General features: G+C 60.8%; 106 protein-coding genes and 1 pseudogene (2 of these 107 running past the window's edge). 58 read left to right on the forward strand and 49 right to left on the reverse strand.

Features of this window, described 5'->3' with window-relative positions; translation table 11 throughout:
* Nucleotides 1–267, forward strand: the 3' end of a protein-coding gene (locus IPK17_RS07040) for a fumarylacetoacetate hydrolase family protein (protein WP_343416970.1). The gene continues 561 nt to the left of window position 1, outside the view; the window shows 267 of its 828 coding nt (coding positions 562–828); its start codon lies beyond the left edge, outside the window; it ends in the stop codon at nt 265–267.
* 301 nt (nt 268–568) lie between these two features.
* On the opposite strand, the gene IPK17_RS07045 is transcribed toward IPK17_RS07040, so the two are convergent.
* From IPK17_RS07045 to IPK17_RS07060, 4 genes are all read right to left on the reverse strand, one after another.
* Complete coding sequence (locus IPK17_RS07045) at nt 569–1,315, reverse strand: SDR family NAD(P)-dependent oxidoreductase (protein ID WP_343416971.1); 747 nt, start codon at nt 1,313–1,315, stop codon at nt 569–571.
* Nucleotides 1,316–1,386: 71 nt separating this feature from the next.
* Nucleotides 1,387–2,160, reverse strand: coding sequence for a sugar phosphate isomerase/epimerase family protein (locus IPK17_RS07050; protein WP_343416972.1), 774 nt, complete (start codon nt 2,158–2,160; stop codon nt 1,387–1,389).
* Between the two features lie 12 nt (nt 2,161–2,172).
* The gene (locus tag IPK17_RS07055; protein ID WP_343416973.1) at nt 2,173–3,255 is read right to left on the reverse strand and encodes a Gfo/Idh/MocA family protein; all 1,083 of its coding nucleotides are present in this window, start codon (nt 3,253–3,255) and stop codon (nt 2,173–2,175) included.
* Nucleotides 3,248–3,718, reverse strand: a complete 471-nt coding sequence (locus IPK17_RS07060; protein WP_343416974.1) for a cupin domain-containing protein — start codon at nt 3,716–3,718, stop codon at nt 3,248–3,250. The genes IPK17_RS07055 and IPK17_RS07060 overlap by 8 nt, the downstream gene beginning before the upstream one ends.
* A 13-nt stretch (nt 3,719–3,731) precedes the next feature.
* Between IPK17_RS07060 and IPK17_RS07065 the strand changes: the two genes are divergently transcribed.
* Both IPK17_RS07065 and IPK17_RS07070 read left to right on the forward strand, forming a co-directional pair.
* The gene (locus tag IPK17_RS07065; RefSeq protein ID WP_343416975.1) at nt 3,732–4,865 is read left to right on the forward strand and encodes a mandelate racemase/muconate lactonizing enzyme family protein; all 1,134 of its coding nucleotides are present in this window, start codon (nt 3,732–3,734) and stop codon (nt 4,863–4,865) included.
* A gap of 5 nt (nt 4,866–4,870) precedes the next feature.
* The gene (locus IPK17_RS07070; protein WP_343416976.1) at nt 4,871–6,004 is read left to right on the forward strand and encodes a mandelate racemase/muconate lactonizing enzyme family protein; all 1,134 of its coding nucleotides are present in this window, start codon (nt 4,871–4,873) and stop codon (nt 6,002–6,004) included.
* Here the strand turns inward: IPK17_RS07070 and IPK17_RS07075 are convergent, their stop codons facing one another.
* Nucleotides 6,005–7,708, reverse strand: a complete 1,704-nt coding sequence (locus IPK17_RS07075) for a substrate-binding domain-containing protein (RefSeq protein ID WP_343416977.1) — start codon at nt 7,706–7,708, stop codon at nt 6,005–6,007. It abuts the gene before it with no gap.
* A gap of 248 nt (nt 7,709–7,956) precedes the next feature.
* Between IPK17_RS07075 and IPK17_RS07080 the strand changes: the two genes are divergently transcribed.
* The 9 genes and pseudogenes from IPK17_RS07080 to IPK17_RS07120 all read left to right on the forward strand — a co-directional run bounded on the left by IPK17_RS07080 (nt 7,957) and on the right by IPK17_RS07120 (nt 16,546).
* The gene (locus IPK17_RS07080; protein WP_343416978.1) at nt 7,957–8,988 is read left to right on the forward strand and encodes a sugar ABC transporter substrate-binding protein; all 1,032 of its coding nucleotides are present in this window, start codon (nt 7,957–7,959) and stop codon (nt 8,986–8,988) included.
* Between the two features lie 241 nt (nt 8,989–9,229).
* Nucleotides 9,230–10,243: an ABC transporter permease gene (locus IPK17_RS07085; RefSeq protein ID WP_343416979.1), complete on the forward strand. Its 1,014-nt coding sequence runs from the start codon at nt 9,230–9,232 to the stop codon at nt 10,241–10,243.
* A complete protein-coding gene (locus IPK17_RS07090; protein WP_343416980.1) occupies nt 10,240–11,757 on the forward strand; it encodes a sugar ABC transporter ATP-binding protein in 1,518 nt (505 codons plus the stop codon). Before IPK17_RS07085 ends, IPK17_RS07090 begins: the two co-directional genes overlap by 4 nt.
* Nucleotides 11,754–12,797, forward strand: coding sequence for an ABC transporter permease (locus tag IPK17_RS07095; RefSeq protein ID WP_343416981.1), 1,044 nt, complete (start codon nt 11,754–11,756; stop codon nt 12,795–12,797). Before IPK17_RS07090 ends, IPK17_RS07095 begins: the two co-directional genes overlap by 4 nt.
* Nucleotides 12,794–13,627 (forward strand): SGNH/GDSL hydrolase family protein, encoded by an 834-nt coding sequence (locus IPK17_RS07100; RefSeq protein WP_343416982.1) that lies wholly within the window; start codon nt 12,794–12,796, stop codon nt 13,625–13,627. Before IPK17_RS07095 ends, IPK17_RS07100 begins: the two co-directional genes overlap by 4 nt.
* Before the next feature lie 3 nt (nt 13,628–13,630).
* Entirely contained in the window at nt 13,631–15,082 is a 1,452-nt protein-coding gene (locus tag IPK17_RS07105) for an L-arabinose isomerase family protein (protein WP_343416983.1), read from the forward strand.
* A gap of 14 nt (nt 15,083–15,096) precedes the next feature.
* Nucleotides 15,097–15,417: an L-rhamnose mutarotase gene (locus tag IPK17_RS07110; protein WP_343416984.1), complete on the forward strand. Its 321-nt coding sequence runs from the start codon at nt 15,097–15,099 to the stop codon at nt 15,415–15,417.
* A 320-nt stretch (nt 15,418–15,737) separates the two neighbouring features.
* Nucleotides 15,738–15,866, forward strand: a pseudogene (locus IPK17_RS07115) (IS982 family transposase); the annotation flags it as partial.
* Nucleotides 15,867–16,096: 230 nt separating this feature from the next.
* Complete coding sequence (locus IPK17_RS07120; RefSeq protein ID WP_343416985.1) at nt 16,097–16,546, forward strand: hypothetical protein; 450 nt, start codon at nt 16,097–16,099, stop codon at nt 16,544–16,546.
* 52 nt (nt 16,547–16,598) lie between these two features.
* Here IPK17_RS07120 and IPK17_RS07125 read toward each other — a convergent pair whose 3' ends face one another.
* A complete protein-coding gene (locus tag IPK17_RS07125) occupies nt 16,599–17,387 on the reverse strand; it encodes a GNAT family N-acetyltransferase (protein WP_343416986.1) in 789 nt (262 codons plus the stop codon).
* Nucleotides 17,388–17,470: 83 nt separating this feature from the next.
* Here IPK17_RS07125 and IPK17_RS07130 point away from each other — a divergent pair, with 83 nt between their 5' ends.
* The 5 genes from IPK17_RS07130 (at nt 17,471) to hydA (ending at nt 22,343) form a co-directional block, all read left to right on the forward strand.
* Nucleotides 17,471–19,081 carry a hypothetical protein gene (locus tag IPK17_RS07130; protein ID WP_343416987.1) on the forward strand — a complete coding sequence of 537 codons (1,611 nt, stop codon included), beginning with the start codon at nt 17,471–17,473 and terminating at the stop codon, nt 19,079–19,081.
* A complete protein-coding gene (locus IPK17_RS07135) occupies nt 18,994–19,260 on the forward strand; it encodes a hypothetical protein (protein ID WP_343416988.1) in 267 nt (88 codons plus the stop codon). The genes IPK17_RS07130 and IPK17_RS07135 overlap by 88 nt, the downstream gene beginning before the upstream one ends.
* Before the next feature lie 126 nt (nt 19,261–19,386).
* Complete coding sequence (locus IPK17_RS07140) at nt 19,387–20,388, forward strand: TIGR03842 family LLM class F420-dependent oxidoreductase (protein ID WP_343416989.1); 1,002 nt, start codon at nt 19,387–19,389, stop codon at nt 20,386–20,388.
* Nucleotides 20,389–20,405: 17 nt separating this feature from the next.
* Nucleotides 20,406–20,789 carry a four helix bundle protein gene (locus IPK17_RS07145; RefSeq protein ID WP_343416990.1) on the forward strand — a complete coding sequence of 128 codons (384 nt, stop codon included), beginning with the start codon at nt 20,406–20,408 and terminating at the stop codon, nt 20,787–20,789.
* 78 nt (nt 20,790–20,867) lie between these two features.
* The gene (gene hydA, locus IPK17_RS07150; protein ID WP_343416991.1) at nt 20,868–22,343 is read left to right on the forward strand and encodes a dihydropyrimidinase; all 1,476 of its coding nucleotides are present in this window, start codon (nt 20,868–20,870) and stop codon (nt 22,341–22,343) included.
* Between the two features lie 101 nt (nt 22,344–22,444).
* Here hydA and asnB read toward each other — a convergent pair whose 3' ends face one another.
* From asnB to IPK17_RS07165, 3 genes are all read right to left on the reverse strand, one after another.
* Entirely contained in the window at nt 22,445–24,388 is a 1,944-nt protein-coding gene (gene asnB / locus IPK17_RS07155; RefSeq protein WP_343416992.1) for an asparagine synthase (glutamine-hydrolyzing), read from the reverse strand.
* 90 nt (nt 24,389–24,478) lie between these two features.
* Complete coding sequence (locus IPK17_RS07160; RefSeq protein ID WP_343416993.1) at nt 24,479–25,252, reverse strand: methionine biosynthesis protein MetW; 774 nt, start codon at nt 25,250–25,252, stop codon at nt 24,479–24,481.
* Nucleotides 25,239–26,642: a lipopolysaccharide biosynthesis protein gene (locus tag IPK17_RS07165; protein ID WP_343416994.1), complete on the reverse strand. Its 1,404-nt coding sequence runs from the start codon at nt 26,640–26,642 to the stop codon at nt 25,239–25,241. Before IPK17_RS07165 ends, IPK17_RS07160 begins: the two co-directional genes overlap by 14 nt.
* Nucleotides 26,643–26,753: 111 nt before the next feature.
* Between IPK17_RS07165 and IPK17_RS07170 the strand changes: the two genes are divergently transcribed.
* From IPK17_RS07170 to rpsD, 6 genes are all read left to right on the forward strand, one after another.
* On the forward strand, nt 26,754–27,218 hold the full coding sequence (locus IPK17_RS07170; RefSeq protein ID WP_343416995.1) for a hypothetical protein: 465 nt from the start codon (nt 26,754–26,756) through the stop codon (nt 27,216–27,218).
* Between the two features lie 159 nt (nt 27,219–27,377).
* A complete protein-coding gene (locus IPK17_RS07175; RefSeq protein WP_343416996.1) occupies nt 27,378–27,617 on the forward strand; it encodes a hypothetical protein in 240 nt (79 codons plus the stop codon).
* A 63-nt stretch (nt 27,618–27,680) separates the two neighbouring features.
* Nucleotides 27,681–28,412: a Crp/Fnr family transcriptional regulator gene (locus IPK17_RS07180; RefSeq protein ID WP_343416997.1), complete on the forward strand. Its 732-nt coding sequence runs from the start codon at nt 27,681–27,683 to the stop codon at nt 28,410–28,412.
* A 153-nt stretch (nt 28,413–28,565) separates the two neighbouring features.
* On the forward strand, nt 28,566–28,913 hold the full coding sequence (locus tag IPK17_RS07185) for a ferredoxin family protein (RefSeq protein ID WP_343416998.1): 348 nt from the start codon (nt 28,566–28,568) through the stop codon (nt 28,911–28,913).
* A 105-nt stretch (nt 28,914–29,018) separates the two neighbouring features.
* Entirely contained in the window at nt 29,019–29,837 is an 819-nt protein-coding gene (gene rsmI / locus IPK17_RS07190; protein ID WP_343416999.1) for a 16S rRNA (cytidine(1402)-2'-O)-methyltransferase, read from the forward strand.
* Nucleotides 29,838–29,924: 87 nt separating this feature from the next.
* Complete coding sequence (rpsD, locus tag IPK17_RS07195) at nt 29,925–30,551, forward strand: 30S ribosomal protein S4 (protein WP_343417000.1); 627 nt, start codon at nt 29,925–29,927, stop codon at nt 30,549–30,551.
* Between the two features lie 296 nt (nt 30,552–30,847).
* On the opposite strand, the gene IPK17_RS07200 is transcribed toward rpsD, so the two are convergent.
* From IPK17_RS07200 to IPK17_RS07210, 3 genes are all read right to left on the reverse strand, one after another.
* Complete coding sequence (locus IPK17_RS07200; RefSeq protein WP_343417001.1) at nt 30,848–32,089, reverse strand: carbohydrate ABC transporter permease; 1,242 nt, start codon at nt 32,087–32,089, stop codon at nt 30,848–30,850.
* Between the two features lie 105 nt (nt 32,090–32,194).
* Nucleotides 32,195–33,877 (reverse strand): carbohydrate ABC transporter permease, encoded by a 1,683-nt coding sequence (locus IPK17_RS07205; RefSeq protein ID WP_343417002.1) that lies wholly within the window; start codon nt 33,875–33,877, stop codon nt 32,195–32,197.
* A 464-nt stretch (nt 33,878–34,341) separates the two neighbouring features.
* Nucleotides 34,342–35,640 (reverse strand): ABC transporter substrate-binding protein, encoded by a 1,299-nt coding sequence (locus IPK17_RS07210; protein WP_343417003.1) that lies wholly within the window; start codon nt 35,638–35,640, stop codon nt 34,342–34,344.
* Nucleotides 35,641–35,945: 305 nt separating this feature from the next.
* On the opposite strand from IPK17_RS07210, the gene IPK17_RS07215 reads away from it, so the two are divergent.
* Nucleotides 35,946–36,659 (forward strand): methyltransferase family protein, encoded by a 714-nt coding sequence (locus IPK17_RS07215; RefSeq protein ID WP_343417004.1) that lies wholly within the window; start codon nt 35,946–35,948, stop codon nt 36,657–36,659.
* Between the two features lie 65 nt (nt 36,660–36,724).
* Here the strand turns inward: IPK17_RS07215 and IPK17_RS07220 are convergent, their stop codons facing one another.
* The gene (locus tag IPK17_RS07220) at nt 36,725–38,074 is read right to left on the reverse strand and encodes a cytochrome P450 (protein WP_343417005.1); all 1,350 of its coding nucleotides are present in this window, start codon (nt 38,072–38,074) and stop codon (nt 36,725–36,727) included.
* A 1,017-nt stretch (nt 38,075–39,091) separates the two neighbouring features.
* Between IPK17_RS07220 and IPK17_RS07225 the strand changes: the two genes are divergently transcribed.
* On the forward strand, nt 39,092–40,069 hold the full coding sequence (locus IPK17_RS07225; protein ID WP_343417006.1) for an LLM class flavin-dependent oxidoreductase: 978 nt from the start codon (nt 39,092–39,094) through the stop codon (nt 40,067–40,069).
* Nucleotides 40,070–40,131: 62 nt separating this feature from the next.
* Here IPK17_RS07225 and IPK17_RS07230 read toward each other — a convergent pair whose 3' ends face one another.
* The 7 genes from IPK17_RS07230 to IPK17_RS07260 form a co-directional block, all read right to left on the reverse strand.
* Nucleotides 40,132–41,049, reverse strand: coding sequence for a hypothetical protein (locus tag IPK17_RS07230; RefSeq protein WP_343417007.1), 918 nt, complete (start codon nt 41,047–41,049; stop codon nt 40,132–40,134).
* 131 nt (nt 41,050–41,180) lie between these two features.
* On the reverse strand, nt 41,181–42,341 hold the full coding sequence (locus IPK17_RS07235) for a MalY/PatB family protein (protein ID WP_343417008.1): 1,161 nt from the start codon (nt 42,339–42,341) through the stop codon (nt 41,181–41,183).
* 265 nt (nt 42,342–42,606) lie between these two features.
* Nucleotides 42,607–43,041 (reverse strand): type II toxin-antitoxin system VapC family toxin, encoded by a 435-nt coding sequence (locus tag IPK17_RS07240; protein ID WP_343417009.1) that lies wholly within the window; start codon nt 43,039–43,041, stop codon nt 42,607–42,609.
* Nucleotides 43,038–43,277, reverse strand: a complete 240-nt coding sequence (locus tag IPK17_RS07245) for a hypothetical protein (protein ID WP_343417010.1) — start codon at nt 43,275–43,277, stop codon at nt 43,038–43,040. Before IPK17_RS07245 ends, IPK17_RS07240 begins: the two co-directional genes overlap by 4 nt.
* Before the next feature lie 15 nt (nt 43,278–43,292).
* Nucleotides 43,293–45,062: a DNA repair protein RecN gene (gene recN, locus IPK17_RS07250; protein WP_343417011.1), complete on the reverse strand. Its 1,770-nt coding sequence runs from the start codon at nt 45,060–45,062 to the stop codon at nt 43,293–43,295.
* 3 nt (nt 45,063–45,065) lie between these two features.
* Nucleotides 45,066–45,668, reverse strand: coding sequence for a B-box zinc finger protein (locus IPK17_RS07255; RefSeq protein WP_343417012.1), 603 nt, complete (start codon nt 45,666–45,668; stop codon nt 45,066–45,068).
* A 112-nt stretch (nt 45,669–45,780) separates the two neighbouring features.
* On the reverse strand, nt 45,781–46,659 hold the full coding sequence (locus IPK17_RS07260; RefSeq protein ID WP_343417013.1) for an NAD(+)/NADH kinase: 879 nt from the start codon (nt 46,657–46,659) through the stop codon (nt 45,781–45,783).
* Nucleotides 46,660–47,081: 422 nt separating this feature from the next.
* Between IPK17_RS07260 and IPK17_RS07265 the strand changes: the two genes are divergently transcribed.
* The 4 genes from IPK17_RS07265 (at nt 47,082) to pstB (ending at nt 51,368) form a co-directional block, all read left to right on the forward strand.
* Entirely contained in the window at nt 47,082–48,092 is a 1,011-nt protein-coding gene (locus IPK17_RS07265; RefSeq protein WP_343417014.1) for a PstS family phosphate ABC transporter substrate-binding protein, read from the forward strand.
* Between the two features lie 122 nt (nt 48,093–48,214).
* Entirely contained in the window at nt 48,215–49,183 is a 969-nt protein-coding gene (gene pstC / locus IPK17_RS07270) for a phosphate ABC transporter permease subunit PstC (RefSeq protein ID WP_343417015.1), read from the forward strand.
* Nucleotides 49,183–50,562 carry a phosphate ABC transporter permease PstA gene (gene pstA, locus IPK17_RS07275; protein ID WP_343417016.1) on the forward strand — a complete coding sequence of 460 codons (1,380 nt, stop codon included), beginning with the start codon at nt 49,183–49,185 and terminating at the stop codon, nt 50,560–50,562. Before pstC ends, pstA begins: the two co-directional genes overlap by 1 nt.
* Nucleotides 50,559–51,368: a phosphate ABC transporter ATP-binding protein PstB gene (gene pstB / locus IPK17_RS07280; RefSeq protein ID WP_343417017.1), complete on the forward strand. Its 810-nt coding sequence runs from the start codon at nt 50,559–50,561 to the stop codon at nt 51,366–51,368. The genes pstA and pstB overlap by 4 nt, the downstream gene beginning before the upstream one ends.
* Before the next feature lie 199 nt (nt 51,369–51,567).
* Here the strand turns inward: pstB and IPK17_RS07285 are convergent, their stop codons facing one another.
* The 7 genes from IPK17_RS07285 to IPK17_RS07315 all read right to left on the reverse strand — a co-directional run bounded on the left by IPK17_RS07285 (nt 51,568) and on the right by IPK17_RS07315 (nt 61,683).
* Nucleotides 51,568–51,906 (reverse strand): GlsB/YeaQ/YmgE family stress response membrane protein, encoded by a 339-nt coding sequence (locus IPK17_RS07285; protein ID WP_343417018.1) that lies wholly within the window; start codon nt 51,904–51,906, stop codon nt 51,568–51,570.
* A 350-nt stretch (nt 51,907–52,256) separates the two neighbouring features.
* Nucleotides 52,257–52,994, reverse strand: a complete 738-nt coding sequence (locus tag IPK17_RS07290; RefSeq protein WP_343417019.1) for a class I SAM-dependent methyltransferase — start codon at nt 52,992–52,994, stop codon at nt 52,257–52,259.
* Entirely contained in the window at nt 52,995–54,191 is a 1,197-nt protein-coding gene (locus IPK17_RS07295; protein ID WP_343417020.1) for a mannosyltransferase family protein, read from the reverse strand.
* Nucleotides 54,192–54,301: 110 nt separating this feature from the next.
* Nucleotides 54,302–55,264 carry a TIGR01777 family oxidoreductase gene (locus IPK17_RS07300; RefSeq protein ID WP_343417021.1) on the reverse strand — a complete coding sequence of 321 codons (963 nt, stop codon included), beginning with the start codon at nt 55,262–55,264 and terminating at the stop codon, nt 54,302–54,304.
* A 158-nt stretch (nt 55,265–55,422) separates the two neighbouring features.
* Nucleotides 55,423–57,402: a glycosyltransferase family 39 protein gene (locus IPK17_RS07305; RefSeq protein ID WP_343417022.1), complete on the reverse strand. Its 1,980-nt coding sequence runs from the start codon at nt 57,400–57,402 to the stop codon at nt 55,423–55,425.
* A gap of 516 nt (nt 57,403–57,918) precedes the next feature.
* A complete protein-coding gene (locus IPK17_RS07310) occupies nt 57,919–59,808 on the reverse strand; it encodes an alpha/beta hydrolase family protein (protein ID WP_343417023.1) in 1,890 nt (629 codons plus the stop codon).
* A 123-nt stretch (nt 59,809–59,931) separates the two neighbouring features.
* A complete protein-coding gene (locus IPK17_RS07315) occupies nt 59,932–61,683 on the reverse strand; it encodes a cellulase family glycosylhydrolase (protein WP_343417024.1) in 1,752 nt (583 codons plus the stop codon).
* Between the two features lie 124 nt (nt 61,684–61,807).
* Between IPK17_RS07315 and IPK17_RS07320 the strand changes: the two genes are divergently transcribed.
* Both IPK17_RS07320 and IPK17_RS07325 read left to right on the forward strand, forming a co-directional pair.
* Nucleotides 61,808–62,017 carry a type II toxin-antitoxin system HicB family antitoxin gene (locus IPK17_RS07320; RefSeq protein WP_343417025.1) on the forward strand — a complete coding sequence of 70 codons (210 nt, stop codon included), beginning with the start codon at nt 61,808–61,810 and terminating at the stop codon, nt 62,015–62,017.
* Nucleotides 62,014–62,229 carry a type II toxin-antitoxin system HicA family toxin gene (locus IPK17_RS07325; RefSeq protein ID WP_343417026.1) on the forward strand — a complete coding sequence of 72 codons (216 nt, stop codon included), beginning with the start codon at nt 62,014–62,016 and terminating at the stop codon, nt 62,227–62,229. Before IPK17_RS07320 ends, IPK17_RS07325 begins: the two co-directional genes overlap by 4 nt.
* A gap of 94 nt (nt 62,230–62,323) precedes the next feature.
* On the opposite strand, the gene IPK17_RS07330 is transcribed toward IPK17_RS07325, so the two are convergent.
* The gene (locus IPK17_RS07330; RefSeq protein WP_343417027.1) at nt 62,324–62,872 is read right to left on the reverse strand and encodes an AAA family ATPase; all 549 of its coding nucleotides are present in this window, start codon (nt 62,870–62,872) and stop codon (nt 62,324–62,326) included.
* 159 nt (nt 62,873–63,031) lie between these two features.
* Between IPK17_RS07330 and IPK17_RS07335 the strand changes: the two genes are divergently transcribed.
* The 5 genes from IPK17_RS07335 to IPK17_RS07355 all read left to right on the forward strand — a co-directional run bounded on the left by IPK17_RS07335 (nt 63,032) and on the right by IPK17_RS07355 (nt 67,028).
* Complete coding sequence (locus IPK17_RS07335; protein ID WP_343417028.1) at nt 63,032–63,460, forward strand: hypothetical protein; 429 nt, start codon at nt 63,032–63,034, stop codon at nt 63,458–63,460.
* A 452-nt stretch (nt 63,461–63,912) separates the two neighbouring features.
* Nucleotides 63,913–64,239, forward strand: coding sequence for an EthD family reductase (locus tag IPK17_RS07340; protein ID WP_343417029.1), 327 nt, complete (start codon nt 63,913–63,915; stop codon nt 64,237–64,239).
* Between the two features lie 6 nt (nt 64,240–64,245).
* Complete coding sequence (gene xpt, locus IPK17_RS07345) at nt 64,246–64,845, forward strand: xanthine phosphoribosyltransferase (RefSeq protein WP_343417030.1); 600 nt, start codon at nt 64,246–64,248, stop codon at nt 64,843–64,845.
* Nucleotides 64,842–66,407 (forward strand): glutamine-hydrolyzing GMP synthase, encoded by a 1,566-nt coding sequence (gene guaA / locus IPK17_RS07350; RefSeq protein WP_343417031.1) that lies wholly within the window; start codon nt 64,842–64,844, stop codon nt 66,405–66,407. Before xpt ends, guaA begins: the two co-directional genes overlap by 4 nt.
* A gap of 213 nt (nt 66,408–66,620) precedes the next feature.
* Nucleotides 66,621–67,028, forward strand: a complete 408-nt coding sequence (locus IPK17_RS07355) for a DUF6157 family protein (RefSeq protein ID WP_343417032.1) — start codon at nt 66,621–66,623, stop codon at nt 67,026–67,028.
* A 147-nt stretch (nt 67,029–67,175) separates the two neighbouring features.
* Here IPK17_RS07355 and IPK17_RS07360 read toward each other — a convergent pair whose 3' ends face one another.
* The 3 genes from IPK17_RS07360 to IPK17_RS07370 all read right to left on the reverse strand — a co-directional run bounded on the left by IPK17_RS07360 (nt 67,176) and on the right by IPK17_RS07370 (nt 69,801).
* Nucleotides 67,176–68,048, reverse strand: coding sequence for an HpcH/HpaI aldolase/citrate lyase family protein (locus IPK17_RS07360; RefSeq protein WP_343417033.1), 873 nt, complete (start codon nt 68,046–68,048; stop codon nt 67,176–67,178).
* 16 nt (nt 68,049–68,064) lie between these two features.
* Nucleotides 68,065–68,898, reverse strand: coding sequence for a tetratricopeptide repeat protein (locus IPK17_RS07365; protein WP_343417034.1), 834 nt, complete (start codon nt 68,896–68,898; stop codon nt 68,065–68,067).
* 147 nt (nt 68,899–69,045) lie between these two features.
* Entirely contained in the window at nt 69,046–69,801 is a 756-nt protein-coding gene (locus IPK17_RS07370) for a beta/alpha barrel domain-containing protein (RefSeq protein WP_343417035.1), read from the reverse strand.
* Between the two features lie 205 nt (nt 69,802–70,006).
* Between IPK17_RS07370 and gatC the strand changes: the two genes are divergently transcribed.
* The 4 genes from gatC (at nt 70,007) to IPK17_RS07390 (ending at nt 71,639) form a co-directional block, all read left to right on the forward strand.
* A complete protein-coding gene (gene gatC / locus IPK17_RS07375) occupies nt 70,007–70,300 on the forward strand; it encodes an Asp-tRNA(Asn)/Glu-tRNA(Gln) amidotransferase subunit GatC (RefSeq protein WP_343417036.1) in 294 nt (97 codons plus the stop codon).
* Nucleotides 70,301–70,303: 3 nt separating this feature from the next.
* Nucleotides 70,304–70,846 (forward strand): response regulator, encoded by a 543-nt coding sequence (locus IPK17_RS07380; protein ID WP_343417037.1) that lies wholly within the window; start codon nt 70,304–70,306, stop codon nt 70,844–70,846.
* Nucleotides 70,794–71,105, forward strand: a complete 312-nt coding sequence (locus IPK17_RS07385; protein ID WP_343417038.1) for a diguanylate cyclase domain-containing protein — start codon at nt 70,794–70,796, stop codon at nt 71,103–71,105. Before IPK17_RS07380 ends, IPK17_RS07385 begins: the two co-directional genes overlap by 53 nt.
* A gap of 174 nt (nt 71,106–71,279) precedes the next feature.
* Nucleotides 71,280–71,639, forward strand: a complete 360-nt coding sequence (locus IPK17_RS07390) for a response regulator transcription factor (protein WP_343417039.1) — start codon at nt 71,280–71,282, stop codon at nt 71,637–71,639.
* Here the strand turns inward: IPK17_RS07390 and IPK17_RS07395 are convergent.
* Nucleotides 71,636–73,960 (reverse strand): sensor histidine kinase, encoded by a 2,325-nt coding sequence (locus tag IPK17_RS07395; protein WP_343417040.1) that lies wholly within the window; start codon nt 73,958–73,960, stop codon nt 71,636–71,638. The two genes, IPK17_RS07390 and IPK17_RS07395, sit on opposite strands and share 4 nt — an antisense overlap.
* A 959-nt stretch (nt 73,961–74,919) precedes the next feature.
* On the opposite strand from IPK17_RS07395, the gene IPK17_RS07400 reads away from it, so the two are divergent.
* From IPK17_RS07400 to IPK17_RS07410, 3 genes are all read left to right on the forward strand, one after another.
* Nucleotides 74,920–77,547, forward strand: a complete 2,628-nt coding sequence (locus tag IPK17_RS07400) for a PAS domain S-box protein (RefSeq protein WP_343417041.1) — start codon at nt 74,920–74,922, stop codon at nt 77,545–77,547.
* Between the two features lie 73 nt (nt 77,548–77,620).
* The gene (locus IPK17_RS07405) at nt 77,621–77,902 is read left to right on the forward strand and encodes an MBL fold metallo-hydrolase (RefSeq protein ID WP_343417042.1); all 282 of its coding nucleotides are present in this window, start codon (nt 77,621–77,623) and stop codon (nt 77,900–77,902) included.
* Complete coding sequence (locus tag IPK17_RS07410) at nt 77,899–78,369, forward strand: MBL fold metallo-hydrolase (protein ID WP_343417043.1); 471 nt, start codon at nt 77,899–77,901, stop codon at nt 78,367–78,369. Before IPK17_RS07405 ends, IPK17_RS07410 begins: the two co-directional genes overlap by 4 nt.
* 473 nt (nt 78,370–78,842) lie before the next feature.
* On the opposite strand, the gene IPK17_RS07415 is transcribed toward IPK17_RS07410, so the two are convergent.
* The 4 genes from IPK17_RS07415 to IPK17_RS07430 all read right to left on the reverse strand — a co-directional run bounded on the left by IPK17_RS07415 (nt 78,843) and on the right by IPK17_RS07430 (nt 83,628).
* Entirely contained in the window at nt 78,843–79,784 is a 942-nt protein-coding gene (locus IPK17_RS07415; RefSeq protein WP_343417044.1) for an ABC transporter permease, read from the reverse strand.
* Entirely contained in the window at nt 79,781–81,274 is a 1,494-nt protein-coding gene (locus IPK17_RS07420) for a sugar ABC transporter ATP-binding protein (protein ID WP_343417045.1), read from the reverse strand. Before IPK17_RS07420 ends, IPK17_RS07415 begins: the two co-directional genes overlap by 4 nt.
* A 221-nt stretch (nt 81,275–81,495) precedes the next feature.
* Nucleotides 81,496–82,629: a substrate-binding domain-containing protein gene (locus IPK17_RS07425; RefSeq protein ID WP_343417046.1), complete on the reverse strand. Its 1,134-nt coding sequence runs from the start codon at nt 82,627–82,629 to the stop codon at nt 81,496–81,498.
* Nucleotides 82,630–82,668: 39 nt separating this feature from the next.
* The gene (locus IPK17_RS07430; RefSeq protein WP_343417047.1) at nt 82,669–83,628 is read right to left on the reverse strand and encodes an ABC transporter permease; all 960 of its coding nucleotides are present in this window, start codon (nt 83,626–83,628) and stop codon (nt 82,669–82,671) included.
* 123 nt (nt 83,629–83,751) lie between these two features.
* Here IPK17_RS07430 and IPK17_RS07435 point away from each other — a divergent pair, with 123 nt between their 5' ends.
* On the forward strand, nt 83,752–84,870 hold the full coding sequence (locus IPK17_RS07435; RefSeq protein ID WP_343417048.1) for a pyridoxal-phosphate-dependent aminotransferase family protein: 1,119 nt from the start codon (nt 83,752–83,754) through the stop codon (nt 84,868–84,870).
* 224 nt (nt 84,871–85,094) lie between these two features.
* Here the strand turns inward: IPK17_RS07435 and IPK17_RS07440 are convergent, their stop codons facing one another.
* Nucleotides 85,095–85,598, reverse strand: a complete 504-nt coding sequence (locus IPK17_RS07440) for a pyridoxamine 5'-phosphate oxidase family protein (RefSeq protein WP_343417049.1) — start codon at nt 85,596–85,598, stop codon at nt 85,095–85,097.
* A gap of 80 nt (nt 85,599–85,678) precedes the next feature.
* Here IPK17_RS07440 and IPK17_RS07445 point away from each other — a divergent pair, with 80 nt between their 5' ends.
* Nucleotides 85,679–86,815, forward strand: coding sequence for a M20 family metallopeptidase (locus IPK17_RS07445; RefSeq protein WP_343417050.1), 1,137 nt, complete (start codon nt 85,679–85,681; stop codon nt 86,813–86,815).
* Nucleotides 86,816–87,223: 408 nt separating this feature from the next.
* On the opposite strand, the gene IPK17_RS07450 is transcribed toward IPK17_RS07445, so the two are convergent.
* The gene (locus IPK17_RS07450; RefSeq protein ID WP_343417051.1) at nt 87,224–87,838 is read right to left on the reverse strand and encodes a hypothetical protein; all 615 of its coding nucleotides are present in this window, start codon (nt 87,836–87,838) and stop codon (nt 87,224–87,226) included.
* A gap of 132 nt (nt 87,839–87,970) precedes the next feature.
* On the opposite strand from IPK17_RS07450, the gene IPK17_RS07455 reads away from it, so the two are divergent.
* On the forward strand, nt 87,971–88,783 hold the full coding sequence (locus IPK17_RS07455) for an FHA domain-containing protein (protein WP_343417052.1): 813 nt from the start codon (nt 87,971–87,973) through the stop codon (nt 88,781–88,783).
* A gap of 55 nt (nt 88,784–88,838) precedes the next feature.
* On the opposite strand, the gene IPK17_RS07460 is transcribed toward IPK17_RS07455, so the two are convergent.
* Entirely contained in the window at nt 88,839–89,048 is a 210-nt protein-coding gene (locus IPK17_RS07460; RefSeq protein WP_343417053.1) for a hypothetical protein, read from the reverse strand.
* A 105-nt stretch (nt 89,049–89,153) separates the two neighbouring features.
* On the opposite strand from IPK17_RS07460, the gene IPK17_RS07465 reads away from it, so the two are divergent.
* Nucleotides 89,154–91,406, forward strand: coding sequence for a VIT domain-containing protein (locus IPK17_RS07465; protein ID WP_343417054.1), 2,253 nt, complete (start codon nt 89,154–89,156; stop codon nt 91,404–91,406).
* A gap of 239 nt (nt 91,407–91,645) precedes the next feature.
* Here the strand turns inward: IPK17_RS07465 and IPK17_RS07470 are convergent, their stop codons facing one another.
* From IPK17_RS07470 to IPK17_RS07480, 3 genes are all read right to left on the reverse strand, one after another.
* Nucleotides 91,646–92,014, reverse strand: coding sequence for an SH3 domain-containing protein (locus IPK17_RS07470; protein ID WP_343417055.1), 369 nt, complete (start codon nt 92,012–92,014; stop codon nt 91,646–91,648).
* Entirely contained in the window at nt 91,971–92,618 is a 648-nt protein-coding gene (locus IPK17_RS07475; protein ID WP_343417056.1) for a twin-arginine translocation signal domain-containing protein, read from the reverse strand. The genes IPK17_RS07470 and IPK17_RS07475 overlap by 44 nt, the downstream gene beginning before the upstream one ends.
* A gap of 125 nt (nt 92,619–92,743) precedes the next feature.
* Nucleotides 92,744–94,057, reverse strand: coding sequence for an MFS transporter (locus IPK17_RS07480; protein WP_343417057.1), 1,314 nt, complete (start codon nt 94,055–94,057; stop codon nt 92,744–92,746).
* 240 nt (nt 94,058–94,297) lie between these two features.
* Between IPK17_RS07480 and IPK17_RS07485 the strand changes: the two genes are divergently transcribed.
* From IPK17_RS07485 to IPK17_RS07510, 6 genes are all read left to right on the forward strand, one after another.
* Complete coding sequence (locus IPK17_RS07485; protein ID WP_343417058.1) at nt 94,298–95,170, forward strand: acyl-[acyl-carrier-protein] thioesterase; 873 nt, start codon at nt 94,298–94,300, stop codon at nt 95,168–95,170.
* Nucleotides 95,171–95,683: 513 nt separating this feature from the next.
* Nucleotides 95,684–96,382, forward strand: a complete 699-nt coding sequence (locus tag IPK17_RS07490; protein ID WP_343417059.1) for a hypothetical protein — start codon at nt 95,684–95,686, stop codon at nt 96,380–96,382.
* A 199-nt stretch (nt 96,383–96,581) separates the two neighbouring features.
* A complete protein-coding gene (locus IPK17_RS07495) occupies nt 96,582–98,477 on the forward strand; it encodes an SH3 domain-containing protein (RefSeq protein WP_343417060.1) in 1,896 nt (631 codons plus the stop codon).
* 390 nt (nt 98,478–98,867) lie between these two features.
* Nucleotides 98,868–99,782 carry a phosphotransferase family protein gene (locus tag IPK17_RS07500; protein WP_343417061.1) on the forward strand — a complete coding sequence of 305 codons (915 nt, stop codon included), beginning with the start codon at nt 98,868–98,870 and terminating at the stop codon, nt 99,780–99,782.
* A 120-nt stretch (nt 99,783–99,902) separates the two neighbouring features.
* A complete protein-coding gene (locus IPK17_RS07505) occupies nt 99,903–101,291 on the forward strand; it encodes a sensor histidine kinase (RefSeq protein ID WP_343417062.1) in 1,389 nt (462 codons plus the stop codon).
* Nucleotides 101,292–101,589: 298 nt separating this feature from the next.
* Nucleotides 101,590–103,104 (forward strand): sensor histidine kinase, encoded by a 1,515-nt coding sequence (locus IPK17_RS07510; protein WP_343417063.1) that lies wholly within the window; start codon nt 101,590–101,592, stop codon nt 103,102–103,104.
* On the opposite strand, the gene IPK17_RS07515 is transcribed toward IPK17_RS07510, so the two are convergent.
* The 3 genes from IPK17_RS07515 to IPK17_RS07525 all read right to left on the reverse strand — a co-directional run bounded on the left by IPK17_RS07515 (nt 102,992) and on the right by IPK17_RS07525 (nt 105,691).
* Complete coding sequence (locus tag IPK17_RS07515; RefSeq protein ID WP_343417064.1) at nt 102,992–103,789, reverse strand: hypothetical protein; 798 nt, start codon at nt 103,787–103,789, stop codon at nt 102,992–102,994. The two genes, IPK17_RS07510 and IPK17_RS07515, sit on opposite strands and share 113 nt — an antisense overlap.
* A gap of 169 nt (nt 103,790–103,958) precedes the next feature.
* A complete protein-coding gene (locus tag IPK17_RS07520; protein ID WP_343417065.1) occupies nt 103,959–104,801 on the reverse strand; it encodes a hypothetical protein in 843 nt (280 codons plus the stop codon).
* Nucleotides 104,802–104,812: 11 nt separating this feature from the next.
* Nucleotides 104,813–105,691 carry a peptidylprolyl isomerase gene (locus IPK17_RS07525; protein WP_343417066.1) on the reverse strand — a complete coding sequence of 293 codons (879 nt, stop codon included), beginning with the start codon at nt 105,689–105,691 and terminating at the stop codon, nt 104,813–104,815.
* A gap of 104 nt (nt 105,692–105,795) precedes the next feature.
* Between IPK17_RS07525 and IPK17_RS07530 the strand changes: the two genes are divergently transcribed.
* The 3 genes from IPK17_RS07530 (at nt 105,796) to IPK17_RS07540 (ending at nt 108,528) form a co-directional block, all read left to right on the forward strand.
* A complete protein-coding gene (locus IPK17_RS07530) occupies nt 105,796–106,242 on the forward strand; it encodes a DUF5946 family protein (protein ID WP_343417067.1) in 447 nt (148 codons plus the stop codon).
* 323 nt (nt 106,243–106,565) lie between these two features.
* Entirely contained in the window at nt 106,566–107,954 is a 1,389-nt protein-coding gene (gene radA, locus IPK17_RS07535) for a DNA repair protein RadA (protein WP_343417068.1), read from the forward strand.
* Nucleotides 107,955–108,054: 100 nt separating this feature from the next.
* Complete coding sequence (locus IPK17_RS07540; protein ID WP_343417069.1) at nt 108,055–108,528, forward strand: hypothetical protein; 474 nt, start codon at nt 108,055–108,057, stop codon at nt 108,526–108,528.
* Nucleotides 108,529–108,715: 187 nt separating this feature from the next.
* On the opposite strand, the gene IPK17_RS07545 is transcribed toward IPK17_RS07540, so the two are convergent.
* Nucleotides 108,716–110,761 carry a thioredoxin-like domain-containing protein gene (locus tag IPK17_RS07545; protein WP_343417070.1) on the reverse strand — a complete coding sequence of 682 codons (2,046 nt, stop codon included), beginning with the start codon at nt 110,759–110,761 and terminating at the stop codon, nt 108,716–108,718.
* Between the two features lie 471 nt (nt 110,762–111,232).
* On the opposite strand from IPK17_RS07545, the gene IPK17_RS07550 reads away from it, so the two are divergent.
* Both IPK17_RS07550 and IPK17_RS07555 read left to right on the forward strand, forming a co-directional pair.
* Nucleotides 111,233–111,877 carry an MOSC domain-containing protein gene (locus IPK17_RS07550; RefSeq protein ID WP_343417071.1) on the forward strand — a complete coding sequence of 215 codons (645 nt, stop codon included), beginning with the start codon at nt 111,233–111,235 and terminating at the stop codon, nt 111,875–111,877.
* 113 nt (nt 111,878–111,990) lie between these two features.
* Nucleotides 111,991–112,341 (forward strand): VOC family protein, encoded by a 351-nt coding sequence (locus IPK17_RS07555; protein ID WP_343417072.1) that lies wholly within the window; start codon nt 111,991–111,993, stop codon nt 112,339–112,341.
* An 11-nt stretch (nt 112,342–112,352) separates the two neighbouring features.
* On the opposite strand, the gene IPK17_RS07560 is transcribed toward IPK17_RS07555, so the two are convergent.
* The 3 genes from IPK17_RS07560 to IPK17_RS07570 form a co-directional block, all read right to left on the reverse strand.
* A complete protein-coding gene (locus tag IPK17_RS07560) occupies nt 112,353–113,441 on the reverse strand; it encodes a threonine aldolase family protein (protein WP_343417073.1) in 1,089 nt (362 codons plus the stop codon).
* An 86-nt stretch (nt 113,442–113,527) separates the two neighbouring features.
* Complete coding sequence (locus IPK17_RS07565) at nt 113,528–114,067, reverse strand: hypothetical protein (protein ID WP_343417074.1); 540 nt, start codon at nt 114,065–114,067, stop codon at nt 113,528–113,530.
* Between the two features lie 73 nt (nt 114,068–114,140).
* Nucleotides 114,141–114,601 carry the 3' portion of a metallophosphoesterase gene (locus tag IPK17_RS07570; protein WP_343417075.1) on the reverse strand. The gene runs 379 nt beyond the window's last position, so 461 of the gene's 840 nt are visible here — the last part of the coding sequence; its start codon lies off the right edge, out of view; its stop codon occupies nt 114,141–114,143.

Here is a 114,601-nt window from a genome sequence, read left to right on the forward strand (position 1 = left end):
CAGGCGCTGACGATCACGACGACCGTCAACGGCGAAGTCATGCAGCAGGATACGACCGCCAACATGATGTTCAACATCCGCGCGCTGATCAGCTATTGCTCGAAGAATTTTACGCTCGAACCGGGCGATTTGATCCTGACGGGCACGCCGTCCGGCGTCGGCTTAGGACGCAATCCGCAGGTGTTCCTGAAGGATGGGGATGTGGTCAAGGTGACCATCGACAGCATCGGCGAAATCAGCAATCCGTGCAAGGTGATCAGCGAGTAGCACGTTAGCCAACACCGCACCTGTCAACTCCTATAGTATAAAAATGTAATGCCCTCTCATTAAGAGGGCATTGTTGATTTTCATCTTTTGGGATTCCAGACCGAATATTCGAAATACCCATGATCTGCCCCCTATGAAAGCTGGCGCGATCTCACCCGCGCACGTTTTATGCTTCGGCGTGCAGTACGGGAACAGATTTAGCAACCCGCTTTCCAGAACTTCTCCCCCGTTCAGGGCAAATGCACCTCGATGAGGGCTAGTTTGAGGCGCTTGCTTATCCCTGAAATCTACCCGTTAGCGTCTACATCATCACGACGCCGCCGTTGACGTCCAGCGTGGCGCCCGTGACCCACGTCATGGTGGGCAGACACAGTGGCAAAATGCTGTGTGCGATTTCGACCGGCTGCGCCAACCGCTTGAGCGGCACAGTCGCCACATAATTGGCGACGCCTTCGGCGGGAATCGACTCAAACATGCGCGTATCGACCGCTCCGGGGGCAACCGCGTTGATCAGAATGTTGAAAGGGGCGTAATGGCGCGCCAGCGACTTCGTCATCGACAAGACCCCGGCCTTGGTCGCGCTGTACACGGTGGCGTTATGCACTCCACCGACCCGCCCCCCGGTGGAACTCACGTTGACGACCCGCCCGAAACCATTCGTCTTCATCGCTTCGGCGGCGGCACGGGTGAGGAAAAACACCGACTTCATGTTGACGTTAGTGATCCGGTCAAACCACTCTTCGGTCATCTCCTCAACCGGGATGCGCGGGCAAATTCCCGCGTTATTGACCAGAATGTCGAGCTTGCCCCACTGGGCGACGACCTGTGCCACCAGCGCTTCAACCTGCGCCGGTTTCGAAACATCACAGGCAAAATTGGCGGCACTGCCGCCCGCCGCGGTGATCTGCTGGACAACCGCCTCGGCCACCTCGGCATCGATATCCGAGACGGCGACGTGCGCGCCGTTTTCGGCCAGTAAAGCTGCGGTCGCCGCGCCGATGCCGCGCGCCGCGCCCGTGACGATGGCTACTCGGTTCAGAAGCTGCATAAGTTCACCTCAGAAGTAGGGCGCAAGCTGTTCGAGCGCGACAGCGCTTTCGTAGAGCGTGTCGTTGCGGTTCACTTCAAACCAGTCCGCGCAGACATATTCAACTGTGAACGCCCCCGATAGTTCACAGCCTTCAGGCGGGCAATGAGATCGGGAAAGTCGATGACGCCGTCAGCATGGGCGACCTGTAACTTGCCCGGTTTCGCCTGCCGCACATGCACATGCCCGGTATGCGGAATCAGCGCGTAGATCCGCTCCATGGGGATGTACTGCAGCATGAAATGGGCGATATCGAGCGTGACCTTCAACCCCGGCACGTGGTTGACCAGATGCAGCGCTAGCTCTGGCGTATCCGCCACGGAGCCCATATGCGGCTCAAAGCGCACTTCGACGCCATACTCGGCGGCGATGGCGACTGCCTGCCGTAAATACTCCACGGACACGGCGAGATTCTCAGCGAGCGTCCGCGACACGTGATCGACGCCGGGGAGAATCGTCATGCCGGGCGCGCCGATCAACTGGCAGAACTGCGCCGCACCGCGCACGAAGCGCAGATTCTCCGCGCGCACGGCCTCGTCGGGGTCGTTGAGCGAATGCAGGGAGGGTGCCGCCCCAAACTGCGGGAAGAAATCGGTCACCGCCAGCTGGTATTTCTCCAGCAGCGGCTTGAGGCTGTCCGCCTGCCTGTGCGGATCAGCGGCCACATCCTGCGGTTCAAAACTGCATTTGCCGCGCTGATAAAAGCCCGCGATATCGACCGCGCTGAAGCCGAGCGAACGGCAGACCATCAGCGTCGCTTCGAGCGGCAGGACTTCGAATGAGTAGTTGGCAACGCTCAGGCGCATATCATCAGCCCCTTAGGCATAGAGATCACGAACGAAGATCGGGTGACCATCCCGTGCCGCCGAGCGCGCCGCTGCTTCCAACAGTTCGACGGTATACAGCCCGTCAATGCGACCGGGGAAGAGCGGATCGGCGCCATCGAGCAGGATTTCGACGAACTTGGCGAGGGGAACGTCACCGGGATAGCCGGGATTATGGCGCGGGATGTGCTCCTGCCGACCATCATGCAGGTGCATGAAGAACTCACCCGTAAATCCGTCGACGAGAATGCGCCCTTTGCTCCCGTGCAGGTGGACTTCGACGGAACCGGGATCGCCGGGGCGCAGGTTGCCGCTGCTGCCAACTGTCGCCAACGCGCCGGTGTTCATGCGCACGGCCATCGCGTCGATCACATCGACTTTGGCTTGCAGGTTGTTCATGAAGGCGGTGACGACTTCGGCGCGCATTCCCGGGGACAAGTGGAACATCATCGCCGCGAGATGGGTGATCTGCAAAACGCCTTGCCCCCCACCCGCCACGGTCGGTTCACTGTAGGTTTGGGGTGTCGGTCCAGTAACGGCAAAGCCGCCCGCTGGTTCGAAGCGTTCCGGATGACCGAGCAGCAGATCGTAGGTGACCGACGACATACTGCACGCGACATACTCGATATCCCCGATGAGACCGTCGTCGATATAGCGCTTGGCCTGCGCGACCGGGGGCAGGTAAGGGAAAGTGTAGCCCATCAGAATCTTGAGGTTGGCCGCCGCCGCTTGCTCGACCAGCGCTTTCGCATCGCGCGCGTAGACGGTCATCGGCTTTTCAAGCAGCAGGTGCAAGTTTTGATCGAGACAATCTTTGGCGGCGGCGTAGTGCGCGTGATGCGTGGTCGCCACAATCGCCCCTTGCAGATCGGGATGCGCCGCTTTCGCCTCGGCCACCGATGTGTAGCAGTTGTCCAGCGGGATACCGTAGGTGCGGGCGGCGGCTTCGGCAGCTTCCCGTTTGCGATCCACGAGAACAATTTTCCCAATGCGCGGATGGGCTTTCATCGCGGGTAGATGCGCAGTTGTGGCCCACCATCCCGTCCCGACGACGGCAATTGAGGCTTTTTCAGGCATGGTTCGCTTCAACCTTTCGGGTATGGACTGCAAAAATATGCATCATCTGGGAACTGGTATTTTCGATTCGATGGGGAACACCCGCCGGGATGAACAGGGCACAGCCTTCGGTGAGCGGGCACACCGTTTCCGCGCCCTCCTCACCTTCGACCAGTAGGCCGAACGCGCTGAGAACGTAGGCGATTTCGCACGTCTCCGGGTGGGTGTGCCGGGGGATGACGCCGCCGGGCTCAAGGCGCGCGATCAGCGTATCGACGGCGGGATGTCCAACTAAGGTGATGGGGCTAAAACGGGTGGCAATCGCGGGGAGCGTCGGGTGCGGCAGCCATTCCATAGCGCTAAAATGCTGTAATAAAATCTGTTCCATTTTGTTGATTTCTGTCGAAAATTGTTTATACTTGTCGAAATCGTAGCGCCATTCCACAATTTTGTCAAAATGGCTGTTTATTTCCTCATCAGGCAAAAGGCAAAGCTCTATGTCATGGCACGCGCCGGGTTCGCTGACCATTCAGGCGATTGAAACTGAAGCGCTTCGGGTTCCGCTCAACCGGGTGTACCGGGGCAGCAAGTATTCCATGCAGAATCGCTGCACCATCATCACACGCATCCTCACGCAGCAAGGGGTGATCGGGGAAGTCTACACCGGGGACACCGACGACGAGCAGCCCGTCATCCTCAAAATCATCCACGACGAACTCGCTCCGGCGTTGATCGGCCTGGACGTTTTCAATACCGAGGGCTGCTGGGAAGCCATGAAGCCCGCAACGTATGACATTCTGCGGGATCGCGGCGTGGTCATGCAGGCGATCTCGGCGGTGGACAGCGCGATCTGGGATACGGTCGGCAAGGCGCTGGATATTCCCCTGTACCGTCTGTGGGGTGGCTACACCAACCGCCTGCCCATGACGGCCATCGGCGGTTACTACGGGCAAACCCACGACGAACTGGCGCGCGAAGTGCAGGCTTACGTCGATTACGGGGTGATCGGCATGAAGTTCAAGGTCGGCGGCGTGACTCCTGAAGAAGATCTGGAACGGCTTAAGGTCGCGGTTGAAGTGGGCGGCCCCAATTTTCGCTTGATGGTGGATGCGAATCAGGGCTATGACTTGCAGCAGACCATCCAGTTTGTGCGCTTGGCGCGTGACGCCGGGATCGATCTGGAATGGTTTGAGGAGCCGGTGCGCTGGTACAACGACAAGCGCTGGCTGCGCGATGTGCGCTCCATGGCGGGCATTCCGGTGACGGCAGGACAGAGCGAGTATCGCATTGACGGCGTGCGCGACCTGATCGAAGGCGGTTCCATCGACTTCTGCAATTTCGATTCGTCGTGGGGCGGCGGCCCGACCATCTGGCGGCGGGTGGCGGCCATGTGCGGCATGTACGGCGTGAAAATGGCGCATCATGAAGAGGCGCAGATTTCCGCGCACCTGCTCGGCAGCGTGGCGCATGGCACCTATGTCGAGTGTTTCCACCGAGATCGTGATCCGATCTTCTGGGACATCCAGACCAGTCCGCGCCCGCTTAAAGACGGGTATTACACCATCTCGGATCAACCCGGCTTCGGCATTGAGATCGACCGCGCCTATGTCCAGCGCTACAAGGTGAGCTAGACGCCATGATCATCAAGAAGCTAGAGGTTTTTCCCATCGAGTTTCTGGAAGCGGTCGATAACTTTTCGACCCGCTATATCGTGATTGTGCGGGTCGAAGCCGCGGATGGTACGGTCGGCTGGGGGGAATGCTTCACCCTGTTCCGCGAAGCGACCGCCGCCACCGAAGCCCTCATCCGCAATGGCCTCGCCGATCTGGTCATCGGCAAAGACGCCTATGATGTCGAAACGCACTGGCAAGCCATGCGCGACCGCGTGTGGTGGTACGGCGATGTCGGCGGGATCGCCGCCTTTGCCATCAGTGCTATTGATATGGCGCTCTGGGATCTGAAGGGCAAACTGGTCAAGCTGAACCTGTCGCAAATGCTCGGCGGCGCGCTCACCGACCGCTTACCCGTCTGCGCCAGTTCGCACCCCAAAGCCTCCAAGATCGAAGACATGGCGGAAGAACTGGCCGGGCACATCAAAGCGGGTTACCAGTTTGTGAAGGTGGGCTTCGGCAAGAAAGGCGAGTCGAATCTCGGCGTCGACCCGGAACGCGACATCTACTTTGTCAAGACCGTGCGGGCGGCGATTGGCCCCACAGCCGGGTTCATCGTCGATGTGGGCGCGCGCTGCCGCTGGGACATTCCGCGGGCTGTGTACACCGCGCAGAAGATGAGCGAATACAACCTGACGTGGCTGGAAGATCCGTTTCACCCGGATAACTTCAACGCCTTCCGGCATTTACGCGCCGCGGTTCCGCAAATGCGAATCGCGCTTGGAGAACGCTTCTTCAACGTGTACGACTACAAACGCCTACTCGAAGCCGACGTGACCGACGTCATCCTGATTGACGCGGGGCGTGCCGAAGGCGTGACGGGCATGTGGAAGGTGATTCAGATGGCGGCGCGGCAGAATATCGCCATTGACGCGCACAGCTTCAGCAGCGCGATCAACACGGCGGCGAGCATTCACCTGTCATTGTGCGCGCCATTCCGCACCATGTTCGAACTGAAACCTGTCGTCAATGCCATGCATCATGAACTCGTCACCAATCCGGTCGCGCATGTCGATGGCTGGATCTACGCGCCGCCGGGTTACGGCCTCGGCGTTGAGGTCATGGAAGACGCCGTGCACAAGTTCGCGATCAAGTTCTGATCAATAGCGCCCGTTGTCGTCGGGATAGTACAGATCGACATTTTTCGCGGAGATGAACGTGTGATCGATATACGCGGCGGGCGGGACTGGCTCGCCGTGCAGAATTTTGAGCGCGATCTCGATCAAGCGTTCGCCGTAGCGTTCCGGGTGAAAGGCGGTTGAGCCGATGATGCGGGAATTACCGCGCCGCAGCTCATCGCGCAGCCGCCGATCCGCCCCTTGCCCGACGATGAGCACGTCGGCGAGACGGAAGGCTTTGCTGGTCGCTTCGAGCGTGCCAATGGCGGCATCGTCGTTGAAGCAGATCACGGCGATGCGGCTGCCGCGGGGAATCTCGTCGAGGATGCGTGCCATCTGATGCTCGCTCACCTCGCTGGTGTTGCCACAATCCAGGTGGAAAACCCGATCCTCTCCTACCGGCCCAATCATGGATTCAAGCCCATCCAGTTGACCCTGAATGCGATTCGCGGTCAGCGCCCCAGCGCGGGGATGCTCCATCACAATCAGGGCATCGATGAGCCCGCCCCATTCCTGCTGGACGGCTTTGCCCAGTTCAACGCCCGCGATGTAACCCGTCTTATAGTTATCCACGCCAAAGAACGTCGCGCCCACGATGGGGATATCGACCGCGATCAGCGGAATGCGCTTCTGCGAAAACTTGTAGTTGAGCTGGCTGCCCACCATCTCGTCAATCTGGAATTCGATCATCAGATCGACATTCTGGGCGATGAAATGGTCGGCCAGTGTCAGGGCCAATTCACCGCTCAGCCGGTTGTCGGCGACGAGCAGTTCCAGCTCCTGATGCCGCCGCGCCGCGAGTTCCAGCCCGCGCCGCACATCCCGACCAAACGGAATATCTTCGGTGAGGTTCGCAAACCCGATGCGATAGCGGGTTTGCTGGTCGGGCGTGTAGGTGGTGGTGGTTTGGTCGCCGCAGACGGTGACCGGAATGCCCGCTGAGCGCACCTGATCGACCAGGTCCTGCGGGGCCGTACCATCGGTAAACAGGTGATGGATATCGGACAGCTTGGCAAACGAGCTCAGCGCGACCCGCTCGAATTTGCTGCTGTCGACCAGCGCGACGACCCGCTGCGCCGTCTTGACCATGAGGGCTTTCAGTTCGGATTGCGCCACATCACTTTCGGTGAGACCGCTGGTCACCGAAAACCCGGCGCACGACATGAACGCCGTCCGGACATGCAGATTTTCCAGCATCGGCGCGCCGAGCAGACTCGCCAATGTGCTGCCATCCCGCCGCAGAATGCCACCGAGCACAATCACGGTGCAATCCCGCAGACTGCTCAGGCGGCGCGCAGTTTCCAGACCGTTGGTGATGATCGTCAGTTCGCGCCGGTTTTGCAGGGAATCCACCATCGACAGCACGGTCGTGCTGGCATCCAGAATGATGGTGTCGCCATCTTCCACCATGTTGGTCGCCCAGCGCGCAATCAGTTCTTTGGCGTCAGCGTTGATGCGCGCTCGTTCTTCGTACTGCTGCCCGCCCGCGGCCCGCTGTGAACGGGGCACGGCTCCACCGCGCACGCGCATGATCTGGTTTTCTTCTTCCAGCGCGCTGAGATCATTGCGAATGGTTCCTTCAGAGACGTTGAGTTGTTCCGCCAGTTCGGTCACCTTGATTCCGGACTGCTCCTCGAGAATGCGGACAATCATCTGGCGGCGTTCATAGGTAGTCAGGTTTTTCAAGTGTTGGCGTCCTTTCGCGCCGCCCAGCCGACGAGGCGTGCGCAGTCAACTCTATTGTCAAACTTTAGCCGCTGCTTGCAATACTCAATTGGGAAATTTGACTTTTTCTGATGATCATGCTACGTTAATTTATGAAATTGAACAAATATCGACAAGTTTCAACAATTTTGCACAAAGGAGCCTGCGGCACAGACGACCTTGCGTTTCCGTCTACTTGCTACTTGTTACTTTTCTAGGAGAAATTGAGAATGAACCTTTCCCGTAAGTTGTTTTCGATAGTCCTGGTTGTCACCCTGATTGGTGGCATGGCGTTCCCGCTGTCGCTGCAAGCACAGGACGGCGCTTGCCCCACTGCCCAGGACTCCTATACCATTGGTTTCGCCAACCTGACGGAAGATATCGTCTTCACGCAGCTCGTCCGTGATGGCATTCTGTCGGCGGCGGAAGCCGCGGGGAACGTCGAAGTTGTGCTGGCGGATAACCGCCTTGACGGCGCGACCGCGCTCGCCAATGCCGACAACTTCATCGCGCAGGGCGTGGATGGCGTGATCGAATTCCAGACCGACGAAGCGTTCGGCAACGTCATCATGAGCCGCTTCCGCCGTGAAAACATCCCGGTCATCGCCATCGACATCCCCATGCCGGGCGCGACCTTCTTCGGCGCGGACAACTACAACGCCGGTCGTCTGGCGGGTGAAGCCCTCGCCGCGTGGGTGAACGAAAACTGGGCGGGTGAGGTCGACGCCGTGCTCGTGCTCGAACTGCCGCAGTCCGGCCCGATCCCCGCTGCTCGTATGCAGGGTCAGTTGGAAGGTCTGCAAGATAATTTGGCGAACGCCGTCCCCGACGACATGATCTTCCGCCTCGACAGCAAGAATACGCAGGAAGAATCGTTCCAGGTCGTCAGCGACATTCTGCCGACCATCCCCGATGCTGATCACATCGTCGCCGTGACGATTAACGATGGTACGGCGCTCGGCGTGATTGCGGCGGCGGAAGCGGCTGGCCGCGCTGATCAGATTATGGTCGTCGGTCAGGGCGCGGATCCTTCCGGTCAGGAAGCCATGCTGGCGGAAAACAGCCGCTATCTCGGCGCGACCGGGTACTTCGCCGAAGAATATGGTTCCTACCTGATTCCGGCGATGCTCGACCTGCTGGAATGCCGCCCGGTTGCCCCGGCCATTTACGTGAACCATGTGTTCATCACGAAGGACAACCTGTGCGAATTCTACGGCGAGAACTGGCCGGATACGTGCCCGGCGGCCACGCCCTCCTCGTAGTCTGCGCGGCGACTAGCTAGAACTTTGGGGTGCGGGTCTGAACGCTTAGTGCTCCGTCCGACAAGCCTTCGAAAATGACGATGTTTTTCCGTAAGGGCGCACCTGTGTGTGCGCCCTCAGTCGGGCAGACACATCGGTCTGCCCCTACGACTTGCATCATTTACCGGATGAAGCACTTAGCTGACCTGCACCCCCAAATTAGGGCAATTAGAAACATTTGTTTCAGAAAGACGAACTATTCATGGATGGCACAGTGACCGGCGAGCGGTCACGATCCCAGCGACTGCGCTTAGCAGCCTTGCTGAAAGGCGAGCGCCTGACCACGCTCAACCTGTTCGCCACTTTTCTTATCATCTGCATCATTTTTGCCTCACAATCGCAATATTTCCTCACGCTCGACAATTTCCTCAACGTCGGGCGGACGCTCGGCGTGGTGGGGATTGTGTCCATTGGCATGACCATGGTGTTGATCAGCGGCGGCGTTGATCTGTCGGTCGGGTCGGTGGCGGCGCTTTCCGGCGTGGTGACGAGCATTCTCTGGCTGCAGGCGGGCATCCCGCTCGGGATTGCGACCGTGCTCGGGCTGGCGGCGTGTGTGCTGGTCGGTTTCATCAACGGTTATCTGGTCGCGGTGGTGCGCATCAACCCGTTGATCACGACGCTCGCCTCCTTCTCGATTGTGCGCGGTCTGGCCTTTGTCCTCAGCAACGGTCAAACGAATCAGTTAGCGAACCCGGCGTTTCAGTTTCTGGGACGCGGCGAAGTCGCGGGCATTCCGGCGTCACTTCTGCTGATGATGTTCCTGTTCCTCGCCGCCTTCATCGTCATGCACTTCACGCAGTTCGGGCGCAACCTCTACGCGATTGGCGGGAGCGCGGAAGCCAGCCGCCTCGCCGGGATCGCCGTGCGCCGCCACCTGTTGATCGTTTACACGCTGTCCGGCTTACTGTCCGGTCTGGCGGGCATCGTGATTGCGTCGCAGCTCGCTTCCAGCGCGCCACGCGCCGCCGTCGGGCTGGAATTCACCGTGATCGCCGCGGTGGTGCTCGGCGGCACGAGTTTGAGCGGCGGCAAAGGCACGCTGATTGGGACGCTCGTTGGTGTGTTTATCCTGCGCGTCCTCGATAACGGTCTGGTGCAAACGCGGGTTTCCTCGTTTTATCAGGATGTGGTCAGCGGATCGGTGCTGCTGCTCGCAGTGGGCTTCGACCAGATTCGCCAGAAGCTGGTCACAACGGTGAAGGATCGCTCATGACGACGCCTCTGCTGACGATGCAGCACATCACTAAAAGCTTCTACGGCGTCAAGGTGCTCGACGATGTGTCGATTGATCTGCGGAGCGGCGAAACCTTGGCGCTGCTCGGCGAAAACGGCGCGGGCAAATCGACGCTGATCAAGATTCTCAATGGCGATTACCGGCGTGACGACGGAACCATCCTGATCGATGGGCAGCCCGTCGCCATCAACGAGCCGCGCGACGCCGAAAACCTCGGCATTCGCATGATTTATCAGGAACTCCATTACGCGCCCGAATTGTCGGTCGCAGAAAATCTTCTGCTCGGCGATCTCCCGCGGCGCAGCGGTGCATTGAAGTGGCTGGTCGACTGGCAGCAGATGAATGAGCGCGCCCGGCAAGCGCTTCAACTCCTGAATGTCGATATCTCCCCGTCGACGAAGATGCGCGAGTTGAGCGTCGTCGAGCGCGAGATCATCGAAATCGTGAAGGCGCTCAGTCGTCAGGCGCGGATCATCGTCATGGACGAACCGACCGCCGCGCTCACGCCGCCCGAAGTGCAGCGCCTGTTCGGGATCATTCGCGGCTTGCAGGAACGCGGCGTCGGCATCATTTACATCTCCCATCGCCTTGATGAAGTCTTTGAAATTGCCAACCGCATCACCGTGCTGCGCGACGGCAAACATGTCGGCACGCACCCGCGATCCGAGGTGACGCATCAGGCATTGGTGCAGATGATGGTCGGGCGCAGTCTGGAAAACCGCTCAGAAGCGCGGACCAAGACAGCGGCGGTCGTGCAGGACGCGGTCGCGCTGGACGTGCGCGGACTCACCAAAGCGGGCGCATTCGCGAACATCGATTTGCAGGTGCGCGCGGGTGAAATTGTTGGCTTGTTCGGCTTGCTCGGCGCGGGGCACACAATTCTCACCCAAGCGATCTTCGGAGCGGTCAAAGCGGACAGCGGGGCGATCAGCGTGCATGGTCAAGCCGCGCACATCACCTCGCCGCAAGGGGGCAAACACGCGGGGATCGGTTTCGTCCCGCTGGATCGCAAAGTCAACGGTCTCGTGCTGGATATGAGCGTCCGCAAGAACATCACGCTGTCCAACTGGCATGTGCTCGCCAAATTCGGTGTGTTTCAACGCGCTCAGGAAATGAACCACAGCCGCGGCTGGGTAGATCAACTGGGTATTCGCATGGCGGGTGGCATTGAAACGCACACGCGCTACCTGAGCGGCGGCAATCAGCAAAAAGTGGTGCTGGCCCGCTGGCTGGAAGCGAATGTCAAGGTGCTGCTGCTCAATGAGCCGACGTGGGGCGTCGATGTGGGCGCGCGTTCCGACATCTACGATCAACTGGAAGCACTGGCCGCGCAAGGGCTGGCGATTCTCATGGTGTCGTCTGACATCGAGGAAGTGCTCTCGGTCAGTCATCGCATTCTCACGATCTATAAAGGTCGGCTGACGGGCGAATTCTCGCAGGCCGAGGCGACGCAAGAGAAGCTGCTCCACGCTGCCGCAGGAGGCATAGTATGAATTCAGTTCGGATGCGCAGCCTGCAAGAGCTCGCCAGCCTCGTCGTGATGCTCGTGGTGATCGTGGTCGTCATGAGCGCGTCGTCGCCCGTGTTTTTCACGGCGCGCAACCTCGAAAACACGCTGCTGGACATCACGACGGTGGGGATTCTCGCCATTTTCACCACCATGCTCATGATCGGCGGCGGGCTGGATTTGTCCATCGGGTCGACGCTGGCGTTGGGCGGCGTGATCATCGGCGTGTATCAGGAAACGTGGGGCATTCTGCCCGCGGCGGGTGCCGCGGTGCTCGTGTGCGGCTTCGTCGGGCTGATCAACGGTTTTCTGGTGACCTATGTTGGCATCAATCCGCTCATCACGACGCTCGGCATGCTGTCGATTGCGCGCGGTGTCGCGTTTGTCCTCGCGAATGGCCTCACCATCCCCGTTTTCGATCTGCAGGGCACCCAACTGGACGCCTACACCGCCTTCACGCAGCTTGGGGAAGGTCAGGTGTTGGGGATAACCACGCCCGTCTTTGTGATGCTGGTGCTGTTCGTCGGCGCGCTGCTGGTCATGCAGTTCACGCCCTACGGGCGCGCGATGTACGCCATCGGCGGCAACTATCAGGCGAGTAAACTGGCCGGGCTGGCGGTGCGCCGCTACCGGATGATCGCCTATACGCTCTCCGGTTTGAGCGCCGGCGTCGCCTCCGTCCTCCTGACCTCACGCCTCTACGCTGCCGACCCGCGCGCGGCCACGGGCATGGAACTCACCGTGATCACCGCCGCCGTGCTGGGCGGCATTAGTCTGGCGGGTGGCAAAGGGACGCTGATCGGCACGACACTCGGGGTGCTCATCCTCTCCGCGCTGCTGAACGGCATGAAGCTGTTGAGCACGTCGACTGATGCGCAAAACATCGCGTTGGGACTCGTGCTGCTGCTGGCGGTCGGGCTGGATCAACTGCGCCAGCGCAACGTCAACCTGCTGCGCTTTGTGCGCTCCAACCGGCTTGTGCCGGAATCGGTGACGACTTCGCAGCCGAAGGTGGCTAAACCGTGACTGCCCCACTCCCCGATGTGACGCGTTTTCTGATCGATTTCAACGTGCATGCCGTGGCGGCGGCGCTCGGTGTGCCGATCCCGGCAGAAGCCGAGGCATTGCTGTACGGCGTGGCGACCACCGACCTCGCGGCGTATCAAGCGGAAATCGATGCCGAGCTCGCGCAGACCGCGCAGGCGTTTCACGCGCACCGTGGCATCACAGCGCTCAGCAAGCTACTCCCGGCGGGTAAGCGCGTGCTGTGCATCGGCGACTCCATCACCACCTACCGCCGCAGTTATGCGCGTCTGCTCGAACACCTGCTCGCGCCCCACGGCATCGAGGTGGTGAATCGCGGTTTTTCCGGCTACACGTCAACGCATGGGCTCGAACTGACCTACACCCAGTTCCTAAGTCTGCAACCGGATCTGGTGTTCATCAAATACGGCGTCAACGACTGCAAGCAGTTCGGCGGCGAGCAGACGCTGGTCAGCCGCGCCGAGTATGAGCGCAACCTCACGCGCATCATCGCCGCGTTTCGACAACACACGCAGGCGCGGATTGTGGTGCTGACGCCGACGCCCGTGGTCGAAGGGGTGGTCAACGCGAACCCGGATATTCAAGCGATGCGGCTCGTATGGAGCAATGACGTGCTGCGCCAGTTTGCGGATGCAGCGCTCACTGCCGCGCTGCAGGCGGGCGTGCTCGGCATCGATCTCTGGCCTGTGTTTGGACCAGTCCCGGACGCCGCGCTGTACTGCGCCGATGGATTGCACCCCAATGCCGCTGGTCAGACGCGCCTGCTGGCCCACGTGCTTGAACGTATTTCCGACTATTTACAACAAGGATAGCTTATGGCGATCAAAGCGAAAATCGGCGTTTTCGGGATCGGATTGGCGGCCTACTGGCCGCAGTTTGACGGTCTGAAGGAACGGCTCGAAGGGTATCAGCGGGATGTGGAAGCGAACATCGCCGCGCTGGGCGCTGAAGTGATTTCCGCCGGGTTGGTCGACAACGCGCCCGGTGCCCAACAGGCCGGTGATTTGTTTGCCAGCCACAATGTGGATCTGATCGTGTGCTACGTGGGCACCTATGCCACCTCGTCGCAGGTGCTGCCGGCTGTACAGCGGCGCAAAGCCCCGGTCTTGATCCTGAACTTGCAGCCGATTCCCGCCCTCAACTACCTCGATACGGATACAGCAGAATGGCTGGCGAACTGCTGCGCCTGCTGTGTGCCCGAAATCTCCAACGCCTTCGCGCGCAGTCGAATTCAGTTCAATGTGGTGACCGGGCTGCTGCATCCCGTTGAAGGCTACGCCGCGCAGTATCACGAACGGGCGTGGCGCGAGATCGCCGAATGGATCGACGCCGCCAGCGTGATGCGGGAACTCTCCTACAGCCGCATTGGTTTCCTCGGGCACACGTACCCCGGTATGCTCGATATGTACTCCGATTTCACCATGCATCACGGCCAGCTCGGCGCGCATATCGAAGTGCTGGAAATGGACGACCTGCACCAGCGGGTGAGCGCTGCCACTGAAGGCGAAATCAGTGCTAAGATCGATGAGATTCGCGGCGTCTTCAATATCGTTGGGCGCGGACGCGACAAGATTTCGCAGGATGTCACCCCAGAGGCGCTGCACTGGGCGGCACAAGTGGCCGTCGGCCTCGATAAGCTGACCCGTGATTTCAACCTCAACGGGCTGACCTACTACTATCGTGGGCTGGATGGCAACTCGAATGAAGAACTCGGCGCGAGTGTCATCATCGGCAATTCCCTCCTCACCGGGCGGGGCATCCCGGCGTCGGGCGAAGGCGATCTCAAAACCTGCATCGCCATGCTGATCATGGATCGTTTGAAGGCGGGCGGGTCATATACTGAATTCTATGCGCTCGACTTCAACGAGGATTTTATCCTCATGGGGCACGATGGCCCCGGCCATGTGGCGATTGCCGATGGGAAACCCGTTCTGCGCGGCCTGGGCTTGTATCACGGCAAGCGCGGCTATGGGCTGTCGGTCGAAATGAAAGTGAAAATGGGGCCGATCACCATTCTCGGGCTGACCCAGACCGCCGAAGGGAAGTTGAAGATGCTGGCCGCCGAAGGAGTCTCAATCCCCGGTGATACCATGCAGATCGGGAATACTAACTCGCGCCTCAAGTTCGGCCTCGACCCGGCCACCTTCATGAATGTGTGGTGCGAACACGGCCCGACCCATCATGTCGCGCTGGGCGTTGGTCATCAACTGTCGCGCATTCGCAAGCTGGCGCGCCTGCTCAATATCGAATTGGCAGTTATACAGTGACAGGGAGAAATGAGATGCAGCGCGTTGGGTTCTTGTTGCAGGTGAAGAAAGATAAGCTGGACGAGTACAAGCAGCATCATGAAGCCGTGTGGCCGGAAATGCTGGCCGCGCTCCGGCGTACGGGATGGCGCAATTACAGCCTGTTTCTGCGCGATGATGGCTTATTGTTTGGTTACTTCGAAGCCGAAGAGAGCTTTCAGGCCTCCCTCGACGGTATGGCACGCGAGGAAATCAACCTCAAATGGCAGGAGTTTATGGGGCCGTACTTTGAAGCCATCTCCGGACGCCCTGACCAGAACATGATCACGCTGGAAGAAGTCTTTCACACCGATTGACATAATCGCCGGAGTCAGGGCGCCCCTCAGTTCACAGTCAAGCAGTACCGCGCTGACACAGGGGCGGAATTGTCGCCGCTGTGTCAGCGCGGTACTGCTTGGTTGAGGTTGGCTGGTGTAAGGTGTGTGATACGTTATAACCCCATGGACGGTTCGACGTAGGATCTGTGGGAAACTGGACTGCCCCGCGTTTAGTGGACAGTAGCATTGTCACGGGCGAAGCGTTGCTCAAAAACCGCCGGGCAGCGGTCGGGATGGAGGTGAAATCCGCCACCCATTTCTGGTTGGGACGTTGCGCGGTGAGGTCTCGGTTGAGTCCGGAGCACACGCGTCATCGCAGTCCGCTCAATTTCTGTGTCAATCTGCTCTGTGGGTTGATCGCTTATTGCCATCAGCCCAAGAAACCTTCGCTTCACCTTGAAACCTGCCAAATGGACGCCATTGCTTAGCCCTAACTGACGTGTGAAATAGCCTCATACCTATACTTAAAAACCTACCCTGTCAGATTTGGGGTAAGGTAGTCAGCGGCGAATGCCTGACAGGGCGTTCCATCAAACGGACCAACCCGTACCCGAAGCATGAATTTTTGCTTGTCATGTATAGCAGTTTCCGACTTAGTCTAAAGCTTTTGCCAGAAGAGTCCGGTATATGATCAGACGATAGGGGAAAGGACTCAACCATGCCGTACCGTGTATCCTGGATTATCGAGAATCGGCTGCTGCTTATCGCTTATGACGGCGTGATCTCACGCGCCGATCTGGTCGGCTATCTAGATGAGTCAATGACCATGCGTGACAAAGCCAACGAAATCCTGGGCGAAGGCGGCCCGCTGGTACACACCATCACCGACGCGCGGCGCATGTCCAAAAATGAAATGACGTTCAAGGACGCGCAGACCATTGCGCAGCAGCTCCGCCATCAGCGGGTGGGCTGGTCAATCTATATCCCGAAGAACGCCATCGATCAGTTCTTCGCCAACATCGGCCATCAGATCGTCGGGGCGCGCTACCGCTCGTTCCCCACCGTCACCGAAGGCATCGACTTTCTGAAGTCGGTGGACGAAACGCTGCGTAACCTCGACTACGCGGCCACTGAAGAGAGCATCTCCCGCTCGCCGTTCAAGAAATAGACCGCCGTCTGCTCGGCGGGTGCGACCTCGATGGCCACCCGCTCGAATTCATTCAGCGCGCCGCCGATTCGCCTCGATAATTGCACTCCCACGCGGACGCGATCACGACGAAGCCCTGCTTTTCCAGCACGGCGCGGCTCATCGGGCTGGCATCAATCGTCAGGAAGCGATAGCCGCGCCGCTGCGCCTCCTGCGCCCGCACCGCGACCAGCGCCGTGTACAGACCGCGATTGCGATACTCCGACAGCGTCGCGCCGCCCCACAACCCGGCGAAGTCCGTTTCCGGAAAATCAATCCACCCCTCGCAGACCGGCTGACCCTCCACATAAGCGGCGTACATGCTGATCGACTCGGGGTGCTCACGCAGCAGCGTGATTTTGTTCCGCTGCGCCACGCTGTGATCCTCTTCCGGCCAGACCGCTTCGATCACCGCATAGATATCAGCCAGACCGCGTTCGTCGGTGACGCGGCGCACATCGTGCGTCACAGGCTGCGCCAGCTTCGGCGGCAGTTCGCTGAGGTCGAGCGCCATGACGGCGTCGGCGGGCTCATTGACCTCGAAGCCGTGGCGGATCAACCGTTCGCGCAGATCGGCGGGTTGATCGTGCCCGAACAGCTTCCACTCGAACTCGTCAGCCAGGCCGAGCGCTGTAAAATGCGCGATCTCCTGCGCAATCACCGCGTCGGCGTTGGCCGCGTCCAACTGCGAATAGATCACCGCGCCGCGCTCCGGCTCGATCACACGGACGACGTGCTCGGTCGCTTCCCGGCGCGTACCGGGGTAGCGAATATCGATGCGCTGCTGCTGGTCATACAAGGCGCGAATCTGTCCCACATCCATCGTCCCACCGCCTCTCGTTTGGCAATATAATGTGCGCAAGGTTACACTCAAATCGCATCGAATATCACTTAAAGGTTCACCCCATGCGCAAGATCCTTTTGTTCTCGCTTCTATTGATTCTCCTGACAGCCTTCGGCGTAAGCGCGCAAGAGGGGGCAGGCACGACGCTGATCCCCATCGGCGGCTTTTATGTCGAAACGTTCCCCGGTTTCGCGCAGCAGGCGATTGACCATGCGCTGACGCTGGACACCGACCGCGTCTACATCCTGATGATGCCGTATGCCTACACCTACAACCCGGTGGCGCAGACGGAAGAGGAACTGGTCGATAACGAACTGGCCGCGGAGAACCGCCGCCGTCAGCTTGAAGACGCGTGCAGTGAACTCGCGCCGGAAGAACTGAGCTGTCACGTGGTCGTGCCGCCATTCTACACCCGCGAATCCGTGCAGGTGGAAATCGCGCTCGACTACTTTGACGACGATCTCGCGGGCATCTACTTCCTCGGTGGCGATCAGACGTGGGCGATGCAGATCGTCGCAGGCACGCCGATCGAAGAAGCGATGCGCGCGGCGTTCGTGGACGGCGTGCCAATGGGCGGCAACAGCGCCGGTCTCGCGATTCTGTCATGGACGATGATCGGCGGCTACCTCGGCGACTTTGGCCCCGAAACCGGCTTGAACGAAGGCGCGGTCGACATTTGGAACGGCGAAGATGCCGACTTCAATGGCGAAACTGTGCCGCGCCGCGGCCTCGACTTCGGCCCGACGAACGTCGTCCTCGAACAGCACTTCTGGGAACGCGCGCGCCTCGCCCGCCTGCTCAACACGATTGTGCAGCCGGATGTGCCGCATCTCGGCGTCGGCGTGGACAGCTTCACGGGCGGGCTGGTGCTCAATAACGCGACCTTCGGGAGCGTGTTCGGCGTGTATGGCGCGGCCGTCTTTGATGCGGAGACGCTCGGCGCGGCGGAGAGTGCCAGCTACGTGGGCGGCGTGCTCAGCGTGCGTAATGTGCTCGTGCATGTGCTCGCTCCCGGCGAATTCGGCTACAGCCTGGATGAGCTCCAGCCCTCGTGGGTCAACGCGACGGGCACAATCAACCGGGACTGGACGACGGCGTTTGATGTGCCGCAGGGCGCGGGTATGTTGATGCTGCACAGCAATTTGACCGAGATTGTGGCAGAAGAAGCCGGAAGTTTTGCGAACGCGGTTGCTATCATCACCGCCTATGCGGATGACGACGACGCGGCGGACGTGGCCGAACTGTACGAGGGGTCAGCGGTGGAAGTGATTCAGTTGGCGGCCGGTGACGCGCTGCCCGATCTGGCGGGCTACGGCATGATCATCGTGCACGCGGGCGACCAGTCGCTGATCGACGTGGAGCAGCTCGAACCGCTGCGCGCGGCGTGGGAAGGCGGCTCCATGCTGATGATGGATGACGCGGCTTCAGCGGCGGCCGGCATGTTCTATGCCGCGCATGCGCCGACCCCCTACGACAGCGACGACGACGTGCTGATCGAAGCGGCGACGCAGGGCTCGTTCATCCTCGATGCAATACCGAAATTCGCCCCGGTCTCGGTTTGTTCTATGCGAACGTTGAACCGAGCGTGCTGGATGATAATCGTTATGGTCGGCTGTTCTCGCTGGCCTACGCGCATCCCGAACTGCCCGTGCTGGCGCTCAACGACAACGTGATCGTGACGATTGAGCCATCGATGGGTGCGCTGGTCGATGCCCGCAGCACCAATGGGCTGATCGTGCTGGATTTCGGCGGCGCGGCGCTCACCGCAGGCGATAACGGGTACATGGTCGTCGGCAACGGCGTGCTCGACGTGTTCGCCCCCGGCGAGATGGTCATCCCGACGAATTCATAAAACAGGACTGAGGACTGAGCCTTTTAGGACTGAGTAACTGCAATAGTTTTGTTTGTCACTCAGTCCTCAGTCCTTAGCCCTCAGTCCTTAAACACAAAGCGGCTTATCACAGAGAAAGGGTTACACATGGAATTCGCAATTACATTTAAAGGTGATATTGATCCCAAGCGCACCGTGAAGCTCGTGCAGATGGCGGAGCAAGCCGGTTTCACGCATGCCTGGTTTTTTGATTCCCATGTGTTGTGGCGCGAATGCTTCGTCACGATGGCGATGTGCGCCGAACACACCGAAAAGATTAAGTTTGGCACGTGCGTGACCAACCCCGGCGTGCGCGATTGGTCGGTGCAGGCCAGCCTGTGGTCGACGCTCGCCATTCAGAGCGGCGGGCGCGTCGTGATGGGCGCGGGGCGCGGCGACAGTTCGCGGCGCGTGCTCGGGCAGAAGCCGCTGACCATCGAAACGCTGGTCGAATTCGGCGATGCGGTCAAGAAGATGGTGAAGGGCGAGAGCGTGCAGTATGAGCAAGACCTCGCCCCGGTGCAAATTCCGTGGGCGCCCGGCCTTGATCTGCCCGTGTGGTATGCCGCCTATGGCCCGAAAGCCCTCACCGCGACCGGGCAGCACGCCGACGGCCTCATCATCCAGCTCGCCGATCCGTTCCTCGTCAAGTGGTTCACCGATCAGGCCATTGAAGCGGGCAAGGCCGCTGGCCGCGATATGTCCACCTTCAACGTGATGTCCGCCGCGCCCGTGTGGGTCGGCGACATGGCGACGGCGCGCGCCAACACCCGCTGGTTCCCGGCGATGGTCGGCAACCACGTCGCCGATCTGGTCGAACGCTACGGCAAGGAAGGCGGATCCGTCCCCAAGCGCCTCACCGACTACATCGAAGGGCGCAAGGGCTACGACTATCGCCACCACGCCGACAAGAACGCCGATCACCTCGGTTTCATCAGCAATGAGATCATCGACAGCTTCGGCGTGCTCGGCGATGTCGACGCGCAGGTCGCCAAGATGCGCGAACTGGAAAGCGTCGGCGTGACGCAGTTCAACATTTACCTGATGTGCGGCGACGAAGAACGCATCGTCGAAGAATACGCGCAGCACGTGCTGCCGCGCTTCAAGTAAGTGATGAGTAATGAGTGATGAGTCAGATTGAGCGCTTCGAAGATTTGATTGCGTGGCAAAAAGCGCGACAATTGACGAAAGCTATCTACGAGATGACTCGTGAGGAACGGTTCGCAAGGGATTTCGGTTTGGCTGGACAGATACAGCGGGCAGCTGTCTCGATCATGTCTAACATTGCTGAGGGTTACGAACGCGGTAATCCGGGTGATTTCTACCGATTCTTGTGCATTGCGAAAGCATCTTGTGCTGAGGTACGTTCACAGTTGTATGTTGCTTTTGACATCGGTTATCTGACGAAAGCTCAATTCGATCTACTTATGAAGCAGGCAGAGGAAGTAGGCCGCGTTATTGGCGGTTTACGTGCCTCAGTCGAGAGACAAAGGAAATCGGGTAATGGGTAGCATAACAGGTGAGTAGGCAGCGTTTCGCCTCATTACTCATCACTCATTACTCGTTACTTTTCAACAAAGGAGACAAACATGGGAACACTCTTTAAATACGGGACAGTCATCACCGCGGGCGAAATGACCCGCGCCGATGTGCTGGTCGAAGGCGAAATCGTCACGTTGCTCGGGCGGGACATCCCCACCGACGGCCACACGATCGTCGACTGTACGGGCAAGTACCTGCTGCCCGGCGGTATTGACGTGCACACCCACCTCGATCTGTCGTTCGGCGGCACGTACAGCAACGACGACTACGACACCGGGCATAAGGCGGCGGCCTACGGCGGCACGACCATGCACATCGACTTCGTGATTCAGCCGAAGGGCGGTTCGCTGCACGATGGCCTCAAGGAATGGCAGCAGAAGGCCAAGCTGGCGCAAATCGACTATGCCTTCCACATGGCGATCACCGACCTGCGCGAAGACGTGATGGCCGAAATCCCGACGATGGTCGAAGAAGGCATCACCAGCCTCAAGCTGTTCATGGCTTACAAGAACGTGTATCAGGTGGACGATGCGACGCTGTTCCGCGCCATGCAGCAGGCCGAAAAGAACGGCATGATCGTCATGGTGCACGCCGAAAACGGCGATGTCGTGGTCGAACTGACCAAGAAGCTGCTCGAAGAGGGCAAGACCGACCCCGTCTACCATGCGGCGTCCCGCCCGGCGGAAGTCGAAGCGGAAGCGACCAACCGCGCGGTGATGATGTCCGGACAGAGCGGCTGCGCGCTGTACGTCGTGCACATGACCAACGAAGGCGCCGTCGAAGCGCTGCGGCGGGGGCGCGCGCTCGGCTACCCGGTGATGGGCGAAACGTGCGTGCAGTACTTCTTCATGACGGTCGACGAACACATGGCGCAGCCCAACTTCCACGGCTCGAAGTATGTATGCTCGCCGCCCATCCGCACCAAGCACGATCAGAAGGTGCTGTGGCAGGCGGTCAAAGATGGTACGCTGCAGGTCGTGAGCACGGATCACTGCGATTTCTGGTTTGAAGGCGGCGTCGGTCCGTGGCAGGAATGGGCGGCGGCGCACAACGGCGGCGACTGGGCGGCCTATGAAGCGCAGGATCCGACCTACCGCCGTCCCGGCAAGGAACTCGGCAAGGGCAACTTCGCCAAGATCCCGAATGGCCTCCCCGCCATCGAAGACCGCATGGTCATGCTGTGGCACGCGGGCGTGAACGGCGGCAAACTGACGCCGCAGCGCTTCGTCGAACTCAACTGCACCAACCCCGCGCGCATCTTCGGCATGTACCCGAAGAAGGGCACGATCGCGGTCGGTTCGGATGCGGATATCTGCGTGTGGGACCCGCACAAGAAGCACGTCCTCAGCGCCAAGACACATCACATGCGCTGCGACTACAACCTGTTCGAAGGGACGGAAGTCGAAGGCGTGCCGGTGATCGTGTACCAGCGCGGCGTGTGCCTGCTCGACGAGAACGGCTGGCACGGCGTCAACGGCAGCGGCAAATACGTCCCGCGCGCGCCGTATGCGCCTGTGCTGTAAGCTGGAATTCTAGAATTGTAGGGACGTGTAACGGACGCGCCGTTGCGCGTCCCTACGAAAACAAACTCGGTTTGGGGAGGGGCTGGTGGTGGGTTGGGCCTTTACCCTGCGTACACCTCGTCCGCGGTGATTAGCTGCGGCGCAATACTCCCATCGATGTACTGCGCGTGCCACAGGTGGAAGATCAGCACCGTCCACAGCGCATGCATCTCGTACTTTTCCTCATGGATGTGCTCACGGATCAGGCGCTGCACCACGTCATAGCGGAACACGCCTGCCGCCTCGACCCGCTCGCGCGTGAGCGTCTGCTCGACCAGCGGGCGCAGCAGCGTACGCATCCAGCGCGAGGTCGGCGGATTGAAGCCCCACTTCGAACGCTTGAGCACACTTTCCGGCACCAAGCCGCGCAGCGCATCTTTGAACACGGCTTTCGTGCGCCCGTCGCGCAGCTTGTAGTTGAGCGGCAGCGTGAGCGCCAGTTCCGCCAGTTGATAATCCTGCAGCGGCGCGCGCGACTCGATGCTCATGGCCATGCACATCTTGTCGACGCGGCAGTTCCAGTATTCAGGCAGGCGCAGACGCAAATCCGCGTAGGCGATCCGGTCAGTGAAGGTCGCGCGGCGCGGTTCGGCGAGCACCGGACGCAGCTGCGCGGCCACCGCTTCAAAGCCGCCGTCGGGCTGCGCCAGCAGTTCCGCGCCGCGCTCCGGTTCCAGCCAGCGCAGCCATTCGAGGTAGCGCCGTGCCGGGTCGGTGCTGTGCGATTTCTTCGCCAGCTTGCGCGCATTCTCAAAGTGCGGACCGTTCAGGCGTTCCAGCAGCGGCGTGAGCACACTGGCGCGCAGCACCCGCGGGATACTCAGGTAGCGATCCAGCACCTGATCCATTGCATAGTGGTTGTACCCGGCGAACAATTCGTCGCCGCCATCGCCGCTCAGCAGCACCGGGATGCGATTGATGCGCGCCAATGCTGAGACATACGCGTTGAGGATGGCCGTCGCATCGGTGATCGGCTCGTCGAGCATGTAGATCAGCCGGGTGACGAGGCTGGCCAGTACGCCGCCATCGTTGGCCTTCAGCTTGATCAGGTGGTGCTTGGTTTTGAGCGCCCGCGATACTTCCGCCGCGTACTCCACATCCTGATTGAATTTCTTGTCATACTGCGTGCCCGCGTCCGCCTCATAGCCGACGGTGAAGGTTTGCACGGGCTGGCCAGTTGCCTGCGTCATGATCGCCACGACCGCCGACGAATCGACGCCGCCGCTCAGGAATGCGCCGATGGGCACATCGCTCATCATCTGCGCTTCGACCGTTTCGATCAGCTTGGCGCGCACCAGTTTGACCGCTTCGGGATACTCCGGCGCGTGGCTGGTATCGACCGTGGGCTGCCAGTACAACCCTTTGCGCAGCGCCCCATGTTCGCTGATCAGATACTGGCCGGGGCACAGCTTCTCGATCCCGGCAAACAGCGTCAACGGCGGCGGCACATAGCCGAGCGTCAGATAAGCGGGCAGCGCCGCGTGATTCACCCCGCGGACAACACCCGGATGCTCGAACAGCGCTTTCGCTTCGGACGCAAACAACAGTTCGCCGCTGTCGAGACGCGTATAGTAGAGCGGCTTTTCGCCCAGCCGATCGCGTGCCAGCAGCAGCCGCGCCTTCGCTTGATCCCACACGCCGAGGGCAAACATGCCGCGCAGCCGCGTGAGCATATCCACGCCCCACGCCTCGTAGCCGTGGACGATCACTTCGGTATCGGTTTTAGTGGCAAATACATGCCCAAGCTGTTCAAGTTCGGCGCGGAGCGCCTTGTAATTGTAGATCTCTCCGTTGAAGACGACGCTCACACAGCGGTCTTCATTGAAGATGGCCCCGGCGGGCGCGCCGAGGTCGATGATCGCGAGTCGGCCAGCGCCAAACGCCAAAACCCCATCATGATGGATGCCGTAACCATCCGGGCCACGGTGCGCTAAACGACGGGCCATGCGGTGGATGAGAGCGGGGTCGGCGATCGTGGGATGCAATTGTCCAAAAATTCCGCACATACCGAGGGGATCACAATCTGGTGGCGTATATCTTTCAATTATATATACGCTTTTATATGCGAAACAGTTCCGATCGTGTTAAATCTTCGTTTATTCGACCAACCAGTAGACGAAAGCCGCGGCGAACAGCGACGGCCACACCTCTTTCAGCCCCGGCGCACCGACATAGGGAAACTCCCGGGCAATCCGAAATTTCATCTGCCGCGCCCACCAGTGAAAGTCCGTGCGTGTCCAGAAACGCAGGTGTTCGCCGGGCGTGACAATCCACTGAAGCGGGAAACGTCCCAACAGCAGCCGGAGGCGGTGATATACGTAGCCCGTGTTCGGAATCGACACGATGATCCCCTTGCGGGCGACCGGGCGCAGCGCGTTGAGCAGGCTTTCGGGGTCAGGCAAATGTTCAATGATCTCCGAGAGGATGATATAGTCGAACTGCGTCACGCCGGGGAAGTAGGCGGCGACCGCATCGCCAATCGGGCGGTTTACGTCGGCCAATTCGACCTTCAAGCCCTGCGATTGGCAGAACTCGACCGCTTTCGGCGCAACATCCAGCCCGTAGCCGTCGATGCCGCGCTCGTCGATCAGGTACTTGAGCAGCGCCCCATCGCCCACGCCGAGGTCGAGCACCGAGTCACCTTTGGTGACAATCTGCGCGAAGACCTGCGCCCGCTTGAGCCGCCAGACGCCCATGTGTCCCGCCTTGTCCTCAAACTTGGAATCCCAGTAGGCGTCATAGTCGGTCATGCCGACATGAGCGGTATCCGGGTAGAGGAACAGGCGGCGGATTTCGCGGTAGCGGTTGGCAAACCACACGTAGATCAGGCGCAGGGGGGAGCGCAGCAGCGCGTCTTTAAGCGTTCTCATGGGCTTTCTTCTCTAACACAGGCAAAGTGATGATGGCGGTCAGGGTGACAGACAGCGCGTAGATGCCGACGATGGTCAGCGCGCCGCCCGTCGCCGCCGCATCGCTGACCAGATACTGCGCCGGGATGACCTGCGCGGCGATCTCACCGTAGGGGCGCAGCGCGGTCTGTGTGCCCGTGAGCAGCAGCACCGCCCCGAGCGGCAGCATGATCGCCAGCGTGACGACTTTGGCGGCGACAATTTTCCACACGAGATTGAACGAGCGATACAGCGACCCGAACACCCCGCCAAACCCGGTGATCACGCCGTACACGCACAGCACGAGCAGCGGCGCAATTGCCGGAATCCATTCCGCGCCGAGCAGCGGCGGGATGAAGATCGGCGCGGCGACGGCGACCACGCCGTAAAACACGACCGCCAGCACGATCAGCGCGATCAGCACGCGCAGGAAGTTGCGGCGCAGGCCGACATAATCGCCGCGCCCGACCATTTGCGGCACGACCGCCTGCATGTTGTCGAAGACCGCCGACGACAGCACGCTCGCCTGCGCGATGCCCGCGCTCGCCAGCGTCAAATAGCCGACCGCCGACGCCCCGCCGACCACGCCGACGATCTGCATGGGGATTTGCGAGAACAGCGCCGTGACATTCTTGTCCAGCGCATTCGCCACGCCGAACTTCCAGTACGGGCGCGGGGACAGCGTGCGCGTCCGCTTCATCACGGTGACGAGCGGCGGAAACGGGAGATCACCCCGCGTGCGCGTGCGGTGATACACAATCAGCGCCATGAGCAGCGTCGAATACGAGTAGACGAGCCGCCCGATCACCAGCGCTTCGGGCGTCGGGCTGATGAGCACGGCGGCGATCAAGCACGTGGTCAGCACGAACTGGTTAGCATTCTGCATGAGGGCGAGCGTTTTCATAGAGCGGCGCGCTTGCAGGGAAGTCGTCACCAGCATATAGAAATCGTCGGCGATCAAGCCGAGCGAGAGCAGCCCCGCCAGTTCGCCAATGTGCCGGTCGCCATACCACGCGTCGGTGATCATCGGGCTGAGCAGCAGAATCAGCGTGACGAGGCCGAGCGTGAACGTCAGCGTGACCTGCATGTAGAAGGCCATCAAATTGAGGATTTCGCGGTCGTCGCGCGCGCCAATCGCCATGGCGAGGCGCGTCCCGGTGCTCGGGCCGATCCCGGTCAGGTCGAGCGCCAGCCACAACCCGAGGAAGGTCTGCGCCCAGCCGTAGATGCCGAAATCGTGCGCGCCCATCAAGCGCCACACCAGCAGCGACGAGATCAGGCTGAGGATCACGCTGCCAATTTTACCCGCCTGCAGGATCAGCGTATCTTGAATGAACCGACGGGCGAGCAGGGCACGGGCACGAGCGATCAAATGGCTACCTTTCCAGAGCATATGCCCATTGTAACGAGGCGCGCGCGGGATGGGTAGTCCCGGGCACACATGGACAGACCCAGAAATTTTCACAAGAAATTCGGATCCGCGGTGCAATTTTGGCGCTGGAATCTCATAGAATTAGCCATCATAAGCGCCTGTTATGCGGGCGACTTAGTGCTCTTTAACAACAAACCGGGGTGGGCGACGGGTAACGAAAGGGAGCTACAGACCTTGATCATGAGTCTGCATGCCACTGACCGTGCCGCTAGTCGACATTTTTCGGCGGATGAGATTACCTTCATCTGCCGGTATGGCTATCGTTTACATAACGCTGGAGTGATTTTTTGCCAGATGCGGCGGGATCATTTTCCGTCGGACGAGTCGCTCGCGCGCAGCTATTGGCGCTTGAGCGACGTGACGGTCGTACTCTGTCCCTGTGGTGAATGCGTCATTACGGTCTATAAAAACTCCGCTGCTTTCAAGAAAGATCGCAAAAAGGCCAAGTATGACCGGCAAGGGAAACGATTGGAGTACTGCTGTCCTTACTGTGGAGAAAGACAACTCGCTGCTTAAGCTCGTTCACGTTTCAAAGGGTTTCACTGATTCTTTTCGCACCGTTTGCAACGTCACCCACCCCGCTTTGTGGTTAAGGCTCTCTCTTCCACTACTGAAAACCTGTTGATTCGGCAACCAGTTTGTGTTTCAATGAGCATAGAGCAGGAGGCGCAAACCGTGGCGGATATGATTAATTTGGTACTTCGCGTCACTGAAGAAGAAGAGGAACAAATCAAGGCGCGGGCGCAGGCCCGGGGCTTTGACGATGTCAATGCCTACCTGAAGGCCCTCATCGAACTGGATGCCGATGAACCAACCCTTGAGGAAATCCGTGCTGGTATCAAGCAGGGGATGCGTGAAGCCCTACGCGGCGAGTTCGTCTCGCTCGACGAGTTGTGGAGTGATGATGACGAATAACCCCACCTGAACATCTCCTAAATCACAATTGATCCCCTGTGCGTTTTGTGTTCCAATTGATTCATGTCTACTCGCAAATCCCCCCTCACGACCAATCCGGCGTTCAGTTGGACGATGATCCCGCTGTTCGCGGAAATGGACGCGGATTCCCTCGCGCGGATCGACGCGTGCGCGCATCGCCACCTCTACCAGAAAGGTGCGGTCATCCTGGCGGAAGGGGAAACGTGTTCCGGTTTGCACGTCGTGCTCAACGGCTTGGTGCGCATCTACCGCCTGAACGCCGAAGGCCGCCTGCACACGCTGAGCCTGCTGCGCCCCCCATCGATGTTCAACGAGGTGGCGGCGGTCGATGGCGGCGCGAACCCGTTCAATGCGGCGGCGGTCACCGATGTCGAGGTGCGCGTGGTTCCGCACGCGGCGCTCCGCACGTGGATGGCGTCTGACCCGGTTTTGCTGAATAAAGCAGTCGCGGCGCTGGCGCATCTCAACCGCGAATATCTGGAACGCCTCGAAGACATGACCTTCCGCACCATTCCCTCGCGCCTCGCCAAACTCTACCTGCACGAAACCATGTATGGCGACCAGATCGCCGAGACGCCATCCTCGCTCACACAGGAAGACCTCGCCTCGATTCTCGGCACCACGCGCGAAGTCGTCGGGCGGGCGCTGCGGAGTCTGGTGAACGCGGGCTTGCTCAAAAAAGTGGGGCGCACGGTCTACATTGTGGATCGCGCTGGGTTGGCGCATCTCGCCGAAACCAACGAAATCCCCGGCATCGGCATCGTCGAAATTTAACCGACGTTAAACTAATTCTATCGGTGCGTAATTTCACGAATACACTTCGTTAAATCTCATTTTCAAATCCAACAAAAGTTACAGATTCGGCGGTTAAAGCGGAGTATAGTGTCGGCTACATCGTTAAATTCGACATAGTGAGGAACTTTTTCCATGACCCATATTATCACCAGCCTGTGCCTGCGCGATGGCGCTTGTCAGCTCGTTTGCCCGGTGGAATGCATCGTCGCTGGCCAGCCCGAAGCCGAATGGCCCTGGTACTTCATTGACCCCGACACCTGCATCGACTGCGGCGCGTGCATTCCGGAATGCCCGTACGAAGCGATCTTCATTCAGGAAGAAGTGCCGACCGCTTACACGATGGCCGCGGGCCAGAAGCGTATTCCGTTCGACACCAAGGCCGAAGTTGAATACGCGGGCGGCGAAGTCTTCGACCTGACCGCCGATATTCAGCCCAACTACGACTTCTTCGCGAGCGGCCCCGGCTACGACGCGCTGTAATTCATCGCTGACAGTCAACAGTGAACAGTTCACAGTTAAAAATGGCTGTGAACTGTTTTTATTTCCGCTACAATTCGGTGACTGTCAACTGACCACTGTGAACTGATGACTCTTTATATCGTCCCGACGCCGATAGGCAACCTCGAAGACATCACCCTGCGGGCGCTGCGCGTGCTCAAGTCCGTCAAGCTGATCGCCGCCGAAGATACGCGCACCACGCGCTTTCTGCTCAAGCACTTCGAGATCGACACGCCGCTGACCAGCTATCACGAGCACAACAAGCTGACCAAGCTGGATGCCATCTTCGCCGCGCTGGCAGACGGCGATGTCGCGCTCGTCTCCGATGCGGGAACGCCGGGCATCAACGACCCCGGCTACGAGCTGATCCGGGAAGCGGTGGCGCGCGGCGTGAAAATCGAGCCGCTGCCGGGGGCGAGCGCGGCGATCACAGCGCTGGTGGCCTCGGGTCTGCCGACCGATGGCTTCATCTATCTCGGCTTTCTGCCCAAAAAAGACAAAGCGCGGGCGGATTTCCTCGCGCCCTTCGTCGACGAACCGCGCACGCTCATCCTCTACGAAAGCCCGAATCGGCTGGTCGAAGCGTTGGCGGCGTTAGCCGAAGCGCTCGGCGACCGCCCGGCGTGCGTCGCGCGCGAGATCACCAAGCTGCATGAAGAATTTCAGCGCGGACTTCTCAGCGTGATCGCGGCGCATTACCGGGCGCAGCCGCCGCGCGGCGAGATCGTCATCATCGTCGGGGGCGCGCCGCCCAGGGTGATCGAAACGTGGGACGAAGACCGCGTGCGCGCGGCGTTAGAAGTCCGCCGAGCCGCAGGGGAACCGCTTAAAGTGGCCGCGAAGGCGGTCGCAGCGGAGTCTGGCTGGGACAGGCGATCCGTTTACGCGCTCGGACTGGACAACTGACCCTAGTTTTCTTACCCAAAATCGTTACAATACGAAGCAATTCCGTCTGTGGGCGTGTCTGCACGCCTATTTTTTACGAGGACTTTAATGGCGTCTTATCACGGACCAAAAGCACGAGTTCAACGTCGTTTCGGGGAAGTCCTGGTGCCCCGCACGAAGTATCAGAAAATCGTTGAGAAGCGCGGTTTCCCGCCGGGCGATCATGGCAAGGAAAAGCAGTTCCGTTCCGGTCGCCGCAGCGACTTTGGCATGCAGCTCAACGAAAAGCAGAAGCTGGCCTTCATTTTCAATGTGCGCGAAGCGCAGATGCGTCGCTACTTCCTGCGCGCGCGTCGTCAGTCGGGCAACACCGGTGAAAACCTGCTCCGCCTGCTCGAACGCCGCCTGGACAACCTCGTCTATCGCGCGGGTTTCGCGGCGACCATTTGGGCGGCGCGGCAGATCGTCAAGCACGGTCACATCCTCGTCGATGGCAAGCGCGTCGACCTCCCGTCGTTCCAGATGAACCCGGGCATGGTCATCAGCGTCAAGGAAAACATGCGCACCAACGTGCATGTGCTCGAAGCGATGGAAAGCGTCGCCAACAACCTGCCGTATCTGACGGTCAACAAGGCCGCGTTCAGCGCGACCCTGCTCAACCTGCCGGAACGCACCGACATTCCCGTGCCCGTGCGCGAACAGCTCATCGTCGAATACTACACGCGTTTGACGTAAGACCACAGCGAATTCAGACCTTAAAACGGGATCGAATGATCCCGTTTTTTGATTCAAGATGGCGGACGGTTTTGGTCAGTGTGGAGAAAAGCATGAAGGAGAAGCGGACGTCCCGTTAGGCGTCCCTACGAGAAGAATGTATTTTTAGGGATGCAATAGGTATCCAATAAACCCCTCAACCCCCGACCCCTTCTCCCACGCAAGCGGGGAGAAGGGGAGCCGTGCCTTAATGGTTCCCAATGTTAAAACTGTCCCTCCGTCAGCTGAACTCGGGGAGGGGCTGGGGGTGGGGTCGCCTACTTCATGCCCGTGTTGGCGATGCCCTCCACGAAATAGCGCTGCGCTAGGATGAACAGGATCAGCGGTGGCAAAATGACGACCGCCGCGCCCGTCAGCACGAGATTCGGCTCGCTGGCCGCCGCATTCTTGAGCGTATTGAGCGACAGCGTGACCACATGATTTTCAATCGGGCTGTCGCCGATGATGATCAGCGGCCAGATGAAGCTGTTCCACGCATACAGAAACGTGATGATCGCCTGCGTGGCAATCGCCGCGCCGCTGAGCGGCACGAACACGCGCAGCAGAATGCCGAGGCGGCTCAAGCCATCGAGCAGCGCGGCTTCTTCGAGATCCTTGGGGATCGTGATGAAGAACTGGCGCATGAGGAAGGTGCCGTACGCGGTGAAGATCCACGGGATGATGAGCGACGCCAGCCGATCCTGCCACCCGATCATCACCATCAACTGATAGAGCGGGATGATGAGCACGACGAACGGGATCATGATCGTGCCGAGGTAGACGAGGAAGACCGCATCTTTACCGCGGAAGTTCATGCGCGAAAAGGCGTACCCGCCCAGCAGCGACGTGATCACTTGCCCGATGGTCACCAGCAGCGTGACGACCGCCGTGTTGATCAGCGAGCGGTTGAGGTTGTTGAGCGTGAGCACCGCGTTGTAGTTCTCCCAGTTGAACTGCACGACTTCGGCCTGTTCGGCGGTGCGCACATTGGCGAACGCTTCGACACTCGCATCGTTCGGATCGACGAAGCGCCCTAAGCCGCCGCTGTAGGCGCGCAGCAGTTCCTGCGTCGAGCCATCGGCTAGGGTGACGGTGTAGACCTCGTAATCGTCGTCGCCCACCGTGACCGTTGCGCCCGTTGCCGTGGCGGTGTCAGCGGGGAGCTGCACGAGGATTTCGCTCTGGCGCGCCGCTTCGGGGTTGATGCGGTCGGCGGTGGTGAAGAAATCGAAGCGGATGCCTTCTTCCGCCAGCACGAGCGCCTTGCCGTCAATGTTGTAGAGCGGCACAACCTCATTGTTGTACACGGTCGTCACAGGCGAGTACGGGAACAGGCGCGGCGGGCTGTGGAACACATCATTGGCGGTCTTGAGCGAGGTCGTCACCATGTAGATGAACGGGAACAGCATGAAGAACGCCACGACGATCAGCAGCGCGTAGATCAGGATGCGCGTCACCCACACGCGGATGGTATACGCACGGTCACGGGAAAACCCGGAGTCACTTGCAAAAGCAGCCATAAGTTCATCCTTTATCCACCCTCACCCCATAACATTGTGCGCACACGAGTTGAGCGCGGCGAGTCAGTCTGCCCCCTTCCCTGAATTCGGGGAGGGGTCGGGCTTTTAATCTGAATACGCGCGGTTGCTGGACGACAGCCGGAACTGAATCAGCGTGATCACGAAGATCACCGCGAACAACACCCACGCCGTCGCCGAGGCATAGCCCATCTGGAAGCGCTGGAAGCCCTGCTGATACAGGTAGAAGACGGTCGTCAGGCGGGCATTACTGGTGCTGTTGCCGAACAACACGAACATCTCGGTGAACGCCTGCAAGCCGCTGATGAGCGTCGTCACCGTGACGAAAAACGTCGTCGGCGCGATGAGCGGCAGCAGAATCTTGCGGAAGCGCGTCCACCCGTTCGCCCCATCGACGGTCGCCGCCTCCATGACTTCTTTGGGGACGCCTTGCAGACCCGCCAGCAAAATCACCGCGTTGAAGCCGATGATCTGCCACGCCGCCATAATCACCGCCGACAGCAGCATGATGTTCTCGTCGGTCATCCATGCGATAGCCGGATCGGTGATGTTCGTGCCAAACGTGCTGTTCAGCCCCGTGACCAGCCCCGTGATCGCATAGTTGATGTAGCCGATGATCGGGTTGTAGAGCCACTGCCAGATCAGCGCCACGCCGACGACCGCCGCAATCGACGGCAGGAAGTACACGGCGCGAAAGAACTGCATGCCGGGGATTTTCGCGTTGAGCAGCAGCGCCAGCCCGAGCGCCGTCGGGATGCTCAGAATCAGCAGCAGCACGCAGTAGCGGAAGGTCGTCATCAGGCTCTGCCAGAACAGCGGATCGCGCGCCGCCAGCACCAGCGCCTGATCGCCGAGCGCAATCCGGGCGATCTCGAAGTGATTGGGGCGCACGAAGTCCTGCAGGTTCTGCTCCGGCGTGATGATGGCCGCGTCGAGGCTGAGCATGCGCGCGTAATTGTCAAACACGATGAAGTTGGGCGGCGTGTTGCCGACGCCCGCGTAGTCGGTGAAGCTGAGGTAGAACGAGAGCAGCAGCGGCAGCGCAAAGAACAGCATGAAGTTGACGAAGTTCGGCAGGAGGAACAGCCAGCCCTGCCACGCCTCACGCTGCAGGATCGTCTCGCCGAAGCGGTCGCCCTGACGCAGCAGCACCGTGCCCGCCGCGAGGAAGACGAAGAGCGCGGCAAACGCGGCCAGCACATCGACCCGTGTGAACGAGCTGATCAGCGTGCCAATCGAATTCGCCAAACCGGACTGCCACAGGATGACGATCAGCGCGAGCATCATCACGCCCAAGCCGATCTGCTCCAGCCGCACACGCGGCGTCGAATCTTCCGCAAATCGGCGCGCCAGCCACACCAGACCATAGCCGACCGGGAAACCGAGCAGCAGCGGCGCATTCTGGAACAGCCCGCGGGCGAGATCGTCGATGCCGAGGTACAGGCCGATCAAGTGGCCGAACAGGAGCAGCGCCAGCGCAAAGCCGAAGAAGTTGAAGATAATGCCGATCAAGCGCGCGCCGTTGTGCAGGCGATACAACAGCGGAATCGTGCCGAACATGACCGCCGCCAGCGCGATCAACGCCACGCCGAGGAAGCGCGGCACGAATGTGCCGAGGTTGAAGAACGCTTCGACCTGCCACAACTGCGCCGCGCCGAACAGCAGCCCCAGCCCGACGACCCCGTGCCAGATCAGCACGAAGATCAGGCCGGGGGTGACGCGTTCGCCGGACGTCTGCTTATTTAAAGTGATATTGGTTGTTGCTGCCATTAAGGAGTCCTTTTTTAGTTCGCCTCACCCCAAACCCCTCTCCCAAGGGTGAGGGGTTTTCCCGGGGAAATTCTCCATCTCCGAACGGTTCACCGCAGGACAGGTCTAACATGATGCACCATTACGGCGCTGGTTCGAGGGAAAACGCTATTCGTAGGGACGCGCAACGGCGCGTCCGTTGTGCCTCAATCCGGCGGACGCCCTGTTGCGCGTCCCTACGAATCCCTCAATTGTTAAAAGTGTCCCACCATCAACCCAACGAGGAAGGGAGGAGGTGAGGCTGATAAGATCACGCTGTCCAACCCAGCTCCCGCTGTGCCGTGTCCCGACACAGGCGCAAGCGAATGGATTTTTCGGGTATTAAAGGACGAGGCATGCCTCGTCCCTACCAATCCTGCTTGCGTAGGGGCAAGGCATGCCTTGTCCATGCTTGTCTATGACACCGGTGGAGCTAAAACGTCTCGTTAGCTGCCGCTGGTGAAGTACTGTTCGATCTGACCGCAGATGTTCGCGGTGAAATCGGCGGGGGCCAGTTCGCCCGACAGCACCTGCGTGATCGCCGGTTCAACCGTGTTCCAGTTGATCTGGCCGAAGTCGCCCTTCCACAGCGGGGCTTCCGCGACCGCGTAGTTGGCAATGGCGTTGGTGAACGCCGCGTTGTTCAGGTCAGGGAAGTTTTCCATGACGGCGGCGAGGGCTTCTTCACCCTGACGGCTCGGGAAGTTCGCGCCGAGCGCCGACACCTGCTGCTGCGCGTCGAGGCTGGTCAACTGCTGCAGGAGCTGCCACGCTTCTTCCGGGTGCGCGGTGTTCGCATTGACGACATAGGCGCCCCAGAACAGGAAGTTGCTCTGGCCCGCGGGACCCGCCGGGACTTCCGCCACATTCCAGTTAAATTCAGCTTGCGCAATGGTGCCGGGGGTCGCCCAACGGCCATTCAGGAACATACCGACCTGCCCCGCAAGGAACGGCGGTTCGCTGTCGGTGCCGTAGGGGACAGCCACGCCGTCTTCATACAGCGAGCGCATGAAGGTCAGCGCGTTTTCGACTTCCGGGCTGTTCAGGTTGCACGCATCACGGCCTTCGGTGAAGTAGCTGCCGCCTGCCGCATTGATGAACAGTTCCCAGTTGCCCCACCACGCGTTCATGCCGTAGCCGTAAATGCCATCACCCAGTTCGGTGATCGCCGCGGCATCTTCCTTGAACTGTTCCCACGTCCATTCGCCCGCTTCCAGACGTTCCTGCGGGTTGGGGATGCCAGCTTCGTCAAACAGATCCTGATTGTAGTAGAGCGCCATCGCGGACGCATCACGCGGGAGACCCCACAGCGCGCCTTCGTTGCTGTCGGTTTCCGCGTTGTAGGTCAGTTCCGCCACCTGCTGCGGATAGAAGATGCTGGCATCGAACGCGCTGTCCGCCGCCGCCAGATCATTCAGGTTGAGCAGCACGCCGCGGCTGGCGAAGCTCGCCAAATCCGCGCCGGGGATCCAGAAGACATCTGGCGCCGTGCCCGCCGCCAGTTCCGCCAACAGGGTGTCCTGATAACCCGACGTTTCCGTACCGCCGGCCTGATATTCGAGATTCACACCGTCCCAGGCTTCGTCAATCGACTGGCTGAGGGCGGTATAGACATCAATTTCCGCCTGATTATCCGGGCGAGTGCGCCAAGTCAGGTTGACACCGTCCTGCGCGCTCACAACGGAGGCGCCGAAGCCGATCACCAGACTGGCGAGAAGCAGAAGGCTGATAAAACGCTTAGACATGACACTACTCCTCAAAAGTAAACAACAAGTGTGTTGTATGCGTCACGAAGAGTAGCACAGAATTCGACCCGCATAAATATTCAGCGCAGTGATTCAGTTAGAATGCACAGTGCTAATTTTATTCATCTATATCAATTGCGTGATCTGGGTAGCGCCATTTTGGGCAGGGGAAGGTCGGAGAAGTCCGGAGTATCCGGGCGCTCATGCTTGAGCCGCACCCCTATTACTGGGGGGATGACGCCGTTATAGAGCAGGCGTAAGATCGAAAGATGTGTTTGTTAAGTCGTTCACAAGGGGGAAACAACGTGGCGACAAACACCCTTTCGCAAACTGAAGTGCAAACGGCCGTCCACACCTGGACGCGCAAGCAAATCTCCTTTTTGTTCATGCTGGCTTTCTTCCTCTTCGTCCCGGCGGGTACGCTGGGATGGTTGGGCGGTTGGCTGCAGTTGATCGCCTACAGCGTGATCACCATCTTCAATATCAGCGTGCTCACCCGGCGCGTCCCCGAGCTGATCGCGGAACGCTCCAAGCTGCAGGCCGGCTCAAAGAAGTGGGACGTGTGGCTGGTGATGCTGGCCGCGCTGCTCATGCCGATTCTGACGTGGGTGATCGCCGGGCTGGACTACCGCAATGGGTGGTCGACGCCGTTGTCGCTCGGTTGGATGATCGTCGGCACGGGGCTGTTCATCGTCGGCTACCTGATCACGACGTGGGCCATGCTCGCGAACAATTTCTTCTCCGCGACGGTGCGCATTCAGACGGAACGCGGTCATCAGGTCGCGACGGGCGGCCCCTATGCCTATGTGCGCCATCCCGGTTACGTCGGCGCGATCCTCTTTCAGATCGTCACGCCGCTGATGCTCGGATCGCTGTGGGCGTTTGTCCCGTCGATCATTGCGGCGGTGCTGTTCGTGGTGCGCACATCCCTCGAAGATCGCACCCTGCAAGCGGAACTGCCCGGCTACGCCGACTACGCGCAGCACACGCGCTATCGCCTGCTGCCGGGGGTGTGGTAAACAGTTATCAGTTCACAGTGACAACCTGTTTTGGCTGTTCACTGTGAACTGTTGACTGATAACTGCTACGCCAACACGGGGATCGCTTCGCGCTGGTGCGCGACCATCTTCACGCCGTGCTTGGCGCGCAGCGTGAACACGCGCTGGGGGATCACCGGGTGACCGGGCGCGAGCGCCAGGCTGTATTTCTGCGCGATGGTCGCCAGCACGAGCCGCGCTTCCATCATGGCGAAGGCGTTGCCGAGGCACACACGCGGCCCGCCGCCAAACGGCAGATAGGCGTATTTGGGAATCTGCTTCTCGTTGTCCGCGCTGAAGCGGTCGGGATCGAAGCGGTCGGGGTTCGGGAAGTAGCGCTCATCCCGCTGGATGCCGTAAATGTTACCCATGATGATGCTCCCCTTGGGCAGCGTATACCCGCCGAGTTCTACGTCAGTGTTCGCCTCGCGCACCACCGCGAACGCGGGCGGATACAGGCGCATGGCCTCTTTGACGACCATTTCGGTATAGGGCAAATTCGGCAGGTCTTCCATGCGCGGATTGCGCCCGCCGAGCACGCGCGCCAGTTCGTCGTGCAGCCTGGCTTCCGCATCCGGGTTCTGTGACAGCAGATACCAGACCCACGTCAGCGCGTTGGAGGTCGTCTCGTGCCCCGCGCCAAACAGCGTGACCGCTTCATCGCGCACCTGCTTGTCGCTCATCGGATTGCCGTCATCATCCCGCGCTTGCAGCAGCATCGAGAGCAGATCGCCCTTGTCGACGCCCGCCGCGCGCCACTGCGCCACGAAGCGCGCCACAATCTCATCCAGCTTGGCAATCGCCCGCTTGAAGGCGCGGTTCTCCGGCGTCGGCACCCACAGCGGCGTCGGGAACAGGCTGTTGAAGCGGTGATTGAGGACTTCCAGCAGAATCGTGATCTGTTCGCTGATTTCTTCAGTTTCCGCGCCCACCTGCGCATCAAACAATGTTTTGCTGATGACTTCCATCGTCAGCGCGGTCATCTCGTGATCGATGATGAGCGTGTCGCCATCTTCCCACTTGGCGACCAGGCGATTGGCGTAATCGACCATCACCTCGCCATATGCGCCGATGCGCTTCGTGTGGAAGGATGGCGCGACCAGCTTGCGCTGCTTCTTCCAGAAGTCACCGTTGGAGGTGAAAACGCCTTCGCCCAACACCGGGTTGAGGATCACGCGGCTGGTGCGGTCTTTGTCGTAGTGTTCGGCATCCGCGACCAGCATCTGATGCATCAGCGCGGGCGAGTTGACGATATAGGCGGGAAACGGCCCGAACTTCCATTTGACGAGATCGCCGTACTGGCGCACGTCGAGCAGGAAAGCGAGCGTGTCACGGGTGAAGTCACTCAGATTGCCCAGCAAGAAGTGACCTTGTGGGCTGCGTGGCTGCGCGGTCATGGCAGGTATCCTTATGCTCTTGTGAATTGTTGAACAAATAGAGCATATGAGGATTCATAAAATTTGGCAAGTACTAAATTTCACAAACGTTAGCTCTTACAGCCACACACCATAAATTCCGCTTTGAGAGATGCGCCGTTACCCTTCCCTATAAATTGACGGCGTAAAACTGATCCTGTGTCCACGTTATAGGATTAGCTTCGATGTAAGCCCTCAAAACGCTCAATTCCGTTTCACTGCGAATAATGTGATCATGATAGCGTCCTTGCCAGACTACCGTCTCAGCACCGTTCACGGCCCGAACTTGCGCGGTCACTGCTCCTTTGAAAGCATTTATTACTCAGGTTCCAAGCAGTAGCGAATGCAAGCCAAGCGCTCTTGTAACGGTTTTACGTCCAAAGAAACCAGAAATACCGTGTAGCTATGGTTTGGTACAAATTACGACAAACGCATCAATCGACACATCGGCAGTAATGATCAGGCAACTCCCGTAGCCAACTTTCCGAGCTGCGATGTAACAAAGCCTGCGGTTGAAGGGTAGCATCTCACCGTCGGTGATTTCACCAAGTAGATGTGAACGCTGGTAGGTACAGATTGTTATGAAATAGGCTCCGCTCGAACTGTAATCGTAGCCCTGTAACCGAGGTGATTTTCGCTGCGGTAAAGAACTCATAGACTAGAACTCGCACACACAACGTTTTAACAACGGAATTAAACTCTCAACTGCAAAAGGAAAAAGGGATGTTTTACGATCAGGATATTGTAGGGACGACGCACCAGCGCATCCCGCCCGTGACATAACGCAAAACCTCGATGTGCACAACAATGTTTTCTGATTTTGCTACAGCGTCAAGCGCCTTGTGTGGTAAGCGGAACCCGGACGCGCCGTTGCTGCGTCCCTGATAGGAGATGATACACGCGCCTAAGTATCCCGAGGCAACTTCATCTTTGATTTCGCCCGCGCCCAATGCGCTATACTGAGGCCAATTTATACATTCATCCCAAAGGATTATCTGCATGCCCAATACCTTAAAATCCCAGGTCGGCGTGATGTTTCGGCGCGAAAACCCGCCGGAACTGCTGCCGCAGTTCGCCCGCCACGCCGAATTCCTCCGCTTGAACGAGCTCTGGGTGGTCGAGGACTGCTTCTACGCCAGCGGGATCGCGTCGGCGGCAGTGGCGCTGGCGTGCACTGACCGGATTCACGTCGGCTTGGGGATTGTGCCCGCGGTGGCGCGGAACCCCGCTTTCACGGCGATGGAATTCGCCACGCTGGCGCGCATCTATCCGAAGCGCTTCATTCCGGGGATCGGTCACGGCGTCACCGAGTGGATGCAGCAGATCGGCGCGTTTCCGAAGTCGCAGCTCGCCGCCATCAGCGAGACGGCGGAGGTCGTGCGGCGGCTGCTGGCGGGCGAAAACGTGACCTTCCACGGCGAGCATGTCCACCTCGACAACGTCAAACTGGAATTCCCGCCCGCGCATGTGCCCCCCGTGCTGCTCGGCGTGCGCAGTGTCAAATCGCTGATGGCCTCCGGGCGCAGCGCCGATGGCACGCTGCTAGCGGAGCAGGCTTCGCTCGCTTACGTACGCTGGGCCCAGGCGCAGATCGCGCAGGGGCAGGCCGCCGCCGGACGCGCGGGCGCGCCCCATGTGCTCAAAGTCTACATGTACTTCGCCGTGGACACTGACGGCGCGGCGGCGGTTGCGCGGGTCCGTCCTCTGCTCGGCGACTGGTTGTCGTATGGCAACAACGCCTATACGGCCGCGCTCGGCATTGATGCTGAACTCGACGCGCTGCGTGCGCGTGGGGCTGATTTGAAGCAGGAACTGCCGGAAGCATGGGTGCGTGAGATGAGCATCGTCGGCACGCCTGCCGAGTGCGCGGCGAGCATTCAGCGGCTGCTGGACGCGGGCGCGGAGCAGGTGATTCTGGTGCCGGAACTGCTTGGTCGCGCCGGGTTAGATGCGATTGAACAGGTTATCCATCCATAAACCACCCTCAATCCCCCAAGGGCGAGGGCAAGCTCCCCTCCCCTAGGGCAGTGGATCGTCCCTCACCCAGTGGCTGGATCAGTCGCCTCTGGTGTGACTTCTGCGGTCGGCGCGACCGTCGCGGCGGGCGTTTCGGTCACGGCCGTCGGCTCGGCGGTCACTTCTTCGGTCGGCGCTGCCGTCGCGGTGACTTCCTCCGTGGGCGCGACGGTCGGTTCAGCGGTCACTTCTTCGGTCGGCGCGACCGTCGCGGTGATCTCTTCCGTCGGTTCGAGCGTCGCGGTAACTTCCGCGGTCGGTTCGCTGGTCACATCCGGGGTCAGCTCGATACCATCGGGCGGCGGCGGGAGCATCACATCATCAGCCACCGTGAACGCGAGCGGTGCGCTCCACGGGCTGTAGCCGCCGTGTTCCTGCCACGCCTGCACCCACCAGCGATACTCGCCGGGCGGCAGCAGCAGCGTCGACAGCACGCACACCCCGGCAAAACAGTTGGTCGCCGGGAACCACTGGCTGACGACGACGCCATTGGGGCCGGACAGCCAGAGGTAGTACCACGAGGCATTCGGTGACGCATACCACTGAAAATTCGGCTGCGCCGTCTGCACGACACCGCTCGGGTGCATGAGCACAGGTGCAGGCGTCGTGACGATATACTGCGTCTCGCTGCTCCATGCACTGTAACCCGTCAGCGGACTCCACGCTTTGACCCACCAGCGGTACAGACCAGCTTGTAGCGGCAGGCCGGGCGTCACCGTGCAAATCTCCATCTGGCAGATATTCGCCGCCTCATACCATTGATTGATCCCGCCGCCCGTGGGGGTGCTCACCCACAGGTAATACCAGACGGTCTCGGGCTGCGCGCGCCACTCAAAGGTGACCATGCGCAGCGGGGTGATGACGCCGGTTGGGGAGAGGGTGGTGGGGGCGGCACTTTCGGCAGTAACGGCTTGGGGAGCAGAAAAAATCGGATTATTCAAAGGGGCGGCTTGGGGTAAGAGCAGCAGGCCCAAACACAAGCAAAGCACGCGAAACATGGTACACCTCTACGGAACTACTTCTCCGCAGAGGGTACACAGCCACACCTTGAATTTTCCTAAAAACGTAAATTTTACTGGTTCAGCGACTCATGGACGCGGTTCAGCGCGTCGAGCAGGGTTGCCCGCGTACAGCCATAGTTCAGGCGGACGAAGCCCTCGCCGGCCTTCCCGAACGCCTCACCGCCGCTGAACGCGACTTTGGCATGTTCGAGGAAGTATTTGTACGGCGACTCGGGCAGATTGAGATCGCGGCAGTCGAGCCACGCCAGATACGTGCCTTCGGGCACAGTCACCTTGATCTGCGGCAGGCGTTCCTCGACAAACTGCACCAATGTGTCGCGGTTGATCGTCAGGTAGGCGTGCAGCTCGTCCAGCCACGGCTGACCGTAGCGATAGGCCGCTTCTGCGCCGACATAGCCGAAGGTATTCGGGTGCAGGCCGACCGCGCCCGCCGTATCGCGGAAGGTGCGCAGCAGCGCGGGATTCTCGATCACGGCGAAACTGCACGCCAAGCCGGGGATATTGAACGTCTTGCTTGGCGCAGACAGCGTGATCGTGTGGGCGGCCACCTCCGGCGACAGCGACGCGAATGAGATGTGCTGTGCGCCGGGGTGCAGCAGGTCACAGTGGATTTCGTCGGCGATGACGAGCAGGTTGTGGCGCAGACAGATTTCCGCCAGCTTTTCCAGTTCGGCGCGGGTGTACACGCGTCCTACCGGGTTATACGGGTTGCACAGGATGAACATGCGTGTTTCCGGCGTGATCGCGGCCTCGAAGCGGTCGAAGTCGATCTCGTAGCGCAGCCGCTGCCCCTCGACCGTCACTGCCATCTCGGCGGTTTGGAGCTGCTTGCCGCCGTTCTTGGGCGCGGTCAGGAAGGGCGGGTAGATCGGCGTTTGCACGAGCACGCCCTCGCCGGGGTGATGAAACGTGCGCGTGATCAGGTTCAGCGTGGCGACGATGCCGGGCGTGAACACGAACTGATCGCCCGTGACGTTCAGGCCGTGGCGCGTGCGGTAGCGTTCGACCAGCACCTCGCGCAGACCGGGCGCGTCAAAGTGATAGCCGAAAACGCCGTGCGCGGCGCGCTGCTGAAGCGCCGCGATGACTTCCGGCGGCGAGCGGAAATCCATATCGGCTACCCACAGGGGCAGAACATCGTCGGGGTACATCGCCCATTTCACGCTGACCGGGTCGCGGCGTTCAATGTGTTCGTCAAAGTTATAGACCATCTTGCTTCCTTTAGGTGGATACACGGCAAGCACTTCCCGACAGTGTAGGGGCAAGGCGCGCCTTGCCCCTACGGAGCATTCTGGTTTCGTTCGAGAAGCAGCCCAACCGCGTCCACAGTGGTTGACATCGGCTCAATGGCGCTAACTATAACAAAAAGATTGGGAGGCGAAACGTCCACCGCGCGGATGTATAAGGCCAGCCGCTTTGGTATGAGGTTAGAGACAGGCAAAAGATCAGATTGAGGTGCGGAAGGGGGCGGAAAGTTTATGGGGAGAAGCTGCCCAACCAGCGAATGCGGTTGAAGTGTAGTTGAATTGCATTGACGAGCGTTTCATCTGCCGTCCAGAACTCGCAGATATAGCGTTCGGCCAGTGCCAGATATTGGGTGTCATAGGTGCGCGGACGGTTGTAACGGGCAGCGAGATCGTAGGCAGCAATCAATAAGCGATCATCGTCGACGAATTCGATTGGCTGCTGGAACAAGCGCATGAGCAGCATCCGTCCTTCATCATGAGATATTCGCCGTTGATAGACCACTTTTCGTAGGACGGCGGTCATTTCCGAACGCAGCAGGGTTGGAGCGACCATTAATTCGGACTGTTGTTGCCAAGTCGATACGAGCATTCGTGCTTGGTTGTGGAGCGGTTCGTCAGGAAGACCTAAGGCTATCAGAATACCCGAGTCGACAACAACGGTCATCCCTCATCCTCACCATTCCGAATGGCGCGCAAAATATCAATGGCGCTCTCTTTGGGTGAGTGACCGCTTTGATGGCGGCGCATATCAGCCCAAATCTCTTCCAGACCGTGCATCCACGCCTCAAAATCAAACTCGCCAACCTCAGTTTCCTGATCGATCAGTGTGCGGACGCGCTGCTGCGCCTCTTTGTCCAGCAGACGGAACTTCTCAATCACTTCCTGTTCGAGTGCGGACATATTCGCTCACTCCTCTTAGGTCAAACTCCCCTGTCTGGGTGGTTCGTGCGCCGCGCCGCGCTTGTACGTGATCGCTTCGATGAGCAGTTCGCGCGCGCTCTGGAAGCCGCTCTCGTTGACCGTGCCGAGCATGGCGGCCAGTTCTTCCACGCGCTGCGACTCGTCGCTCAGCGGCACGATGACAGTATGTGTGCGCCCCTCCTCCACCTGCTTGAGCACGCGGTAATGGCGGTCAGCGTAGCCCGCCAACTGCGCGAGGTGCGTCACGACGAGCACCTGATGCCCGCCCGTCAGCCCCCACAGCTTTTCGCCGACCACGCTGCCCACGCGCCCGCCAATCCCCTGATCGATTTCGTCAAAGATCAGCGTGGGCGTTTGATCCGCCGCCGTCAGCACGCGCTTGAGCGCCAGCATGATGCGCGCCGCTTCACCGCCCGACGCGACTTTCGCCAGCGGGCGCAGCGGTTCGCCGGGGTTGGCGGACATCATGAATTCGACGCGGTCGACGCCCGTCTCGTCAAAGGCGAGGCGCCGATCCTTGACGTAGCAGCCTTCGGGATCGTCCACCTGTTCGATCAGCACTTCAAACTGCGCCTTCGCCATCCGCAGATCGGCCAGTTCGGTCACGATGCCCGCGCTCAGGCGCTTGGAGGCAGCGGTGCGGGCGCGGCTGTTACGTTCGCCCAGTTCGCCGATGTGCTTGCGCATCGACGTTTCCTGCTTGCGCAGTTCTTCGATGCGTTCCTCGCTGTTTTCGATGCCGTCCAGTTCGGCGGCGGCGCGTTCAGCGTAGGCCAGCACCGCTTCGACCGTGCCGCCATAGCGCCGCGCCAGCTTGTTGATCAGTTCGAGGCGTTCCTCGACTTCATCAAGGCGCGCCGGGTTGTATTCGACGGTATCGGCATAGCGCCGCAGCGATTTCGCCAGCTCATCGACCAGCGCGCTCGCTTCTTCGGCGAGGTCGTAATCCTCTTTGAGCGAGGCGTCGATATGGGCGAGCTTGCTCAGGAGCAGGGCGGCCTGCATCAACTGGTCGAGCGCGCCGATTTGCCCATCAGCGGTATCATCGCCATTGATCAGCGCCAGCGATTCCGCCGTCCACTTGGCCAAACCTTCACTGTTGGACAGGCGGACGCGTTCCGCTTTGAGTTCTTCATCTTCGCCGGGGACGAGCGCCGCCGCTTCGATGTCTTCCAGTTCGCCACGCAGGCGATCCGCGCGGCGCTGCAAAGCGGCCTCATCGTCGAGCAAATGCTTGATCTCGCGGCGCACTTCGCCGAGGCGCTGCACGACGTTGCCCAGCGCCGCCCGCGCGTCCATCAGATCGGTGTAGCGATCCAGCAGATCGATGTGATACTGCGGTTTGAGCAGCGAGAGGTGCGCGCTCTGGCCGTGCACATCGACCAGATACGTGCCGATCTCGCTGAGAATTTCCAGATTGACCGTCACGCCGTTGACGCGCGCCGACGAGCGGCCGTTCGAGCGAATTTCGCGGGTGATGGTGATCGCGTCGCCTTCATCGACCAGTTCTTCGCGCTCCAAAATCGGCTGCACAAAGCCCTGCGTGATCATGTCGAGCCCGAACACGCCCTCGATCAGCGCTTTTTCCGCGCCTGCGCGCACCCATGATGTTTCCGCTTTCCCGCCGAGCAGCATTTCGACCGCGTCGATGATGATCGACTTGCCCGCGCCCGTCTCGCCGGTGATGACGTTCAGCCCTTTGCCGAACGCCAGTTCCAGTTCATCGATGATGGCGAAATTCCTGATGCGGATTTCCTCTAACATGGACTATCCCCGCATTCTCAACCGTGAATAAAGAGCCACTGCAATGATGCCGACTGCCAAGATTAACCCAATGTCGGAGAGCGCCACCTGAAACACTTCGCCCAAGTCCAGCGGCGGCAGTTCGGAGAGCGGCACGCCCGCTTCGGCAGCGGCCGCCGCCCACAGGCTGCTGTACCGCGCATAGACCTGCAGCACCGCGCCCAGCACACCGCCGATCACCGCGCCCGCTACGGCGAACTTCGCCATGTTGCGACTGCGCCGCCGCTGCACCGCCCGCACCACCAGTTCGCCGATGAAGCCGCCCACCGGAAAACCGGCGATGATGGTGATGAATATCGGCAAATTGATCGCGCTGATCAAGTACCCCGCGACGCCCGTCACCACCCCGGCCACGCCGAGCGCGATCAGGTCGTCATAGGGGTTGGCATTGAAGTACTTGGACTGGATGCCGCGCACGCATTCCTTGCAGCGGTAGCCGACCGGGGTTTGCACCGCGCACTGCACGCACATCGGACGCCCGCACTTATTACAGCGGAGCGTCGCTTCACGGTCGGGGTGAACTGTACAGTACAGAGTTTCTTCGGCGATGTCAGGCGTCGTCGTCATACACGTGATCCTCACGTTCCATTATAGTGCAATTCCTAGCCTCACCCCCCAGCCCCCTCTCCCGTGGGAGAGGGGGAGTCACGTTTTCTGTGACGGGGGTGAGGCCACTTGTTTACAAATGCCGCCGCGGTGGTGCGGGCGGTTCCGGCGCGCGCGGTTCTAAGCGATCTAAGAGCGAGCGATAAAAGTAGTTGCGGTCACGCATGCGCACAAATTGGCTGATGTTCTCGCCCGCCTGCACCAGCACGCGGTCATTCGATTGCAGTTCGCACAGCAGCGCGCCATCGACTGAGAGTACCGTATCCGTCTGAATATCCGGTGAGACAATTACTTCGATCTGCGCGCCTTCCGGCAGCACAATCGGGCGGTCGAGGCTCAGATGCGGCGCAACCGGGACGAGCAGAATGCCGCGCAGCTCCGGCGGCAGAATCGGCCCGCCGCTCGCCAGCGCATAGGCCGTCGATCCGGTCGGCGTGGCGATGATCAGCGCGTCGGCGTTGTAGGTCGTCGTCCAATAGCCGTCGATATACGTGTCCAGGCGGATCATGCGCGTCACCGAGCCACGGCTGATCACCGCATCGTTGAGCGCTTCGGCTTCGCATAAGAGCTGCCCATTGCGCCGCGCGTACACCCGGATCATCATGCGCCGTTCGATCCAGTAATTGCCCGCGAACAGCGCATCGAGCTGCGCGTCCCATTCTTCGGCGTTCTTAATCTCGGTGAGGAAGCCGAGGTGACCCAGATTCACGCCGAGCACCGGGACGTTATGCGGCGCGCACACGCGGGCGGCGCGCAGCATCGCGCCATCCCCGCCAATGGCGACGACCATATCCGTCGCGGCGATCTGTTCGCTCACCGTCGTCTCGTCCCACTGGTGATGCGCCCACACGACCACCCCACGCGCGCGCAGCGCCGCCGCGATCTGGTCGGCAATCGGGGCGCTGTGGGGTCGCAGCGGGTGGGCCAGCACGCCCATTCGTTTAATCGTCACGGATTAGCCTTGACTGTTTCCAAACACAGCTTAAGTGTACTTATTCTAGGCACCCCGCGCTATAGCTGATTATAGCACATCTGTTCATAGGCGCGGTTTTCGACGGCGATCTGCTGCAGTGTGCCGGTGCGTGCTGACGGCGTCCACGCCGTGGGGCGCTGCGCACAGGCCTTTTGTTAAATCTTGCCCGTCCACCGGGCGCACGGGAGCCGCTCGCGCAGCGGAAGGGCAGACTGCGCGGTGCGGGGCAGTTTTACTTTAACCCACACCGCCTCGGTTCTTAACATTTATTTGACGCCGTTTGTTAACGGTGTTAAAGCGCCAGTAAATGTGGCTTAAAGTCCAGCAGTTAAGATGCACAGCAGCGATAAATAACTTGACGATTGCGAATCGCTCCCCATGTTCAGGAGAACAGGAACCATATGAACAAGCGTATTCTCGTTTTGATTGCTCTGCTCGTGTTTGCCCTCCCGCTCGCGGTCATGGCGCAAGAAGCCACCCCCGAACCCATGGTTGATCCGATTGAACTTCCCGCGGTCGATGTCCTTGCGGTGGACGGTGACATCATCGCCGCCGGCAGCTCGACCGTTTTCCCGCTCGCCGAACGCATGGCCGAAGTCTTCGCTGAAGAAGGCTTCAGCGGCAACATCACCGTCGACAGCATCGGTTCGGGCGCGGGCTTCGAACGCTTCTGCGTCGCCGGCGAAACCGACATCGCCAATGCCAGCCGCGCCATCCGCGACAGCGAAATCGAATCGTGCGCCGCGATTGGCCGCACTCCGATTGAATTCCGCGTCGGCACGGATGCGCTCGCCGTCGTCGTGAGCACCGCCAACGACTTCCTCGAAAGCCTGACGATTGAACAACTGTCGGCCATCTACAGCGGCGCGGCGACCACCTGGGATCAGATCGACCCGTCGTTCCCGGCGGAAACCATTCAGGTCTTCAGCCCCGGTTCCGACAGCGGCACCTATGACTACTTCCTCGAAGCCACGCTCGAAACCGAAGCGGGTGGCGACCTCGAAGCCGAAGCCGCGGAAGCCGCCATTCAGGCCGTACCCGGCATCCAGTTCAGCGAAGATGACAACGTGCTCGTGCAGGGCGTCGAAGGCAGCCCGTACGCGATTGGTTACTTCGGTTTCGCCTACTACATCGAAAACGCCGACCTGCTGAAGGCCGTGGCGATTGACGCGGGTGACGGCCCGGTCGTCCCGAACGAAGAATCGGCGGAAGCGGGTACCTACCCGCTGGCGCGCCCGCTGTTCATCTACAGCGATGCCACCATCCTCGCGGAAAAGCCGCAGGTGGCCGCGTTCATCAGCTACTTCCTGACCAACGTCAACGACAACATCCTCGATGTCGGCTACTTCCCGGCGAGCGTGGAAGCGCTCAACACCGCGAAGCAGGCCTGGCTGGATGCGGTCGGCGAGTAAGCTCGCGTTAAGCAGCGATTAAGTCTGGTTTAAATTTGGGGGAAGGCACCTGCTTTCCCCCAAATTTCTTAACAATCGACTGCTATGATGGGATTGTACCGAAGCACAGATCAGGAACTCTCATGCTGCAAGAGCTCGAACTAGGGCGCCAACAATCCAGCATCAAGGTTATTACCGCAGCCAAAGAAAAGTCGACGTTGTTCAAACGTCCCAAGCCTGCCGAAGACCTGATTCGGTTATTCCTGCTCTTCTGCGGCCTCCTCTCCATTTTCACCACCATTGGCATTGTCTACGAAATTGGCAAAGAAGCGCTGCTCTTTTTCGCCAGCGAAGGCTTCAGCTTCGTCGATTTCTTCACGCAGACGTCGTGGGCGCCGGAAACAGGCAGCATCGGCATTTTGCCGCTGCTCACTTCCACGCTGCTGACGAGCTTCGTCGCTATGCTGGTGGCACTCCCGCTCGGCCTTGGCTCGGCCATTTACCTGAGCGAATATGCGTCGCCCAACGTGCGGGCCACGCTCAAACCCATTCTGGAAATTCTCGCGGGTATCCCCACCGTGGTGTACGGATACTTCGCGCTCACGTTTATGACCCCGCTGCTGCGCAGCCTGTTCGGCGACAATACCGTCAACATCTACAACATGGCGTCAGCCGGGCTGGTCATGGGCATCATGATTTTGCCGACCATCAGCTCAATGAGCGAAGACGCCTTGAGCGCTGTGCCGCGGTCGCTGCGCGAAGCCTCGTACGGCCTCGGCGCGACCAAGTTTGAGACGGTGATCAAAGTGGTGCTCCCGGCGGCGCTGTCCGGCATTCTGGCCGCCTCGATCATCGGCATTTCGCGCGCGGTCGGCGAGACGATGATCGTCGCGCTGGCGGCGGGCGCTGGCCCCAACTTCACGTTCAACATCTTCCAGAGTGCCGAAACCATGACCGGGCACATCGCCCGTATCAGCGGCGGCGACCTCTCGTATGACAGCATTCAGTACAACAGCCTGTTCGCCATCGGCCTGACGTTGTTCTTCATGACGCTCGCGCTGAACCTGTTCAGCCGCTGGGTCTCGCAGCGCTTCCGTGAGGTCTATCAATAATGGACACCAACCCGCTGCGCGACGATGCGCAGTTCAAACGTGGACTGGCGGCGCGCCAGTTCCGCGGCAGTCTGTGGAAACGCTTTTTCGCGCTCTCCACACTGATCGCCATCGCCGCCTTAATCGCGCTGTTCTTCAACGTAGCGAACCGCGCCTTCGGTTATGTCATCGCGGAATATGACCCGGATATCACGACGACGATTGAAACGGGCGACATTCGCACGCTGAGCACCGAAGAGCTCGCCCAGTTGATCGCCACCTACGCGGAAAACCGCCTGCGCGTGATCATCCGCAACAATCTGAGCGTGGTCGCCAACGATCAGTTCACCACCTCACCGCTGAGTGTGGCGCTGGCGGGACGCTCGTTCCCCGCCGAGTGGAATGACCTGACGATCAACGATCTCACCGCGCCCGATTGGACGCAGATCATCGCCACCAACATCGGCCATGATCAGCTCGTCACGATCATCCTCGACGACATCGTCGAAGAGACAATCCACGAAACCTACACGCTGACCGACTCGCTGTTCGACGCGGCGCGCATCCAGACGGTCGCCGCCGAAGAATACCCGAACGCGACGCTCTATTTCCGCACGTGGGTCGACTGGAGCTTCATCACCAGCCCCGGTTCGAGCGATCCCACGCAGGCGGGCATCCGCACGGCGCTGCTCGGTTCGCTGTGGCTGATGGGGATCACCTTCCTGTTCGCCTTCCCGATTGGCGTGGGCGCGGCCATCTACCTCGAAGAATATGCCGCCGACACCCGGCTCAACCGCCTGATCGAGACGAACATCCGCAATCTGGCGGGCGTCCCGTCGATCATCTACGGGCTGCTCGGGTTGGCGATCTTCGTGCGCACGCTCAGCGGCTTGACGAGCGGCCAATGGTTCGGCATCACCGACAGCAACGGACGCACGATCCTGTCTGCTGGCTTGACGATGGGGCTGCTCATCCTGCCCGTGATCATCATCAACTCGCAGGAAGCGCTGCGCGCTGTGCCCTTCTCCCTGCGTGAGGCGAGCTACGGCCTCGGCGGGACGAAGTGGCAGACAATCTGGCGGACGGTGCTGCCCGCCGCGCTCCCCGGCATCCTGACCGGGACAATTCTCGGCGTCAGCCGCGCCGTCGGCGAAACCGCGCCGCTGATCATCGTCGGCGCATCGACGGCCATCATGTCGAACACGCCGCCCGACCCGAACAGCCCATTCAGTTCATTCACCGCCATCCCGCTGCAAATCTACCAGTGGACGGCGCGTCCCCAGGGCGAATTCAAGACCATTGCCGCGGCGGCCATTCTCGTGCTGCTCGTGGTGCTGCTGACACTCAACGCGTCGGCGATCATCCTGCGCCAGCGCTTTAGAAGGAGACTTTCGGCATGACGCAAGTCCTGACCGCGCACGCCTTTGAACTGAAAAACCTGAACGTCTTTTACGGGGACAAACTCGCCGTGAATGACGTGAACATGAGCATCCAGCGCCAGAAGATCACCGCGTTTATCGGGCCTTCGGGCTGCGGTAAAAGCACGGTGCTGCGCTCGCTCAACCGCATGAACGACCTGATCCCGGGCGCGCGGGTGGCGGGGGGCGTCTTCTTCAACCATCAAGACCTGTACGCGCCGAACATCGACGCTGTCGAAGTGCGCCGCCGCATCGGCATGGTGTTCCAGAAGCCGAATCCCTTCCCCAAGAGCATTTACGATAACGTGGCGTACGGCCCGCGTCTGCTCGGGGTGCGCAACCGCGCCGCGCTCGACGACATCGTCGAAGGCAGCCTCAAACGCGCTTACCTGTGGGATGAGGTCAAAGGCGACCTGAAGAAATCCGGGTTTGCGCTCTCCGGTGGGCAGCAGCAGCGCTTGTGCATCGCCCGCACCATCGCCGTCGAACCGGAAGTCATCCTCATGGATGAGCCATGCTCCGCGCTCGACCCGATTGCCACGCAGGCCATCGAAGAGCTGATGAAAGAGCTGGTCAAGCACTACACCATCGTCATCGTGACGCACAACATGCAGCAGGCGCAGCGCGTCAGCGATTTCACGGCCTTCTACAGCATCCGCAAGGAAGAAGAGACGGGGGGCAAGGAAAAGCGTTGGGGCGTGCTGATCGAGTACAACCCGACCGAGAAGCTGTTCGCGCAGCCCGACCACGAAGAAACCGAACGCTACATCCGCGGCGAATTCGGTTGATCGAAGCGGTTAGCCGTTAGCTAAAAGCAAAAGAGGACAGGCATGCAATGCCTGTCCTCTTTTTGATTTCTGTGCGATTTCAATTCAACCTCACCCCGTTTCGCTGCGCTCAACCGCCCCTCTCCCGGGGGAGAGGGGCAAAGTCCCGTCAGGGTCTTAGGGTGAGGCTTGGCTGTTTGCAGACCAGTTAACGACTCCGTTACGCCGTCTTGCCGAAACCAACCAAGCGTCCAACGACGATCAAGGCGATGGAACCGACCACGCCGACGACGATGCGCCCGATCAAGCCATCATCACCCCAGTTCGCGCCGATCACGTTGAACAGGAAGCTGCCGACCACGCCACCCGCCAGACCGAGCAGGATGTTGCCGAATGCGCCGTAGCCACGACCGCTCATGAGCTTGCCCGCCAGCCAACCGATCAGCGCCCAGATGAGCAGCGGAATCAGCAGGCCGATGATGCCGATGGTCGCGTTGACGAGCAGCGAAATTACGATATAGCCGATGATCAGAATTGCGATCAGTACCAGAATAGGCATGCGTTTCTCTCCCCTTGAGTTTGTTTTGATATGCGTATATACGTCAACATTTGTGAAATGTTGCGGCGACGCGCACACATCCCCGCAAAATGCGGGGTAGAGCATACCCCACCCCCATCCCCTAACAGGGATAGGTTTTCAATTGTAGGGACGAGGCATGCCTCGTCCTCCTGTGCCAAACCAGTCGTCACCCTCTTGGCTAAAACATTCTGTTTGCTGGCACGGATGACAGGCTTTTGGGCTAAACCAGAGGGAAAACAGGACAAGGCATGCCTTGTCACGACAAAAACCTCTCTAATCAAGATGACTGTGTGCTTTTTTAGACACCCTCTAAATCGCGTCCGCAGTTTTTAGGTTGGCTTTGAGTTCGGTTTCTTCAGCACGACATACAAATTCACGTCGCCCGTGAAACCATCGGCGCGGTACTGCGCCACCCGCTCCAAACCCGTCGCCGTGATCAACCGCTCGGCCTCTGCATCATCGACGTAATGGCAGTAGCGCAGCGCCCGTTCGCCCCGCCGCCAGTCGAGCAGATAGTCGTGCGCTTCCACCTGTAGATCGGCCTCCCACGGCACAACTCGATCCCGAAAGCGCGGATATTCGTAGAAGCGCCACGCGGTGAACACCAGCCAACCGCCCGGCGCAACGCGCTCCGCCAGCGTGCGCATAAACGCCAGCCGCCGATCTGCGCCGGGGAGGTGATGCAGCACGCCGAACAGCACCACGAGGTCATATGCGCCCGCATCTGGCGGGTGCTCGACAATATCGCGCTCTTCGAGGATCGCGTCCGGCAGGCTGGCGCGTGCCTTGTCGAGCAGCGCCGCGCTGTTGTCCATACCGTGATAGCGGATCGCGCCGAGCTTGTCGCGCAGGAACACACCAAACCGCCCATTGCCGCAGCCCACGTCGAGGACGGAAATCTCCCCCTCTCCACCCGGAGAGGGGGTTGGGGGGTGAGGTTGCAGATGCTCAATCAACTTCTCCCACCCGACCCACGCCTGCCCCCGCGTCGCATCGAAATCATCGGCGACGGTGACGTAAAACTGGCGGTTGATCGCGTTCAGGCGGCGGACGGTGACCTCATCCATCTAGGCGATCCACTTCCATGTCACGAAGCGGCTGATCGTGAGCAGCGCCAGCCCAAGCGACGCGCCGTAAATCACCAGCGCGCTCCAGATCTGCCGGGCGTACAGTGCGAGCACGATATACAGCGGGAAGATCACCGCGCCGTAGCGGGGCATCGCGCTGAGCGTGCCGCTGGCGATGGGGATCAGCAGGGCGAACACGGTAAACAGCCCCCACGCGCGATCTTTGCGCCACACCAACACCGCCAGCGCGAGGTAGATCAGCGTGAGGATGAGATCCAGCCACGCGGGATGCCAGCCGAACAGCGCCACCTCCGCGCCGCTGAAATAGATCGTGAAGGCCTCGATCGGGTTGCCCGCCGTGCGCCCCCACACCTGCTCGTACGCCCCAAAATAGGCGAAGGGGTCGCCCACATACAGCCCCGCGCCGAGGATATATCCCACGAAGATCAGCAGTGGGATTTGTGCCAGCAGGATCCGCAGGATGCGCTGCTGCGGTGGGGACTGCCACGCGATATACAACAGCGCGGGATAGAGCGCCACGCCGACGGAACGGGTCAGACAGGCCAGCATTGCCACGGCAATGGCCACGAGAAACCAGCGCCGCACGATCAACCAGAAGGTGAGCAGACTCAGCAGCAAAAACAGGGATTCGGTGTACACGCCGGACAGGAAGATGCTGATCGGCGACACGAGCAGCAGCAGCGCCGCCCGCCAGGCCGTCGCCCGGTCAAAGCGGCGGCGCACCAGATCGAACAGGACGACTGTCGCGGCGAACAAGGCCACATTCGAGACAAGTAAGCCGCCGAGTGTCGCGCACGTGCTGAGATACGGCGACAGCGCGCATCCGGTCGGCGTGAGGCCGCTGACGAGGTGAATCAGCCCCGGGTAGAGCGGAAAAAACGCCATATCGCCTGTGGGCTGCTGTTCATTGACCCAGTCGTAACCTTCAATGGCGATAGTCGCATAGAAGCCCGCATCCCAGCGGTACCACATGTCGAGCGCCGGGCCGCCATCCAGTAGATGCGTGTATTCCTCGCCTTGCGTTGAATCGAGGTAGGTCATGGACAGCACGCCGATCACGACGACGAAGAGGCGGGTAACGGCGAAGGCGGTGAGCAGAATAACGAGATCGCGGCGGTGAGTGGTAAGTGGAGGTATCTGAGCAAGTGGCGCTAGCCGGGTGAGAACGCGGGTCATGGGGTTGCCTCATTGGGGGTGGACAAGTGTGGCTATTATGGCGCAGATGGGGATATTTTGCAGGTGACGTCCCCTCTCCGAGCGGAGAGGGGATTAAAGGGTGAGGGAGTTTAGTGATGCGCGGCGTGACTTTCCTGCTTGACCATCGTGCGCCCGTAGATCGCCGTGAGCGCCTGCTGAATGGTCGTGTACTTGAACTGGTAGCCGAGTTCGAGCAACCGCTGCGGGATGACGCGCTGACCGTCGAGCACGACCGTCGTCACATCGCCGAACGCCGCTTTCATGGCGAAACCGGGCACGGGCGCGATCATGGGGCGCTTCATCGACTCGCCGAGTACCTTAGCCAACTGCTTATTGGTCACGGGGTTGGGCGCGGTCAGGTTGAACGGGCCGCGCGCGTCGGCCTGATCGATCAGGAAGCGGATCGCGCCGATCTCGTCGTCGATGTGAATCCACGACATCTGCTGCTTACCATCGCCGAAGTAGCCGCCCGCGAACAGCTTGAACGGGAGCGCCATGCGCGGGAGCGCGCCGCCGTCACGGCTGAGCACTACCCCCGTGCGAATGATGGCGCGGCGCACGCCGTGATCTTCAACGCCCTTGGTCGAATCTTCCCACGCCTTCGTCACTTCCGCGAGGAAATCATCGCCCGCGGGTGAGGCTTCGGTCAGATTTTCGTCGCCGTGCACGCCATAGTAGCCGACTGCCGACGATTGAATCAGCACGCCGGGCTTGGTCTTGGCGCCCGCTACCGCCGCATTGACGGCCATGCCCGCGTTGAGGCGGCTGTCCTTGATGGCGGCGCGCTTTTCCGACGACCAGCGTTCCGGCAGGAAGCCCTCACCTGCGATGCTCGCGCCCGCCAGGTTGACAATCGCGCCCGCGCCGTCGGCCAGCTGTCCCCACCCGTTCGCCGTTTTGCCATCCCACACCGTGATCTTCACGCCCCGGGGGAGTCCGCTCGTTTTGTTGGGGTTGCGCCCCAACACAATCACTTCGTGTCCATCATGGTGCAGGCTGTGAACCAACGCCTGCCCGATTAAGCCCGTGCCGCCGGTAACAATTACGCGCATCGCTCTATCCTTTCAGGATGAGAGTTAAAAGTAGAAAGTTAAAAGTCAAAGACGCGAGCAGTGTTTTTCACTTTTAACTTTACCCTTTTAACCTTTAACTGCCCTCTCGCTCTAGTCTGACTGTAGCGCAGCGGTATGAGGCGGTCATTAACCGAAGTTTATTCGACCGTAATTGTTGTCAGCGTGAGATAATCGCCCGCCCCAACGGATAGGCGAGCATACGGCGGTTCGGTGCTGTACAGCCCGGCGATCAGCGTGTACGCGCCCGGCGGCAGATCGATCAGCAGCGCGTGGTTGTCCGTCACCGGCTGATCCGGCGTCCACGTTGATGTAATCGCCAGCCCGCCGCCGGGTTCGCTGTCGCGCTGCGCGACGAGTACGCCGGTCTGATCCAGAATTTGCACAAAGACTTTATAGCGCGTCGTCAGCGGCGCAGCGGTTTGCCAGGTGAACTGGATCTGCAGGGCGTCGCCGCGCTGGAACGTCTCGGCATTCAGGGCATAGCGCTCTAGGGTGATCTGGTCGCCGAACTGCGCGCCCGACTCGCGTTCGATGGGCAGCGGCGCGGCGGTGACGTAGCGCGCGAGGCGCACATCACCGTACCACGTATCGCCGAGTTCGAAGGCGTTGGCATCGAGGGTCGTCTCGACCACCCGCTGCGGGTCGCGCTCGGTTTCGCCCCAGAAGACCACGTACACCCGTTCGGCGTCCGCCAGCACCGCCTCGACGGCGGCGCGCGTTTCGGCATCGTCACCGCCCAAGCCCGGCGGCAGCGGGTACAGGGGCAAATCGCCCCGGAAATAATAGCGGAACACTTCGGCCTGGTTCGGCGCGTCAAGGATGATCGCGTCGCCCGCGCGCGCCTGTTCGCTGATGAGGCGCGTGATGCCGCGATAATCCGGTCGCTGGTAGGCCGGATCGCTGTACAGCGGCGGCAGCACATTGATCCCCGTGCCGACAATCCACATGAGCGCCGCGCCGGCAGCAATCCGGGTGATCACCCGGCGGCGCGGCACTTCAAACGACCACAGCACCTGCACCCCGCGCCCGATCATCAGCGCCAGCCCGATTTGCGAGGCGATGATCACCTTGACGTTGTCGGGGCGGTACAAGCCTGCCAGCAGAAAGATCGCCAGTGGGATGAGCGCCCACGCTGCCGGGAGCGCCAACCGCCAGATCGATTCGCGCCGCCGCACGGTCAAGCCGAATAGCACAAGGATGAGCGGGATCGCCAGCGGCAGATCGCCCGCCGTCAGCCCGAAGGTCAGCCAGCGCAAGCTGATGCCCAAGGCTTCCAGAATCGGCGTCTGGTCGCCCGTGTTCGGCCATGTCGTGATCTGCTGAATCGCGGTCGGCAGCCACGGCGCGTACAGCGCAATGGTCAGCAGATTGGCGGCGACGTAAAGCAAAAAAGGACTGAGGATGAAGTGATAAGGACTGAGGACTGAGGACTGAGGACTGAGTGAAAAGCGCTGCTGAGTGAGAGTTGTTTTAATATCAGGAATTGCGTTGTCTGAGGACAGCAATGTATTCTCAGTCCTCAGTCCTTTCACCTCAGTCCTCATCAATTGCACAAGCCAGAGGATCGTAACCACGCCCTGCGCCAGCATGAGGAAGGGATAGGCGTACTGCGTCCACAAGCCAGCCGCGTTGACTACGCCGAGGACAAGCGCGCGCCGCCACGTCGGACGCTCGCAGAAGCGGATCAGCGCCCAGAAGCCCGCCGCACCCCACAACGCGAGCAGCGCGTACATGCGCGTCTCCTGCGCGTAGTACAGGCCGAACGTGTTAATCGCCGTGAGCAGTGCCGCCGTCAGCCCGGCGAGTTGGCCCGACAAGCGCCGCCCGACCACGTAGGCGAGCGCCACGCTGATCACGCTGGCGAAGGCCGAAAGCGCCCGCAGCGCGAACTCGGTCTCGCCAACGAGTACGCGCCAGATCGCCAGCAGCCAGTAGTAGCCGGGCGGGTGAATGTCCCGCGCGGCATTGGCGGCAATCTCGGCGAACGAGCGCGTCGCCTGCACGTAGCTGTTGCCCTCATCGTTCCAGAACGACTGCGCGCCGAGGTTGTAGAAGCGCAGCGCCGCCGCAAGCAGCAGAATCAGCAGGGCAATCAGCCAGAGGTGTCGTCGGGTCATGGCTATTTGGCGTACCATTGTTCGTTGGCTTGCTTCTCACACAGTTTAGACAGCTTTGCCACGATTTGATCACGGGTGGTAGGCGCGACTTTATCTGTTTGTGGCAAGTTGCCCAGTTCATCACGCAGTCGTTCCAGTGTCCAAACACGAACAGTTGGATTTTCAGTCGTGAGCGGTGCATCGGGATTGCGCTTTCACGTACTGCCCCAACTTTCGGGTCGGCGCCGAGTGCGATATATCCCGTTATAGTTCTTCACTCCCGTGCAGGCGTCCTCTAATGCTTGCTGAATAACGTTGGACTGGTCGAGACTTGCAAATTCCTACATAAACAAGTGGGTAACAGCAGATTTGTAAGTTTGATTGGGGAGGGTAAGAGTGGAGGAGTTAGAACAGATGAACATATCAAAGACGTAGCCCTTGCAGTTGCGGCTGAGACGGGGGCGGTTGCGGCGGGCCCCTCCGCTTTGCGCTTCCTACAGTCACGGGTGTCGAGAGTCACCGATACGCCCTCTACGGTTACAGATGCTTCTTAAAATGCTCGGTGATCGCGTTGTAGCAGGTCACGCGGTTTTCCAGCTTGAGCACGTCGTGACCCTCGTTCTCGAACATCAGGTAATCGACCTCTTTGCCCTGCGACCGCAAATACTCGACCACGTCGTGCGACTCGCGTTCGACCACGCGCGGATCATTCTTGCCTTGAATCACGAGCATCGGGCACGCCAGTTGATCGACGTAGGTGCGCGGCGACCGTTCGGTGAGCAGATCGCGATCTTTCTCCGGGTGGCCGAGCGCCATGTAAAAGTAGGGCTTCCATGTCTCGGGGATGCGCTCCGAGAACGTGAACAGATCATACGGGCCGAACATGTCGACCGCGGCTTTCCAGAGATCGGGGTGCTGGAACGCCTGAATCAGCGTCATGTAGCCGCCATAGGATCGTCCGACCACGCCCGCCCGCGACGGATCGACGCGCGGATGATCCGCCAGCAGCTTGAGCGCATGCACGTGATCCAGTCGATCCTGCCCGCCCCAATCTTTGTCGATGCGCTTGGTGTAGTCGAGGCCGTAGCCGGTGCTGCCGCGCACATTCGGCACGAACACCGCGAAACCGTTCAGCGTCAGGTACTGGATCAGCGGCATGGAGAACCACGAGAAATCCGGGCGTTCCTGACTCTGGGGTCCACCGTGAATGTAATAGACGAGCGGACGTTTGCCCGCAAAGCCGAGCGACGGCGCAGGCAGGTAGAGCCGCGCGGAGATGCGCAGCCCGTCGTGCGAGATGAACGAAGCGTCTTCGCCGGGAGCGAGCACCTCGGCGGGAATGCCGAGCACCGCTTCGTCGGTGTGCCGTGTGACCGTCTGCCGATCCGCGCCGCTCACTGTGTAGAGCTGAGTCGGCGACGTGGCGGTCGAAAACGAAAAGCTGAAGCTGTCGCTGATCGGCTCGTAATCGACGCCATGCAGCACACCGCCAGCCAGCTCGCCTTGCCCCGCGATCACATGCGTCAGGCGCATGGTGAGCGCCGCCTCGTCGAATTCGCCCTCATAGACCCACGACGCGCCGTCGATGTTGTAGATGAGCGAATAGCGGTTGTCGACTACATCATCCAGATTGACCAGTTCGCCGACGCCGGAATGCACCGCACCCGTGACCGTCACGCGCTTCATGCCGCCGCCCGCCTTCAAATCAAGGTAGCCGAGGCCGAACGTGTCTTCAAACAGCGCGGTGATGAACACCAAGCCGCGCTCGGTGAAGTGCGTCGCATTGATGGCGTTGAGCGGCACATCTTGGTCCGCTGCCCGCGTGCCGATCGGGATGCCGCACAGCAGCAGCAGGTCTTCTTTGCCTTGCTCCCACAGGAACAGGCAGTCATCGCCCATCGTGTAGCTTTCCACCAGTGCGACCTTGTCGTGCGTCGCGTTGACGCCAATGGGCACAATGCCGTAGGTGCTTTCGCCGAGGTACGTCATCGCGCCCGTCGCCATGTCCGCCTGATACGCCTTTTGCAGCGGCTGGTCGTTGAGTTCGACGTTGAAATAGGCGAGGTTGCGCTCGATGTCGCATTCGGTGCAGTGGGCACGCGCATTGCCGAGCTCGGGCAGCGCGGGTTCGGGGAAACCGCCGCCGATGGGGATCAGCATCGGTTGGTAATTCTCGTCGCCGTCCCGGTCGATCATCACCATGATCTGCCCGATCTTCGGGAACACGTAGAACGGATACCCGCCGATCAGCTCCGGGTTTTGCAGCGCGATGGTCGGCGGGAGCAGCGGCTGCGGCACGCTGCCGCCGAAACGCATGACGTACAGGCTCAAGCGCCCGCTCAGGTTGCTGACGAAGTAGATGTGATCGCCGACGCGCTGCGGAGCGAGAAATAAACGTGCGGACAAAAACGATTCAATCTTATACATGCGCGCTGTCCTTGGTAGGGACGCGCAACGGCGCGTCCGTTTCCGATAGATGACTGCGGACGCTCCCTTGGGCGTCCCTACGACTTCCCCCTCTCCGGGAGGAGAGGGGGCTAGGGGGTGAGGTTAGCTTTTCCGCCACAGATACCCAACCATAGCGCCGATCCCGGTGATGAGCAAGGCGACCGCTGTACCGACGATGGGCGTTAACTGCGGGATCGTGCGATCCGAGACGGTGATACTATCCAGAAGGAATGGCGCATCCGATGAGATACCATAGCGGACCGTCGTCGCCCACAACGAGGCGTGGATCTCGGTCTCCGTCCACTCATCAGGATTTGGACTCACATAGTCGGCAATGGGAATGGCATCCACGATTTCAAAGACCTGGAGGCGCTCACCTTTCCAGCGGATCGTGACGTGCGTCCCATACGCGTTGACGGGGGCGCTCTCCACCAGACTGGCTTCCCCGAACTGCGCCCCGGCGTCGGTTTGAATGGGCACCGCTTCCTCTCCCGTAATCGCCCAGTGATCGGCTTGATGTACGCCGTGATACAACACGCGCGGCAGGTCGAAATTGCGCATCGCCTCGTACACGGGCAGCGGCGTGAAATCCGGCTCAACCATGCGGAAATAGTAGAAGGGCAGGTTGCGCTCGGTGTCGGTCGCCCGTTTGAAGAACCAGTAGTTGACCACGCCCAACCACGGCCAGTCACTCTCCGCGCGCTCATAGGCTTGCGGCATGTAGGCGGCGGCCTGCTCCTGCGTGACCGCGCCGAAGTTCTCGCGCCCGACCACATCCGGCGATACATCCGGTGAGTTGACCGGATTCCACGCCGCCTCGCTGATCCAGATCGCTTTGTCGGCGTCGCCGTTGGCGACCATGATGTCGCGCACATAGGTATGCCGCCCAAAGTTGAGCGTCGTCGTCCGCAGCCGCTGATCGGTCGGGCCGCTGTAGAAGCCGTAACCCTGCACCGACATCACGTCGAAGCAATCCGCCGCGCCCGCGTCGTACATGCGCTGCAAGTAGACGAACTCGCTCAGATTCATCGGCGAGAGCGCCAGCGTGGGCGAGAGCGCCCCGGCGATCACGACAATCTCCGGAGCGACGGCCTTGAGCGCAGTATACGTGCGGCACAGCATCTCGGTGTAGGCTTCCGGGTTGACCGGCTGCGTTCCCCATTCCGGGTAGATATTCGGCTCATTCCAGATCTGATAGTAGAGGATGCGTCCCTGATACCGCGTGGCGACCGCCACCGCGTAATTGACATAGTCTTGAAAGTCGTCCGGCGGCGGGAACGTGCCTTCCTGCGGATCGGCGTGTGACCAGTTGGGCGCGGCGTCGAGGCGGGCGATGATCTGCACGCCGTACTGCTCCGCCAAATCAACGATGTTGTCGTATTTGATCCACGCGTCGACCGGGTCGGGCGTGCCATCCCCATTGAGGTCGTTGCGCCGATCGGTGAAGTCGCCGCGCCCGTGGATCTCGATGTCTTCCCACGGGAACTGCTGGCGAATCCACACGAAGCCCGCGTCGGCGATCATCTGCAACTGCTGTTCGCGGCGCGCGGGTTCGACTTCCTGCTGCAAAAACGTATTGATGCCGAGCGGATTCACGCCTGCGTGGCTGATCGGGATATTGGCGTCGGTATTGGGCTGTGGTCGGGTCAAGTTGCCCGCCCATTCGACCATGCCGCGCACCTGCGCAAGCGGGGCTTCTTCGCCCGTCAGATCGTAGAAGATGCGCCACGCGAGGCCGCGCTGGGAGAGATCGAGGGCAAGCAGGGCGGCGAACACGATCACGAGGATCGCCGCCGTGATGAGGTAACTCAATCGTCGTCGTGTCATGGCGGCGTAGTATAGCGCGGGAGTCACAGTCTCCTCAACGGCGTAGGTGAATCACCCGCTGAGCGCGTACAGGGGACTACGCTGAACAAGCAGTGTACAATAAGGCATATCCGTTTTTGTGTCACAGCCGCAATATGTGAAAGGATGCCGAATGCGCCAAGTCATCTTGATCCCGGATAGTGAGTCGGGGGGATTCACCGTGACCGTGCCGAGTCTGCCCGGCTGCCTCTCGGAAGGCGATACCTACGAAGAAGCTATGACAAACATCCGCGATGCGATTGCGCTGTACATCGAAGACTTGATTGCTGATGGCGACCCCGTGCCGGAAGATATGGCACCGATCCAAGTGGCGCTCATATGAGTCGTTTGGCGTCCGTTTCAGCGCGTGAGTGTGTGAACGCACTCCAGCGCCTTGGTTTTATGGTGAAGCGTCAGAACGGCAGTCATATTATCTTAGCGAAAGAAGGGCGACGCGTTGTCGTTCCCAATCACAACCCGATTAAGATCGGCACAATCCGCAGCATTATCACCCAAGCGGGGTTGACGGTGGACGAATTCATCACTTCGCTGTAATCGATGGCATTTATGGGCTCTTTCACCCTTCTGTAACGTGATCGCCGAATAACATCGATGTGCAGTGTCGGCAACCCGAGTCGGAGCGGGCAGATTAGGGCGGTGGAATCAGCGAGAGAATCGCGCTCACAACCGCATCGATCGACAGCGCCGTTGTGTCGATTATTTGCCAACCCTCGTATTCGAGCTGCGAAATCACAGGCTTTAGCTGCTGATACACAATGCGGATCCCCTCATCGATATAACCGCGCGCGGGCGTGTCACCGGAGCGCTTCAGATTGCGTTGATGCGCTTCAACCTGACTGGGATACAGTACGACTTTTCCGAGCGGGGACAGCGTTGGATCGAGCAGCCCCGCATAATCGACGGCGTGATTGGCATCCCAGAAATCATCAATGACCACCGCGAACCCGGCGCGGCTGTACGTCAGTGCCGTGTGAACGGCGGTCTGCCGTGCCAGCGTGATTTGCTGCGCGAGCTCATCCGTCCACACCGCAGCGGGGAGCACCAGCCCCGAGACCACCATGGTACGCAGATCATCGACCGGGATGTATAGGCTTTTGGGGAAGTGCGCGGCGAGGGCGCGGCTCGTCGTACTTTTGCCCACCGCCGGGGGACCAACAATCAGATAGATTGGCGTCATGAAAATTCTCTTTTCCGGTTATCTGCCCAGTATAGCCTAGGCAGCCCGGCGGCGGAAAGCCGATGAACGTTGAGCCGCTCTCACCCACCTGTAATTTGATCCCACATTTATTTCAAGTATAATAAAGGTAATCTGTGAATACAGGCAGGAGTGTTCGACATGTTTGGAAGCAAGCGGAACGACACGATTCAGGACAAGGCGGAAGACATTCTGGATGATGCAGGCAAGAGCATCAGCGAATTCGGGCGCGAAGCCCGCCACAAGGCCGAAGGCGCGAAGAAAGACATGGTCAAAACCCTGCACGGTGCCGCGCACACCATCCGCAAGGAAGCCCGTGACGCGAATGTGAGCAGCGACGTGCGCGACCACGCCGATAACGTCGCCAAGGGTTTCGAGCGGGCGGCACGCTATCTCAACAAGCATTCGTATGAGGATATCGGCGAGGATGTGACGGAAGGCGTCAAGGCGAACCCGTGGCGCACTCTGGCGATCATTTTCGTCATCGGCTTGATCGTCGGCCTGATTCTGCGCGGCGACGATAAGCCGAGCTACTCCACGCACGCCACCGACAACTACCGCCGACCGTAAAAGCAGTTAAAAGGGCAAAGTTGAAAGTCAAAAGTGATCGGTAATTCGCTTTCAACTTTTAATTTTGTGTTTCCTCGCTGCTGAGAAGCCATTTGGACAAAGCATGGTTTTCGCTTGTGTAGGGGCGTAAGTGCGTAGAATAGCGTGAAAATGGGTTACAGGTCGGTTTTGGAATGTTGCGGACGCGATAAATCGCGTCCCTACGAGAAGACGGTGCTTGTGTAGGGACGCAATTCATTGCGTCCGCTGCATCTAAAACGACTTCACGTTATTCTGCGCAGCTACCGGCGCGCCTTGCCCCTACGAGAGAAACTGCGAATATTCAGATGACTTCCTAAACAGCCTCATGACTTGTCCTGTCCTTACTTTCGACTTTTAACTTTTAACTCCACTTAAGTTACAATGGGCAACCGGGCGACACAGCCCGGTTTTTCGATTCTACAGGCGGCTCGATGGTCAAATTCATGCTCATGTTCCACAAGCCGAGCGATCTCGCCCGGTTTGAGGACTCGTACAACGCTTTCCTCGCGCAGATTGAACGGATTCCGAACATCACCCGGCGGCAGGTTATCAGCATCCTCGGCAGTCCGCAGGGAACGCCCACCACCTACCGGATTCTCGAAGTTTACTTCAGCGACTACGATACGCTGACAGCGGCGCTGCGCTCTCCGGAAGGACAGGCGGCGGGCGGCATCCTCAATCAGTTCCCGAAAGGGACAGTCGATATGCTTTTTGCCGAAGTCTACGAAGAAGTCGGCGGCTCTACACCCACGGAGTGAACACCTATGGCCACGAACATGAAAGCGCTCAGAGATCGCATTGCCGCCGAAGGGCGGAATCTTGGCAGCGGCATCCTCAAAATTGACAGCTTGCTTAACCATCAGATCTACCCGCAGTTGATGTACGAGATGGGCGAAGAAATGGCGCGGCGCTTCGCCGATGTCAAAGTCGACCGTATCCTCACGGCGGAAATCTCGGGCATTGCCCCGGCGCTCATGACGGGGTACGTGCTCAAAGTCCCGGTCGTCTACGCCCGCAAGACCAAACCGATCACCATGTTCGGCCCGGTCTTTCTGGAGACCGCGCCCAGCCATACCAAGGGCGGCGAGGTCAACCTGCTCGTCTCGGCGGAATTCCTGCTGCCGGATCAGGACGTGCTGATCATCGACGACTTCCTCGCCTCCGGGCAGACGCTGCGCGCGCTCGTCCGCATGGTCGATGGCGCACGGTCGCGTGTGGCGGGCGTGGGCGTGGTCGTCGAAAAGACGTTTGAAGGCGGGCGTAATTTCATGCGCTCCAAGGGTTACACCATGCCCATCGAAGCGCTGTGCACCATCGTCAGCATGGACAACGGCTCGATCCAGTTCTCCGAGGAAGATGTATGACCGATTTACGGCAGGGCGGCATCGCGATCCTCGATTTCGGGTCGCAGTACACCCAGTTGATCGCGCGGCGCGTGCGTGAGCAGGGCGTGTACGCCGAAGTCTTCCCGTGCGACGCGGACGCCGCCAAGATCAACGCGCATCAGCCGGGCGGCTACATTCTGTCCGGTGGCCCGGCGAGCATCTACGAACCAGACGCGCCGCAGCTTCCGGCCTTCCTGCTGGATACGGGCAAGCCGATTCTCGGCGTGTGCTACGGCATGCAGGCACTGACGCACGCGCTCGGCGGCGTGGTCGCCCCGGCGCAGTCGCGCGAATACGGCGCGGTGCTGATCATGCACACGGGCGGCGATAACCCGCTGTTCAACGGCATCTCGCCGGAAACGAATGTGTGGATGTCCCACGGTGATCGCATCGAACGCCCGCCGCAGGGCTTCATCCCACTGGCGACCTCCGAGAATTCGCCGTATGCGGCGATGGGCGACCCGACACGCGGCTATTTCGGCGTGCAGTTTCACCCGGAAGTCCGGCACACGGCGCAGGGCACGCAGATTTTGCGCAACTTCATCTTCGATGTCTGCGCATGTGAGGCGAAATGGTCGCCCGCCGCGTTCATCGACGATGCGGTGAGCGCCATCCGCGCCAAAGTCGGCGACGCGCATGTGCTGCTCGCTTTGAGCGGCGGCGTCGATTCGGCGGTGGCCGGGGCGCTGCTCAACAAGGCCATCGGCGCACGGCTGATCGCGGTGTTCGTCAACACGGGCATGCTGCGCCTCAACGAGGCCGAACAGGTCGTGCAGGTCTTCCACGACGAACAGCACATCAACCTGATCGCCGTCGACGCGACCGAGGAATTCCTCGACGCGCTGCGCGGCGTCACCGAACCCGAAGCCAAGCGCAAGATCATCGGCAAGCAGTTCATCGATACCTTCAGCGATCAGGCCAAGCGCCTGCAAGCGCAGTACGGCGACCTGAAGTATCTCGCGCAGGGGACGATTTACCCGGACGTGATCGAATCGGCGGCCAGCAGCAAGAAGTCGCGCGTGATCAAGAGTCACCACAACGTCGGCGGCCTGCCCGAAGATTTGCAGTTCGAACTGGTCGAACCGCTGCGTGATCTGTTCAAGGATGAGGTGCGCGCGGTCGGGACGACGCTCGGCCTGCCGGACAGCGTCGTGTGGCGGCAGCCGTTCCCCGGCCCCGGCCTCGCGGTGCGCTGCCTCGGCGAACTGACGTGGGATCGCCTCGAAACGCTGCGCCACGCCGACTCGATTTTCCGCGAAGAACTGGAGCGGCTCGGCCTGCTGCGCACAGGCACAGCGCAGTCGTTCGCCGTGCTGCTGCCCGTCAAGAGCGTCGGCGTGATGGGCGACAACCGCACCTACGAAGAAGTGATCGCGCTGCGCTCGGTCACCACCGATGATTTCATGACGGCGGATTGGGCGCGCCTGCCCTATGATCTGCTCGCCCGCGTGAGCAACCGCATCGTCAACGAGGTGCGCGGCGTCAACCGCGTGGTCTACGACGTGACGAGCAAGCCGCCCGGCACGATCGAGTGGGAATAATCGCATCCAGCGAATGTCTTGTAGGGGCGCACGGCTGTGCGCCCTTTTTGATTCGGGTTTGAGACCCCCGGCCTCCCGGGGGTTTGCCCCGCTTTTAAGTCCCCTCCCTTGAGGGATTTAGGTGAGGTTAGAGTTGCTCACCGACGCTTTTTTGAGTATAATTTAGCACATAAGTTCGCATTCAAATCCGTTCGGCAGAGGTGAGGAAACGCGATGGAGCATAACTACTACAACACGTTTATCGAAGTGGCGGAGGATTGTCCCGTCCCGGCGGCGGAAGTGCCCGCCCGCAAAGGCGATAAGCCGACCATCGCCGTCATTCACTTTGAGCTGATCTCCGAGCATCCCTACGAATACACGCAGGAAGACATCCTGTTTGAGACGTATGCGCGCACCCATGACATCCCCGACGATCAGCGCGCGGCGGAACGCGAAAAATTCTTCGCGAAGGACCAGCCGTGCCTGCGCACATCGCCGTTATGCAAACGCTATGGGTGGGGTTTTCATCATGATGAGGAGGGGCGGGTCGCGCTCTACCCGCGCGGATCAGCGGCCTACGAGCAGTTCGCCAGCACCGATACGCTCAAGCATTTGAAAGGCATGCGCTCGAAGCGAGCGTAGCGTCATTGCTGTGGTGGAGTAGGGACAAGGCCTGCCTTGTCCTTTTTGTTTCCAGAAATCAGGACGAGGTGTGTCGCGTCCCTACACAAACGATTCTATCAGTCTCCCCTCCCTGAATTCGGGGAGGGGTCGGGGGGGGTGGGATTCCTAAGCCAACCCCGCGGCCTGCGCCCTTGCCATGACCGTCTGTGCGGCGCGGATGATCGGCATATCGACCATCTTGCCGTCGAGCTGAAACGCGCCTTTGCCCGCCTTCTGATGCGCGTCATGCGCCTCGATCAAGCGGCGCGCGGCGGCGATGTCGTTGGCGGTCGGCGTGAACACGGCTTGAATCGGCGCGACCTGCTTGGGGTGGATCGCCAGCTTGCCCGTGTATCCCATTTCGAGAATTCGGCGCGTCTCCGTTTGCAGCCCCGACTCATCATCCAGCATGAGATAAACGGTATCAATCGCCTGCAAGCCGTAGGCTTTCGCATAGGTCACGACCGCGCTGCGCGCATACAGCACTTCCGCGCCTTCGGGCGTGCGCACTGCGCCGATGTCTCCGGCGAAATCTTCCGCGCCGAAGATCAATCCCTGCAAACGCTGATCCGAGCGGGCAATGTCGCGCAGGTTGATGACCCCGCGCGCCGTTTCAATGATCGCGAGCAGCGGAATACTGCCTTGCGGGAAGCCGTTCTCGCTTTCCGCCTGATACAGCCATTCGGAGACGATCTGCACCTGCGTCGAGGATTCGACTTTGGGAAGCACGTAACCATCGGGGCGGTCGCTGATGGTGAGCATAAGGTCGTCGGTGTAGAAGTCGCTGCCCACTGGGTTGATGCGGATAAGCCGTTCAGTGCGGCCAAAGTCGATTTCGCGCAGCGCGGCGGCGCTGGTCTCGCGGGCGGCAGCTTTCTGGGAATACGCGACGCCATCTTCCAGATCCATGATGACCGAATCGACGCCTAAACCTGCGCCTTTGGCAATTTTGGCGCGGCTGTCGCCGGGCATGAACAACAAAGCACGTCGCACGCGCATCCCATTTTCTCCACTCTTACTGGCTCAACGACTGCAGCCGCTCCAATCGGGCGGGTTCGTTGGCGACCAACCACTCGTCCGCGCTGAGCAGCGCATGGGCTTTAGCGAAATACGGTTTGGCTTCTTCGGCTTGCTGCTGCAGCAGCAGACATTCGCCGACTTCCTCATAGGTGTAACCATCGGCAAAGGGCAGCAGCGGATACAGCAGCGGCAGCGCCTCGTCGATCCGTCCGAGCGAACGCAGCGCCCGCGCGACACACCACTGCGCGATGCGGATCGACTCCGCCTGTCCCTGCGCCTCGCGGAAGCGGAGCGCGCGCTGGAACACGTCGAGCGCCTCAACAAACCGTTGATCGTCATGATACGTCCAACCGAGGTTGTTGTACAGTGAACCTGCCCACTGCTGCGTGCGCGGGTGCGTGGAGGCTTCGGCTAAAGCCAACGCCCGTAAATTCCACTTCAGCCGTTCGTCACCCTTCGTCGCGGCGATCCCCAGCATATGCGCGGCATCGACCGCGTAAAAGTCGTCCTGTGCCGCCTGCTCAAACGCTTGTTCAAACAGCGGACAGGCAGTCGCTGGACTGCCCGACGAATTGAACACGCGTCCCCGTTCCAGCAGATACCGAATTCGTGCGACCCGGGTGTCCGGAGTCAGTTCGCGCTCGACCTGATCGAGCGTGGCGTGCGCCGCGTCGAATTGGCGCTGCAAGCCCTGCGCGCGGGCGATCTGCGTGTGGAGTTGTAAGCGTAAATCAGCGTCAGCCAGCGTGGGGAGCAGGTCGCGCAGGCGCGCCTCCGTCCCCGCCGGATCGCCATAGTTCCAGAGATGATCAAATTCAGGGGTAGGCATGGGCAGTTCCCGGGGGGGGGGGGGGGGGGGGGGGGGGGGGGGGGGGGGGGGCGGGGGGGTGCGGGTTGCCCCCCGCCCCAGGGAGGGGGGGGGGGGGTCTAATTCTAGCGGGCTTGGGAGTGGACTGCGTAGAGCAGCGAGTATAGCTTAGTTAGGGGCGAAAATGGCGCGCAGTGTCTGGATTTCCGGCAGCAGATCCGGCTCAATGGTGACGGCATGCGGGCGCAGCGCGACCAGTGACCGCGCTTCGTCAACAGATTTGAGCGGGGTGGAGATGACCACGCGCGAGCAGAAGGGCATAAACGAGCGCACATAGTGCATCCAGCGGAGATCGAGTTCGCCGTCGTCGGTGCGCTTGCCGAGCGCGACCGCGGGCGGGCAGAATTCGAGCAGGGTTTTGACGTCTTCGGCCTGATTCACGCTGATAATCGACGTCATGCGATTGCGCACGGTCGCGGAGGCTAGCGACCACAGCGTGCTGCGGTCGAGCAGGCGGGTGTAGAGCGTCAGCGCAGAAGCGCCTGCTGCGCGCGTTTCGACGATCTGGTATTCGTCGAACACATAGTTCAGGTTGATGGTGGGGACGGGGACAGCCCGCGCGATCAGCGTTAAGTCGTTGACGCTGCCTTCGTAGATCGTGTCGTCGGTGAACATACACACCGCATCGACGCCCGCTTTCCAGTAGGAGAGCGCTTGCTGCACCGGATCATAAGCGCGCGGCGAATAGGTGATTTGTCCGAAAATCAGAACATTGTCACTGATCGTACTCAGGATCGATTCCGGTCGGCGCTGCATCCCGGCCAGCGCCCGGAGCGCATTCAAAGGCGTCTGTGCCTTGCGCGATTCGAGCCGTTCACGCTTCAGTGAGAGAATGTCTTGGACTTGCGGCAAGGCTGTGTTCATAATCCGTTCGCCAGATCCTGTATGCGCAACACCTACTATTTCATGCGAAAAATGGATTGTTGGCAAGCCCCCAAAAAGTCGTAACGCATGTCATGAACGCATAAGATCGAGTTGGCAGCGGAGCGCGGCGCACCGCGATCTCCTTTGCGTTCCCGGCGAAAGACGGTGTTATAATCGTGGCGATCCCACATGGAGGAACAAAGCAGTGGAACTCTCCTACGACGAAGTGCGCAAGATCGCCGAACTGGCCAAGCTGGATCTGACCGAAGATGAAGTCAAGCTGTATGCCGGGCAGCTCTCGGCGGTCCTCGGCTACTTCAAGCGCCTGCAAGAACTCGACACCTCGCACATCCCGCCGACCGCCTCGGTGCTGCCGCTCAAAAATGTGCTGCGTCCCGATCACGCGCAGCCCGCGCTGACGCCGGAGCAGGTGGTCGCCAATGCGCCGGACGCCGATGACAACCAGTTCCGCGTGAATGCCGTGTTTGGTGACGAATAGACCATGCCCGCACGCAAACGACTGCTGCTCATCGAGGATGACCATGACGTTGCCGATATGCTCATCATGTATTTCGGCGTGCACCAGTACGAAGTTCTCCATGCTGATTCCGGGGAGCAAGGCGTCGAACTGGCGCGCTCCCGCTTCCCTAACCTGATTCTGCTCGACGTGATGCTGCCCGACTTCGACGGCTACGATGTCTGCCAGCGCCTGCGCGCGACCTCGTTCACGCGCTACATGCCGATCATCTTTTTGACGCAGCGTGACGAACGCGCCAACAAGGTCAAAGGGCTCTCGCTCGGCGCGGATGACTACATTACCAAGCCCTTCGACATTGACGAACTGCGCCTGCGCGTGCAAACGTCGATTGCGCGCGCGACCCCGCGAAAGCCTGCACGAGGCGCGCACCGGCCTGCCCACCGGCATCTTGATCCACGAAGAATTGCAGCGGCGCGACTACGCGGAGATCCCCTATCAGCGGCTGTATATCGAAGTGGAAGGATTCAAATCCTACGGCGAAGTCTATGGCTTTATGGCGGCAGATAATGTGCTGGCGTTCACCGCGCAGGCGATCTGCGAAGTGGTGAGTCAGCAGGGCACGCCGGACGATTTCGTCGGCATTGAGGGCGACCGCTTCGTCATTCTCACGCACTCCGGCACGGGCGAGCTGATCGCGGACACCATCGATCACAGCTTTCAGGACGTCGTGCGCAGCTTCTATTCGTATCGGGATGCCGACTCGGGGCAGATCAGTGTCGGTGGTCAGCGCGTGCCGCTCATGTCGCTCGCTATCACCGGGGAATGAGGCCCATCGATTCCGTCGATCTAAGTGACATTTTTCGCAATTCTACGTTAAGATTTAGTAACATGTATTCGTGTTGCGGCCCTGGTCCTGCGCTATAATGCCAGTTCATTGATACCCGTCCTCCGCCTCGCATGTGGTTCTCTGTCAGACTTGTTTCGATGAGGTTCATAGCTTGTGCGTACCTTGATTGTGGAAGATGATCTCCACACGATAGAACTGCTCCGTTTTCTGCTGGAAAAATTGGGCTTTGAGACGGTGGTGACGGACAACGTGGTCGACGCAATTGCGACGCTGGAGCGGCTCCCCGACCTGCAGTTGGTCATCCTCGACATTTTGCTGCCGAGCCTGTCGGGGGTCGAACTGCTCAAATACCTGCAAGCGCAGGCGTCAGACGTCAAAGTGTTGATCGTCAGCGCGCATGTTGGCGTGCTCGACAAGCAGGATCCCCTCGTGCAAGCCACCCCGAAGCTGGCCAAACCCTTCCGACAGGAGCAGTTACGCGCGGCGATTGCCGAGCTCGGCTTTGACGTTTAGGCGTGGCGCAGGGTAAACACAATGCGCGTTCCCTGCGGCTGATTGCTCTCAATCCAGATTTTCCCACCATGCGCTTCCACTAACGCTCGGCAAATCGTCAAGCCCAACCCCAGCCCTTTACGCGCGGTGTGCCGCTTCTGCGGCAGTTGTTTGAACGGCAGAAACACCTCGTCCCACATCGCTTCGGGGATGCCCGTGCCCTCGTCGCACACTTCAACCTGCACCCCATCTTCCCGCGCGGCGGCACGCACATCAATGCTGATTGGCGTGCTGTCCGGCGCGTGGATCGCGGCGTTGCTCACCAGATTGAACAGCACCTGTTCGACCTGCAGCCGATCCGCGCGCACCGCGGGCAAATCCTGCGACACGCTGAGCCGCAAATCGTGCGTCAGCGCGATCATGCGGAGCTGTGCTTCGATGCCGGCCACCAGTTCGGCGAGCTGCACCGCTTCCAACGTCAGTTCCAGCACGCCGCCCTGCAGCCGCGACAGGTCGATCAACTGATCGACGAGCACTTTCATGCGCTGCGCCTCCTCGTCGATGATGCCCATGAAGCGCTGCTGTAGTTCGACCTCCAGCGTCTCATGCGCCAGCAGCGTACTGGAAAAGCCGAGAATCGACGTGAGCGGCGTGCGCAGTTCGTGCGAGACCATCGCCAGAAACTGAGTTTTCAGCCGATCAGACTCTTCCGCTTTTAGGCGGGCGGCGCGTTCCGCCTCATAGGCGCGCGCGCGATCCAGCGCCTGCGCGCACTGCCCGGCAATCGTCAGCAGCAGACGGCGTTCCTCCGGCGCAAACGGATGCGGATGGTCAAAGCCGAGCCCCATCATGCCCATCGTGCCGCTCTCCGTCTTCAAGGGCAGGTAAGCGCCCGCCTGCATGCCCGAGGCGGCGCGCTGCGCGTCGATGAATCCGGGATACTGTTCGGCAAATTCCTGCAAATTCTGCACCCAGATGGGCTGCTGGCGGCGCACGGCGTCCGTGCCCGGATTGACCATCGTCAGGTATAAGCGCGGAAAGCGGGTGAGCGTATCGGGCGGCAGCTTGGGCTGGCCAACCCATTCCAGATAGGTTTTGTCCGCGTTGAGCAGCGAGATCGAGCCTTGAAACGCGCCGATCACCGGCAGCGCCTGATTCAGGAAGATCGCGGCGATCTCGGTGGCACTCTGCGCTTTGACCAGCTCGCCCGCGATGCCGTGCAGCAGTTCGAGGCGCGTGTTGGTGAGTTCAGCGGCTTGCCGTGCCTGTCGTTCCGCCTCATACACGCGTGCCCGATCCAGCGCCTGCGCGCATTGTCCGACAACGGTCAGCAGGAACTTACGATCGGCGAGGGTGAACACGCGGGGCTGTTCAAACGCGAGCGCGATCCCGCCGATGACGCCCTTTTCGGTGAGCAGCGGCAGGTAAGCCGCCGCCTGAAAATTCATGTTCGCCTGCAGCCACGCGATCCGGTGCGGGTACAGTTCCGCGTACTGCTGCTGACTCTCAATCCAGATGGGCGTCTGCGTGCGTACCGCATCCGTGCCGGGCGCGACCACGTTCATCGGCACAAATGCATTCGCCTTGAGCATAGGGCCCGAGAGGCGCGGGTTGCCGACGAACTCCAGATAGGTGCGGTCGGGCGACAGCAGCGAAATTGAGCCGTGCTGCGCGCCGACGATGGGCAGCACCTCGGCGAGAAAGACTTCGGCGATCTCCGCGATGCTCTGCGCCTTGACCAATTCGCTCACGATGCCTTGCAGCAGTTCGACGCGCGCACGCGCCGCTTCCGCCGCCTCCCGCGCCTTATGCTCCTCTTCATACACCCGCGCTCGATCCAGCGCCTGCGCGCACTGCTGCGCCAGCGCGATGAAAAAGCCTCGCTCCACCCGGGTGAAGGTCCGTGATTCGGGAAAGCTCACGCCCAACCCACCGAGTAAGCGGTTGTTGGCGACCAGCGGCAGCGCGGCCATCGCGTGCGATTTGGTCACATCGCGCAGAATCGTTTCCATCGTGGGATACTGGCGGATGTATTCCGCCTGTGTCTCGATCCAGATCGGTTCGCCGGTGCGCGCCATTTCCGCCAGCGGCGTGGGGCTGTCGAACGGCAGCCGACCGTAGACCTGCATCAAAGCGCCGGGAACGCCGCCCGCGTCCAACGCTTGCAGCGACTGGCCGTCCTCGGCCACCAGCACGCACACGATCAGATGGGCGCCGACTGCGGGCTTCGCATGGTCGACAATCACCTGCGCGACTTCGCGCGGAGTGAGCGCGCGCGAAAAATGCGCCGTGAGCGTTTGCAGCAAGCTCAACCACTGCTGCGCCTTCGCTACTCGTACCATACACGGGCTTCCAAACTCAGATTAAGAAAAGTATATCAGGTTTGTCTGCTACTCAGCAGAGCAGAAACCGGACGCGATCCCCAATTCAGTTGAGGGCAGGACACATTTAACGTGGGCCGGGGGCGGGGGGGGGGGGGGAGAGGGAACCCGCGCGCCCACGACGGCATTTTCAGAGGGTCGCAGTTGAAAACAGTGTCCAATAAGTTCCTCAATCCCCGGCTTCTCCCCGAGCGAAGAGGAGATTGAGGGGTGAGGCTGAAAGTCGGCATTGGGATGGTGCGGACGCGATCAATCGCGTCCCTGCGAGAAACACCGTCTGTCTGCAGGGACACAATGATGCCATTTAACTAATGATCGCGGATATTGACTGTAGGGGCGACCCTCTGTGGTCGCCCATGAACGGGAGGGGACACGGCCCCTCCTGTCAGGGGTAGGTTTTTAATTGTAGGGACGAGGCATGAGGCTATTTCACAATTGGTGAAAATGCTCAACCTCACCCTGCTTGCTCCGCAAGCCGTCCCTCTCCGTGGGGAGAGGGACACCACCAACCCGCCTCGCCCTTGCCCCTCGCCCTTTGGTTCACGGCAGGACAGTTTTAATGTTTCGAGACCGTCTTCCCTTAAACGAAACTTTGTAGGGACGGCCTTCTGGCCGTCCGCTGTCACGGACGCGCAGAAGCGCGTCCCTACAATGGCTCAATTGTTAAAAGTGTCCTGTCCCCAAGCCCTTTGGAGAGGGGCGGTTGAGCGCAGCGAAACGGGGTGAGGTTAGACAAAGTGCCGATTCTGAAATGAGGCGTCCACCGCGCTGCTGTTATGGATTTTCCGTGAATAATTTCCGTTTTAGCACATTCAAGACCTAGCTCAGTTATTACAACCTGTGACTCGCGCTATAATAAAGTTAATGCCGTTAGACGAGGCGGTCTGCGCCCAACCGTCTGTGAGCCTGAAAAGTCCGTGATGGCCGACACCGAACTCGCCCAAAATCTTTGGCCTTACCAGCAAATCATTGAGCATGCGCCGTTCGGCGTGATGCTCGTCGACGCGCGCGACCCGCAGCTCCCCATCGTCTACATCAACCCGGCCTTTGAAACGATCACCGGCTACACCGCCGCCGAAGTGCTGGGGCGCAATCCGGATTTCCTGCTCGGCAGCGATCAGCAGGCCTTGGCGGGTGAGCTCGCGCAGTGGTCATTAGCGCAGCCAAACGAGTTCCCGATCATTTTGCGCAACTACCGCAAAGACGGGACGATGTTCTGGAACGAGCTGCATGTTTCCCCGCTGCGCAATCCCGCGGGCGAAATCATTCACTTCGTCGGCACGCAGAAGGATGTCACCGTCCGCGAAGAGGCGAAGCTGGCGCTCGAACGCAGCGAACACCGCTACTATCAGATGTTCGACAGTCACACCGCCATCAAGCTGTTGATTGACGTGGCCAGCGGGCAGATCAAAGATGCGAATACGGCGGCGGCGGACTTCTATGGCTACTCCTGCGCGCAGTTGAAGTCGATGCGCATCGGCGAGCTGAATACGCTGCCGGAAGCCGAAATCCGGGAGAACCTGGAGCGTGCCAGCACGCGCAAAACCAGTTTCTTTGAATTCGAGCACCGGCTGGCCTCGGGTGAAATCCGTGATGTTGACGTATATACCAGTCCAGTCGACATGCCGGACGGACGCGCGCTGTATTCGATTATCGTGGATGTGACGGGCAAGCGGCAGGCGGCCAGCCAGTATGCCGCGCTGTTTGAACAGTCCAATGATGCCGTGTTCATCCTCGATCTCGACGGGCAGCACCAGCGCGTCAATCAACGCGCGGCGGAACTATTCGGCTACTCCGTCGCCGAACTCGAACAACTTTCCTACCGGACGCTGATCATGCCGGACGAGCAAACCGCTGAGCAGACCGCCTTTGCGCGCCTGCTCCACGGCGACCACCTCGCGCCCTATGAGCGCACCTTCCGCCACAAAGACGGCACGCCGATCTTCACCGAAGTCAACATCGAACTGGTACAGGATAACCGCGGCCTACCGCGCCATTTTCAGAGTGTGGTGCGCGATATCACGCAGCGTAAGCTGTTTGAGCAGGCGCTGCGCGAGGGCGAACAGAAATTCCGCACCGTCGTTGAACAATCCATCGATGGCATTGTCCTCACCGATGAATGGGGCAGCATCATCGAATGGAATGCGGGCATGGCGGCCATCTCCGGCGTCGACGCGGCCCACGCGCTCGGACGTCCGCTCTGGGATGTGCAGTTTGAACTGGGCCAGGATCACCTCAAGTCCCCCGAGTTGTATGCCAGCCTGAAACTGAATATGCTCGACACCTTGCAGACCGGAAACGCCAGTTGGTTTGCGGAACCCCGCGATTCGGTGGTGCAGCGCCCGGATGGCAGCACCCGCTCGGTGCAAGGGGTGCTGTTCCCGATTCGCACCGCCAACGGCTACCGGATCGGCAGCATTCTGCGCGATATGACGGAGCGCAACAACACGGAAGAGGCGCTGCGCGCCAGCGAGGCTATGTTCCGCATGATCGCTGAAAACGTCTCGGATGGCATCGTGATCTTTAACGCGGACAGCCGGGTAGCCTATGCCTCGCCCAACTTTGACCGCCAGTCTGGACGCATCCCCGGCGCCACCCTCGGCCTATCGCTGGATGAATTCGTCGAAGCGCTGCATCCGGATGACCGGGCTCCTATGCTCATGCGCATCGGCGCGGCGATTGCGCAGCAGGCGGCGAACCTCACGCTGACCTACCGCGTCCGGCACAGCAACGGGAGCTACTTCTGGCAGGAAGATCACGCGCGTTTCAACTATTCGCCCGACGGTGACTACCTGAGCACCTACGTCGTCGCGCGCGACATCACCGAACGCAAACGCGGCGAAGAAGCCGAATTCAGCCTGCGGTTAGAAAAAGAGCGGACGCGGCTGCTCACGAACTTTTTTCAGGATGCCGCGCATGAGTTCAGCACGCCGCTCTCCAGCCTCAACACCGGCCTCTACCTGCTGACGCACATGGAAGACCGCGAACGCCGCGCCCGCAAAGCGCAGCAGATGGAGATGGAGATTGACCGCATCAACCGCCTGATTCGGTCACTCGTGCTCCTCATGAAAGCGGAGAGCGCCGACACGTTTGCGCGCGTCCCGCTGGATTTCAGCGATGTGGTGCGCACCGAATGTCTGGCGTTGGAAATGACGTTTCGCGGTCAACCCGCACTCCATACTGAATTCCCCACAGCCCCGGTCTTCGTCTCCGGCGATGCGGAATACCTGCGCAGCGCCGTCCACGAAGTGCTGCACAATGCCTACCGCTTCACGCCACCGGAGGGCCGCATTTCGGTGACGCTGACCCTCACCGCGACCGAAGCGCACCTGGAAATCGCCGACACGGGCATCGGTCTGGCCGCCGCCGACCTGCCGCACATCTTTGACACCTTCTGGCGGCTGGACGAAGCGCACACCACGCCGGGCTTCGGACTGGGTCTGCCCATCGCCAAACGCATCATCGAACAGCACGACGGGATCATTCACGCGACCAGCGAGTTCGGCGTTGGCTCGCGCTTCGTCATCGTGCTGCCGGCCACGCGCTGATCCGCGGTTTGACGACCGCCGAGAATTTTCCATAATAGGGGCTTGGCGCGGACATTCCACGGAGCACTTACCTATGAAACTCACTCCCCACGTTTATGTGGTCGGCGGCGGTCGCTTTGGTTTTGGCATCTCGGGGGCGCTCGATTGCCATGTCTACCTGCTCGACGGCGGGAGCGAGCTGGCGCTCGTCGATCCCGGCCTCGGCTTAGGGCGCGACTTTGACACGATTCTGGACAACATCCGCGCCGACGGTCTTGATCCGCGGCGCATCCGCAAGCTGATCCTCACGCATTACCACTGCGATCATGTCGGCGCGGCTGCTTCGAAGCAGCCGCGCGGCTGGATGTCGAGGTGATCACCTCGGCCTTCTCCGCCCCGGTGATCCGCACGGGCGACGAACACGCGGTCTCGCTCGATGTCGCCAAGCAAGCCGGGTTCTACCCCGCCGATTTCACCCTGCCACCCTGCCGCGTCGACCGCGAACTCGTCGAAGGGGAAGTCGTGACGGTAGGCGATCTCGCGCTGACCGCCTACGAAACGCCCGGTCACAGCGACGGTCACCTGAGCTTTCACTTCGCGGGGTCAGATCGCACCTATTTGCTTGGCGCGGATCTCGTGTTCTGGGGCGGGAAAATTCTGCTGCAAACGATCCACGACTGCCGCATCGATGCGTATGCGACCAGCGTGTTCAAGGTGGAGAAGCTGGCGTTTGACGCGCTGCTGCCCGGTCACCTGCAAATCTCGCTGAGCGGCGGGCACGATCACGTCAAGCAGGCGGCGAACAGCTTCCGGCAGTTGGGCGTCCCGCCGAATCTGCTGTGATGTGAAGTCCCCAGCATTCGACCCCACCCCCAACCCCTCCCCGAATTCAGGGAGGGGAGCCAACATTGTTCGCGCAACCAAATTTGTCGTCGTAGGGACGCGATTTATCGGGCGGGCCCAAGCTCCCCCGCCCCCCCCCCCCCCCTTTCCTCGGGGTTGGCCCCCCCCCCCCGGCGGGGGCCCCCCCCCCCCGGGTTTTCCCTGGGGGGGGGGGGGTGGGGGCGGGGGGCGCCCCCCCCCGCCCCCCCCCCCGGGGGGGGGGTTCCCCCCCCCCCCCCCCCCCCCCCCCCCCCCCCCGCGAGGAACGGGGGAAGTCTTCGGATTTGGGAAAATACTCTCCTCACCCCTTGTTTACCCGTGGGGAGAGGGACACTACCCGCCGTGCCCTTGCCCCTCGCCCTCTGGAGAGGGGCGGTTGAGCGCAGCGAAACGGGGTGAGGTTACCTACAGACGCATTTCGGATGCGGGGAGGTTTAGTTCTTGTTTTCCTGATTGTAGAGCGCAATCGAGGCGACGATCACCACGCCTTCGATCAAGCCCTGATACTGCTGCTGCACGTTGAGCAGCACCATCAGGTTGGCGAGGATCGCCAGCACGAGCACGCCGCCGACCGTGCCGAGTACGCTCCCGCGTCCGCCAAACAGACTCGTGCCGCCGATGATCACCGCCGTGATGGTGGTGAGTTCCAGCCCATCGGCGATCACCGGGTCGCCCACGCCCATGCGGCTGAGCCACATCAGGCCGCACACCGACGCCAGCAGACTGCACAGCATGTACACCCCGTAGCGCACGCGCTGCACCGGAATGCCGGACAAACGCGCGACTTCCTGATTGCCGCCAACCGCATACACGTAACGCCCGAAAATCGTGCGGCGCAGCACAAAAATCAGCGCGATGACGAGGATCACGAACAGCACGAACAGCACGGAAAACGGGCCGATCTTCTGGTCGTAGAAGGTGAGCGCTTCACGGCTGGCCTTGCCGATGGGCGACGTCGAGATGGTGAGCGCGACGCCGCGCAAAATGACGTAGGAGGCCAGCGTCACAATGAAGGGGCTGATATTCAGGCGGTTGATGAGCAGGGCATGTACCAGTCCAATGCCCGCGCCGATCAGCAGCGTGATGAGGATGGCCGGGGGGGTGTTCGCCGTTTCGCCGTTCATCAGGATAGCCGACACCAACACGGACACGCGCACCAGCGACCCGACCGAGAGATCGATGCCGCCCGTCAGCACCACCAGCATTTGCCCGAGCGCCACCACGCCGAGAAACGCCATCTGCCGCAGCAGATTGAACTGGTTGCGTTCGGAGACGAAGCGCTCGGTGAAGAACACGCCCACCAGCACCATGACGATCACCAGCCCGTAGACCGCAAAAATGCGCCCGTTCTGGCGCAAGAATCGTCGTGTGATCATGCTACGCTTGCTCCGGTGGTGGCTCGTTCGATGATTGCCTGTTCGGTCGCGTCGGCGCGGGCGAGTTCGCCGACGATCTGCCCGTCGCGCATGACGAGAATGCGGTCGCTCATGCCTAGGATTTCCGGCAGTTCCGACGAGATCATGAGGATGGCGACACCCTGCTCATTCAAGCGCCGCATGAGTTGGTAAATCTCGAATTTCGCGCCGATGTCAATGCCGCGCGTCGGCTCATCCATGATGATGACGCTCGGGCGCGTTTCCAACCATTTCGCCAGCACGACTTTCTGCTGGTTGCCGCCGCTCAAAAACTGCGCCTCTTGATCGCCGCTGGCCATGCTGATGCTCAACGTCTGCTGCGCCGCGTTGACGACCTGCGCTTCCTGCTTCATCTGCACGATTCCACCGCGCGACAGGCGTTTGAGGATCGGCAGCGTGATGTTCTGGCGGATGGGCAGCGCGGTGAATAAGCCCTGCGCTTTGCGGTCTTCCGGCACGAGCGCCACGCCATTCTTGATCGCCTGCGCGGGGTTGAAGTGCGCGGCAGTCTGCCCGTTGATCAGGATGCGCCCGCGCGTCACCGGGTCAGCGCCGAAGATCGCGCGCGCCAGTTCGGTGCGCCCCGAGCCGACCATCCCGGCGATGCCGAGCGTTTCCCCGGCGTGCAGCGTCAGGCTCACGTCTTTGAGGCGCGCGTTCGACACGTTTTCGACGGTGAGCACGGGTGCGCCGCGCTGACCGATGGCGGGCGGGTAGACTTCTTCGAGCGGTCGCCCGACCATCATCTGCACGAGTTCGCGGTGTGACAGCGCCGCGCGCGGTTGGCTGCCGACGACCGCGCCATCCTTGAGCACGGTGATCGTGTCCGCGACCTGAAACACCTCGTCCAGACGGTGCGAAATGTAGACGATGGTCACGCCCTGAGCTTGCAGGGATTTGATCGTGCGGAAAAGCTGTTCCAGTTCTTCGCCGACGAGAATCGCCGAGGGTTCATCCATCACGATCAGGTCGGCATTGCGCGAGAGCGCCTTGGCGATCTCGACCATTTGCTGCTTGGCGACGGTCAACTCGCTGACCGGAGTCTCCAGATCGATGTGCACATGCAGCCGTTCCAGCAGTTCTGCCGCCTGTGCCCGCAGTTGGCGCACTTGAATCACGCCGCCGCGGTTGGGTTCGCGTCCGAGAAAGATATTCTCGGCCACCGTCAGATACGGGCTGAGCGCCAATTCCTGATAGATGATGCTGATGCCCATATCCAGCGAGAGGCGCGGCGTCAGATGGGCGAACGTCCGCCCTTTGAAGACGATCTCGCCGCTGTCCGCCTGCACCGCCCCGCCCAGAATCTTGATCAGCGTGGATTTGCCCGCGCCATTTTCCCCGACGAGCGCATGGACTTGCCCGCGCACGCAGGTGAACGACACATCACGTAAAGCGGGCACACCCGCATACGCTTTGGAAATGTGCTTCATATCCAGAATGCTGTCAGTCATGGGCGGTAGTTTCGTTTGGGTTCGGATAAGTGGATTGGCTCTCGTCGGGACAAGGCCTGTGGCGATTTCACAGCCTCACCCCCCAACCCCCTCTCCGAACGGAGAGGGGGAGCCGTATTCTTCAAGTCCCCTCTCCCAAGGGAGAGGGGATTTAGGGGTGAGGCTAAACAGATGGCCGATTCTGAAATGACTTCATCCCTTGCCCCTACACCGTGATGCTTTTAGCTGCCTGCGACCACGAAACCGAGGGCTTCGAGGCGTTCTTCCGGGAACAGGATCGGGCCAAACACGTCATCGCTCCAATTCGGGTTGAAGTAGGTTTCGCCTTCAGCGTCGGTGAAGTTCTGCGTGTTGGGGATCGAGTCCTGGAAGTCGATGAAGCGCGGGACGGGTTCGCCACGCAGGATGGCCAGCGCGGTGTCCATGCACAGCGTCACCATGGCGTTCGGGTACTGCCACGCCGCATAGCTGATGTCATTTTCGAGCGCCAGACGCAGGAAGCCGTTGCCGAATTCACCGCCGCCAATCGGGGGGATGGCCGCGCCCGCGTCGAGGTACGCGCTGACGATGCCCTGCGACATCTGCGCGCCGCCCGACCACACGCCGTCGATCTCATCGCCGTACTGCGCGATCCACGTTTCCATGATGGTCTTGGCTTCAGCCGTCGACCAGTTGCCGGGCTGCACATCGAGCACGGTAATGCCGGGGTTGGCCGCAAACACCGCTTCCGCGCCCTGCTGCATCACGTCCGAGGTGGTGACGCCGGGGATGCCCGCCATCAGCACGACGCTGCCTTCGCCGCCCAGTTGATCGACGAGATACTGCGCCAGATACGCGCCGCTGGCATACAGGTTCGTGCCGACTTCGGTCACGAAGTTATCGGTATCGACGGTGCTGGCGCACAGAATGACCGGCACGCCCTGCGCCATCGCGCGTTCGACCGGGGCGGAGAGCGCCGCCGCGCCCATCGGCACGAGGATCAGCGCGTCGGGTTCCTGCGCGAGCAAATCTTCGACCTGGGGCACCTGAATGTCAGCGCTCGCCTGCGCGTCCGCGTACAGCAGTTCGCCGATCACGTCCGGGCCGAGTTCTTCGGCATACCAGCGGGCATGTTCATCGAACAGCGCCGACCACGAGTTGCTCGTCCCCTGCGCCGCGAGGGCGATGCGGTACGGGCCTTCCTTCGCGTAGGCGCTGGTATCGTACATGGTTTCCTGACGGGTGAGTACGCTTTGCAGATACGGTGACGCCGCGATCTGCTCCTCCGTGAACGGTTCGGGCGTGGCCTCCTGCGCGAACACGCTCGCGCCCAGCAGCATCACGCCGACCAAGGCTAACAACACCAACTTCTTCATCGTAAATCTCCTCCAGTGAACACTAATTCTGCTTTAGGCTTAATCTGCGCGGGCGAGGCTGTACAGCGCCACCGCCGCCAGAATGACCACACCTTTGATGATGAACTGTGTCTGGATCGACAGGCCGAGCAGGAGCGCCATCGTGCTCAACACCTGAATGAGCAGCACCCCCGCCAGCGTCCCGAGCACGCTGCCGCGGCCACCCGTGAACAGCGTCCCGCCGACCACCGCCGCCGCAATCGCATCGAGATCGAGTCCGCTGGCGATGAAGCGATCCACATAGCCGACGTAGCCCGTCAGCACGACGCCCGCCACACACGCCAGCAAGCTGCACAGCACATACGCGGCCACTTTGAAGCGATCCACCGCGAGGCCGGAGAGATTGGCCGTCACCGGGTTGCTGCCGACCGCGTACAAACGCCGACCGAAGGCCGTGCGCCGCAGCACAAACGCGAACACAGCGGTCAGCGCAAGCCACAGCACGACCGGGATCGAGATGAAGCCCGCCGACTGATTGACGACGCTCAGACCTTCCGGCACGAAGCCGCCCGGTACACCGCGCGTATAGGCTTGCACCGCGCCCTGCACGAGGATGAAGATCGCCAACGTGGCGACAAACGGCGGAATTTTGCGTTTGGTGATGAGCAGACCATTGGCCACGCCGATGACCGCGCTCAGGAGAAACGAGAGGCCAATGGCGACCGGGAGCTGCGCATCATCACCATTGCTGACGCGCGCGATCACCACCGACGTCAGGAAGATGACGCCGCCGACCGAGAGATCCAGCCCGGCGACCAGCAGCACCAGCGTCTGCCCGATGGCGATCAGTCCGAGCTGCGCCGACTGTTTGAGCAGCACGGTGAGTGTTTGTTCGCTGTAGAGATTCGGTGTGAGCAGAAGCGCAGCGATCAGCAGCACGACCAGCGACACATAAACGCCGTAGCGGATGACAAATCGGCGCAGAGAGAAGGCTGAGCTTAAAGTCGAGGTTGCGACCATCGGGCGCGCTCACTTAGCATTTGACATTGGTTTAGCGTGGATTCTGGACATGAGTGTAACATAGGCGGCATACTACTGCAACAATTATTGCACGGCAGTCCAATGGAAGGAGTATTTATTCCAATGCCCCCCCGTCTGCTGATTCCCGGCCCGGTCGAGCTTGAACCGGAAGTGTTGGCCATCCTCGCGCAACCTGTGCAAGCGCACTACGGTGACGCCTGGGTGGAAGTCCATAATGAAACGATCAGTTTGCTGCAAGCGGTCTACGAAACGACCGGGCGGGTGTATATGCTGCCCGGTTCGGGGAGCCTGGCCGTCGACGCCGCCGCGCATTCAACCTTCCTCCCCGGCGAGACGGTCATCGTCGGCAACAACGGGTGGTTCGGCGAACGCTGCCGCGACATCCTGAAGTCCAACGGCGTCAAGGTGATCGAAGTGGTCGGCGACCCGCGCCAGCCGCTCGACCCGGAAGCGATTCTCGGGGCGCTCAAGCAGCATCCGGAAGCCGTCGGCGTGGCGGTCATCCATCTGGAAACCTCGACGGGCGTGCTCAACCCGATTGAGACCATCGTCAAAGCCGTGCACGCGCACTCCGACGCGCTCGTGCTGGTCGACGCGGTGACGGGTTTGGCCGCCGCCGATCTCCCGGTCGATGCATGGGGTATCGACCTGTGCGTGACCGCGTCGCAGAAGGCGCTCGGCGCGCCGCCCGGACTCGGCATGGTGGCGGTCAGCGACCGCGCGTGGGCGAAGATCAGCGCGCGCCCGGACGACACCGCGCGCAGCTGGTATCTCGATCTCAAGCGCTGGCAGTGGTTCGTCGAAAACTGGGCGGACTGGCATCCCTTCCCTGTGACCATGCCGACCTCGCTGGTGTTGGCGCTGCGCGTGGCGCTCCGGTCGCTGCTGCGCGAAGGCGTGGTCGCGCGGCGGACGCGCTTGCAGGGGCTGGCGGATCACCTGCGCGGTGCGTTGACGGAGATGGGCTTGCCGCTGTTCGTCCCCGCCGAGCAAATGGCGGCGACCATCACCGCGGCCTACTGTCCACCGGGCGTGCGCTCCACCACCATCCGCGACTACGTGCTGCGCGAGCAAAACTTGCAGATCACGACTGGGTTTGGCCCGTTCAAAGAGCAGGTGATCCGCATCGGGCACATGGGCGGCGCGGTCAACGAGACCCACATCGACGATCTGATCGCGGCCTTGCGCGCGTTCATGGCGGAACAAGCGATCAAGGGGTAATTCGTGCCGCGCCGCCGCGGGGCCCGCCCCCGCCCCCGGGCGGGGGGGGGGGGGGGGGGGGGGGGGGGTGGGTTCTCTCCCCGGGGGGGGAGGGGGGGTTGAGCGAGCAATCCGACCTGAATTGGGCGTAGGGGGGCGCCACGGCCGTGCGACCCCCTCCACGCCAGCAGCGGAGGGGGGTTGCGAGTGGTGGAGCGTTTACCAGAACGAGTTAATTCACCGCGCTATTTCGCTTCGTTGAGGTACTTTTCCGCCCATTCGACGCCGTCCCACGTGATCAGCTTGTGCTCGGCGGTGGGCGCGACGCGGATCAGGTAGCGCGGTCGATCCTGACTGCCCGTCAGGTATTCTGGCCCGTTGGGACCCAGATAGCGAATCGACATGCGCTGCGCGATTTCGAGCATCAGCCCGTCCATGATGACGGGGCCAGCGAGAATTTCTGCCGTGCCGCGCATCAACATGCGGGTGTACGTGCCCGAATCGAGGGCGCAGGAAACGGCAACTTTCGGATTATTTTTGAGATGTTTGACAAAAGTAGTTTTCTCACGGGGAATTATATACATGGCCCCTTCGCGCCATTCCTGCCAGACCGGGGTGATATAGGGGAACCCAAACTCATCGACGGTGGCAATGCGCGCGACGACGGGTCCGGCGAGAAATTCGGCAAGTTCTTCCGGGGTGAGGCCGCGATGCTTACCCATCCATTCAGGCAGATTCCGTTCAGCCATTATTCAGTTCTCCTGTTCGCTCAAGCACGTGCACAAATTGTTGCATGTTTACAGGCATGCTGCAATACAAGGACAAGATCATGATCGCAACCCACCGCATCGTCGAATGGCTGACGCGCCTAGTGCAGATTCCCAGCGTCGGGCCAGCGAACGCCGGGCCGCGTTCCGGCCCGTGCAGTGAAGCCCGTTACGCCGAACAGGTCGCCGGGTGGTTTGCGCAGCTCGGCGCAGCGGTCGAGGCGGAAGATGTGTATCCCGGTCGCCCCAACATTTACGGCGTGTGGAGCGGCACATCTGATCGCTGGCTGGCAGTCGATGTGCATCTCGACACCGTCGGCGTGGAGACGATGATCGGCGATCCCTTTGATGGCCGCGTCGCGGATGGGCGCGTGTATGGCCGCGGCTCCGTCGATACCAAAGCTTCGCTCGCCATCGTGCTGACGCTGCTGGAGAGCGTGCGCGAGCAGGGGATCCCGCTGCCCTTCAATCTATTGGTGTGCGCCACCTCTGATGAAGAGACCGGAGCCCATGGCGCGGCGGTCTGCCGGGACTGGGTGCGGCGGCAGGGGCTGAAGCTGGATCAACTGATCGTTGCCGAGCCGACGCTGTGCGGCGCGGTGCACGGGCACAAAGGCTCGGTTGGGCTGGTGCTGGAAATCAGCGGCACGGCGGCGCATTCCGCGCGCCCGGAACTCGGACAAAACGCGATCACGGCGGCGGTTCCGGTGATCAGCGCCTTGATGAACGAGCATCAGCGGCTGATCGCCACGCCGCCCACGTCGAAGCTCGGCCCCGGCACGCTCAGCGTCACCATGATCCGCGGCGGGCAGGCGCACAACATCATCCCGGATCGCTGCACCATCAATGTGGATCGCCGTCTGACGGCGGGTGAAGATCCCGCGGTGGAAGGCGAACGGATCATCGAGATTGCGCAAAGCCACTGCCCGTTGCCTGTGACCGCACAGTGGCTGCATCAGCTCCACCCCTTCTATCAACCGCCGGATTCACCGTTGGTCGAGCAGATCACCGCGTGGTCGGGGCGCGCGCCGACGGTCGCGCCGTATGCGTCGAATGCGTGGGCCTATGGCGGCTTGGCCAACGAAGTCGTGCTGTTCGGCCCCGGTTCCATCGATCAGGCTCATCGCGACGTGGAATGGGTCGCTATCAGCGAGTTGGAGCAGGCCGCGCGGTTCTATCAACGCTGGTGGGGCATCTAGCTGCCGCTAACACGATGCGCAAATGGCTCAAGCAGCTTATCGGACACCGCAACCCCGCCCCACGTGCGGAAAGATCGAGCAGAACACATCGGTCTGCCCCTACACCGAGATTTCCGCGAACTTACTTTAGTTCAGTGCAGCGAAATTTTCGATTGTAATATGAAATGAAGTTGATATTTCGGAATATCTGTTGTAGATTTGTCAGTGTACCATGACGAATATCACTAATAGAACCTGATCTCTGTCGCTCCACAGCCGCTGACCGGGCTGCAATGATTAACGAACAGGTTCGCCCTATGGCTCATTCCGATTAACACGTTATGCCCGGACAAAAAGCGCGCCCCAATCCATGAAGCTGGCGGAGCGCGCCGCGGTCAATCAGGGAGCTGACCGATGGATGATGACGACCTAGCCACGCTTGATCTTCTGCTGAATAAATACATTAAATGGATACGCGAGCCGCGTGTTGTCGAACTGCGTCGACGCCAGCAGGTTAGCATTCGCCACTTCGAAATCGTGATGCAAGCGCTCGATTTCGCGGCTTTGTTCGGGCGACGGTTCATTGTGGAACAGCGTGACGACCGTCGTGTAGCGCCCCGCCGCGAACAGCAGCCACTGTTTTTCCCCAACCTTCAGCACCCGCCGATCAATCAGACGGTTAGCGTCCATCAGCTGCGAAAAATCGTTGAGGATCGGCGCGATGCGCGGCGGCGGCACGTCAAACGAGCCCAGCGTGTCGACGAAGCGCCCGGTCTTGTTGTGATAGATCATCAGCCCAATCGCCTTGCCCATATGCGACTGCCGGATGCCAATGGTTTCCCCGGTCGAGCCATCGATCAAGGTGGTGCTGCCGCTGCGCAGGGCTTCCAGCGCAAACTGCAGCTTCAGCGTCTGATGAGCGTACAGGGCGTGGAACTGCTCGCGACTCACCTTGCCATCAGCGAATTCGCCGAGCAAGTTATCGATTTTTTCTTGGACTTCCTGGCGAAATTTCTGAATTTTTTCGTAATTCTCTGCGGCCATGTGTCGACTCCAGGTGCATTCTTCCCTCATCATAATCGAGTCATGGCTGTTGTTCCCATAAGCCTTATGGATCTTTCGTGAAATTCTGTTTTAGTCTTGTTAGAGACTTAGAGACGAAATGGATTTATGCTGATGAGCAAGTCCGTGCTTTCCCCAGACTCCGAAGATATCTTGGTCTGCTTGCTGAAGACTGAGCGTCAGATCGAACGCACGAAGCATGCGCTCCGTGAAGCTTGCCAGTTGACCGAAGGTTCGCTCGACACTGCCCTGCGCGAACTCCACGTCAATGGCTTGATCACCAACAACGATGGCGAGTTTTTGCTCACACATACGGGGAAGCGCGCGGCCCGGACGCTCTCAACTGAATTCAGCACCCAAATCATCAACAATGTGGGACACATGGAAGGGGGAACAGTCCAGATGGCCGGTCGGCATGATGCGTTTGCCACACCAATCGATCGTAAGTCGATGTTCACCGCGGGCACGGGCCCGCTCCCCGCTGATGATGATTACGACACGCCGCACCGGACGCTGTCGGGGCCGTCGGCCTCCATCCCGTCGATCTACCATCATCCGCTGCGCCTCTCCGGCGCGCTGATGGAGAACCCGCCCGCCCACCGCGCCAGCACGGTGCTGCGCTTCATGCTGGCGTTTGAAATGCCGAAAGATTCGCTGCCGATCCCGCTGCTGCACGGCGATGTGCTCGGTCGGTCGCGCGGCGCGGATATCTGCCTGCGGCACGACGACTACGTCAGCACGCGCCACTGCCGCTTCGATGTCCGGCAGGAAGGCGGCCAGGCCAAGCTGTACGTGGAAGATCTCGGCAGCCGTAACGGCACGTTCATCGACAATGTGCTGCTGCAAGAGAACAAGCCGAAGCTGCTCAAGCACGGCACCCGCCTGCAAATCGGCAACACGGTATTCGTCGTGGTGCAAATCCCCTAAGTTTGATCAGCCTAAATCAAAAGCCGCACTCGGTCGAGTGCGGCTTTTTTATTGGCTACTTGCGCAGCCCAAGCAGTTTCAGTAGGCGGGCGAAGAGCCCCGGCGCGGGCGGATCCACGTCATACAACTTCGGATCGGGAACATTCCCGTGATGCGCTTCCTGCTGCTCAAGGTTATAGGTTTCGAGCGTCTGGTGCTTTTGATTCTGTGCCCGCTCGCGTCCCTGTTCGATACGCCGTTCCCGCTCGTAAAAGTCGTTATTCATCTCCGCCCCCAATCTATTTGTGTACGATTCATTATACCGAGAACATGTGTGGAACCAAACTTATCCGGTTGACGTCTAATCTTCAGAATACACGGAGGTTTGATCATGAAGCGCATATTGCTCCTCAGTTTGGCTCTACTCACCCTGTTTGGTCTCGTCGGAAGCGCCGCCGCTCAGGTGGATTGCCCGCCACCCCCTCCTTGCCCGCCAGACGCGATTTGCGAGATCATGCCGTGCGTCATCACCCCGGTTCCGTGGGTGGGCGGCGTATCGACCAATCCCGAATGGCTGAAAATTGACTTTCATCGCGTCGCCGTGACGATTGCCGATCAGATCGCGCGCACGTCGATTGAGCTCGAATTCGTCAACGAGGGCAACGGTCTCGCCGAAGGGACGTTCCTGTTCCCGCTGCCCGCCGACGCCGCCGTCGATCAACTCATCATGTACATCAACGAGACGCCGATTGAAGCGCGCATCCTCGACGCGACCGAAGCGCGCGGCATTTACGACGCCATCGTGCGCCAATACCGGGACCCCGCGCTGCTCGAATATGTCGGCACACAGGCGGTGCAGGCCAACGTCTTCCCGATTCCACCGGGCGAAAAGCGCCGCATTCAGCTCTCCTATACCCAACCGCTGGCAATTGACAACGGCTTGCTGCACTACGTCTATCCGTTGGATGTCACGCACATCATGAGCCGCCGCGCCATCGACAGCGTGAGCATCAGCCTGCAGGTCGAGAGCGACGATCCCATCGGCTCGATCTATTCGCCGAGCCACAACATCGCGCTCAGCCGCGACGGGAACGGCTTCCGCGCCGGGTTCGAAGCGTCGAGCTATGTGCCGGAAGGCGACTTCAGCCTGTACTGGGGCGTGGCCTCCGAGACGATCAGCGTCAACCTGCTGACCTATCGCGAGAGCGCCAACGAAGACGGCTTCTTCATGCTCATGGTGCAGCCGCCGCTGGAACTGCCGCAGGATCGCATCGTGCCGCGGGACATCATCGTCGTGCTCGATCAGTCAGGCAGCATGGACGGCGACAAGTGGAATCAGGCGCGCGAAGCGGCCGCTTACGTGCTGGATAACCTCAACGAGCAGGACCGCTTCAACGTGATCCTGTTCAGCACGGGCTGGCGCATCTTCGCCAACGATTTGCAATCGCCCGATGTGGCGCAGCAAGCCATCGACTGGATCAACACCCAGTGGGCGGAAGGCGGCACGGACATCAACGGCGCGCTGACCACCGCGCTCGACATGGTCGGCGAACGTCCGGCAACCATCCTGTTCATGACCGACGGTCTGCCAACCGAAGGCGAAACCAACATCCAGAGCATCCTCGACAACGTCGAGAACGCCGCCCCGAGCAATGCGCGCATCTTCGCCTTTGGCGTCGGCGATGACGTCGACACGCAGCTCCTCGACACCATCGTGCAGGAGAACCGCGGCACGTCGTCTTATGTGCGTCCGAGCGAACGCATTGACGAAGAAGTCGCCAGCCTGTTCAACAAGATCAGCGCGCCCGTGCTGACCGACATCACGCTCAACATTGACGGGCTGACGGTGGACACGGTCTACCCGCAACTGCCGCTGCCGGATCTGTTCGCGGGCACGCAGATGACCATCGTTGGGCGCTACCGCGGCTCGGCGGACGACCTCGCGGTGACACTCTCCGGCATGGTCGGCGCTGAAGTGCAGACCTTCGTCTATGACGGTATGGACTTCCCCGATCTCGCGGGTGGTGAACCGTTCATCGCGCGGCTGTGGGCGACCCGCCGCATCGGCGAACTGCTGAACAACATCCGCTTGAACGGCGAAAATCAGGAATTGGTCGACAGCATTATCCGCTTGAGCGTGCGCTACGGCATCATCACGCCCTACACCAGCTTCCTGATCACCGAAGACGATATCCTCTCGCGGCAGGCGCAGGAAGAAGCAGCGGGCGAATTCGAAGCGGGCGCACTGCGGCAGGCGTCCGGTGGTGAAGCGGTCGACGCGGCGGATCTCGCGGGCGGTCTGGCGGCGGCAGAAGCCCCGGCTCCGGTGCTGCAAATGCTGGGGACGCCCACCCCGTTGGGCACGCAGGTCGCGCCGGAATTGTATGCGGCGGATCCCGGCAGCAATGCCGCGCCTGTCAACCCGATCCAGACCGTCGGCGGCAAGACGTTCATCCTGCAAGGCACGGTCTGGACGGATACCACTTTCGAGCCGGACACGATGACGACCGAAAAGGTCGCCTTCCTGAGCGATGCCTACTTTGATCTGCTCACGGCGCATCCGGAACTCACCGAGTACTTCGCGCTCGGCGACGCGGTCGTCGTCGTGCTCGACGGGGTCGCCTACGAGGTCACGCCGGAGTAAAGCAACCTCACCCCCAGCCCCTCCCCGAATTCAGGGAGGGGCGCCAACACCCCCGTTCCCCGTGTGCGTGGGCTGAGGGATCGGGGTTGAGGGGCACAGCTTGATGCTCAATCCCTCAACTCGATCCAAACGAACGGGCGACCCAGCGGTCGCCCGTTTGTTTCCACCATGACCAGCTTCAAGTCTAGCCTTCAACCTCTCAGGAGAGGAGCCCGGGAGAGAAGAAGCAAGTTGTCACACTACATGCTTACCATCGGGATAGCCGTGCAGTTGCCAGTGAGCGTTACAACATCACCGCGCACAAAGCCCTGCGAAATTTGATACCATGTGAAACCGTTGGCATCGGTCGTTTGACCCGTGACTTCGGCCGTATCGCCTGTTGCCAGTGATCCAACCTGCTCAAAGTCGGTGCCAGCGCCCGAACGGATGCGCGTATTGCGCCCCATTACCATGCACGCGCCGTCCGTTGCCGACATTTCGGGGGTCGCTTCAGCCATTGCCGCCGTACCCATCGTCAAGTTGAGGAATACAGGCACGTTGATCACGCCAGCATCGCCAACTTCTTCACTGATTGCATCTTCGCCGGGGAAGGGGGCGGACAAAGCCATCGCCGCCTTCAAGGAAGGGGGTGAAGTACGGCACGACTTCCGACGGATTGAAGAACAGCGGTTCTTTCGCCGTCTGGAACGAGGGCTGCAGTCCGCCCATCAAACGGATCAATGCCTGATGTTCGGCTTCGACAGCCGCCACTTGAGCGGTGGTCGCTGCAAACAGCGAGTTGCCGAGTTCAGCCAGGCGACGGGTTGCCCTAAGTACGCCGCGACAAACCAATTTTCCGCGGTATTGCTGGTGGCGGTGAACAGGGCGCGATCTGTGAACAGACCATCGGACCAAGTAAACAGTCGCCAGCGATGTTGCGCCGTTGGCTTCCAAAAACTGCTTGTGTTTCAGTTCCGAATCGAGGAAGGAACGCAGCCAGTTCTGTTCTTGCGCTGTCAATGCCAATGCCTCTGCATTTTGCAGCGCATTGTAATAGTGTGTGCAGGCAAACGTTTCGGCGGTACAGGCGATATTGAGCATCAACTGCGGATCGTCACCACCATCTTGGGCGAAGACTGTACCAAAACCGAATAAGCCGTTGAGCGTCAGAACCGATGCCCCGGCTGTAACAGCGCTCCCCTTGAGGAACGCGCGGCGTGATAGATGAGCCATAAGAAGCCTCCAATTAGTTGACCATCACCCCATGTGATGTTGTCAAACTTTCGTCGGCTGGCCTGCGACCAGATGACTCTTGATTGCGCCGCTCATCAATTTATTATCTTTGTGATTAAGGTACATTACACCGACTTGACCGTCGGCAGCGCGTCGTGATCGGGCAGCAGCGTCTCGGCGTCACGAATAGCGCGGAACAGATAGCCCGACGCGCCGACCAGCACCCCGAGCGTCCCGAAGATCACGAACATGAGTCCCATACCGGCGCCCGGCCCCGTGCCCACCAGCCCACCGAAGATCGGCGCGAGCGCGGCGCCCTCCCGCATCGCCGGTTCAAACACGCGATCCGCCAGCGGCCCGGCGAGAATCATGGCGATGGGCGCGGAAATCTGCGCGATCATGCGGCGCGCGGCGAACACGCGCCCCTGCACATCCGGCGCAACTTTCGCCTGCCAGATCGCCTGATTGGAGCCGTTCAACATGGGATGGAGCGCGTTGATCATGAACGCCCCGGCGCTCCACACCAGCACCGTGCGCCCCAAGCCCATGACCACTTCGCCCAACAAACTGATGCCGACCATGCTCAACAGCACGCCATGAACGCGCCGCTTGGGGCCACCCCAAGTGCTGAGGAGCAGCCCGCCGACGATGCCACCAATCGAACCGAGCGACTGCACCGAAGCCAGCACGGTTTCGTCACTGCCGGAACGCGCCAGCAGCATCGGCGCGGTGATCACCGCCGAAAACGTCGACGTCAGGTTGATGAAGAAGAAGGTCAGCTGCAAGCCGAGCAGACTGCGCCGTGACGCGATATAGCGGAAGCCGTAAGCCGCCTCTTGCAGCAGACTGCCTTTGCCCTCGGCACCTGCCGCGCTCGGTGGCGGCTTGGGGATGCTGATGGCCAGCACCGCGCTGATCGCTACGATGAAGGTCACAATGTCGATGAGCATCACCCCGCGCAAACCGATGCCCACCAGCAGCACCGCCGCCAGCGCGGGCGCGACCACGCCGGAGAGCGACTCCGCGAGGCTGATCATGCCGTTGGCGCGGCCATACTGCTCCTTGGGGATCATCAGGCTGATGGCGGCGGAGTAGGCGGGCCACTGGAACGACGCGAATGTCCCGGCAATCGCCACGGCCAGATACACATGCCAGATCTGCAGGTTGCCCGCGCTGTACAGCAAAAACAGCATGACCGTCGCCAGCCCGCCGCCGAGATCACTCAGCATCAGCACCAAACGGCGATCCCACCGATCCACCAACGCACCCGCGAACGGGCTGAAGATGATGCCCGGCGCAAAGCCGAAGAACGCCGCCAGTGCCAGCGCCGTCGCCGACCCGGTCAGCTCGTACGCCCAGATGGTCAGCGCAAACTGCGTCATCGCCGAACCGAGCAGCGACACGACCTGCCCGAGCCACACAATCGTAAACTTCCGCATGCATCCCCCTTCAAACCACCCCTTGTCCGAACCCATTCCCATCCCCTCGCCGAATTCAGGGGGTAGAGACTGTAGCGTTCGGCTTTTGCCCCTCACCCTCTGGAGAGGGGCGGTTGAGCGCAGCGAAACGGGGTGAGGTAAGCGCCCAGTCTGCTAAGAAAACTGTTCACAGATTCTACGCGACCTGCCGCCTTTTGTTCAAATTGCGGTACACTTGCCCTGTAACGATTTGAGGTCACTATGCCAGCCCAATTCAAAACCACCCTGCGCGTCCGTCACTACGAGTGCGACGCCTACGGGCACGTCAACCACGCGAACTACTTACGCTATATGGAACAAGCCGCCTTCGACGCGTCCGCCGCCGTGGGCTACGACGAAGCGCGCTACCGTCAGATGGGCACGCTCTGGCTGATCCGCGAGACGGATATTGAGTATTTGCGCTCGCTGGTCTACGGCGACTCGGTCGAAATCACGACGTGGGTGGGTGATTTCCGCCGCGTGCGCTCCCGCCGCTTCTACGAGTTCCGCCACGTCGACTCCGGCGAACTGATCGCCAAAGCGGCGACGGACTGGGTGTATCTGGATCGGACGAACGGCCGCCCGGTCAGCGTGCCCGACGAGATGATCGCCGCCTTCGCGCCGGATGGCATCGAAGCCGAACCGCGCGACAAGTTCCCCGCCGCGCCGCCCCCGCCGCCGGGCCTGTACACCATGAACCGCATGGTCGAATGGCGTGATATCGACGGCGCGGGGCACGTCAACAATGCGACGTATCTCAACTACATGGAAGAATGCGGCATTCGCGCGGCGCGGCACTTCGGTTGGGATGTCGAGAAGATGCGCGCGCAGGGTTTCGGCGTGGTCGCGCGGCGGCATCGCATTGAGTACCGCCAGCAGGCCGTGCTGGGCGAAGACCTGTCGATCAGCACGTTCCTCTCCGATGTGCGCCGCATGAGCGCCACGCGTCATTACATCATCACCCGCGCCACGGATGGCGCCGTGATCGCGCAGGCGCAGACGTTGTGGGTGTTCGTCAATGTGCAGACGGGCAGCCTGATGCGCGTCAACCCGGAATTCATCACCGCCTTTCAGACCCACATCGCCGAAAGCTAGTCCCTCACCACAGCAGTATTTAGCTGTTCTTCCCTCTCCCCGCTGGCGTGGGAGAGGGGTAGCTATATCTATGCGTGTGGTCGGGTATCAAGCCAGTGTCCGAAATACGACAAAACAGGCCAAGGCAGGCCAATCGCGACGTAGAATAATTTCTTTTGGGGGACAGCGGACGCAATCAATTGCGTCCCTACGAGAAAAGCGTGGTTGTGTAGGGACGCGATTGATCGCGTCCGCAAACTCCCAAGACCGACAGGCATTCCGTTTTCACGGCCTTCTCCGTACTCACCGGCCTGCCTTGTCCTTTGGCTGGCAAACGGTCATTGGCTTAGCTCAGCGGAGCGCAGACAGGCGATCCCCACAATCAGCTGCCAGCCCCAATATCCGGTTCACCTGCATACAATATCTCAATGTGTATGAAAAATAATACATTTCAAAAATTTGAAATAAAATTTCCATTTTTAGTTATATATTAAACATACTAAATTCTATTTTGCAGCGTACGGAGTTGTATCGATGAAAATGCGCTTCTTCTTCGGCATCGCTTTGCTGTTGATTATCCTCAGCCTGACCGCGGGCGCGGTGTTTGCAGGGTCGGTATCGTTCAGCGGCACGTTCGCTGGCGATCCGACGATGGCGGTCGTCACGATCTCGACACCCAACTGTGGTTCGCAGGGGGTGACCCAAGTGCGCTATGACGCCTTCCCCTTCACTGTGACCGTCACGGGCGCGTACAGCTTCAGCACCGCGAGCACGGGCGGGGCGGGTACGCGTTCCAGCATTTACATTATGAACAGCGGTTTCAACCCGGCGGCGGCGTTGGGCAACTGCATCGCGGCCGCGAATATTGGCAGCATCCCGACGACGCTCAACAACGTCAATTTGACAGCGGGCACACAATACTACGTTGTCATCTTCGACGACAGTTTGTCACAGACCACCCCCGGCTACAACTTCAGCGCGAACGGTGTGGGCGACATCATTTTGGGCGGTGCTCCCGGCTCGTGCATCGATCCGCTCCCCGCCGGAACGCCCATTCGCAATGTGCCGCTCGGCGCGCCCGCCTACTATGAACCGGATTTAGGCACGCTCCTGTCGTTCAGCCTCCCGGCGGGCAACTGGTACGTGACCGACACCAGCGGCGACTTCGCGCAGGTCTGGATCGACTGCAACGCCAACCGGATCTGGATTCCGCTCACGGCGCTCGGCGGCTAGAGCGCTTCCGCTCAAGTTCTTTCCGTGTCGGGACGCGCCATTGCGTCCCGACCGCTGATCCTCGACTTATACGCTAGCCAGCCTGTACAAGAACGGGCTGTCCCGGCACAACCCCGCTAGACTTTCTACCGCTGTACGCGCATGTCCCTTATGGCATACTATCAGAGTATCGCTATCGGCCACCCAAAAGGAGCTGCCTGTGCGCGTAACCAAATCCGCGTTGCTGTTCGTACTTTTCCTGCTGTTCTGTCTGCCCTTCTCATCCACGCTCGCTCAAAATATCCCCGACGCGTTGTTCCAGACCGCTCTGCGCACCGCGCAAGCCAACCTCAACACGACCGAAGATCCGCTCACGTGGCGCTACACGCTGGAGCGCAGCCGCAATTCATCGCTCGGCTGCCCGGTCATCAGTGGTTCGGACTTGGGGACGGAAGTGGTGTTCTACAACGTGATCATCACCTTTACGAGCGGCGACTTCAACGTGCGCGTCTCCGTGGACGGCGCGCTGATCGTCGCGTGCGACACACGCGCCATGCCGACCGCGACCCCGCTCGCTACCGCCACCCCGCTCGGAGCCGCCGCCCCGATCACCGGGGCGACGCCGACGCCGCCGAGCTGCATCCTCACGCCCAACGGCGGGGTGAGCAACGTGCGCAGTGAACCCTCAACCGACGGCGGTGATGCGACCGTCGTCGCGCAGATCACACTGCCGACCCCGGCGGTCGCGCGCACCAGCGACGGCAGTTGGTTCCGCATTGCCAATGGCTGGGTCGCCGCGTCGGTGGTCGAGACGACGGGCGATTGCGCCTCGCTGCCGCTCAACGAAGCGGGCGGCGGTGATCAGAACCCGCTCAGCTTCCCCTACTGCACGCTGACCACGACCGCACAGGGCAACCTGATCACCGCGTTCGTGCCGGACTTCACCTACGGCGCGCAGTATCTGCCGGGGCAGACGTACCTCGTGCTCTCCCAGACGGCCAGCGAACTCGGCACGCTCGCCCGCGTGCTGATCAATGCGACGACGCTCGGCTGGATCCCCACCAGCAGCGGCACGCTGACTGAGGGCTGCGCGGCTTTCCTCGCGCCCGCGCCGACGGCTACCGACACCACCTGCTCTGCCAGCATCGGCGTGAACGGGCAGGCCGTCATCGAACCGGAAGGCCAAACGGGCGTGTTCGGCGTGGAAGTCGGCGACCGCTACGCGATCCGCAATCGCATCGAGATCGACGGGGAGGGCTGGCTGCAGATCACCACTTTCGGCGTGACGCCCGACGGCTGGATCGCTGAGCGCCAGAATCCCTATTCGCCGGGCTGTGAGGCGGTCCTGAGCTTCTCGAACACGCCGCGCCTCAACGCGGGCTTCCGCACGCCGTACTGCGTCGCCAGCGTCACCGCGCCCACCGTGATTGCCCGCAATCCGTCCACGCCGGATCAAGTGCTGGCGCAGACGATCACCGGTGATCGTTTGCTGGTCGTCTCCCGCACGACAGGCAGCAGCGGCGACTGGTACCGCATCCTGCTGCATGGCGGCGAACTGGGTTGGGTCAATGCGACCAGCACAACCCTCTCGGCGGGCTGCCCGATCTTCCTCGCGCAAGCGCCGGGGATGGTCGGCGAACGCCTGCAGTGCATCGCCACCGTGATCACCGATGGGATCGCCGCGTATCCCGCCGCCGAAAGCACCGCCGATCCATTATTCCTCGCGGGTGGTGGTGATCGCTTCGCCGCGCTGGAAGCCGTGCAGACCAATTCCGGACGCTGGCTGCGCCTCGGCACGTTCGGCCTGACGCCGAATGCGTGGATCAGCGCCGATCAGGTCAGCCTGTCGCCGGGGTGCGCCTATGCCATCCCCGAAGGCGCGCCGCCCGCTGCCAGCGGCGCATGTCAGGTCACCCCCGTCAACCTATTCGTCAATGTGCGCAGCCAACCGGAATCGGATGGCACGTATACGGGCGTGATCGGGCAATTGTTCAGCGCGACGCCCGCCATCGGGCGCAGCGGCGAAAACAACTGGTATCAGGTCGAAGGCGGGTGGGTGGCTGCGTTCCTCGTCACCGCGACCGGGAACTGCGCCGCGCTCCCCGTGACGGGGTGAGGTTAAAAACGGCGGACGCGATTAAGCGGGTGTCGTCTCCGAGAAGACGGCGTCGAAACATTAAAACTGTCCTGCCGTGAACTGAAGTCAGAGGGGAGGGGCTGGGGGCTATCAGGGGTAGGTTTTTCATGCTTCCTCATCGAACACCGTTTTCTTCGCCAAAGAACCTGTAGGGACGAGGCATGCCTCGTCCGGTTTTTCTTCTGGATTAGGTAACAGATCGGTTGTCCGTGCAAGCAAAAGAGGTGGGTTAACGGATGTGATGGTGGTGTGAGCACAGGAGGACGAGGCATGCCTCGCCTACAATTAAAAACCTACCCCTGACAGGGGGCCGGGGGGGGGGTCGATTGAAACGGCATCCAGCTCACATTTCCGCGCTATACTGTTGACATGAACGGGCACGTACGCACGCCATTTGAACACATCGCCCGCCGCGTTGATCCGCAGGCGCAGCTCCGGCACGCCGCGCCCCTGCTCGGTGGATCGGCGGCGGAGGTGCATCTCCTCGAACTCGCGCTGCCGGATGGGCGTGCCGAAAAAGTAGTCGTGCGGCAGCATGGCGCGGCGGATCGGGCGCAGAACCCGCATATCGCCGCGGACGAGTTCCGGCTGCTGTCACGGTTGCAGGCGCACGGAGTCGCCGCCCCGCGCCCCTACTTTGCGGACGAAACGAACCGCATCCTCTCCACGCCCTACATCGTCGTGCAGTTTGTGGAAGGTGCGCCGGAAGCGTACCCGGCGGCCGTGCCCGACTTTGCGCAGCAGGTCGCCGCCGCGCTGCGCCGCGTCCACGCCGCTGACCCCGCCGCTTTCGCCTTTCTGCCGCACGCCGCCGAGCATCTGCGGCACAAACTCGCCCATCCACCACCAGAGCTCGACGAAACCCTGCAGGAAGGGCACGTACGCGCTTTGCTCAGCGCGCATCTGGCGCTGCTGGAGGAGCGGCCGCTCGCCCTGCTGCACGGGGATTTCTGGTCGGGGAATCTCATCTGGCAGCACGGACGCTTAGCCGCGATCATCGACTGGGAAGACGCCTGCCTTGGCGACCCGTTGGCCGATGTCGGCAACGCGCGCCTGGAGCTGCTGTGGAAGTTCGGCGTGGAGCACATGACGGCCTTCACCGAAGCCTACCGGCAGCACGACCCCTTTGCTCCCGTCGTGCTCGCCTTCTGGGATCTGGCGGCGGCGCTGCGCGCGGCGCATAAATTGAGCGCGTGGGGGCTGGATGCCATCACCGAACAGCGCATGATCGCGCAGCACCGCGAATTTGTCGTGCAGGCGCAGCGCGTGTTCGCAGCACCGTAGCTGTAAAGTATCATGGGTTTGATATGAGTAAGGACACGTTTATCCCGCTGCGTTTTTCATATAAAGTTATGACTTCGAAATATCTCGACAACGCTCCTGAGTTCGAAAGCAAAGTTGATAATGTCGGCGGATGACAGTCCCAACATCGGCACCCCCCGCAGCAGCCGGTATGCGCATTCCAGTTTGGAGCTTTCGCGGGTAGGCGGCGCCATTCAGCAGCGCACCCACGATCTCGAAGCCCGCTACCGCGAACTGCAAACGATCATGCACATCACCGCGCGTGTCAACGAGGGGCTGTTCCTCGACGACATTCTCGATGGCGTTTACCAGGATTTCAAAATGCTCATCCCCTACGAGCGCATCGGTTTCTCGCTCATCGAGGAGAAGGGGACGGTCGTGCGCGCGCGTTGGGCGCAGGCGGAGTACACGCCGCTGCTGCTGGATCGCGGCTATGCCGCCAAGCTCGAGGGCAGCACGCTCGAACAAATCCTGCTCACCGGGCAGCCGCGCATTATCAACGATCTGGAAGCGTATTTCGCTCATAAGCCGAACTCCGCCTCAACCCGGCTGATCCTCGACGAAGGCATCCGGTCGTCGCTCACCTGCCCGCTGATCGCCAATGGCGAGGCGGTCGGCTTCATGTTCTTCTCCAGCCGCACGCCCCACACCTACGCCGACGCGCACGTCGAGGTCTTCCAGCAGATCGCCGGACAGTTGTCCGTGATGGTGGAAAAAGGTCAGTTGGTCGCGGAACTATCAGCGCAAAAGCTGGAACTGGAACACAAAAATGACGAACTTAGTGACTTGAATAAGCTCAAGAACTCGTTTCTCGGCATCGCCGCCCATGATCTGCGTAACCCGCTGAGCAACATCCTCATGGCGACTTCGCTGATGACCAGCCCGGACTTCGACCTGACCGAAGAGGATCGGCGCACCATGCTGCGCGAGATCGATAATCAGGCGCAGTACATGATGAACCTGCTCAATGATTTGCTGGATGTGTCGCACATCGAATCGGGCAGCTTCACGCTCCTGCCCGTCGAGATCGACCTGCCGAGCTTTCTGCGCGAAGTGGCCATCCGCCATCACCGCTTGGCGGAGGCGAAAAACAGCGCTGTCCAACTGGATAACCTTGCTCCGGGGCGCGTGTTCGCCGACCCGATCCGGCTGGCGCAGGTGCTCGATAACCTGATCTCTAACGCGGTCAAATACTCACCGCCCGGCAGCACCATCACCGTGCGGACGCGGGCGGAAAAGCGCATGTGGCGCGTCGAGGTGCAGGATCAAGGGCCGGGGCTGACCATCGAAGATCAGGGGCTGCTGTTCAAAGACTTTGTGCGCCTCTCCGCCACGCCCACCAACGGTGAGAAGAGCACCGGGCTGGGGCTGGCGATTGCGCGGCGCGTGGTCGAGGCGCAGGGCGGCACAATCGGCGTCGAGAGCGAGTTCGGTCACGGCGCGACGTTCTGGTTCACGGTCAAGAATGCGCGACGCGACCGCTCCCGGTAGGTTGGGAGCGGCCGGGACAGGATCAACCTCACCCCCAGCCCCTCTCCTAACGGAGAGGGGCGACAATACCGTTCGCCAAGCACATTCATTTTCGTCAGAACGCGATGAATCGTTTCCGGCGCCTCTGGCCTCACCCCCGACCTCTGTTAGTTCAACAGTACGTCCCCGCCTCCGTCTCAACTCGCTCTTTATGATTAATTTAGAATTGCTTCATGGAACAATTCTACATCCACGCTTATACTAAATTTATTGTAGCGAATCGGTAATCGCTGCGCCGCCGTTTCCAAGGGATAGTTCCATGATCGCCAACGACAAGCTCAATGTGCTGACCGCGCAAACACCGGAGATGATCGGGTTTGCGGGAGACGAAATCCGGCGCATTAGCACCGCCATCCAGCAGATGGCGGACCGCCTTGAAAGCCACCAGCGCGAACTGCAGAACCTGATGCACCTCACCGCCCGGGTCAACGAGGGCATGTTCCTGGACGACGTGCTGCAAGGCACCTACCGCGACTTCAAAAACCTCATTCCCTACAACCGCATCGGCCTATCCCTCATCGAAGATAACGGCACGATGGTGCGAGCGCGCTGGGCACAGGCGGATTATTCGCCCGTCTTCCTCAGCCGCAATTTCGCGGGACGGTTGGAGGGCAGCACACTGGAGATGATCATCCGCTCCGGTCGACCGCGCATCATCAACGATCTCGAGTTGTACTACAGCCAGAAACCGAGCTCCGTCTCGACCCGGTTGATCCTCGACGAAGGCATTCGCTCCTCGCTCACCTGCCCGCTGATCGCCAATGGCATCCCGATCGGCTTCATGTTCTTCTCCAGCTGCCATCCGAACACCTACGCGGACGTGCACACCGACATCTTCCAGCAAATCGCCGGGCAGCTCGCCGTGATGATCGAAAAAGGTCGACTGCTGGCCGCGCTCGGTGCCCAGAAGAAAGAGCTCGAACAGAAGAATCAGGAACTGCGGCAGCTCAACGAGGTCAAAAACGCTGTGATGGGCATGGCGATTCATGATCTGCGCAATCCGCTCAGCAGTGTGCTGATGAGCACGTCGCTGCTGAAAAACCGCGCTGTCACGCTGACGCAGGCCGAACGCGACGAAATCATCGCTGATATTGACCAGCAGGCCAGCCACATGTTCACACTGGTCAACGATATGCTCGACGTCTCGCAGATCGAAACGGGACAGTTCACCATCTTCCCCGAATCGATCAAGATGAGCCCGTTCCTGGCGGATATCGTGCAGCGGCATAATCACGCCGCCGAAAGCAAGCGCTGCACGGTCATCCTCGAAACCACGTCGCAGGGGAAGGCCGTCGCCGACCCGAAACGCCTGCGCCAGGTCATGGACAACCTGCTGCTGAATGCCGTCAAGTTTGCGCCCGCCTATTCCAAGATTTACGTCCGCGCGAAGATCGTGCAGGGGATGTGGCATATCGACGTGCAGGATGAAGGCCCCGGCCTGTGCACCGCCGATCAAGCCATGTTGTTTGACGATTTCGCGCGGCTCACGCGCCACAAGCATGACAAAACCACCGGGTTGGGCTTAGCCATCACCCAGCGCATCATTCGGGCGCACGGCGGCGAAATTGGCGTGGAAAGTAAAGTTGGGGACGGCGCGACGTTCTGGTTCTCGCTCTATCGCTGCGCGAAGTATATTCGCTTCACGCCCGTCCCCCGCGAACTCATCGAGGCACAAAACGCATCGCGGCGATATTTTGTGTGCAGTCGGCCCGCGTCTCGACCGTATACACCGGGGATGCTGGAAACCCCGTCGCATCGAGAAGTTGAGCGATAAACACCGCATCCTGCGCCGTCGTCCCCAGCGGTAACTCAAAGCCCCCCGGCCCAAAACCGGGGGAACTCCCCGTCGCAATCGTCTGATCGACCCCCTCACCGACGATGCGAATTCCATAGCCTTCCACCGCCACACCATTCGCATCAACCACCGACCCGGCAATGCTCGACCAGCGGCACGCGCCGCGCCCGTCAGGATTCGTCAGGTAGATCAGGCGATCATTTTGCAGCACATACGGGTAATCGACGGGTTCAGCGGGCGGCGTACCGAACGGTGTGCTGAAGCCTTCAATGAACACGGCTGTAAACGTGGCTGTCGGGGCAGGCGTAAAGGTTTCGCTCGGCGTGGGTGTGCGTGACGGCGTGCGCGTCTCCGTTGGCGTGAGCGTGGGCGTCACGGTCAGCGTCGCCGTGACGATGCGCGGGAGCAGCGTCGGCGGCGCGAGCGGGTTGAGCGTCGAATAGGGATTCTGCCAGATCAAGCCGATGTACACGACCAGACTACACGTGAGCAGCAGCATCACCAGCGTGACCAGATTATAGGGCAGGGGATTGCGGCGCGGCTTCACCGTGCGTACGCGGCGCGGCGGCGGATCTTTCAACGGCGCGTCGGACATCTCCCCCTCGTCGGGCGGCAGGGTCAGCGCGTCGTCATCTTCATCGGGCAGCGGGTAGTGGTCGGACATCGGCAAACAGTTCTCAAATCGTAACAGGCGGGCACGCTTTAAAGCGGGTCGGATACCCCCTCACCTCAACCCCTCTCCCCGCAAGCGGGGGAGAGGGGAGACCTTGCGAGCGTTGTTTGCTCCCCTCCCTGAATTCGGGGAGGGGCCGGGGGTGGGGTCTGCATTCGGACTAGAACTCGCGCGTCTGCTGGAAATTGACCAGCGCGAGATTCTGCTGACAGTTGCCGGGGAACTGCACGCGCACCGTCTCCGAGATGATCGTGCCGCCCTGCGACTGCAGTTCGACAAAATACACATTCGTGCTGACGATGTTCGCCAGCGGGACTTCCCACCCGGACGAGCCGTACAGCGAGTTTGAACCCGTCGTGCTGAATGTGTCGACTCCCGAGCCATATACATGCACGCGGATGCCGTTAATCGCCAGCCCAGCCATATCGCTCACCTGCCCGCCGATGCCCTGCCACGAGCAGCCCGCCGAATTGGCGAAGTTAAGCGTGTACACCGGCTGCGGGTCGCGCAGGCGGAAGGGGAACGGCGACGGCGGCGGTTCGGTCGGCTGCGGCGTGAAGCTGTTGATCGTCGCGGTCGGCGCGGAGGTATTCGACGGGATCGGCGTTTGGCTCGGCACGAGCGTGAAGGTGATCGTCAGCGAGGGCGTGATCGTCGCGCTCGGGAACCACGTGGCCGACGGCAGCGGCGTCAGGGTCGGCGGCACGGGGGTCGTGGTCAGCGTCGGGATCAGCGTCCAGGTGAAGGTGGGACTCGGCGTGAACGTCTCAGTGTTAGTCGGCGAGGGCGTCACGGTGAACGTGGCCGTCGGCGGAATGGGCGTATCGGTCGGCGTCGGCGTCAGCGACGGGAGCAGCACCGCCGTCGGCAGCACCGCAACCGGAGTCGCGACGGCGACGGGCGGCTGTGCCATGCGCACGCCGACAAACACGAGGACGAGCAGTGCCAGCACCAAAAAGACTAGCGAAATGATGTTGTAGATGCGATTGCTTCCGCGTCCCATCCTCTATGCTCCTAGATGTATTGCTCGATTGCGGCTTCGGCGATCAAGCGATTAAGCCAGTTTTCAAATCGTGCCTGCGCGATAAACGCCCGTTTATCTTCGGTGAGCGGACGGTCGCCGCGTTCCAGCGATTGCAGAATATGGAAGCCCAACCCCGTTTGCACCGGCCCGACGATCTCGCCAGGCTGCAGCGCGAACGCCTGATCCGCCAGCACGGGTTCGAGCAGTTCGTCATAGGCGAACCAACCGAGATCGCCGCCATTGGTGCGCGTGGTCACATCCCGGGAATAGACCGCCGCCAGTGCCGCGAAATCATCGCCGTTTTGCAACCGCGCCAGCACATCGAGCGCTTCCTGCTCGGTCGCCAGCAGAATATGCCGAGCGTGCACCTGCGGCACATCACCGTTGAGGTCAGCGGTGAGTGCGTCGCGCATGCGCTCGGTGATCAGGTTGTCCCGCAGCAGGTCGCGGAACGCGGTTTCGGTGTAGCCGTTGCTCGTCAGCCACACGCCCCACGCATCAGCGCCGCCCGCCCGCTGGATGTAGGCCTGCAGTTCGGTATCCAGTTCCGCATCGGTGATCGCCACGTTCTGCGCGGCGGCCGCCTGCCGGATGAGCGTCTGCTCGATCAACGTTTGCAGCGCCAGCGCGCGGTTGGAGTCGCTTGACTGGCCAAACTGCGCGACCATGCTGTTCAACTGCTCAAGCGTGATCTCTTGATTATTGACGCGAGCCACCAGCGCAGCGCCCACGGCATTGGTCGGCAGCGTGCTCGAAGCGCTCGGCGCGGTCGTCGGTGCTGCTTGCTGGGCATTAGGACTAGTAGCGCCGCCACAGGCCGCGCTCAGCAGCACGGTCAGTGCGACGAAGGTTTTCAGTACGTGCCGCAAATTACATCTCCTCACATTACCATAAAGGATTATAACGGATTGCGCTTTTCCGCGCATACCGATGTCTGCTACTCTTGTAAAACCGGGTAACAGGAGGGCGACGAATGAGCGAGCATTGTCCGGAATGCGGCGCGCTCTGGCGCGACGGCGTCACGTGTGCCGACCACTTTCACCAGATGCTGTTCTGGGAAAACGAGGATTCCGCCAACTGGGCAGTCCATCATTTGACCGTGCTGTGCTATCACCTGCAGCATCCGAGCCTGTACGCGCCGGATGGGTTGGAGCACGCCACCGGCCTGCTGATCAAATTCGTCGATGAAGGCGTTGATCCGCGCGTGCTGCGTGTACAAATGCGCGACGAGGTCGATTCGGGGAAGCGTCAGTTCAAGATCACGGCGACCGCCGACGCGCACGGCGCGTATGCACACCCGGTCACATGGACGATGACCACCGCCGATGTCGTCGCCGGAGGGATTGAACGCTACATTGAGCAGGTCAACGCATGGGCGCGCTCCATGCTGGCGGATCTGCGGGCGTCGGGGAATCTGTGACATCAACAACCATTGTAGGGACGCGCTTCCGCCGCTGCCGACCGCACCCCGAAGTCAGGGAGGAAAAACCGATAAGAGCATTTGTGTTGGGACGAGGCATGAAGCCATTTCAGAATTGGTACTTTGCCTTACCTCACCCCGTTTCGCTTCGCTCAACCGCCCCTCTCCATAGGGCGAGGGGCAAAGGCACGGCGGGTCGTGTCCCTCTCCTCATGGAGAGGGACGGCTGGCGCAGCCAGCACGGTGAGGTAGGTTTCGCTGGCGTCCAGCCCGATTCGCGCTATAATTAACCCAAACAAACGTTCTAATTCACAGGTGTGTCGATGGCCTCCACCCGGACGAAAAGCAAATTTGTCTGCCAGAACTGCGGGCGACAGTCGCCGCGCTACATGGGACGCTGCCCCGCGTGCGGCGAATTCAACACGATGGTCGAGGAATTCGTCGAGGTGACGAAGGTCGGCGGCAAAACCACGACGCGCGAACGGGTCGTGCTGCCGCACAGCCAATCCCAGAAGCTGAACGACATCAGCACACACGACCGACCGCGCCTGCAAATCCCCATCGGCGAGATGAACCGCGTCATGGGCGGCGGCATCGTGCCGGGGAGCATCATCCTGATCGGCGGTGAGCCGGGCATCGGGAAATCGACCTTGATCATCCAATCGTCGGCGGCGTTAGCGCAAAGTGTGGGGCGGGTGCTGTACGTGAGCGGCGAAGAGAGCGTGCAACAGATCAAGATGCGCGCCGACCGCATGGGCTTGCAGGCCGACGACCTGTATCTGCTGACTGAGACCAACCTCGCGGACATCTTTGAGCAGGTCAATCAGGTCGACCCGACCATCCTGATCATCGACTCGATCCAGACGGTGTACACCGAGGAGAGCGAATCCTCACCGGGCAGCGTGAGTCAGGTGCGCGAATGCGCGTCCCGGCTGCAAATGCTGGCGAAAACCACCGGGACGAGCGTGTTTATGATCGGCCATGTGACCAAAGAGGGCGCAATTGCCGGGCCGCGCGTGCTCGAACACATCGTCGATACCGTGCTCTACCTCGAAGGCGATCCGTTTCAGGCGTATCGGTTGTTGCGCAGCGTAAAGAACCGCTTCGGCGCGACCAGCGAGATCGGCGTGTTCGAAATGTCCGGCTTGGGCATGATCGAAGTACCGAATCCGTCCGAGGTCTTCCTCGCCGAGCGCGTGCTCAACGCGCCGGGGACGGCCATCGCCGTGACGATGGAAGGCACGCGCCCGCTGCTGGTCGAAATTCAGGCGCTGACCAGCCCGACCGCCTTCGGCAACCCGCGCCGCACGCCCAACGGCGTCGATATGAACCGTCTGCTGCTCATCAGCGCGGTGCTGAGCAAACGCCTCGGCTTGAAGCTGCACGAGCAGGACATCTTCATGAACGTGATCGGCGGCATGAAGGTCGATGAGCCCGCCTCCGACCTCGCCATGGCGATGGCCATGGCCTCCAGCTACTACGAGAAGGCGATTGCGCCCGATTTCGCGTTCGTTGGCGAGATCGGCCTGAGCGGCGAAATCCGCGCGGTGAGTCAGCTCCCGGCGCGCCTGCACGAAGCGGCCAAGCTCGGCTTTAAGCGCGTGATGCTGCCCAAGCTGCGCCGCAAAATGGCCGATTTGCCCGACGGCATCAAGCTGATCGAAGTACGCAACATCGGTGAGGCGCTGGCCATCGCCGTGCCGAAGGATTAAAAAACTCAACGCAAAGACGCAAGGTCGCGAAGACGCCAAGTAAGTAGGGACGAGGCATGCCTCGTCCTCTTCGTTTTACAGATAAATGAGGCGTACACCCATGATTCGACTGATAATAGGATTGCTTCTGCTCATCAGTGTGGCGGGCTGCACAGGATCGCTCTTCGGTTCCAGCACTGACCCGGTGACCAATACGCTCGCTTACGCGCGCACCGCCGAGGTTACGCAGGGGGAAGCGCCAGACATCCCCTATGTCGGGACGGACTGTGCCGACCCGAACAACACGACGGGCGTCGTTACCAATTGGGTCTTCGAATACGCAGGTGAACCGATTGAAAACGTGGTGCAGTTGCTCAGCGGTCCCGGCGATAGTCAGTGGTTCTTCGCCTTTGACAACCGCTGCGACAACGAGAATCACTGGCCGCTCGGCGTGGAGCGCATCGACACCTTCAACCCCGGCGCGCGCTATCGCTTCTACGTCGCGCCGTACCCGCAAGCCGAATTGGTTAGCGGGCAGACCTTCCGCGTCATCGTGGACGGCGTGGATACCGGCGCGGTCTACACCGTGCCGTAACCTCACCCCGTTTCGCTGCGCTCAACGGCCCCTCTCCCGAGGGCGAGGGGCAAACGCAAGCCGGATGAGGTTGAACGAGCGGACGCGGTAAATCGCGTCGCTACGTAAACGAAATCGGCGTGACGAGAACTGCTGTCTCCCCTCCCTGAATTCGGGGAGGGGCCGGGGGTGGGGTCGTCTTTCTCGCCTAGAAACTCCCCACCTGCACATCCGGCGGGACGATCACCCGGTCGATGACGATCTCACCGCTCGCGCCGTCCGCGCTGACCGTGACGGGCACTTCGATCTCGATCTGATCGATCAGGCACAGCGACTCGTTGACGGCCTCGCAGTAGTACAGGCGCATCATGCCGTAGAGCACATCCTCGCCCTCATGCAGCGTGACCGGGAGCCGTATTTCCAGCCCATCGATCACCTGTGCCCGGTCGGCCTCGGCGATCTCAATCGCTTCGTCGGCATTGTTCCAATCGACGCGCGACATCGCGCGTTCATTGCGCTTGTACCCTTCCGGCAAGGTGATACGCAGCACAATTTCGCCGTCACCTGCCGCGACCGTCTGCGGGTCGAGCGTCAGCACCACATCGTCCATGTGATTGCCGCCAATCACCGTCGGCTGATCCGCGATTTGCAGGGCTTCCGGGTTCGGGAAGGCCAGTGTGACCACCGTCCCCGCCTCCAAATCGATCACGCGGATGGCGTGATTGTTGGTATCCGCCACAAACAGCCGGTTGCCCGCCAGCGACAGGCCGCCGGGTTCGTCAAATTCGGCTTCGTCCAGCGGACCGTCCGCATACCCGCCGGGGCTGCCCGATCCGCTCAGCGTGGTGATCGTCGATGTGGCCGGGTCAAGCCGCTTGATCGTGCTGTTGTAGGTATCCGCGACGAACAGATCGCCGGCTGCGCCGCCCGTCACGCCGAGCGGATGCTGCAAGCGCGATACGCCCGCCGCGCCGTCCATATCGCCAAAATCGAACAGGTTGTTGTCGAGGGTGCCCGCCAGCGTCGCCAGTTGATCGGCATTGGTATCCGCCGCGCGCACCGTGCTCGATTCGCTGTCGGCGAAGTACAGCACACCGTCGCGGAAGAACAGGCCGCTCGGCTGCGCGAGATCCGACTCGAGCAGCGTGCTGTTGACGAGCGCCTCGCGCCCGCTGCCAATCGTCGGGGTGATCAGGTTGTTCGCCACGTCCAGCGTCCAAATCTGATGCACGCCCGCCATCGCCACATACAGCGTATTGTCCGCGCCGAAGGTCACATCCCACGGCGAACTGATCGCCGTGCTGCTGGCGGGCTGCGGCTCGCCGACCGTATAGCGGGTGTAACCCTGTGCGCCCGTCCCGGCGACCGTCGTCACCGTTTCATCGGCGAGATTGATGCGGCGCACCGCGTGATTCTCGGTGTCCGCCACATAGAGATCGGTGCCATTCAGCGCCAGGCCCTGCGGCTTGTTGAACTGCGCCGCGTCAAACGCGCCGTCGGTGAAACCGCGCGCACCAGTGCCGATCACCGCCTGCACCTCGTAGGTCGTCAAATCGGCGACGATGATGCGGTGGTGGTTGGTATCGGCGATGAACAGGCGGTTCGACGCTTCATCGGCCAGCACTTTACCGGGATACGACAGCAGCCCGCCGATGGCATTTGCGCCTTCCAACGCCAGTTCCAGTGGATCGCGGTTGAGTTCGCCGACCGAGTCGAAGTACTCGGCCATGCCGCCGATCACGCGGTCGAACGCCTCGAAGGGGATTTCGCCCGCCTGCATCGCCAGCACATTGCCGCGCGGGTCGATCAGCACGAAGGACGGCCACGCGCGCACACCGTAGGTCTGCCACACGCGGAAGCCGCTGTCGTTGATCACCGGGTGATGCAGCTCGTAGCGCTGCACGATCTGGCGCAGATTTTCGGTCTCGCCCTCGTTCTCGAACTTGGCCGAATGCACGCCGATCACGACCAGCGCGTTGCCATACTGCGCTTCCAGCCGTTCCAGCGTGGGGATCATGTGGATGCAGTTGATGCAGCCATACGTCCAGAAGTCGAGCAGCACGATTTTCCCGCGCAAACTCTCAATACTGAGCGGCGCGGTCACGTTGATCCAGTCGAGGTCGGGGGGGAACTCCGGCGCGGGCAAATCGACCCGGCCAACGTAGGGATTGTTCACTGGGTCACCTTCTTGAGCTAACACGGACAGGGGCAGAAGCAGCAGCACGAGTAAGAGCAGCTTAAGTAAACGCATCATCAACCTAGCCATTGAATGTTACAATTGCAGTGAACGAGAGTATAGCGCACAACCGCGCGAATGTCGGCAGCAACGCCTACAAGCCGGACGACCGCGCCCGCCAAAACCTTACCTCCGGCGTTCTACTGGTGTTCAATCTGTCTACCCTCACTGAATTCGGAGGTGGGGTCATGCGCAGTCACCCAAGACGGTGTTCAAAAAGCGGTCTGTGGGTTGTTGTCAGGGTTAGCGATCAGCGGACGCGATAAAGAGGGTGTCCAAAAAGCGTACTGTTATCTTTATGAGAGAGGTTTTTGTAGGGACAAGGCATGCCTTGTCCTCTGTATCCTTCTCTAGAAATTAGGACGAGGCATGCCTCGTCCCTACGAAAACAGGTTATGCCTGGCCAATCCCTCGGGGAGGTGGGGGGGGCTCTTAGGGGCCGGGGTGGGATCGGAATTCGACCGTTTCAATAAGCTCAAAGGAAACACCATGCAGTTAATCAGTGTGAACATCGGGGAGGAGCGCCCCTTGCGGAACGGCAAGCGCACCGGAACCTCCGCCATCTTCAAAGAGCCGACCACTGAGCCCGTGGCGATTGGCCAACTGGGTCTGGACGGCGATGTGATCATCGACACCGAGAATCACGGCGGGGTAGATCAAGCCGTGTACGTGTTCGGTCGACCGGATTACGACTGGTGGGAAAAGCACATCAGGCGGACGCTGCCTAACGGCATCTTCGGCGAAAACCTGACGATCTCCGGGCTGGAAAGCGCGACCTTCACCATTGGTGATCGCTTGCAGGTGGGCAACGTGCTGCTCGAAGTGACCGCGCCGCGTATCCCGTGCGCGTCACTGGCGGCGCGCCTCGAAGACCCGGAATTCGTCAAGAAGTTTCGCTTTGCCGAGCGTCCCGGCCTCTACTGCCGGGTGCTCGAGACGGGGATGGTCACGGTGGGCGACCCAGTCACCTATCTACCGCTTCAGGGGGAGGGCATCTCGATTCTCGAGAGCTTCCGCTTCTTCTACGAGCATGACGACATGGACGAGGCTGTGATTCGCCGCTACCTCGCCGCGCCGATTGACATCCGGTCGCGCCACTGGTTCGAGGACGAGCTCGCGAAACGCATGGCGTAGCGAATTCACGCCGTACCCGTCCTGAACATTTAGCAAGAGGATCAGCGCATGTCTGGAAAGGCATTAGTCCATGACTGCGCTGATCGGATGGTGAAGAGAGAGGCGTAATCAGTATGATTCCGACGAAGAGTCTCGACCTGTTTGCGGGAATTCCGGTCGTTGACTTTGCGACAGCGCGGCCCTGGTATGAACAACTCCTAGGCTCGCCGCCCAACTTCTTTCCGCACGACGCCGAGGCGGTGTGGGAGCTGGCGGAGCATCGGTATCTGTACATCGTGCAGCAGGAGCACGCCGGGCACGCCCGGCATACGCTGTTCGTCGAGAACCTCGACGCGCTCATCGCGCAAATCGCTGAGCGGGGACTCGCCCCGGCGCAACAGGAAACCTATGCGCAGGGTGTGCGCAAGATCACCTACCGCGATGCCGACGGCAACGAGATCGGATTCGGAGGCGGGTCGACCTAACCCGCACGCGGTTACGCCGACCGGTGCAGCGCCTCGGAAAACAGCACCGTGATGTCCTCAGTCGGGATGTCCAGCGCGCCATCGCCGATGGTCAGTTCCTGCATGCAGTACGCCGGGATCGCGCTGGGCATGAGGTAGTAGGCGAGCAGGGTGCCTGTCTCTTCGGCGAGATCCAGCACAGCCTCAAACAGCCGTTCCTTGTCGCGCTTGAAGTGGATCTGCATCATATTGCAATGCGGCGGGTTCGGCTTGATCTCGATGCCCTCAATTTGGGATATCGCCCCCGCGATGGCACACGCCTTGCGATAATAAGCGTCCATTTGGGATAAACGCTGATCCATGCCCATTTTCGCCGCCAGCACAAACGGATACATGCGCGGCAGGTTGCCGCCATGCCGCCGCTGCCACACCTTCGCCTCGCTGATCAGCCGTTCGTCGCCGACCAGTGCCGCGCCGCTGATCCCGCCGAGGATTTTGTAGAACGACACGTAAACCGAGTCGAACAGGGCGCAGATCTCGGCGTAGCTGCGCCCGTAAAACGGCTGCGACTCCCACAGGCGCGCGCCGTCGAGGTGCAGCGTGATCCCCTGCTCGCGTGCCCACGCGGCGATCGCGGTCAGTTCGTCCCACGTCGGCAGCATCCCGCCGATGAAGCGCTGTGGCAGTTCCAGCAGCAGCGTGCCAATCGGGGAGCGCACCTTCTTCAGGTCGTCGAGCGTCAGCAGATAGTTCGGATTGCCAACGCGAATCCCGCTCAGGTGATGCAGTTCGCGAAAGGCTTGATGTTCGTGGTCTTCGAGGTGGTTGGTCGGATGAAAGGCGACGTTCCGGTTGCCGCTGCGATCCGCCCAGATGCGCAGCGCGATCTGCTGGGCCATCGTGCCGGAGGGTAGGAACAGGGCGGCAGGCTTGCCCAGCAGCCCGGCGATCTCCGTCTCAAAGTCGGCGATCAGCTTGCCTTCGCCGTACATATCGAACGCCGCATCACGCGGGGTGTACGCCGCCAGCGCCGCCAACACCTGCTGTGGGGTGGTCCGATAATGGCCGGGGACAAACCGCGTACAACGATTGAAAATGGCGTCGGCATCACGTTGAGTCATGGGTCACCTCAAAACGCACCACTCGAACGGGTGCACAAACGCACCATTCTACTGCATTTTGACCCGTAAAGAAACTCATATCATGATTATGACCCGCTGCCAACGCGGGCGAACTTCATTTTGTCCATGCGCAGGACTAAATCTTCGAGGTGGCGCATGAAATCGGCGTTGATGTGCTGGCGTAGGTCGGGCGGCAGGTCATCAAGCTCGTCGTTTTCCAACACGTATTTGAGCCCCTCGTAGCACTCAATGACATGACGGATGGGGAACAACAGCAAATCGAAGTATTTGTTCCAGTGCGCGGATACCCACAGCACATCACCGGGATGTTGCAGCACTGGGCTGCGCGACAGCTTGATCACCTCGTAGATCAGTTCGCAGCCAAGCGCCTCAATCGGGAAATCGATAAAAGCTTCATCTTGATAGAGAGTGACGCGCTCCACGCGCAGCCAACCGTAGGTATCTGTGTGCGGCTCATAACGCCCATGCAGCGTGTAGCGACTAGGTTTGATCATGCCGCCGAGATGCAGCACGCACTCGACCGATCCATCCTCGCGGATGGTGAGCTTGGCGTCTAGCCCTCCGGCATTTGCCCGGACAAAGTGCTCGTAGTGTTCGTCGCTCATGCCGATTGATCCTCCTGCTTAGTCGCACACTTTTGTGGGGGCCGTTCACTGCCGGCCGCTCCGGATCCAGCACTCACGTCACATGGTGGATCTGAATCACGCTGAGGCTCGGCGTGTAGTCGAGCACGACATAGGCGGGCTTGCCGTAGTCCGCGGGGATGACGCGCAAATCAATGGGATGCTCCACGCCAGTGACCGTCGCCGTGACGCCTTCGTGCGTGTGCGCGCTGATCACGGCGCTGACTTTGGGGCTGGCGCTCACCGTTGGGCCGAGCGTGAGGTTGTAGAAGTAGGCGTTGCCGACGTTCCACGCGTAGTTCCCCGGCTTGCGCACCACCGCCTCCATGAAGATCGGCGCGTGCGTCACCACGAGAATCTCGCGCACCGCCGGATCCGCCTCCAGCGCCGCCAACCGCGCCGTGAACGCCGCGCCAATCCGGGTCGCAAATTCTTGATCTGTCCACGGCCAGTTGATCAGCGAGCCATCCATGACGATCTGCGCTTTGTTGCTGGCGTAATCGGCGTCGGTCATGT

It is taken from the genome of Candidatus Flexifilum breve (assembly GCF_016713355.1).

Excerpts from the sequence above, each read along its gene's own strand:
- IPK17_RS07045 (WP_343416971.1), bottom strand. The coding sequence starts at position 1,315 with ATGCAGCTTCTGAACCGAGTAGCCATCGTCACGGGCGCGGCGCGCGGC.
- IPK17_RS07050 (WP_343416972.1), bottom strand. The coding sequence starts at position 2,160 with ATGCGCCTGAGCGTTGCCAACTACTCATTCGAAGTCCTGCCGCTCGAA.
- IPK17_RS07055 (WP_343416973.1), bottom strand. The coding sequence starts at position 3,255 with ATGCCTGAAAAAGCCTCAATTGCCGTCGTCGGGACGGGATGGTGGGCC.
- IPK17_RS07065 (WP_343416975.1), top strand. The coding sequence starts at position 3,732 with ATGTCATGGCACGCGCCGGGTTCGCTGACCATTCAGGCGATTGAAACT.
- IPK17_RS07070 (WP_343416976.1), top strand. The coding sequence starts at position 4,871 with ATGATCATCAAGAAGCTAGAGGTTTTTCCCATCGAGTTTCTGGAAGCG.
- IPK17_RS07080 (WP_343416978.1), top strand. The coding sequence starts at position 7,957 with ATGAACCTTTCCCGTAAGTTGTTTTCGATAGTCCTGGTTGTCACCCTG.
- IPK17_RS07085 (WP_343416979.1), top strand. The coding sequence starts at position 9,230 with ATGGATGGCACAGTGACCGGCGAGCGGTCACGATCCCAGCGACTGCGC.
- IPK17_RS07090 (WP_343416980.1), top strand. The coding sequence starts at position 10,240 with ATGACGACGCCTCTGCTGACGATGCAGCACATCACTAAAAGCTTCTAC.
- IPK17_RS07095 (WP_343416981.1), top strand. The coding sequence starts at position 11,754 with ATGAATTCAGTTCGGATGCGCAGCCTGCAAGAGCTCGCCAGCCTCGTC.
- IPK17_RS07105 (WP_343416983.1), top strand. The coding sequence starts at position 13,631 with ATGGCGATCAAAGCGAAAATCGGCGTTTTCGGGATCGGATTGGCGGCC.
- IPK17_RS07110 (WP_343416984.1), top strand. The coding sequence starts at position 15,097 with ATGCAGCGCGTTGGGTTCTTGTTGCAGGTGAAGAAAGATAAGCTGGAC.
- IPK17_RS07120 (WP_343416985.1), top strand. The coding sequence starts at position 16,097 with ATGCCGTACCGTGTATCCTGGATTATCGAGAATCGGCTGCTGCTTATC.
- IPK17_RS07125 (WP_343416986.1), bottom strand. The coding sequence starts at position 17,387 with ATGGATGTGGGACAGATTCGCGCCTTGTATGACCAGCAGCAGCGCATC.
- IPK17_RS07130 (WP_343416987.1), top strand. The coding sequence starts at position 17,471 with ATGCGCAAGATCCTTTTGTTCTCGCTTCTATTGATTCTCCTGACAGCC.
- IPK17_RS07140 (WP_343416989.1), top strand. The coding sequence starts at position 19,387 with ATGGAATTCGCAATTACATTTAAAGGTGATATTGATCCCAAGCGCACC.
- IPK17_RS07145 (WP_343416990.1), top strand. The coding sequence starts at position 20,406 with ATGAGTCAGATTGAGCGCTTCGAAGATTTGATTGCGTGGCAAAAAGCG.
- hydA (WP_343416991.1), top strand. The coding sequence starts at position 20,868 with ATGGGAACACTCTTTAAATACGGGACAGTCATCACCGCGGGCGAAATG.
- asnB (WP_343416992.1), bottom strand. The coding sequence starts at position 24,388 with ATGTGCGGAATTTTTGGACAATTGCATCCCACGATCGCCGACCCCGCT.
- IPK17_RS07160 (WP_343416993.1), bottom strand. The coding sequence starts at position 25,252 with ATGAGAACGCTTAAAGACGCGCTGCTGCGCTCCCCCCTGCGCCTGATC.
- IPK17_RS07180 (WP_343416997.1), top strand. The coding sequence starts at position 27,681 with ATGTCTACTCGCAAATCCCCCCTCACGACCAATCCGGCGTTCAGTTGG.
- IPK17_RS07185 (WP_343416998.1), top strand. The coding sequence starts at position 28,566 with ATGACCCATATTATCACCAGCCTGTGCCTGCGCGATGGCGCTTGTCAG.
- rsmI (WP_343416999.1), top strand. The coding sequence starts at position 29,019 with ATGACTCTTTATATCGTCCCGACGCCGATAGGCAACCTCGAAGACATC.
- rpsD (WP_343417000.1), top strand. The coding sequence starts at position 29,925 with ATGGCGTCTTATCACGGACCAAAAGCACGAGTTCAACGTCGTTTCGGG.
- IPK17_RS07200 (WP_343417001.1), bottom strand. The coding sequence starts at position 32,089 with ATGGCTGCTTTTGCAAGTGACTCCGGGTTTTCCCGTGACCGTGCGTAT.
- IPK17_RS07205 (WP_343417002.1), bottom strand. The coding sequence starts at position 33,877 with ATGGCAGCAACAACCAATATCACTTTAAATAAGCAGACGTCCGGCGAA.
- IPK17_RS07210 (WP_343417003.1), bottom strand. The coding sequence starts at position 35,640 with ATGTCTAAGCGTTTTATCAGCCTTCTGCTTCTCGCCAGTCTGGTGATC.
- IPK17_RS07220 (WP_343417005.1), bottom strand. The coding sequence starts at position 38,074 with ATGACCGCGCAGCCACGCAGCCCACAAGGTCACTTCTTGCTGGGCAAT.
- IPK17_RS07225 (WP_343417006.1), top strand. The coding sequence starts at position 39,092 with ATGCCCAATACCTTAAAATCCCAGGTCGGCGTGATGTTTCGGCGCGAA.
- IPK17_RS07235 (WP_343417008.1), bottom strand. The coding sequence starts at position 42,341 with ATGGTCTATAACTTTGACGAACACATTGAACGCCGCGACCCGGTCAGC.
- IPK17_RS07240 (WP_343417009.1), bottom strand. The coding sequence starts at position 43,041 with ATGACCGTTGTTGTCGACTCGGGTATTCTGATAGCCTTAGGTCTTCCT.
- IPK17_RS07245 (WP_343417010.1), bottom strand. The coding sequence starts at position 43,277 with ATGTCCGCACTCGAACAGGAAGTGATTGAGAAGTTCCGTCTGCTGGAC.
- recN (WP_343417011.1), bottom strand. The coding sequence starts at position 45,062 with ATGTTAGAGGAAATCCGCATCAGGAATTTCGCCATCATCGATGAACTG.
- IPK17_RS07255 (WP_343417012.1), bottom strand. The coding sequence starts at position 45,668 with ATGACGACGACGCCTGACATCGCCGAAGAAACTCTGTACTGTACAGTT.
- IPK17_RS07265 (WP_343417014.1), top strand. The coding sequence starts at position 47,082 with ATGAACAAGCGTATTCTCGTTTTGATTGCTCTGCTCGTGTTTGCCCTC.
- pstC (WP_343417015.1), top strand. The coding sequence starts at position 48,215 with ATGCTGCAAGAGCTCGAACTAGGGCGCCAACAATCCAGCATCAAGGTT.
- pstA (WP_343417016.1), top strand. The coding sequence starts at position 49,183 with ATGGACACCAACCCGCTGCGCGACGATGCGCAGTTCAAACGTGGACTG.
- pstB (WP_343417017.1), top strand. The coding sequence starts at position 50,559 with ATGACGCAAGTCCTGACCGCGCACGCCTTTGAACTGAAAAACCTGAAC.
- IPK17_RS07285 (WP_343417018.1), bottom strand. The coding sequence starts at position 51,906 with ATGCCTATTCTGGTACTGATCGCAATTCTGATCATCGGCTATATCGTA.
- IPK17_RS07290 (WP_343417019.1), bottom strand. The coding sequence starts at position 52,994 with ATGGATGAGGTCACCGTCCGCCGCCTGAACGCGATCAACCGCCAGTTT.
- IPK17_RS07295 (WP_343417020.1), bottom strand. The coding sequence starts at position 54,191 with ATGACCCGCGTTCTCACCCGGCTAGCGCCACTTGCTCAGATACCTCCA.
- IPK17_RS07300 (WP_343417021.1), bottom strand. The coding sequence starts at position 55,264 with ATGCGCGTAATTGTTACCGGCGGCACGGGCTTAATCGGGCAGGCGTTG.
- IPK17_RS07305 (WP_343417022.1), bottom strand. The coding sequence starts at position 57,402 with ATGACCCGACGACACCTCTGGCTGATTGCCCTGCTGATTCTGCTGCTT.
- IPK17_RS07310 (WP_343417023.1), bottom strand. The coding sequence starts at position 59,808 with ATGTATAAGATTGAATCGTTTTTGTCCGCACGTTTATTTCTCGCTCCG.
- IPK17_RS07320 (WP_343417025.1), top strand. The coding sequence starts at position 61,808 with ATGCGCCAAGTCATCTTGATCCCGGATAGTGAGTCGGGGGGATTCACC.
- IPK17_RS07325 (WP_343417026.1), top strand. The coding sequence starts at position 62,014 with ATGAGTCGTTTGGCGTCCGTTTCAGCGCGTGAGTGTGTGAACGCACTC.
- IPK17_RS07330 (WP_343417027.1), bottom strand. The coding sequence starts at position 62,872 with ATGACGCCAATCTATCTGATTGTTGGTCCCCCGGCGGTGGGCAAAAGT.
- IPK17_RS07335 (WP_343417028.1), top strand. The coding sequence starts at position 63,032 with ATGTTTGGAAGCAAGCGGAACGACACGATTCAGGACAAGGCGGAAGAC.
- IPK17_RS07340 (WP_343417029.1), top strand. The coding sequence starts at position 63,913 with ATGGTCAAATTCATGCTCATGTTCCACAAGCCGAGCGATCTCGCCCGG.
- xpt (WP_343417030.1), top strand. The coding sequence starts at position 64,246 with ATGGCCACGAACATGAAAGCGCTCAGAGATCGCATTGCCGCCGAAGGG.
- guaA (WP_343417031.1), top strand. The coding sequence starts at position 64,842 with ATGACCGATTTACGGCAGGGCGGCATCGCGATCCTCGATTTCGGGTCG.
- IPK17_RS07355 (WP_343417032.1), top strand. The coding sequence starts at position 66,621 with ATGGAGCATAACTACTACAACACGTTTATCGAAGTGGCGGAGGATTGT.
- IPK17_RS07360 (WP_343417033.1), bottom strand. The coding sequence starts at position 68,048 with ATGCGCGTGCGACGTGCTTTGTTGTTCATGCCCGGCGACAGCCGCGCC.
- IPK17_RS07365 (WP_343417034.1), bottom strand. The coding sequence starts at position 68,898 with ATGCCTACCCCTGAATTTGATCATCTCTGGAACTATGGCGATCCGGCG.
- IPK17_RS07370 (WP_343417035.1), bottom strand. The coding sequence starts at position 69,801 with ATGAACACAGCCTTGCCGCAAGTCCAAGACATTCTCTCACTGAAGCGT.
- IPK17_RS07380 (WP_343417037.1), top strand. The coding sequence starts at position 70,304 with ATGCCCGCACGCAAACGACTGCTGCTCATCGAGGATGACCATGACGTT.
- IPK17_RS07395 (WP_343417040.1), bottom strand. The coding sequence starts at position 73,960 with ATGGTACGAGTAGCGAAGGCGCAGCAGTGGTTGAGCTTGCTGCAAACG.
- IPK17_RS07400 (WP_343417041.1), top strand. The coding sequence starts at position 74,920 with ATGGCCGACACCGAACTCGCCCAAAATCTTTGGCCTTACCAGCAAATC.
- IPK17_RS07405 (WP_343417042.1), top strand. The coding sequence starts at position 77,621 with ATGAAACTCACTCCCCACGTTTATGTGGTCGGCGGCGGTCGCTTTGGT.
- IPK17_RS07415 (WP_343417044.1), bottom strand. The coding sequence starts at position 79,784 with ATGATCACACGACGATTCTTGCGCCAGAACGGGCGCATTTTTGCGGTC.
- IPK17_RS07420 (WP_343417045.1), bottom strand. The coding sequence starts at position 81,274 with ATGACTGACAGCATTCTGGATATGAAGCACATTTCCAAAGCGTATGCG.
- IPK17_RS07425 (WP_343417046.1), bottom strand. The coding sequence starts at position 82,629 with ATGAAGAAGTTGGTGTTGTTAGCCTTGGTCGGCGTGATGCTGCTGGGC.
- IPK17_RS07430 (WP_343417047.1), bottom strand. The coding sequence starts at position 83,628 with ATGGTCGCAACCTCGACTTTAAGCTCAGCCTTCTCTCTGCGCCGATTT.
- IPK17_RS07435 (WP_343417048.1), top strand. The coding sequence starts at position 83,752 with ATGCCCCCCCGTCTGCTGATTCCCGGCCCGGTCGAGCTTGAACCGGAA.
- IPK17_RS07440 (WP_343417049.1), bottom strand. The coding sequence starts at position 85,598 with ATGGCTGAACGGAATCTGCCTGAATGGATGGGTAAGCATCGCGGCCTC.
- IPK17_RS07445 (WP_343417050.1), top strand. The coding sequence starts at position 85,679 with ATGATCGCAACCCACCGCATCGTCGAATGGCTGACGCGCCTAGTGCAG.
- IPK17_RS07450 (WP_343417051.1), bottom strand. The coding sequence starts at position 87,838 with ATGGCCGCAGAGAATTACGAAAAAATTCAGAAATTTCGCCAGGAAGTC.
- IPK17_RS07455 (WP_343417052.1), top strand. The coding sequence starts at position 87,971 with ATGAGCAAGTCCGTGCTTTCCCCAGACTCCGAAGATATCTTGGTCTGC.
- IPK17_RS07460 (WP_343417053.1), bottom strand. The coding sequence starts at position 89,048 with ATGAATAACGACTTTTACGAGCGGGAACGGCGTATCGAACAGGGACGC.
- IPK17_RS07465 (WP_343417054.1), top strand. The coding sequence starts at position 89,154 with ATGAAGCGCATATTGCTCCTCAGTTTGGCTCTACTCACCCTGTTTGGT.
- IPK17_RS07470 (WP_343417055.1), bottom strand. The coding sequence starts at position 92,014 with ATGGCTTTGTCCGCCCCCTTCCCCGGCGAAGATGCAATCAGTGAAGAA.
- IPK17_RS07475 (WP_343417056.1), bottom strand. The coding sequence starts at position 92,618 with ATGGCTCATCTATCACGCCGCGCGTTCCTCAAGGGGAGCGCTGTTACA.
- IPK17_RS07480 (WP_343417057.1), bottom strand. The coding sequence starts at position 94,057 with ATGCGGAAGTTTACGATTGTGTGGCTCGGGCAGGTCGTGTCGCTGCTC.
- IPK17_RS07485 (WP_343417058.1), top strand. The coding sequence starts at position 94,298 with ATGCCAGCCCAATTCAAAACCACCCTGCGCGTCCGTCACTACGAGTGC.
- IPK17_RS07490 (WP_343417059.1), top strand. The coding sequence starts at position 95,684 with ATGAAAATGCGCTTCTTCTTCGGCATCGCTTTGCTGTTGATTATCCTC.
- IPK17_RS07500 (WP_343417061.1), top strand. The coding sequence starts at position 98,868 with ATGAACGGGCACGTACGCACGCCATTTGAACACATCGCCCGCCGCGTT.
- IPK17_RS07505 (WP_343417062.1), top strand. The coding sequence starts at position 99,903 with ATGTCGGCGGATGACAGTCCCAACATCGGCACCCCCCGCAGCAGCCGG.
- IPK17_RS07510 (WP_343417063.1), top strand. The coding sequence starts at position 101,590 with ATGATCGCCAACGACAAGCTCAATGTGCTGACCGCGCAAACACCGGAG.
- IPK17_RS07515 (WP_343417064.1), bottom strand. The coding sequence starts at position 103,789 with ATGTCCGACCACTACCCGCTGCCCGATGAAGATGACGACGCGCTGACC.
- IPK17_RS07520 (WP_343417065.1), bottom strand. The coding sequence starts at position 104,801 with ATGGGACGCGGAAGCAATCGCATCTACAACATCATTTCGCTAGTCTTT.
- IPK17_RS07530 (WP_343417067.1), top strand. The coding sequence starts at position 105,796 with ATGAGCGAGCATTGTCCGGAATGCGGCGCGCTCTGGCGCGACGGCGTC.
- radA (WP_343417068.1), top strand. The coding sequence starts at position 106,566 with ATGGCCTCCACCCGGACGAAAAGCAAATTTGTCTGCCAGAACTGCGGG.
- IPK17_RS07540 (WP_343417069.1), top strand. The coding sequence starts at position 108,055 with ATGATTCGACTGATAATAGGATTGCTTCTGCTCATCAGTGTGGCGGGC.
- IPK17_RS07545 (WP_343417070.1), bottom strand. The coding sequence starts at position 110,761 with ATGATGCGTTTACTTAAGCTGCTCTTACTCGTGCTGCTGCTTCTGCCC.
- IPK17_RS07550 (WP_343417071.1), top strand. The coding sequence starts at position 111,233 with ATGCAGTTAATCAGTGTGAACATCGGGGAGGAGCGCCCCTTGCGGAAC.
- IPK17_RS07555 (WP_343417072.1), top strand. The coding sequence starts at position 111,991 with ATGATTCCGACGAAGAGTCTCGACCTGTTTGCGGGAATTCCGGTCGTT.
- IPK17_RS07560 (WP_343417073.1), bottom strand. The coding sequence starts at position 113,441 with ATGACTCAACGTGATGCCGACGCCATTTTCAATCGTTGTACGCGGTTT.
- IPK17_RS07565 (WP_343417074.1), bottom strand. The coding sequence starts at position 114,067 with ATGAGCGACGAACACTACGAGCACTTTGTCCGGGCAAATGCCGGAGGG.